Annotated in this window: 87 protein-coding genes and 1 pseudogene (2 of these 88 cut by a window edge); 68 read left to right on the top strand and 20 right to left on the bottom strand. The window is 51.7% G+C overall.

The window, feature by feature from the left end:
• Positions 1-389 carry the final stretch of an SDR family NAD(P)-dependent oxidoreductase gene (locus BMY11_RS21330; RefSeq protein ID WP_090581025.1) on the top strand. Its footprint begins 643 nt before the window's first position, so 389 of the gene's 1,032 nt are visible here — the last part of the coding sequence; the start codon falls outside the window, past its left edge; the stop codon is at positions 387-389.
• Positions 390-479: 90 nt separating this feature from the next.
• On the top strand, positions 480-1,862 hold the full coding sequence (locus BMY11_RS21335) for a sugar phosphate nucleotidyltransferase (protein WP_090581028.1): 1,383 nt from the start codon (positions 480-482) through the stop codon (positions 1,860-1,862).
• Between the two features lie 113 nt (positions 1,863-1,975).
• Here the strand turns inward: BMY11_RS21335 and BMY11_RS21340 are convergent, their stop codons facing one another.
• The 6 genes from BMY11_RS21340 to BMY11_RS21365 all read right to left on the bottom strand — a co-directional run bounded on the left by BMY11_RS21340 (position 1,976) and on the right by BMY11_RS21365 (position 9,695).
• Entirely contained in the window at positions 1,976-2,485 is a 510-nt protein-coding gene (locus BMY11_RS21340; protein WP_090581031.1) for a VanZ family protein, read from the bottom strand.
• Between the two features lie 38 nt (positions 2,486-2,523).
• Complete coding sequence (locus BMY11_RS21345) at positions 2,524-2,736, bottom strand: helix-turn-helix transcriptional regulator (protein WP_256217681.1); 213 nt, start codon at positions 2,734-2,736, stop codon at positions 2,524-2,526.
• 284 nt (positions 2,737-3,020) lie between these two features.
• A complete protein-coding gene (locus tag BMY11_RS21350) occupies positions 3,021-6,317 on the bottom strand; it encodes a hypothetical protein (protein ID WP_090581034.1) in 3,297 nt (1,098 codons plus the stop codon).
• Entirely contained in the window at positions 6,314-7,729 is a 1,416-nt protein-coding gene (locus tag BMY11_RS21355; RefSeq protein ID WP_090581037.1) for a glycosyltransferase family 2 protein, read from the bottom strand. Before BMY11_RS21355 ends, BMY11_RS21350 begins: the two co-directional genes overlap by 4 nt.
• Complete coding sequence (locus BMY11_RS21360) at positions 7,726-8,787, bottom strand: HEAT repeat domain-containing protein (protein ID WP_090581040.1); 1,062 nt, start codon at positions 8,785-8,787, stop codon at positions 7,726-7,728. Before BMY11_RS21360 ends, BMY11_RS21355 begins: the two co-directional genes overlap by 4 nt.
• A 5-nt stretch (positions 8,788-8,792) precedes the next feature.
• Positions 8,793-9,695, bottom strand: a complete 903-nt coding sequence (locus BMY11_RS21365) for a response regulator (RefSeq protein WP_177182756.1) — start codon at positions 9,693-9,695, stop codon at positions 8,793-8,795.
• A gap of 190 nt (positions 9,696-9,885) precedes the next feature.
• On the opposite strand from BMY11_RS21365, the gene BMY11_RS21370 reads away from it, so the two are divergent.
• Both BMY11_RS21370 and BMY11_RS21375 read left to right on the top strand, forming a co-directional pair.
• Complete coding sequence (locus BMY11_RS21370) at positions 9,886-10,698, top strand: alpha/beta hydrolase family protein (protein WP_090581046.1); 813 nt, start codon at positions 9,886-9,888, stop codon at positions 10,696-10,698.
• 320 nt (positions 10,699-11,018) lie between these two features.
• Positions 11,019-12,614, top strand: coding sequence for an ATP-binding protein (locus BMY11_RS21375; RefSeq protein ID WP_090581049.1), 1,596 nt, complete (start codon positions 11,019-11,021; stop codon positions 12,612-12,614).
• Between the two features lie 275 nt (positions 12,615-12,889).
• Here the strand turns inward: BMY11_RS21375 and BMY11_RS21380 are convergent, their stop codons facing one another.
• Together BMY11_RS21380 and BMY11_RS21385 are read right to left on the bottom strand one after the other, a co-directional pair.
• Positions 12,890-14,914, bottom strand: coding sequence for an ABC transporter ATP-binding protein (locus tag BMY11_RS21380; protein WP_090581052.1), 2,025 nt, complete (start codon positions 14,912-14,914; stop codon positions 12,890-12,892).
• Positions 14,915-14,977: 63 nt separating this feature from the next.
• A complete protein-coding gene (locus BMY11_RS21385; protein WP_090581382.1) occupies positions 14,978-16,729 on the bottom strand; it encodes an ABC transporter ATP-binding protein in 1,752 nt (583 codons plus the stop codon).
• 519 nt (positions 16,730-17,248) lie between these two features.
• Here BMY11_RS21385 and BMY11_RS21390 point away from each other — a divergent pair.
• Positions 17,249-19,462 (top strand): copper amine oxidase N-terminal domain-containing protein, encoded by a 2,214-nt coding sequence (locus BMY11_RS21390; protein ID WP_090581055.1) that lies wholly within the window; start codon positions 17,249-17,251, stop codon positions 19,460-19,462.
• Positions 19,463-19,557: 95 nt separating this feature from the next.
• Here the strand turns inward: BMY11_RS21390 and BMY11_RS21395 are convergent, their stop codons facing one another.
• Complete coding sequence (locus BMY11_RS21395; RefSeq protein WP_090581058.1) at positions 19,558-21,630, bottom strand: GxGYxYP domain-containing protein; 2,073 nt, start codon at positions 21,628-21,630, stop codon at positions 19,558-19,560.
• 304 nt (positions 21,631-21,934) lie between these two features.
• Between BMY11_RS21395 and BMY11_RS21400 the strand changes: the two genes are divergently transcribed.
• From BMY11_RS21400 to BMY11_RS21470, 15 genes are all read left to right on the top strand, one after another.
• Positions 21,935-24,121, top strand: a complete 2,187-nt coding sequence (locus BMY11_RS21400; protein ID WP_371262905.1) for a hypothetical protein — start codon at positions 21,935-21,937, stop codon at positions 24,119-24,121.
• A 185-nt stretch (positions 24,122-24,306) separates the two neighbouring features.
• Positions 24,307-25,359 carry a dienelactone hydrolase family protein gene (locus BMY11_RS21405; protein ID WP_256217682.1) on the top strand — a complete coding sequence of 351 codons (1,053 nt, stop codon included), beginning with the start codon at positions 24,307-24,309 and terminating at the stop codon, positions 25,357-25,359.
• A gap of 23 nt (positions 25,360-25,382) precedes the next feature.
• Complete coding sequence (locus BMY11_RS21410; RefSeq protein ID WP_090581064.1) at positions 25,383-25,742, top strand: VOC family protein; 360 nt, start codon at positions 25,383-25,385, stop codon at positions 25,740-25,742.
• Positions 25,743-25,768: 26 nt separating this feature from the next.
• Positions 25,769-26,347 carry a GNAT family N-acetyltransferase gene (locus BMY11_RS21415; protein WP_090581068.1) on the top strand — a complete coding sequence of 193 codons (579 nt, stop codon included), beginning with the start codon at positions 25,769-25,771 and terminating at the stop codon, positions 26,345-26,347.
• Between the two features lie 256 nt (positions 26,348-26,603).
• On the top strand, positions 26,604-28,373 hold the full coding sequence (locus tag BMY11_RS21420; RefSeq protein ID WP_143069323.1) for a sensor histidine kinase: 1,770 nt from the start codon (positions 26,604-26,606) through the stop codon (positions 28,371-28,373).
• Complete coding sequence (locus BMY11_RS21425) at positions 28,366-29,988, top strand: response regulator transcription factor (protein WP_090581073.1); 1,623 nt, start codon at positions 28,366-28,368, stop codon at positions 29,986-29,988. The genes BMY11_RS21420 and BMY11_RS21425 overlap by 8 nt, the downstream gene beginning before the upstream one ends.
• A 200-nt stretch (positions 29,989-30,188) precedes the next feature.
• On the top strand, positions 30,189-31,130 hold the full coding sequence (locus BMY11_RS21430) for an ABC transporter permease (protein WP_256217683.1): 942 nt from the start codon (positions 30,189-30,191) through the stop codon (positions 31,128-31,130).
• A gap of 18 nt (positions 31,131-31,148) precedes the next feature.
• Positions 31,149-32,108 carry a carbohydrate ABC transporter permease gene (locus tag BMY11_RS21435; RefSeq protein WP_090581076.1) on the top strand — a complete coding sequence of 320 codons (960 nt, stop codon included), beginning with the start codon at positions 31,149-31,151 and terminating at the stop codon, positions 32,106-32,108.
• A gap of 65 nt (positions 32,109-32,173) precedes the next feature.
• A complete protein-coding gene (locus BMY11_RS21440) occupies positions 32,174-33,787 on the top strand; it encodes an ABC transporter substrate-binding protein (RefSeq protein ID WP_090581079.1) in 1,614 nt (537 codons plus the stop codon).
• A 76-nt stretch (positions 33,788-33,863) separates the two neighbouring features.
• On the top strand, positions 33,864-34,772 hold the full coding sequence (locus BMY11_RS21445) for a phytanoyl-CoA dioxygenase family protein (RefSeq protein WP_177182757.1): 909 nt from the start codon (positions 33,864-33,866) through the stop codon (positions 34,770-34,772).
• Between the two features lie 290 nt (positions 34,773-35,062).
• The gene (locus BMY11_RS21450) at positions 35,063-36,037 is read left to right on the top strand and encodes an ABC transporter permease (protein WP_090581085.1); all 975 of its coding nucleotides are present in this window, start codon (positions 35,063-35,065) and stop codon (positions 36,035-36,037) included.
• Between the two features lie 24 nt (positions 36,038-36,061).
• Positions 36,062-36,949 carry a carbohydrate ABC transporter permease gene (locus tag BMY11_RS21455; protein ID WP_090581088.1) on the top strand — a complete coding sequence of 296 codons (888 nt, stop codon included), beginning with the start codon at positions 36,062-36,064 and terminating at the stop codon, positions 36,947-36,949.
• Between the two features lie 91 nt (positions 36,950-37,040).
• Positions 37,041-38,768, top strand: coding sequence for a type 2 periplasmic-binding domain-containing protein (locus tag BMY11_RS21460; protein ID WP_256217684.1), 1,728 nt, complete (start codon positions 37,041-37,043; stop codon positions 38,766-38,768).
• Positions 38,769-38,874: 106 nt separating this feature from the next.
• On the top strand, positions 38,875-40,788 hold the full coding sequence (locus BMY11_RS21465) for a sensor histidine kinase (RefSeq protein ID WP_256217685.1): 1,914 nt from the start codon (positions 38,875-38,877) through the stop codon (positions 40,786-40,788).
• 1 nt (position 40,789) lies between these two features.
• Positions 40,790-42,391: a response regulator transcription factor gene (locus tag BMY11_RS21470; RefSeq protein WP_090581094.1), complete on the top strand. Its 1,602-nt coding sequence runs from the start codon at positions 40,790-40,792 to the stop codon at positions 42,389-42,391.
• Positions 42,392-42,740: 349 nt separating this feature from the next.
• Here BMY11_RS21470 and BMY11_RS21475 read toward each other — a convergent pair whose 3' ends face one another.
• The gene (locus tag BMY11_RS21475; RefSeq protein ID WP_177182758.1) at positions 42,741-43,619 is read right to left on the bottom strand and encodes a helix-turn-helix domain-containing protein; all 879 of its coding nucleotides are present in this window, start codon (positions 43,617-43,619) and stop codon (positions 42,741-42,743) included.
• A 160-nt stretch (positions 43,620-43,779) separates the two neighbouring features.
• Here BMY11_RS21475 and uxaC point away from each other — a divergent pair, with 160 nt between their 5' ends.
• The 3 genes from uxaC to BMY11_RS28975 are packed head-to-tail and all read left to right on the top strand — an operon-like array spanning position 43,780 to position 46,924.
• Positions 43,780-45,186, top strand: a complete 1,407-nt coding sequence (gene uxaC, locus BMY11_RS21480) for a glucuronate isomerase (protein ID WP_090581098.1) — start codon at positions 43,780-43,782, stop codon at positions 45,184-45,186.
• A gap of 27 nt (positions 45,187-45,213) precedes the next feature.
• Positions 45,214-46,725, top strand: a complete 1,512-nt coding sequence (locus BMY11_RS21485; RefSeq protein ID WP_090581101.1) for a tagaturonate reductase — start codon at positions 45,214-45,216, stop codon at positions 46,723-46,725.
• A 40-nt stretch (positions 46,726-46,765) separates the two neighbouring features.
• On the top strand, positions 46,766-46,924 hold the full coding sequence (locus tag BMY11_RS28975) for a hypothetical protein (protein WP_177182759.1): 159 nt from the start codon (positions 46,766-46,768) through the stop codon (positions 46,922-46,924).
• A 74-nt stretch (positions 46,925-46,998) separates the two neighbouring features.
• Here the strand turns inward: BMY11_RS28975 and BMY11_RS21490 are convergent, their stop codons facing one another.
• Positions 46,999-47,934, bottom strand: coding sequence for an SPFH domain-containing protein (locus BMY11_RS21490; RefSeq protein WP_090581104.1), 936 nt, complete (start codon positions 47,932-47,934; stop codon positions 46,999-47,001).
• A 7-nt stretch (positions 47,935-47,941) separates the two neighbouring features.
• The gene (locus BMY11_RS21495) at positions 47,942-48,367 is read right to left on the bottom strand and encodes an NfeD family protein (protein ID WP_090581108.1); all 426 of its coding nucleotides are present in this window, start codon (positions 48,365-48,367) and stop codon (positions 47,942-47,944) included.
• A gap of 82 nt (positions 48,368-48,449) precedes the next feature.
• Here BMY11_RS21495 and BMY11_RS21500 point away from each other — a divergent pair, with 82 nt between their 5' ends.
• From BMY11_RS21500 to BMY11_RS21520, 5 genes are all read left to right on the top strand, one after another.
• A complete protein-coding gene (locus BMY11_RS21500; protein ID WP_090581111.1) occupies positions 48,450-49,367 on the top strand; it encodes an aminoglycoside phosphotransferase family protein in 918 nt (305 codons plus the stop codon).
• 207 nt (positions 49,368-49,574) lie between these two features.
• Positions 49,575-50,759 carry an S-layer homology domain-containing protein gene (locus tag BMY11_RS21505; RefSeq protein ID WP_177182760.1) on the top strand — a complete coding sequence of 395 codons (1,185 nt, stop codon included), beginning with the start codon at positions 49,575-49,577 and terminating at the stop codon, positions 50,757-50,759.
• Positions 50,760-50,762: 3 nt separating this feature from the next.
• Positions 50,763-52,475 carry an S-layer homology domain-containing protein gene (locus tag BMY11_RS21510; protein ID WP_090581118.1) on the top strand — a complete coding sequence of 571 codons (1,713 nt, stop codon included), beginning with the start codon at positions 50,763-50,765 and terminating at the stop codon, positions 52,473-52,475.
• Between the two features lie 130 nt (positions 52,476-52,605).
• Positions 52,606-52,977 (top strand): iron chaperone, encoded by a 372-nt coding sequence (locus tag BMY11_RS21515; RefSeq protein ID WP_090581121.1) that lies wholly within the window; start codon positions 52,606-52,608, stop codon positions 52,975-52,977.
• Positions 52,978-53,040: 63 nt separating this feature from the next.
• Positions 53,041-53,202 carry a hypothetical protein gene (locus BMY11_RS21520; protein WP_218150205.1) on the top strand — a complete coding sequence of 54 codons (162 nt, stop codon included), beginning with the start codon at positions 53,041-53,043 and terminating at the stop codon, positions 53,200-53,202.
• Positions 53,203-53,301: 99 nt separating this feature from the next.
• On the opposite strand, the gene BMY11_RS21525 is transcribed toward BMY11_RS21520, so the two are convergent.
• The gene (locus BMY11_RS21525; RefSeq protein ID WP_090581123.1) at positions 53,302-54,405 is read right to left on the bottom strand and encodes a CobW family GTP-binding protein; all 1,104 of its coding nucleotides are present in this window, start codon (positions 54,403-54,405) and stop codon (positions 53,302-53,304) included.
• A 152-nt stretch (positions 54,406-54,557) separates the two neighbouring features.
• On the opposite strand from BMY11_RS21525, the gene BMY11_RS21530 reads away from it, so the two are divergent.
• From BMY11_RS21530 to BMY11_RS21540, 3 genes are all read left to right on the top strand, one after another.
• Positions 54,558-55,595: a CobW family GTP-binding protein gene (locus BMY11_RS21530; RefSeq protein WP_090581126.1), complete on the top strand. Its 1,038-nt coding sequence runs from the start codon at positions 54,558-54,560 to the stop codon at positions 55,593-55,595.
• A 76-nt stretch (positions 55,596-55,671) separates the two neighbouring features.
• Positions 55,672-56,208: a hypothetical protein gene (locus BMY11_RS21535; protein WP_090581128.1), complete on the top strand. Its 537-nt coding sequence runs from the start codon at positions 55,672-55,674 to the stop codon at positions 56,206-56,208.
• Between the two features lie 168 nt (positions 56,209-56,376).
• On the top strand, positions 56,377-57,048 hold the full coding sequence (locus tag BMY11_RS21540; RefSeq protein ID WP_090581131.1) for a hypothetical protein: 672 nt from the start codon (positions 56,377-56,379) through the stop codon (positions 57,046-57,048).
• Between the two features lie 205 nt (positions 57,049-57,253).
• On the opposite strand, the gene BMY11_RS21545 is transcribed toward BMY11_RS21540, so the two are convergent.
• Positions 57,254-58,363, bottom strand: coding sequence for an undecaprenyldiphospho-muramoylpentapeptide beta-N-acetylglucosaminyltransferase (locus BMY11_RS21545; RefSeq protein ID WP_090581133.1), 1,110 nt, complete (start codon positions 58,361-58,363; stop codon positions 57,254-57,256).
• 247 nt (positions 58,364-58,610) lie between these two features.
• Between BMY11_RS21545 and BMY11_RS21550 the strand changes: the two genes are divergently transcribed.
• The 21 genes from BMY11_RS21550 to BMY11_RS28980 all read left to right on the top strand — a co-directional run bounded on the left by BMY11_RS21550 (position 58,611) and on the right by BMY11_RS28980 (position 89,867).
• A complete protein-coding gene (locus BMY11_RS21550; RefSeq protein ID WP_256217686.1) occupies positions 58,611-59,609 on the top strand; it encodes an iron-hydroxamate ABC transporter substrate-binding protein in 999 nt (332 codons plus the stop codon).
• 122 nt (positions 59,610-59,731) lie between these two features.
• A complete protein-coding gene (locus BMY11_RS21555; RefSeq protein ID WP_177182761.1) occupies positions 59,732-61,516 on the top strand; it encodes a sensor histidine kinase in 1,785 nt (594 codons plus the stop codon).
• Positions 61,501-62,967, top strand: coding sequence for a response regulator transcription factor (locus BMY11_RS21560; RefSeq protein ID WP_090581140.1), 1,467 nt, complete (start codon positions 61,501-61,503; stop codon positions 62,965-62,967). Before BMY11_RS21555 ends, BMY11_RS21560 begins: the two co-directional genes overlap by 16 nt.
• Before the next feature lie 505 nt (positions 62,968-63,472).
• On the top strand, positions 63,473-64,390 hold the full coding sequence (locus tag BMY11_RS21565; protein ID WP_256217687.1) for an ABC transporter permease: 918 nt from the start codon (positions 63,473-63,475) through the stop codon (positions 64,388-64,390).
• A 1-nt stretch (position 64,391) separates the two neighbouring features.
• On the top strand, positions 64,392-65,303 hold the full coding sequence (locus BMY11_RS21570; RefSeq protein WP_090581145.1) for a carbohydrate ABC transporter permease: 912 nt from the start codon (positions 64,392-64,394) through the stop codon (positions 65,301-65,303).
• Positions 65,304-65,387: 84 nt separating this feature from the next.
• Positions 65,388-67,016 (top strand): extracellular solute-binding protein, encoded by a 1,629-nt coding sequence (locus tag BMY11_RS21575; protein ID WP_090581151.1) that lies wholly within the window; start codon positions 65,388-65,390, stop codon positions 67,014-67,016.
• Positions 67,017-67,193: 177 nt separating this feature from the next.
• Positions 67,194-68,201, top strand: a complete 1,008-nt coding sequence (locus BMY11_RS21580) for a LacI family DNA-binding transcriptional regulator (protein WP_090581154.1) — start codon at positions 67,194-67,196, stop codon at positions 68,199-68,201.
• A gap of 208 nt (positions 68,202-68,409) precedes the next feature.
• Positions 68,410-69,867, top strand: a complete 1,458-nt coding sequence (locus tag BMY11_RS21585; protein ID WP_090581159.1) for an ABC transporter substrate-binding protein — start codon at positions 68,410-68,412, stop codon at positions 69,865-69,867.
• Between the two features lie 97 nt (positions 69,868-69,964).
• Positions 69,965-72,946 (top strand): extracellular solute-binding protein, encoded by a 2,982-nt coding sequence (locus tag BMY11_RS21590; RefSeq protein WP_090581162.1) that lies wholly within the window; start codon positions 69,965-69,967, stop codon positions 72,944-72,946.
• Positions 72,943-73,833, top strand: coding sequence for a carbohydrate ABC transporter permease (locus tag BMY11_RS21595; RefSeq protein ID WP_090581165.1), 891 nt, complete (start codon positions 72,943-72,945; stop codon positions 73,831-73,833). Before BMY11_RS21590 ends, BMY11_RS21595 begins: the two co-directional genes overlap by 4 nt.
• Before the next feature lie 7 nt (positions 73,834-73,840).
• Positions 73,841-74,713, top strand: coding sequence for a carbohydrate ABC transporter permease (locus BMY11_RS21600; protein WP_090581168.1), 873 nt, complete (start codon positions 73,841-73,843; stop codon positions 74,711-74,713).
• A 15-nt stretch (positions 74,714-74,728) separates the two neighbouring features.
• Positions 74,729-76,756 (top strand): YIP1 family protein, encoded by a 2,028-nt coding sequence (locus tag BMY11_RS21605; protein WP_090581171.1) that lies wholly within the window; start codon positions 74,729-74,731, stop codon positions 76,754-76,756.
• Positions 76,743-79,010: a DUF5696 domain-containing protein gene (locus BMY11_RS21610; protein ID WP_090581173.1), complete on the top strand. Its 2,268-nt coding sequence runs from the start codon at positions 76,743-76,745 to the stop codon at positions 79,008-79,010. Before BMY11_RS21605 ends, BMY11_RS21610 begins: the two co-directional genes overlap by 14 nt.
• On the top strand, positions 79,010-79,882 hold the full coding sequence (locus BMY11_RS21615; RefSeq protein ID WP_090581176.1) for a carbohydrate ABC transporter permease: 873 nt from the start codon (positions 79,010-79,012) through the stop codon (positions 79,880-79,882). Before BMY11_RS21610 ends, BMY11_RS21615 begins: the two co-directional genes overlap by 1 nt.
• Positions 79,883-79,889: 7 nt before the next feature.
• Entirely contained in the window at positions 79,890-80,831 is a 942-nt protein-coding gene (locus BMY11_RS21620) for a carbohydrate ABC transporter permease (protein WP_090581179.1), read from the top strand.
• A gap of 184 nt (positions 80,832-81,015) precedes the next feature.
• The gene (locus BMY11_RS21625) at positions 81,016-81,810 is read left to right on the top strand and encodes a glycoside hydrolase family 16 protein (protein ID WP_090581182.1); all 795 of its coding nucleotides are present in this window, start codon (positions 81,016-81,018) and stop codon (positions 81,808-81,810) included.
• Between the two features lie 44 nt (positions 81,811-81,854).
• A complete protein-coding gene (locus BMY11_RS21630; protein WP_090581185.1) occupies positions 81,855-83,861 on the top strand; it encodes a glycoside hydrolase family 2 protein in 2,007 nt (668 codons plus the stop codon).
• Between the two features lie 15 nt (positions 83,862-83,876).
• Entirely contained in the window at positions 83,877-85,463 is a 1,587-nt protein-coding gene (locus BMY11_RS21635; protein WP_090581188.1) for a DUF4091 domain-containing protein, read from the top strand.
• A 2-nt stretch (positions 85,464-85,465) separates the two neighbouring features.
• Complete coding sequence (locus BMY11_RS21640; RefSeq protein WP_090581192.1) at positions 85,466-87,241, top strand: DUF4091 domain-containing protein; 1,776 nt, start codon at positions 85,466-85,468, stop codon at positions 87,239-87,241.
• A complete protein-coding gene (locus tag BMY11_RS21645) occupies positions 87,235-89,103 on the top strand; it encodes a DUF5107 domain-containing protein (protein WP_090581195.1) in 1,869 nt (622 codons plus the stop codon). The genes BMY11_RS21640 and BMY11_RS21645 overlap by 7 nt, the downstream gene beginning before the upstream one ends.
• Before the next feature lie 362 nt (positions 89,104-89,465).
• The gene (locus BMY11_RS28980) at positions 89,466-89,867 is read left to right on the top strand and encodes a hypothetical protein (protein WP_177182762.1); all 402 of its coding nucleotides are present in this window, start codon (positions 89,466-89,468) and stop codon (positions 89,865-89,867) included.
• Here the strand turns inward: BMY11_RS28980 and BMY11_RS21650 are convergent.
• The gene (locus BMY11_RS21650; RefSeq protein ID WP_090581198.1) at positions 89,798-90,595 is read right to left on the bottom strand and encodes a class I SAM-dependent methyltransferase; all 798 of its coding nucleotides are present in this window, start codon (positions 90,593-90,595) and stop codon (positions 89,798-89,800) included. The two genes, BMY11_RS28980 and BMY11_RS21650, sit on opposite strands and share 70 nt — an antisense overlap.
• Positions 90,596-90,877: 282 nt before the next feature.
• Here BMY11_RS21650 and BMY11_RS21655 point away from each other — a divergent pair, with 282 nt between their 5' ends.
• Positions 90,878-91,864 (top strand): phosphotransferase enzyme family protein, encoded by a 987-nt coding sequence (locus tag BMY11_RS21655; RefSeq protein ID WP_090581201.1) that lies wholly within the window; start codon positions 90,878-90,880, stop codon positions 91,862-91,864.
• Positions 91,865-92,077: 213 nt separating this feature from the next.
• On the opposite strand, the gene BMY11_RS21660 is transcribed toward BMY11_RS21655, so the two are convergent.
• Entirely contained in the window at positions 92,078-92,458 is a 381-nt protein-coding gene (locus BMY11_RS21660) for a YhfM domain-containing protein (RefSeq protein WP_090581204.1), read from the bottom strand.
• A 196-nt stretch (positions 92,459-92,654) separates the two neighbouring features.
• Between BMY11_RS21660 and BMY11_RS21665 the strand changes: the two genes are divergently transcribed.
• Both BMY11_RS21665 and icmF read left to right on the top strand, forming a co-directional pair.
• A complete protein-coding gene (locus tag BMY11_RS21665) occupies positions 92,655-94,259 on the top strand; it encodes a PAS domain-containing sensor histidine kinase (protein WP_090581207.1) in 1,605 nt (534 codons plus the stop codon).
• Positions 94,260-94,382: 123 nt separating this feature from the next.
• Complete coding sequence (icmF, locus tag BMY11_RS21670; protein WP_090581209.1) at positions 94,383-97,670, top strand: fused isobutyryl-CoA mutase/GTPase IcmF; 3,288 nt, start codon at positions 94,383-94,385, stop codon at positions 97,668-97,670.
• Positions 97,671-97,762: 92 nt separating this feature from the next.
• Here icmF and BMY11_RS29415 read toward each other — a convergent pair whose 3' ends face one another.
• The 3 genes from BMY11_RS29415 to BMY11_RS21680 form a co-directional block, all read right to left on the bottom strand.
• Positions 97,763-97,897, bottom strand: coding sequence for a hypothetical protein (locus BMY11_RS29415; RefSeq protein WP_256217699.1), 135 nt, complete (start codon positions 97,895-97,897; stop codon positions 97,763-97,765).
• A 152-nt stretch (positions 97,898-98,049) separates the two neighbouring features.
• Positions 98,050-99,621: a methyl-accepting chemotaxis protein gene (locus BMY11_RS21675; protein WP_090581212.1), complete on the bottom strand. Its 1,572-nt coding sequence runs from the start codon at positions 99,619-99,621 to the stop codon at positions 98,050-98,052.
• 97 nt (positions 99,622-99,718) lie between these two features.
• A complete protein-coding gene (locus BMY11_RS21680; protein ID WP_090581215.1) occupies positions 99,719-101,290 on the bottom strand; it encodes a methyl-accepting chemotaxis protein in 1,572 nt (523 codons plus the stop codon).
• A 428-nt stretch (positions 101,291-101,718) separates the two neighbouring features.
• Between BMY11_RS21680 and BMY11_RS21685 the strand changes: the two genes are divergently transcribed.
• From BMY11_RS21685 to BMY11_RS29425, 5 genes and pseudogenes are all read left to right on the top strand, one after another.
• Positions 101,719-102,993: an ABC transporter substrate-binding protein gene (locus BMY11_RS21685; protein ID WP_090581218.1), complete on the top strand. Its 1,275-nt coding sequence runs from the start codon at positions 101,719-101,721 to the stop codon at positions 102,991-102,993.
• Between the two features lie 3 nt (positions 102,994-102,996).
• Complete coding sequence (locus BMY11_RS21690) at positions 102,997-104,028, top strand: FecCD family ABC transporter permease (protein ID WP_090581220.1); 1,032 nt, start codon at positions 102,997-102,999, stop codon at positions 104,026-104,028.
• Complete coding sequence (locus BMY11_RS21695) at positions 104,025-104,870, top strand: ABC transporter ATP-binding protein (protein WP_090581222.1); 846 nt, start codon at positions 104,025-104,027, stop codon at positions 104,868-104,870. Before BMY11_RS21690 ends, BMY11_RS21695 begins: the two co-directional genes overlap by 4 nt.
• A gap of 33 nt (positions 104,871-104,903) precedes the next feature.
• Positions 104,904-105,290 (top strand): annotated as a pseudogene (locus tag BMY11_RS29420) (ankyrin repeat domain-containing protein); the annotation flags it as partial.
• Positions 105,291-105,320: 30 nt separating this feature from the next.
• Complete coding sequence (locus BMY11_RS29425) at positions 105,321-105,770, top strand: antibiotic biosynthesis monooxygenase (protein WP_256217697.1); 450 nt, start codon at positions 105,321-105,323, stop codon at positions 105,768-105,770.
• A gap of 440 nt (positions 105,771-106,210) precedes the next feature.
• On the opposite strand, the gene BMY11_RS21705 is transcribed toward BMY11_RS29425, so the two are convergent.
• The gene (locus BMY11_RS21705) at positions 106,211-107,695 is read right to left on the bottom strand and encodes an esterase-like activity of phytase family protein (protein WP_090581228.1); all 1,485 of its coding nucleotides are present in this window, start codon (positions 107,693-107,695) and stop codon (positions 106,211-106,213) included.
• 215 nt (positions 107,696-107,910) lie between these two features.
• Here BMY11_RS21705 and BMY11_RS21710 point away from each other — a divergent pair, with 215 nt between their 5' ends.
• The 8 genes from BMY11_RS21710 to BMY11_RS21745 form a co-directional block, all read left to right on the top strand.
• Positions 107,911-108,873 carry an MraY family glycosyltransferase gene (locus tag BMY11_RS21710; RefSeq protein WP_256217689.1) on the top strand — a complete coding sequence of 321 codons (963 nt, stop codon included), beginning with the start codon at positions 107,911-107,913 and terminating at the stop codon, positions 108,871-108,873.
• Between the two features lie 175 nt (positions 108,874-109,048).
• Positions 109,049-110,329, top strand: a complete 1,281-nt coding sequence (locus BMY11_RS21715; RefSeq protein WP_090581231.1) for a DUF4367 domain-containing protein — start codon at positions 109,049-109,051, stop codon at positions 110,327-110,329.
• A gap of 166 nt (positions 110,330-110,495) precedes the next feature.
• Positions 110,496-111,680, top strand: a complete 1,185-nt coding sequence (gene alr, locus BMY11_RS21720) for an alanine racemase (protein WP_090581233.1) — start codon at positions 110,496-110,498, stop codon at positions 111,678-111,680.
• A gap of 248 nt (positions 111,681-111,928) precedes the next feature.
• Positions 111,929-112,210, top strand: coding sequence for a CopG family ribbon-helix-helix protein (locus BMY11_RS21725; RefSeq protein WP_090581236.1), 282 nt, complete (start codon positions 111,929-111,931; stop codon positions 112,208-112,210).
• A gap of 3 nt (positions 112,211-112,213) precedes the next feature.
• Positions 112,214-112,564, top strand: a complete 351-nt coding sequence (locus BMY11_RS21730) for a type II toxin-antitoxin system PemK/MazF family toxin (protein WP_090581240.1) — start codon at positions 112,214-112,216, stop codon at positions 112,562-112,564.
• Positions 112,565-112,729: 165 nt separating this feature from the next.
• Positions 112,730-113,422, top strand: coding sequence for a hypothetical protein (locus BMY11_RS21735; protein WP_090581243.1), 693 nt, complete (start codon positions 112,730-112,732; stop codon positions 113,420-113,422).
• A gap of 13 nt (positions 113,423-113,435) precedes the next feature.
• Positions 113,436-114,107 carry a hypothetical protein gene (locus BMY11_RS21740; RefSeq protein WP_090581246.1) on the top strand — a complete coding sequence of 224 codons (672 nt, stop codon included), beginning with the start codon at positions 113,436-113,438 and terminating at the stop codon, positions 114,105-114,107.
• Positions 114,108-114,460: 353 nt separating this feature from the next.
• A protein-coding gene (locus BMY11_RS21745) for a helix-turn-helix domain-containing protein (RefSeq protein WP_090581249.1) crosses the window boundary here: on the top strand, positions 114,461-115,343 show its 5' portion. 8 nt of this gene lie beyond the right edge of the window; the window shows 883 of its 891 coding nt (coding positions 1-883); the start codon lies at positions 114,461-114,463; the stop codon falls past the right edge of the window.

Raw genomic sequence — 115,343 nt, forward strand, 5'->3', positions numbered from 1 at the left:
TCAAGATCTTCAACAACGGAGATTTTGAGAAAGACCTGTATCGTGATTTTACATATATTGATGATATTGTGGAAGGGATTGAGCGCCTGCTCAGTCACCCTCCAGTGGAGCAGGAGAAGGCTCCTCATAGAGTGTTTAATATCGGCAACAATAGCCCGGAGAAATTGATGACCTTCATTGAGACGCTAGAGAAATGTCTGAGTCTTTCATTAGACAGGGAAGTGTTATTCGAGAAAGTCTATGAACCGATTAAACCTGGCGACGTTCCCGCAACTTACGCATCAACGGAGTTATTAGAGCAGATCGTAGAGTTTAAGCCGAAGACTTCAATTGAAGAAGGTTTGCAGAAGTTTACGGATTGGTACTGCGAATATTATAGGTTAAATTAACTCACACAAAGGGAGTGGCTGCTTGCAGCCGCTCCTATTTTATTCCGTGAAGAAAGCGTTTCGTTGTACAGAGAGAATGGAGGAGTGAAAGTGAAGCTCATTTTATTGTCCGGCGGATCAGGAACGAGGTTGTGGCCATTATCCAACGATGCAAGATCCAAGCAGTTCCTCAAAGTACTGGAAAACGAAGATCAGCAGTTAATATCCATGGTACAGCAGCTATGGGGGCAGCTTAAACAAAGCAAGCTGAGCGAGGATAGCTATATTGCAACGAGCCAAAGTCAGGTGGAGATGATGCAAAGCCAGATCGGAGCAGAAGTGCCATTAATTATCGAGCCAGAACGCAGAGATACGTTTCCTGCGATTGCTTTGGCTGCGGTATATCTTTACTCGGTTAAAGGGGCTAGTCTGAGTGAGACGATAACCATAGTGCCGGTAGACCCTTTGGTAGAGAATAACTTCTTTGAAACTGTAAAGGAACTGGAAGAAGTACTAAACGAATCAGAAGCCGATTTGGCGTTGATCGGGGTTAAGCCAACGTATCCATCGTCAAAGTATGGATACATTATTCCCGAAATAGAAGAAGTAGAGGAAGCAGGCAAAGGCGGATATAAGAAAGTCAGAAGTTTCCGCGAGAAACCGACCGAAGCAGAGGCGGAGGAACTGCTCTCACAGCAGGCACTATGGAACTGCGGAGTGTTCGCATTTAAACTCGGGTACCTGATTTCACTTCTAGAACAACTGAATATGCCGATTCAATACGATGAACTGCGGAAGCAATATCATGTACTCCCTAAGATTAGCTTTGACTATCAAGTTGTGGAGAAAGCGAATAACATCGCAGTGATTCCCTACGCAGGCTGCTGGAAAGACCTCGGAACTTGGAATACGCTGACCGAAGAAATGAAAAATAAGCAAATTGGTAAAGGAATCATAAGCGAAGATTGCCATAATACACATTTAATTAATGAAATTGATATCCCCGTTTCTATTGTCGGCTTATCGGATATCGTTGTCGCAGCTAGTCCCGATGGGATACTGGTCTCGAGTAAGAGTGCGAGCACCAGAATTAAGAATTATATCAATTATAATCAAGCTCCGAGGTATGAAGAACGCAAATGGGGCTGGGTAAGAATTCTGGACGACCAGATCTATGAGGATGGCCGGTGTGTAGCAACCAAACGCGTGGGAATCCGGGCTGGGGAAAACTTGAGTTATCGCATGCATACCTACCGGGAAGAAGTATGGACAATCGTTAACGGTGAAGGGGAATTTCTGCAGAACGGCAATTATATGAAGGTAAAGGCAGGCAATATTCTTCATATTCCAATGAAAACTCTCCATACGTTAAAGGCGACTGCAGATATTGAGCTCATTGTCGTTCAGAGCGGTCTATATCACGAAGAGAATCGGATCGTCGAATTATACAGCACATGGAAAGAAATCACGGAGAGCTGCTTGAAAACTTTATAAAGCGCGTATGACGGTATCATAAATAGGGTTTAGGCTTGTATGCCTAACCTATTTTATGGTGCCGGGCTTTTTTTTTGCACTATTGAGTTTCCAAAATAAAAAGAAGCCGGCTCTCACAGAGCAGACTTCCTTCTGATGCTTATTTTGATCCATCTGATTAGCAGCAGGGCGATGATCAAGAATATCAATCCGCCTGTCACATCGACGAAAACATCCAATATCGTGCTTGTACGCTGAGCCGTATACTTTTGATTCCATTCATCGAAACAAGCGATGCAGGCCACGACCGCCAAGGAAGCTGCAGCACCGCGTACTGCCTTGAATCGAAATGGAATGAAAGCGACGTACATGACTATCGCAAACATGCCGTATACAAACAGATGAGCGCTCTTGCGGAAGATGAACTCCATAAATTGAAAAGGCTGCTGCTTAGCCGATATGGCGGAGTGTAAATAATGTATCGTGATATCAGGGAGCAGTTTCCTCCAAGTATCTTCGTTCAAGTGGCGCTCGAGAAACGGGATAATGGTCTGTTCCTTATAGGGCTCCGAAGAAAAGTGGAAGATGAGCGCAACCCACAGGAAGGCAGGGACGAAGTAAAGGAATGATCGTGATAATCTAATTTCTCACACCTCTTCTGGATCATGGTGACCGCTGCTTTTTATTGAACCCTTTTCTGAGGGTTTATGATTTGCTCGACGGATACATTAAATGTATCCGCTAATAAGACGATAAAGTCTAGCGGTGGCTTCCTTCGGTTCTTCTCATAGTGAGAGAGAGTCGATCTGGAAATGCCAAGTGTCTTTGCTAGTTCCTCTTGTGTAATTTCTCTTTCTTCTCGTAGTTCTGCGATTGATTTGCCGAGATGTAGCACCGATTGGATCCCTCCTACTTCAGCCAATTGTACGAAATAAGGATTATTTAAGGTTGATTCGGTATAATTAAAATTCCCCAGTTTACAATACTCATTGTATCTATCAATATACTATGATACTAAACGTATCATGTCAATCTGTTTTTTACGATTGATTAAAATAATTTGTGATTTCAACGCTTCAAAAGATACGTATTGTATCCAAAAACAAAAACCCCGCATACCGTTCATCCCGAATGAACGTATGCGAGGCTGCTCTGCTCGGCGAGGTGTCCCTCGCCTTTTTAATATTTCGCGTATTCCTTCTGAAGCACCTCATACGACTGCTTCAGCCGCTCATGATAAGCGGGCAGGTTCCACTCGCCCCACTGGAAGAGCTTCAGCTGTGAGGGCGTAACCGGCTCGTCAGTCTTCAGCTCCGGCAGCGTACTCAGCTTGCTGCTACCGCCGCCGTTCTGCTCTACAACGAGCATATGAAATCCATTCGTCGTCACGCTTGACTGATAACCTTTGCCGGATGCCCACAGATCGCCTGTCATTTCGTGCAGGCTTGGGTCCTTCGCGTTAAGCATCAGCCAAGGGATGCGCAGCTCAATGATGCCCAGCTTCTCATTCACCTTGTAGTCGGCGAGTGAGTTGTAGTCCGCTGACCGCGTGTTGCTGTTGCCTTCCTGCAGTAATCCCGTATGGTACGACTCGAACGGGTAATTGAGCAGCTTGCCATTTGGCAGTACCATCCGCGATCCCTTATTCAGTACAAGCCGAATCGGATTGTACATGCCATTGTTCTTCGTGCTCACACCAGCCACTGCAGGGATCAGCTTCTTCAAGTGCGCATAATCGTAGTAGAATGTATCGTAGTAGCTGTCCACGAACGTCTCCGCATAGCTCGCGCTTGCGAGGTCGATATAGAAGTCGAACCCGACTTGATTGGCAAGCGGAATGCCCTTAGGCAGCTTCGTATTCCCTTGTCCTGGCACCGTATCGAGCATAATTGACGTATGGATGTCGTCAGCCGACAACTTCCCGTAATCGAGGCGCAAGTACACATACTCCGAATCATTCGTCATATAGAGTGCTTTCAAGTTCTGCTTGCTGTCTGCCGCCTTGTAGATGGGGGCCAGATGCAGCGCATCCCAATCGAGCGTATCACCATCGACGTCGATCGGCACCTCATTCATGCCGGGATCGAAGGAGAGTAGGCCAAAGTATTGCTCGTTCGTTTGAACGTTCGACCAGAATGGGCGGCGATGCGCATTATCGTACTCCATCGTGTTCCACGTCCGCTTGAACCATTCATCCTGCCAGGAGAAAATCATTCCCCCCATGTACCCTTCACTCAGCATATCCTCATACAGTCCAGCGATAAGCTGCCCTTGTTCCTGCTCCGAGTGATGCCCCTGATCCTTACCGCTCACATTGCGATGCGTCATGCCCCTCGAGCTTGGAATACCGAACTCCGCCACCAGAATAGGCAGTCGGTGTACTGCCTTCAGCGCGTGCAAATAGCCGGCATAGTTGTTCTTCGTACCCGATTGGTCCTCGTAATCCTTATATTCATTGTTCATGAAATCCGGATAATACGGATAGATGTGGTAAGAAGCGAAGGAACCCGGATAATAGCTTTCCTTCGTATAAATATGGTTCGGGTTCACCACCGACATATCTTCTTCCGCGAACGATTCCAGCGGATGCTTCAGCATATCTGTCGTCGGCCAGTTGGTGAAGCTGAGCGCATGCTGCACGTGGTAATGATCCTGCTCATACGCCGCCATGTACTCCATGCCCTGCGCGAGCCAATTCTCGAACGGCGAAGCGCCTTTCGTGTACATATACCGTCCGTCAAAAGGTTGCTTATGCGCCGTTTGTTTATTCGTATCCGCCACCGCATGAGGGTCCCATTCGATGCCGAGAATCCAGCCGAGCAGGTAAGGGGAGACGTCGTAGGTGTAGCTGCCATAGGCATGGCCAGCCTGTTTCGGCAGGTTCGCTTTGCCGTGCACGGCGTTTACGACATCCACGATCTCCTCGTGGAACGGTTTCATCACCGCATCTGAGTATGCATTGCCGGACGAGACGAGCGCGTCTTCGAGCACCCAAGCGCCATGGAACAAGTAGAGCGGCTTGTCCGTCGTCTGATTAAACGCATACAGCGCTTCATAGAATGCAGGCGGCTGCAGCGTATAGACGCGGATCGCATTCGCATTCATCGCTGCGATCTGCTGGAACCAACGATAATATTCATCGCGGCCGATGGCGGCATTTCCCGGGAAAGCTCCGGGCTTGCCCATTCCGATGTTCACCCCTTTAACGGTGAAGTTCGTCCATTTGCCATTCTTCAGCGTTTGCAAATGATCACCGAACATGCGAGCCGAATACGACGTATTACCGGCACTGAGCTTCTCGACCTGCGGCGGCGTTACAGCCGGCTTCGTCATACCGTGGTCGATGATCGCCTTCATGAGCGGAATGTATGTATCCCAGTAAAACGCATCCTCGGCTTCGTGCCAAGTCGGCAGCTTGCGGAGCGCCGTCTGAATCGAGCTTTGATAGATCGACGGAAGGTCCGTATTGAGGGAGAACTGCCCGTTGAAATAATACGTGCCATACCGCTCATTCTGATGATGAATAATGGCAGGCATCGTCATCGGGATGTACCTGCGGCTGAGCTTCTCCCGCCCGGAAGGCGAGAGCGCAAGGGTATAGCTCGCTAGCACTTCGCGTTCATCGGCTGGCTTAATCACATCCACCCAACCGGAATACGCTTGATTCCCCTTCGCTTTCCCTATCCCTTTCTCCGAAAGTCGCAGCTGTTGCTCGCCTTCCGTTGTGTAAGCAAAGGCCGGTGCGCCGCCAGTCAAATCCGCTTCCGTCAGGACGAGATTCTCCTCTGTAAATTCATTCATGAACAGATAGCCGCCGCCCTTGTAGGTCCAGCTGCTCCCGCTTGCTTTTGCGACACTAGCCTTTAGCTTGTTCGGCACTTCAGTACCAGCGAGGTCTGCCACGTACTTATAGGACCAGCCATCCCAAGTCAGATTCAGCAGGCTGTACATACGCACGCGCAGCTCAGGCGTCGTCGGCTTGCCAAACAGATTACGTTCAGCGATGAGCGTGCCGCCCTTCGTTAGCAGCTTGCTGCGAATCGGCTCGAACTCCGCTATCGTCATGCCGCCGTATAAGCTTTTACTCTCTGAAGGTCCCGGCTCTCTGCCGGTATATTCCTCTTTGTCTACGCCGTACATGCTCGCCAGATAGATAAGATCATAGCTGTCGATTTGGTCAGGAACGGCATCGATACGGTACTTTTCGTCACCGAGCGGTTTGAAGCCGAAGTAGTCGCTTGAAGGACGATAGGCTTTGCCCGAAGACTGTACGTATTTTGCATTGTTCAGCATCCAGGTCAGCCCTGCGTGGTTCCGGTAGGAGCTGTCCGGTACCGTTTTGTCCACGATCAGCACGTTCAGCTTATGCTCGGATTTCAAATACCAGCTCCAGATCGGCGATGAGACGACCAAGAGGCCGATGGTCACGGCAGCAGCCATGAGCCATCGGCGATTAATTAGGTCCAGCTTCCTCATGATGAGATTCCTCTGCGTTTCATTTCTCCCCAAGCGGAGTAGCCAAGGAAGAATTGGAATATGCCTTCAACGCGCCAGAGCACCGTTAACGGACGGTACCAAATAATTTCGGTTAAGGAATAGAGATACAGCTTCAGGACATCCTTCTTATTGGAGTATTTCTGCAATCCCCATTCTTCCAAGATCAGCGCGAGCAGCGAGATTAACGAGCCATAGAGCAGAAAAGCCAAGAACAGCATGACCGCAAATTCAATCGAGATGCCGCCCATAAACAGAGACAACACGATGAACATATAGCCGCAGAGCTCAACAACAGGTCCAAGCAGCTCGATGATCCAGAAGTAAGGAAACACAATGAGTCCGATGTAGCCATACCTCGGATTCAGCGTCATTCCCCGATGCCTCCATAAGCTCTCAAGCAAACCGCGATGCCAACGGTTACGTTGTTTGCGCAAATCGGCTGCCGTCTCTGGAGCTTCTGTCCAGCATACCGGATCTGCTGTGAATGCAATCCGTTTGTTTGATCGCCGCTTTTTGATGAGCCGCTGCAGCCTGACAACAAGCTCCATATCCTCACCAGCTGTCTTCGTGGAATAACCGCCAGCAGCTACGACCCACTCCTTCGAGAACACGCCGAAAGCTCCAGATATGACGAGCAGCAAATTATAGCGGCTGAGACCGACTCTGCCGACGAGGAAGGCGCGTAAATATTCAACGACCTGATAGATGACAAGCGGCTTCGTAGATAGCTTGATCTGTTTCACGCTGCCCATCTGAATGGTATTTCCGTTCGCGATTCGCACTGAGCCGCCGGACGCGATGACGTCTTCATTCGATGTCATGATCGGCTTCATGATTTTCACAAGCGCATCCTGTTCAAGAATAGAATCTCCATCAATGGAACAAAAATACGAATATTTGGCATAATTAATGCCGGCGTTCAGGGCATCGGCTTTGCCGCCGTTTTGCTTGTCCAGCATGTACAGATGCGGCAGCAGCTGCGATTGATAGACCTCAGTGACCGATTCCGTAGCAATCAACTGCTGAGCATTGCGTTTAATAGGCACCATCTGAAAATGCTCGATCACCTGCTTGCGCATGCCATCATTCGAGCCGTCGTTCACAACAATAATCTCGAATTCCGGATAGTGCAGTCCGAGCAGGGAGCGGATGCTCTCTATGATACCCGCTTCCTCGTTATGAGCAGGTACGATGACCGATACGGGCTTCGTAAATGCGATGTTGAGCAGCGCTTCATGCGAGCGGAATCGGTTCAGCTTGTACTCGCGGCGCATGGACATGAAGGAGAAAAGAAACATGGTCAGGTAGAAAGTGGTCGCGAGGAGCATGAAGGAGAGAATGAAGCGGCCATAAATGCCGATAACGTCGGTCCAAAGTGTCGCCGCACTCATCCGGGATGAAGTCCTAGCGTTTCTTTGGCGATATCCCGGGCGAACCGGTCATGATCATGCTCAGCAATATGCATTAACAATTGCTTCCCCTCCTTCATGTTCAGCAGCGCGCCGGCTGCTTGTGTTCGTACCCACCATGAGCGGTCTTTGATCAGCTCAGTAAGCGGTGCTACCAGCTCCGGTTTTCTTAGCGCTCCGAACAGCTTCGCGGTCATGGCCCGCTCCTCCCAGCTGCTGGAAGCGGCGAACTTGCTGTATTGCTCCGCGCGCTCTGTGAAGCCGAGCTGTGCGATGGATTTCAATAGCTTAATGCGCAGCTCAGACGATTGGCCAGCTGGTTCTGCAATGCGGAATAGCTGCTGCTCCAGAAAGTCGAGCTGCTCATATTTGTTCAGAATGCCGATCATCTCAACGAAGCTGTGCTGAATCGGCATTGGCAGCTCATGGAATTGCGCCAATGCTTCATCGAACTGGTCATTTGTCAGCATGGACAGCAGCTGGCGGTAATTGAATGCCTTCAGATCGCCTGGCAACCGAATAAGACTCTGTATGAAACTGCTGTTCCGAGAATGGATGAGCAGCTTACAGATTTGATAATGCTCCTGCGCGGTACATTTTGGACTGTTCATCAGCCATGTAATGTCTTCAAACAGGTTGTCCATGCCGAACACAGAAGCATGGTAGAGCGCATTCATCCGTATGCTCCACTTACGGCTTAGCAGCATCTCTCGATAGGTGTTCGTAAAATGAGCCTCAGCGAATTGCTTCGCCCGAAGCTGAATCTCATCGCTATGCGCGATTTGCAAGTAATCGCTCAGCAGTTTCTCCGCTGCGGCGAACGTTCGTCTGTTATGAGGCACGAGTGCCCGGCTGGTCCCGCCTTGGGTCATGTAAACATACATGAGCGTGCTATTCTTCTGCGCGAAGCTGTTCATATAGCGCGTAAGCCGCATGTCGCGTGCTTTTACGATTGTGATATAGGCGAGGACGAGACTGCTCAGAACGAGCAGCGACACCGTGAATATAGCAAGTGCAATTACTGCATGACTGGTATACATCTACTTCACTTCAGCCTTTCCAGAAGCCGCTTTACCTTAGCTTCAAGAAGCTTGATGCTGAACGGCTTCGCAATATAGTAGTCTGCGCCATGCTCCAGGCTGTAGATTGTCATATGCTCCGTGTTCCGGCTTCCTAGCATAATGACAATGTACTTGCTTGCATTCGGCATGCTGCGTAGATCACTCAGCACCTCAATGCCGTCGCGCTGCGGCAGGATGTCGCTTAGGAAGATCAGATGCATATGCCCGGAATGATGCCAGTCCGATTCCGCGAAGCTGGCTCCGTCATGGAAGCTGCGAATTTGGAACTCCATATGCGGCAGCGAGAGATTTTGCATCATGTTGATGAGAATGTTCTGCGCAATCGGCGAGTCCTCAATAATAGATACTTTTATCGTACTCACATCAGGCAAGGTGGCGACAGGTACCGCTCTGAGCTGGAAAGGACCTTTATCCCGTGCCAGCGTTAGTGCCACCGAAGTTGCTTCCAGGATGTCCTCGTAGGTTGTCGTCGAATAGACGACCTCCGTCATTCCGGCCGTAAGCTGCTCATGAGATGAGCTCTGGAAGTCTGTGTAGATTCGTTGGAACAGATATTCTGCTTCGAGAAAGCCGGTATGCATCAACACTGCTATGTATCGAAGCGGTTGCTCAGTAGCAAACAGGTAATCGGTATTGCGCAGATGGCTTGCGATCAGCTTGCTTGTATGCAGCAGAGCAGGGAGCTCGCTTGTTTGGTCTATTTCAATCGCCACGACTGTAAATTTGGTTCGAACACGCGGCATATCGGCTAGCTTCCATTGAATGAACGACGTGAGCAAGTCGCTGTGATACAGCCCGGTCTCCTCGTTGTATAGCAGAGCGATAAGAGGGGAAGTGGGAGAGGTACGTGTAGTGGTACTGCTCATAGTACACCTCAATTCTAGTGAAATCATGTTGTCCTTCCAGTATAGTCGCATCTTGCAAATTAATGTTTAGTGAATTACTGGGGATTTGGGTGGAGAGCGGGAGGAAGAGAGATGGGGAAAGCGAATAGTAGTGGAAGATAGCAAATGGATTACCCACTATACACTCCATAAAGAAGGAACGTGAACATTTTTGACCCATACATATGAGCATCAAACGCCACAGTTGAACGCTATTCAAATTCCCGCAGAGGACGGGTATATTGTCGCAAGAATTTTTAGCCCCGGAGGCAAAGGGCCTTTTCCAACCGTCATCCTTCTGCACGGGTTTCCAGGTATTCAGCAAAATTATGATTTGGCAGCGCAGTTCCAGCATGCCGGCTATCAAGCAGTCGTGTTCCATTATCGGGGGTTGTGGGGAAGCACAGGGGAATTCTCGATTACTCATGCCCTGGAGGACGCGAGGATAGTTCTAGCTTTCTTGCGTCAAGCTGATACGGCGGCAAAATATAAGATCGATCGTGAGCGCATCGCGCTTGTCGGACATAGCTTTGGCGGCTTTATCGCCCTGCAGTCGATTGCGGCGGATAGTGGCATCGCGGCTGTTTGCTCCCTCTCTGGTGCTAATTTTGGCATGATGGCGCAGCTTCTTCTTCAGGCAGAAAGCAGAGCCCAGCTTGAGGCGGGACTTGCTGAACCAGCATCTTATGTCTCTGGGCAATTTACCGTCCAGATGATGAGTGATGAAATTTTGGCGCATGGATCGGAATGGAATCTACTAGACCGTGCGCAGAGTCTATCAGACAAGCCAGTCTTGTTGGTTGGAGCAGCTCAGGATGTGCTGACACCTGTGAACTTCATGCATGCTCCGCTGGTATCAGCATTTGAGCGCACGGGTACGTCAAAGCTGCAAAGTCTAGTCATTGAATCAACTGATCACGGATATGAAGGCAAGCGGCAGGAACTGTTCGAGGTTGTTTTGAAGTGGTTGAATGAGGTTGTTTAGCTGATCATGCAGCTGATGTCGCCACAAGCCGATACTCGATGATCGCTAACGGTCTCCATATTACCAAGATGGGGGAGCCTTCAATGGCTCTCCCTCTCTATCAACTATATTTGCTTACTAAAAATGTGATAAGATGGAAGCAGACAGATCAGGGGGTGTTCTTATTGAGCCTCCCACTAATGCTTTTCGCATACCTTGCTCTCTTCATCAATTAGGACACACGATCAGACACCTTAGCTCAGGCAGCCGTCCATAACAAACGGCTGTCTTTTTTGCATGTAACGGGAACATTCTATCTTAAGGACAAAGGTGACAACGTCATGGCCAACACCATTCTTTTTCGAATATTGCTTCCTGTCTTGCTCGTCATTATTTCTATCTCCTCCATCTATCTCGATCGGACAAGTCATCCCTATCTGATGTTTGCGGTGGGCGTCGGTGTGTATATGTCGCTAAATGCTAAGCAAATGAACAACAAGCAGATTTACATCCAAATTGCGATGCTCGTCCTCTTTCATTGGCTGAGCCAGCTGAACTGGTCCTTGACGATGTATTTGATATTGCTGATCAGACAGATCACACGCAGCGAAAATTTGCTACGAGCACTTCTTCATGCGCTTCTCACTATGACGCTGTACAGTGTTGTCCGCTTCTCCTATTCGGTAACGAATGGGTACTCCGTGCTCGTTACGCTATCCGACCTTGCTAGTTCGCTCGTATTTGTCACATTGGTATGGCTCATTAAGAGCAAAGAAATCGAGAAGAAGAGCCTCGAGCAATTAAACGACGAGCTTCTGAAAAAAGACGTGCTCACAGGACTGCTCAATTATCACGCATTCCGCAGAGCCTTAAGCAAGATGAAGGAGCACAGTGAGTTTGGTTTAATCATTATGAGCTGCCAGGATTTGCGAGTTATTAATTTCAAGCATGGATATGAGCAAGCGAACAGCAGCTTGAAGGATATTGCCGTTCAGCTTGAACGCCACTTTAATCCTGCTATTGTATCGCGTTATGGCGGGAGCGAATTCGCCATCGCGATGACGTATGCAGATGCACCGTCAGCTGAAGAACATATTAAACAGGTTATCGATCGTATCATGAAGCAATCATCTGAGTTGGACATCATTTACGCCTATGCATTTTCGAACGGATGCACAACGGAAGAGACGATAGAGAATGTGGAAAAGCAGCTTTTTCTGCAGAAAAAGGAAATTTGGATGAAGCGAGACGAACACTTCTTTCGCGCGGATAAATTGAAGGTTATCGGAGAGCTCGCAGCGGGAATGGCCCATGAGATCCGCAATCCGCTGACCACCATTAAAGGGTTTCTGCAGCTTGCTTATCAGAACGACTATAAGGAGTTCGAAAGATATCACCCGTTGATTATGGACGAGATTACAAGAGTGAGTGAGCTCACCTCTGAGTTTTTGCAATTTTCGAGGCCGAATCTGTCGCAAATGAAAGTAGAATCCGTTCAGTCCTGCATCGAGCGTGCCATCTCCATCATGGGTACGGAGATTGAGCGGAGAGGGCATCACCTCAGCGCTGAGTATCCGGAGGCTCTGCTATACGTCAAAGTGGATAAAGACAAGATTGTGCAGGTGCTCGTGAATTTGTTCAAAAACTCGATTGATGCGATGGATGATCTCGGACAGATCGGGGTCAAGGTGTATGAGCTGGATAAGCAGGCATGCATCGAGTTGTCAGATACGGGGACCGGGATGTCTGAAGCTACGAAGGAGAAGCTATTTGAACCGTTCTACACAACGAAAGGGCATGGCACAGGACTCGGCTTAGCGATTTCACACAAAATTGTCCAGGATCATGGCGGACGAATGGACGTGAAGGAGACGAGTGCGAAGGGGACGGTGTTCATGATCATGCTTCCGTTAGTGTTTAAGTCGGTTATGGAATAGTGGTAGGGAGCGCGTGTCGCAGGCTCAGAGCACATATATGATCTCTCGTCGCGAGAATAGAGCGTTCCGAGTCGCTGAGAGAACGTATATGATCTCTCGTTGGCCGCAGGTACCCGAAAACGCGGGATTTCGGTGCTGAGAGCACATATATGATCTCTCGTCGCGAGAATCGAGAGTTTCAGTCGCTGAGAGAACGTATATGATCTCTCGCGCCCGTTAGGGGATAAAAAAGGGAGAGCCCAACGACAACGGGGCTCTCCCTTCCATTTCCTAACTTATGCCAAGGCGCTAACCGCGGCGCCTTGCTGCAGCTGGTACATGGCGAAGTACTTGCCGCCGTGCACCATCAGCTCGTCGTGGTTGCCGCGCTCTACGATGCGGCCGCGGTCGAGCACGAGAATTTGATCCGCCGCGCGGATTGTCGACAAGCGGTGCGCGATGACGAACGTCGTGCGTCCACGCTTCAGCACATCGAGAGCCTGCTGGATAATCGCTTCGGTCTCTGTGTCGATGCTCGCGGTCGCTTCGTCGAGGATCAGAATGGCTGGATCGAAGGCGAGCGCACGCGCGAAGGAGATGAGCTGCCGCTGACCTGCGGACAGCGTGCTTCCTTTCTCGATGACAGGCTCATCAAGTCCGTGAGGCAGCTGCATGAACATGTCGTACGCGCCGACGTCGCGGAGCGCTCCTTCGATTTTCTCCCGCGTAATCGCCGGGTCGTCCAGGCTGATGTTTGAGGCGATCGTGCCGGTGAAGAGGAACGGCTCCTGCAGCACAATGCCCATATGCTGGCGCAGCTGTTGCTTCGACATGTCGCGAACGTTGGTGCCGTCAACTGTGATGACGCCTATATCAATATCGTAGAAGCGGAAGAGCAGGTTCAGAATCGAGCTTTTGCCCGATCCGGTATGACCGACAAGCGCGACCGTCTCACCTTGCTTCGCTTTGAAACTAATCTGCTTCAGCACATCTTCGCCTTCCTTGTAGCCGAACGAAACATCCTCGAAAGCAACATTCCCCTTATAACGCGCTATCCGCTGTTCAGAAACCGGAATGCCCGGCTCATCCAACAGTGCGAATACGCGCTCCGCCGATACCCGTGCCACCTCGAGGTTCGACAATTGATTGACCATCCCGACGATCGGCTGCATCATCCGGTTCATGTAATCAATGAAAGCGTAGAGGACGCCGACAGATACAGCAGTCCCAAACCAGCCGCCCGCGAACATCCAGATGACCGTGAGAAAAATCACATTCCGAAACACGTTCAGCAAATTGTGACTCGTCACTGAGTTCAGAAGCAGCATTTTGTTCTGATACTTGAAGTACTCGTCGTTCATGACGTCGAACTCCGCCATCGTTTCTTTTTGCTTGCGGAACACTTGGATAATCGGCATGCCTTGAATGGATTCGTTAATCATGCCGTTGATGTCACTCAGTCGCGAGCGAATGACATGATTGAAGCCACCCGCATATTTGCGGTAAATAATGATCCAGAAGTACAGAATCGGCAGCAGCGGCATAGCAATTAGAGCAAGCCGAGCATCGAGCAGGAACAGAGCGCCTATGATCGCGGTCATATAGATGATGCCGGAGAAGAAGTTCGCCAGCACCGAAACATACAGCTCGCGGATTGCCTCTGTGTCATTCGTCACCCGTGCGACGACTTTGCCTGCCGGCAGATTATCGAAGTATTGCACCGGCAGCTCCTGAATATGCCGGAACACGTCATTGCGCATCTTGCGTACAATGCGGTTCGCTGACACTTGAAGCAGGAACTTCTGTCCGTAAGCGAGCCCCGCCCCGATGAGCAGCATCCCGACATAGCCAGCAGCCAGCGTAATCATACTCCTCAGCTCCGGCTGATAGAAGTGATAGGTCTCATCTCGGCTCAGCAGAGCGGCAGGGTATTGCTGCTTGCTGCCATCCTCGGAAGTAAGCGTTAGCTTGCCGTCCGCGAACTTACGTGCACCCTTGTCAGGCACACCAGCCGCATCGACAAAATAATACGTAAGCCCGGTTTGCAGCACACGCACCTCGCGGCCCAACGCCTCGCCATCCTTCCAGTGATCGGCGCGCTTATAATAGCTGCCGTTGTACGCTACGTCATAGCGTCCGTTATCTTTGCTCTCGTACCATGGCTTCTCGATGCCCATAATGTTCGTATCAATCATCCGTTTGGCGAGAAAAGGTCCGACCAGCTCCGCGGAGATTGCGAGTGCAAGTAGCAGTAGCGCTAGCAGAATCGGTCGTTTGTAATGCCATGCATATTGAAATAATCGTTTTCCGTTATTGCCCATTGTAGGTGTCACCTTCGTTTCCTTATCTCTCATACAAGTCTGCAGCCGGGGCACTTACACGCCTTATTCTTCCACCACGGAAGCGAGCTGCTGCCTATCATACTGTTCTTTATACCAGCCATTATTCAGAAGAAGCTGCTCATGCGTGCCTTCTTCTGCGATTCGTCCTTCGTCCAGCACGATAATCCAATCCGCATGCTGCACGGCGGAGAGACGGTGCGTCGTAATGAGCGTCGTCTTGCCTGCTCGTTCCCTGCGAAGTCCTTCCAGAATCTCAGTCTCTGTCTTGGCATCGACTGCCGAGAGGGCATCGTCCAGCAAAAGAATTTCCGGGTTCGCGATGACTGCTCTTGCAATGCTGACCCGCTGCTTCTGTCCACCGGACAGAGCAACGCCTTTCTCCCCAACGAGTGTTTCCAGACCGTCTGGCAGGAACGTCACGTCTTTGCGGAAGGCAGCCAGTTCCAGTGCTTTGCCTAGCAGCTCATCATCCATCGTACCGTCTGTAACGCCATAAGCGATATTTTCACGAATCGTCTTGCTGAACAGAATCGGCTGCTGCGGCACATAGCCGACCCAGCTGCGGATCTGGTCGAGCTCGATGTTCGTAATCGGTACACCGCTAGCCTTCAAGCTGCCTTGGCCCATCGGGTACTCACGAAGCAGCTGACGAAGCAAAGTCGTCTTGCCGCTGCCTGTTCTGCCGACGATGCCGAGCGTTTGACCGCGCGTAAGCTTTACATTAATATCAACTAGGTTGTCGATTGAAGAGGACGGATAGCGGAAGGTGAGCCCTTCGGACTCAATCGATTCCGGCACTTGCACCTGCACCGGCGACTTCGCATCCACGACGTTCGGCTTCACGCCTAGCGTCTCATTGATCCGGTCGAGCGAGGCATTGCCGCGCTGCATAATGTTGATAAGCTCGCCGATAGCGAACATTGGCCAGATCAGCATACCTAGGAACATGTTGAACGAGACCATATCGCCAAGGGAAATTTCACCTCGGAACACGAGCCATCCGCCGAAGCAGAGACCGATTAAATAGCTGATGCCGACGAGAATTTTGAGCGTAGGTTCGAACAGTGCATCAATCTTGGTGACTTCGATGTTCTTGCGGAACACCTCATCGGTCATGTCGCTGAATCGTTTGCGGTCCGCATCTTCCTGCACGAACGCACGGATGACCCGAACGCCAGAGACGGATTCCAGCACCTGGTCGTTCAGCTTGCCGAAGGCATCCTGCTGAATCGTAAACCGTTCATGAATCTTCTTGCCAAAATGCTGCATAACAAGCGCAAGCACCGGCAGTGGCAGCATCGCCGCAAGCGTCAGCTTCCAGCTGATGAAGCCTGCCATCATAACGAGAATGGTCGCCATCCAGATGGTAGAATCGACCAGCGTTAGAATACCGAAGCCTGCTGTATTCGATACGGCGCCAATATCGTTCGTCGCCCGGGCCATCAGGTCACCGGTGCGATTGCGTTCATAGAAGGTTGGCGTCATCTTCAGCAGATGCCGCATAAGGCGCGAGCGGAGTTTGCGCTCCAGGATGAAGGAGGAGCCGAACAGCTGCGACCACCAGACATAAGTGATGAGATAAACGATGACAGTGAGGCCTGCCCAGTAGAGCAGCAGCTCCGTCAGCTTCTGTCGCGTCATCGTGCCTTGGCCGATGCTGTCGATAGCGTAGCCGATCATTCTCGGAGGTATAACCTCAAAAATACCGCAGATCGTAAGCAGCACAAGAGCAAGCGTGTAACGCTTCCAATGCATTTTGAAAAACCAGCTTAATTTTTTTAATACGTCAAACACGTAGATCAACAACCTTTCCAGCTTAGATCGATACAAAAAAAGAGGCCTACCGCCGTAAGCGATACGCCTCATCCTGCATGCCGGCTGCGTGTCAGCGTGAGAGCTGCCGCAGCTAAGCCGGATGCAAAATAAAAAAGGCGCACGATTACGTTGCCGTAACCATGCACCTACTTCCGTTAACAAGCGAGAATGCTTCGCTTAATTAACGCCCGTTTGCGCGAGGGTTACGTCCATTGTGAAGTTTGCATGGCGAGTAAAATGAATCATACGTGCTGTGCGCCGATTTCTCATGTCGTAACCCTCCTTTCCGTTCATCGAATATATGTGCCACTGTATCATTAGCCGCCAAACATTGTCAACGGGGTAACCCGAAAATGTGTCTAAAATATGTCACTTCCCAGTTTTTTGCAACTTAACAGGTAGATGCTGCGTCAAATGATCTGTACTGGTTATGAATTTCCAAATCACGTTTGCGGGGAACACATTCGAAAGAAGTTTTGCGAGTAGAGGAGACGGAGCATGAAATCGTTGAAATGGATGTTGATCTTATCAATTTTATCACTCTTAGTACTGCCAATCGCTACCACAGTACCAGGGGATGCTTTTGCAGCGGGATCGGCTAGCACGGACACAACGTCCGTCATAAATACGGGCACGCCAGTCCCGTGTACAACGACAGACCCAGGTACAACAACAGATCCAAGCACAACAACTGATCCGAACACAACAACAGATCCAAGCACAACAACAACAGATCCAAGCACAACAACAGATCCAGGAACAACAACGCCAGATCCAAGCACAACAACACCGGATCCAGGAACAACACCAGTTCCGTGCATCAATGTACCCGTGCAAACGGACAGACTGGATTTGACAATCGGAAGCACGAACATGCTGCATAACGGCAGCACGTATCAGTCCGCTCAGCCTGTCATTAGTCTGAACGGCAGAACGTTCCTCCCGTTTAGTTCAATCGCAGCTCGCTATGGCTACAAAATCTCGTACAATGCGAAGACGAAGGAGTCCATCGCGACAGGCACTCAGCATACGCTTGTATTCAAGATCGGCAGCGACGTGGCGACCAGAGATGGCGTTCAGACGAAGCTCGCTGGTCCAACCTTCGTATCGAAGGGATACTTGATGGTCCCGCTTCGCTCTTGGGGCGAGATGTCGGACAGCACAATTGCCGTCGTTGGCAAGCAGATTACGCTGAAATGGTCGTCCATCGTCATTCCGCCGAAGCCAACAGCAGAGTTCGAAGTACAGCCTACTGAGATCTATGCCGAACAAACGATGGTTACCTATATAGATCATGGGACAAATGCAACAGGACAGCCGTTCGTAGACGAGCGATGGGAGAACCGGATGGACATCTTCCCTACCGCTGGCACTTATATCGTCACAAGACAGGTTGAGGACAGCAACGGTGTGTGGAGTGATCCGTACAGCGTTACTGTAACGGTCAAGGCGCCGAACTTGCCGCCTGTCGCGGACTTCACAACAGATAAGACGCAGTACCGGATTGGCGAAAATATTACGTACACCGACATCAGCACCGACGATGAGAATGCGATTGTCCACAGTACGTTCACGGGCAACGCCAAAGTGTTTTTCGAGCCGGGCGACAAGGCCGTTATGCTGGAAGTCGAAGATAATCATGGCATGAAGACGCAGGTTACGAAGATGGTTACGATAACGAACGAAGTGCTTTACACGAAGGATGATTATGAACGGCTATTCACGGCACCGGGCGACATCTATTCAATCGACGGTTCAGCTGTACTGAAATTTGCAACGAACAAGTATACGATTCAATCGGAGCCTGCCCAGATGGTTCGGAGCAACAGCCCTGAGACGCTTCTGCAGGAAGGTGTTGCGTATCATGCTCAGATGACGGGCAAGGTGCGGTTCATGTTCCATAATGTCAATAAAATCGGTTATTCCGTTACGGTTCATCTGCTCGCAACGAATATGGGCAATTCAGCTGCACGAGTGAACAAGGCCGCAATTGGCATGGGCGGACCGACAGCCTCGCCCGAGCTTGCCGGCAAGCTGTCCACCTCTCGTTACCTGAGCTCGCTCGCGACCAATCCGGAGCCGGTTTGGACGACGATTGCACCAGGCGAGACGAGGGAGATCCTGCCCGATATTGCCAAGGTGCCGCTCAAACCGAACGAATCCTTCAGCTCGTACGCGGATATCTTCTCCGACAAGGAGCTGCAGTACACCGTTGTCGTCACTGCAGTAGGCAAGGACCCTGTCGCGGAACTACCGAATTTGCCAGTTATGCCTCGTGATGGCATTCACACTAGAGGCACCTTCTACAACGCGGACCGTACCATTGAAATTTCAGATATACTCGGCAATACGCCGGAAATGGTGAAGATCGGCGATATGGTCATTGATCCATTCCTCGACGGTATTGACGAGACGACAGGAAATCTGGAGTATAACAAAGGCAACTACGGCGTGCTGTACCGCATGCACCTGTCTCATGTTGCGCCTCATACGCTGATCTCGCTCAATCCGCGCGGTGGGTTGTATACGGGGGCATTTATGATTAATGGCCAGCTCGTAACCGTGTCATCGCTGAGGAACAATACGCAGGCTACCGTGCTGTATCGGACCGGCGATAAAGAGGAAGCAGTCGACATCGTGTTCACCGTCGCTTCCGGAGCTTATCTGCCTGTAGCGATGCTGTTCACGCAGCTGCCGCAGCTTCGCCAGTAAGTAACATTCGGTGAGTTCAAATGACAAGAAGAGGCTGGAGGCCGTCATCTCAAATGACGGCTTCCAGCCTCTTTGCTGTTCGTTCAAACGAAAGCTTAGTGCGACAGACCGTTCGCCTCGCGAATGAGGGAGAAGTACTGATCGGCGCGCACGACTTGGTAGTCGGAGCCAAGCGCTTTGCTCATCTCTACGACATCTGTAGGCGTCATACTCCATGCCAACAGACCGAGCGAGACGAAGAGTGGCGACTTGCCGTCCCAATTCGTTTTTGCAGCTGCCAGGATGTTCTTGCCATCTTGGGCGGTGCTGATGCCTTGGATCGTCGAAACCGGCAGTTTACCCTGCTGGATCTTGACGCCATAGTTACCTTCCCAGCTTTGGAACAGCCCCTGTACATGCAGGTCGTTCACATAGGAATTCGCTTTTGATTCGCTAAGCGGCACGTTCTGGCCATCCACCCGGTTCAGGACATAAGGAATGGTCATGCCGGTTTTCTTCAAATACGTATATGACTGCTTCATAAACGTGGAGAACGTGCTCTCCGGCCATGCATCCGGGTAGAAGTAGCCTGCGCCGGATGGCCCTGCAATGATCTGATCGTTCGCGGTTGCCGTGCGCTTGAAGTAGTCCAGCATCACAGGCGCGGCATCAACGAGAAGCGGACTAGATGTCCAGTTAATCGGCACTTTACCGCGGTTTGGATCATCCCACAGAATGCGCATCCGGTGCTGGTTGTATTGCAGGTTGTCGCCTTCACTGAACGTGTAAGTGACATAGATTTTGTTCGCGAGCTTCGGAGTTGCTGCTGGCTTCGCATTGTTTGCGACGGATTTCTCACCGGAGAAAACAGTCATATTGCTGAACCAGTCTGCCGCGAGCACGTAGACGCTGTGATTCGACGTCACTTCGGTGCCGCTGAATTCACCATCGACATCGTTGCTGAACCAGCCGAGGTAAGGCGATCCTGGCTCTACGCCAGACAATATACGCTCGAACAGCGCCTTTTGCTCAGGCACGTTCGAGTCTAGCCAGACGACCATCGCTTTGTTCGCGACCGCATAATCGCGCAGATAACCGTACGACTCACGCTGCTGCGAGGATGGCGGCTGTTCGCTGCCAGCGGTTACTTTGTACTGGTTCCACATATCCACCGACGCGGTAAGCTGCTTCGTGCCGGCAGGAGGCGTGAACTTATAAACAAAATAGCGTCCGTTGTCCGCGAAGCGATGACCGCCGCTGCCGGAAGAGACCTGCGAGCTCTGCGGATCATAGAGGAAAGGCGTCTCGTCTGCAGTGCCCGGAATGAAGTGTGCGATTGTCTGGCCGTCGGCCTGAACCGTCACTTCATGCACGGCCGTACCCCAGCCGTCCTGTGTGAACGCGTCGTCGAAGCGCAGGTAGACATCTGAGTTTCCGAGGAAGCTCGTCAGGTCGAGATCGTATACCTTGCGGTTCTTCGCATCACGCTCTTGCGTCGTGTCTTGCGCAATCGTCTTGAATGACGGTGGAAGAGTAGAAGGCAGCTTAACGGAAGTGTCTGGGCTTAGGCCGACCAGCATCCGGTGCGATGTTTGGCTCCACAGGTTCTCATACGCCCACGTGTAGGCATCCAGACGATCCTTGAATTTGCCCCCAAGGTCATCCAGCACCTTCAAATTGTAAGGAGCGGCAGTTAATTTGGCAGCCAGCTCAGGACTTGCCACGACAGCGCCTTTCAACCCTGCCATTGTTGTTGCGACGTTGATGGAATCGGCTACTTTTGGATCATAGACGATAATGCCTTTTGCTTCTTGGGCAAACTTCTTGACGATGTCCCAGTAATTGTCGCGCACCTTGTATGGGACGTCGAGGTCGTTCAGCCAAGTGAACTTGCCTTCTTCTTTATTTTCGATCAAATAAATCCGAGGCTCCGTGCGGTTCACGATCCCCTGCAGCGTAGCCATCAGTAGCTTAATATCTCCAGGCGCATCGTACACGTCGGCGACTTCCAGCTGCTTCACCTTGGCGAAGGTAGGTAATTCCTGCTGCTTCGGCCATGAGATGGTGGAAGCGGACGGTTTATCACTTGCTGTCTGTTGCTCCGGATTGCTGGCAGCGGCAGATGCGCCGAGCGATAAGGATACGGTACATAGCAATGCAAGACTAATTGAAGCGATTCTTCGGATCAAGTTGCACACCTCATCTTAGCGGAATTTTGCAGCTCCAATGCTCTTGCCTCGTTCGTCCACCTCCTCAGTCGGCTGAACTTTGAACTACAGTATATATTTAATATAATCTATATAAAAATTTCAATACTTTCGACAAAGGTTATCAGGAAGTTACAGCTGAATTTATAGGCTAGTTCAATAGTATTGTGGATAAAATGGGATTGAGTCTATTATTTTTACTTAAATTAATATATATTAAATATATACTAACCAGATGTGCGAAAATGAAGCTGCAATGACGATGATCCAGGGAGGAATGAGGCAATTGAAGAAGGCGAGGAACGAATGGACCGGCTTTCAGGAGTCACGTCCATATGGGCCGAAGTATGATTTGCGGACTGATTTTGTCATGGTGTACGGGATATCAAAAGATTTGCCGAGCCGCATTGAGGGCTGGAAGAAGGCCGGTTATACGATCCATCTTATGACGGGTGTCTCATGGGGCGAGTATCAGGATTATCTATTCGGTCGATTCGACGGGCGGGACCATTGGGATGAAGCGCAGAAGGACCGCGCGGGCAACCATCTGCTCCATGGCAAGGACGTTCCTTACATGGTGCCGACGATTTCTTTTGCCGAATATTTGGCGACATTCATTAAGAAGGCGATTGATTGCGGCGTCGAAGCGATCCATATGGAAGAGCCGGAGTTCTGGGCAGCAGCAGGCTACTCGGACGCTTTCAAACGCGAATGGCTGAACTTCTATGGCGAAGAATGGATCGCTCCGCATTCATCTCCTGATGCGCAATACCGTGCATCGAAGCTGAAAGCGCAGATGTATTATCGGGCGCTGGATCGGCTGTGCAGCCAGATGAAGGAGTATGCGCTCGTTACATACGGCCGCACCGTTCGCTTCTATGTGCCGACGCACAGCCTGATTAACTATACGCAGTGGCGGATTATTAGCCCGGAGGCGCTGCTCGTGTCGATGCCGTCTTGCGACGGCTTCATTGCGCAGATTTGGACCGGCACAGCGCGGACGGCGAATGTGTATCAAGGCGTACGCCGCGAGCGGACTTTCGAGACTGCTTACCTCGAATACGGCAATATGCAGGAGCTTACACGCGGCACAGGTCGGGAAATGTGGTATTTGCACGATCCAATCGAAGATAATCCGCGCTATAAGTGGAGCGATTACCGCAAGAACTACAAGTCCACCGTCGTCGCTTCTTTGCTCCACCCGGAGGTGAAGCAGTATGAGGTTTGTCCGTGGCCTTGGCGCGTATTCTCGTTGGAATACCCGAGGCAAGCTGTAGACAAAGAAACGATTCCTAGCCATTATGCGACTGTGCTCCTTACGGTGATGGAAGTGCTGCGGGATATGCACAATCATGAAGAAGAGCAGGCAGGAGAGGGCTATACGTCCGGCATCGGGCTTTGCTTCGCGAACTCCGCGATGTACCAGCGGGGAGATGTTATTCCGGAAGGAGAGGAAGATACGGCTGTCTTCAAATACGACGGGACGACGACCTCCGACCTGCTCTCGCCACCGCAGCAGGAGCTGCTCGACTTCTCGGCTTTCTACGGCATTGCGATGCCACTGGTGAAGAGCGGCGTTCCGCTTCGCACGGTGCAGCTCGATAATATTCTCACATTCCCGGGCTATCTGGACGGATACCGCGTGCTGCTGCTCAGCTACGAATTTATGAAGCCAGAGCATCCGGGCATCCATCAGTCGATTGGGCAATGGGTACGAGAAGGTGGCGTGCTCATCTATATTGGCGACGGTTCAGATCCATTCCATAGCGTAAACGAGTGGTGGAACCGCGCTGGTGCTCGCCGGACGTACGAACGCCCGGAGGAGCATCTGTTCGAATCGCTCGGTCTTGGACGCGAGCTGACCGAGGGTGAACATAAAGTGGGCGAAGGCGCTGTGCTGTTCCTGCGCCAGCATCCGACGGAGCTGTCGCGTTCTGCCGAGGGTGCAAAAGTCGTGCAGGATCATGTGCGCCATGCGCTCGCGATTCGCGGCGAGGAGAGCGACTACAAGGAGAATCAGGCGCTCCAGATTAAACGCGGACCGTATCTGATTACCCATGTGCTTGATGCGGAGGGCGCTTCGGACAGTGGGCGTGGGAACGTGGTGCTGCAAGGATCGTTTATCGATCTATTCGAGGCCGATCTTCCAGTTCTTACGACAGTAGAGCTCGCGCCGGGCGATGACAGCTTACTGTATGATCTTGGCAGCTTGGCAGCAGGTAGCGGTTTGGCTGAAATCATCGTTAGCTCATCGAAGATTCGTGATGAGCAATTGGAGGCTTCCCGCTTCTCCTTTGTATCTGAATCCCCGTCAGATATGACGATCAGCACGCGAGTTGTGGTCGCAAGCGAGCCGGTTCGCGCGATTGCAGGCGGTGTGGCTGCGGAATGCGTCCACGATGCTGCATCAGGCACGGTACTGCTTCGTTACCCTGGCGCGCCAGAGGGGATTGCTGTCAGCTTGGAATGGTAAGCAGTGGTTGCTGCTAACGAGTCGTTTCCCGATCATGTGGTCGGGAGGCGGCTTTTTTTGATTTGGAGCAGGGAGGAGTTCAGCTATGGTTTCGCGAAAATGGTTGTAAGTGTGCAGTCGTAGTTGCAGTCGTAGTCCTAAGTCGTAGTCGTGCTGAAGCGCTATTTGCAAAGGAGGAGCTATAAATGTCGAATCCAGACCAGTATTCGGAGTCTTTCTTAAAGATGTGGAATCCAGACCAGTATTTGGAGTCATTCTATAATCGGGTTCAGCCAAGTGAGAGTTTTGCAGCAGAGACACCTGAGGAATGGCAGGAGTGGAGGGACCGGCTGCGCAGTCGGTTCGTAGAACTGCTCGGAGGTTTCCCTCATGAAGCGGCGGAGCTTGCGCCTGAGCTTCTGGAGTCGGTGGATTGCGGAAGCTATACGCGGCAGCGGATTCAGCTTCAAACCTATGGCGGCATGTATATGCCGGTGTACGTATTGATTCCGAAGTCGTATCAAGCCAGTGATGGGGCGGTTATCGCCTTGCATGGTCACGGCTACGGCAGCAAGGATATTGTCGGGTTGAATGAGGACGGCACGACGCGGACGGGCGACCCGGGGTATGAGAAGGATTTTGCTGTGCAGCTTGCCGAGAAAGGCTTCCTCACGCTTGCTCCCGAGCTGCTTGGCTTCGGCGACCGCAAGCTGGCTGAGGACGCGGACAAGTGGAGCTCCTGTCACCGGCTGTCGACGTTTCTGCTCGCGATGGGGCAGACGATGGCTGGCCATCGGGTCTACGAGACGCTTCGCTGCGTCGATTATTTGCTCACTCGCGAGGATGTCGATGCTGCGCGTATCGGCGCTATGGGCATCTCAGGCGGCGGGCTCGTTGCTTCCTTCGCGGCCGCTGTTGATGACCGCATCTCGGCTACCGTTGTAAGTGGCTTTGCGAATACGTTCCAGGCGAGCATTCTCTCGATTTCGCATTGCATCGACAATTTCGTTCCGGGGCTATCGCTTGTGGCGGAGATGCCGGATTTGCTCGCGCTGATCGCACCGCGGCCGATGCTGTTGGAGTCAGGAACCCGCGATCCGATTTTCCCCGAGCATGCTGTTATTGAGGCATATGAGAAACTTCAGAATGTGTATCGGCTGCTCGGAGTGGAAGAACGAATTGTGCTCGACCTGTTCGAGGGTGAACACGAAATATCGGGTAAGGTGGCATTGGACTGGTTGAAGCGAGTCTGGGCTTAATTGATTAGGGGGAGGCGAATACGATGAAGGCAGTCAAATTAAGACCCTTTATTCCATCGGGTGAAGATTATGAGCTTGCAATGCGTTTCTTTGAAGAGCTGGGTTTTGAGAAGGGGTATTCCGACAGCGGACTGAGTATCTTCCGAAGCGGTGAGCAGGAGTTTTTTCTGCAAAATTATCACAATCAGGAGATGCAGAACAATCTGATGGTGGAGCTGGAAGTCGAGGATTTGAACGATAGCTGGCAGCGGATTGAAGCGGTTGCGAAGTCGGGGCTCTACCCGATTCGGGCGAAGGAGCCGATGGATTATCCATGGGGCAAACGTGAGGTTCACCTCGTTGATCCAGCTGGTGTTTGCTGGCATATCTCGCAGACGAAATAGACGATAGAGAGGGAACGTGGATAGAGATGGACGTGAAACCTATTGTACTGACAGGCAACCGGGTCGAGCTTGTGCCTATGAATTCCAGGCATGTTGAAGGATTGTACGAGGCCGGACGATACCCGGAAATTTGGGAAGTGACACAGGGTACGATTGCAACGCTTGATGACGCCAAAGCATACGTGGAGAAAGCGCTCAGCGGGCAGGGAGATGTGCGTTTTGTCATTAAAGACCGCGCAACCGGAGCTGTCCTCGGCAGCACGCGGATGTTCGATATCTCCGTAGCCAACCGCGGCCTCGAGATCGGCTCAACATGGCTGACGCCATCGGTATGGCGTACGAGTGTGAACACGGAATGCAAATATTTGCTGCTGAAGCATTGCTTCGAAACGCTAGGAACGATCCGCGTCCAGCTGAAGACCGACCTGCGCAACATCAGATCGCAGCGGGCGATCGAGCGGCTCGGCGCGGTGAAGGAAGGCGTGCTGCGCAACCACATGATCCTGCCAAGCGGCATCATCCGCGACTCGGTCTACTACAGCATCCTCGACCGCGAATGGCCATCGGTCAAGGAGCGGCTGGAGAGCTTGATGAGCCCGCTGTAAAGTCGCACTCCATGTGCAGAGTACCACAACTGAGAGTCTTTCAGACGCGTAAGCAGCGAATTCTGTCATGGATAGCTCGCTTTTTCCAAGGACGACCTTCGAGCGCTAAAGGTCGTCTTTTTTGCTCGAGAACGCTTTTCGCCATCCTTCACTAAGCAAGGAAGGCTACTGTTTTTTTCCAAACAGGAGTGCTACTCTATGCTTATAGAAAAATTTGTAAGTTAGTAGAAAGATACGGAGGTTCGGGGTGATCATCATGGTCCAGAAAAAGCGTACGCTGCGATATAAATTTTTTATCGGATTCATTATCGTCACCGTACCCCTGATTTTGTTTCTTTTCTATAACAACTATTACGCGATGAACGTTGTGCGGGAACAGGTGTCGCAATCCAACAGTAATTTGATCTCCACGCAGGCGGCGAAGAAGGACATTGCCTTGGGCCAGACGGTCAGCTATCTGCTCAGGCAAGTGACCAACAACACCTCATACCCGAATTTGTTAGCGCTCTCATCGTATCCGGAGGACAGCGGAGACTATTTCTTCGCCAAGCAATCCTTGCTCACTTCGTTCGACCAGGACTATGGAGCGTACAAGGAAGTCGACACGTTCTTCGTCTATCTGGATAAACCGAGCCGGCTCATATCCTCCCAGCGTTCGTATTCGGAAATCGAACGTTACCATCAAGTACTGGACGCGTACATGGCCGACAAGGAGCACCGGAAGGTGCATGAGTGGGATATCATCCAGACGCAGGATACCAATTACTTTGTCCGTATCGAGCAGGTGGCCGACAACGCGATCTACGTAGGCGCCTTGATCAATGCAGAGATGCTGATCGACGAGCTGAACGCGGCACCGCTCGACTCCGGGCTAGAAGAGCTGCTCGTATCCAGTGCAGGCGTGCCGCTCACGGCCACAACGCTGACAGGCGAGGACGTCGAGAACATCGAGCACAGCTTGAAGAAGCCCGGTAACGAAGCGTACCGCAAATTCAATCGCGCAAACGGCGTCGAATACTTGGCAGTCAGTGCCGGGTTCGCGCAAGCCCCGGTGCACATGATTGCCATCGTGCCTGAGAACAGCTTGTTGAAGCAGCTGTTCTACTTCCAATGGGCAATATATTTGGTTCCTGTTCTGGGCTTGGTCGTCATTCTGTTCTACTCGTTCTTCCTGAAGCGAACGCTTCTGAAGCCGATGCAAGCGCTCATGTCCGGCATGAGGCGGATCATGCACGGTGATCTCAGTGTCCGGCTGAAGGAAGGGTCGTCGTTCGAGTTCGCCTTCCTCATCGATACGTTCAATGGCATGGTCGGACAGATCAGCCGACTCAAAATCGATATCTACGAAGGCATGCTGAAGAAGCAGGAGGCCGAGTTCAAGCATTTGCAAGCGCAGATCAATCCGCATTTCTACCTGAATTCGCTGAACATCATCTACAGCCTCTCCTCCCTTCGCAAGAATGATCTGGTCGAGAAGATGACCGAGCATCTCGCGGATTACTTCCGCTTCATTACGCGGGCACATCGTGAATTCATCACGATTTCGGAAGAAATCGACCACATCTCCAACTACTTGGAAATCCAGAAGCTGCGTTTTCCCGATAAGCTGGCTTACGAGGTGAACGTTCCAGCAAGCTATGCCGGCTATTACTTGCCACCGCTCACCATTCAGCCGTTTATTGAGAACGCTGTCATTCACGGCATGCCGGAGGGTGAAAGGCTTTATGTGATATCGATTGAGGTCAAACCGCCGGACGACGGCAGCGGCGGCTGCGAGATTGTCATTACCGACAACGGCCTTGGAGTTCCACCAGAGAAGCTGCGGCAGCTGCAAGCCGGCATCACCGCCGACGGTGGGGAACAGGGGGCTGGCGGGCTCGGCATCTGGAACGTCAGACGCAGGCTTGGCATGATTTACGGAGAACGGGCGGAGTTCTGCTTCTCCGCCGGAGAGCAAGAAGGCACAGTCATTCGCATTCGGTTGCCCGCGGAACGGGATAACGAAGGAGGAGACAGCGATGTATAATTTGCTCGTCGTCGATGATGAGAAGTATGCCGTGGAAGCGATCTTGAATTGTATCGACTGGGAGTCCATCGGCGTGACCGGCTTGTTTAGCGCTTACGGCGTCGGCTCGGCCAAGGAGCAGCTGAACGCGAACCCCATCGATATTATTGTGTGCGACATCGAAATGCCCGGCAGCAACGGACTGCAATTGCTCGAGTGGGTGAATGAGCATAAGCCGGGCACGCTGACCATATTCTTCACCGGGCATGCCAATTTTGCCTATGCGCAGCAAGCCATCCAGTTAGGCGGCTTCGATTATTTGCTGAAGCCGGTTAAGCATAAGCAGATCGCCGAGGTCGTCTCGCGGGCATGCGAGAAGCTGCAGCAGGAGCGAGATAGGCGAGACTACTCGGAGCGCTATGAGAAATACGCTCAGCTGTGGGAAACGCAGAAGCCGCTCCTCTGGGAGAAGTTCTGTCGTGACATGCTGGAATCGCGCGTCATGCCTACCAAGGAGCGCCTTGCGCAGGCCATCGCGGCGTACGGGCTGCCGATCACGCCGGATACGCGGGTCAGACCGATTCTGCTCAGCGTCGAGGAATTCCGCGAAGCGTTCAGCAAACGGGATGAGGAGATTCTGGAGTACGCGCTGCTCAAGAGCGCCGAGGAGATGTTTCTGATTGCTCGCCGCGGAGCGGTCATCCGGGACTCTGGAGGCATTCAGTTCGTGCTGCTGTACGAGGATGAGCATGCGCCGGAAGGGCGTGAGCTCGCGGACGTGTGCCAGGCTTACATGCGGGCGTCGTCCGAATACTTCTACTGCCGCTTGTCCTGTTATATCGGCGAACAGGCGCCTATCGGCGGCTTAGCGGAGACGTACCATGCCCTGCTGGAGATGGAGCAAAGCAACGTGGCGACGTCGGAATCGGTGCTGTTCCTGCGGGATGTCGGCTTCGAGCGGAGCAGCCGGCGGCAGGTGCAGGCGCCAACCGATATCGATTGGGCGGAATGGACCGTGCTGTTCGAGGCGGGCAAGAAAACGGAGCTAATGGAGCGGGTGAACGCGGCGTTCAAGGAGCTTGCCGCGCAGACGGTCACGCACGAGTCGCTGGAAGCGGTCTATTATTTGTTGCTGCATATGGTCTATCATGTTTCTCACCGGAAAGGCTGGTCGGCCAAAGAAGTGGTCGGTGCCAAGCTGCTCGGTGGTGAAGGCTCCGCCACACGCTCGCTTGCCAGGCTGAGGAGCTGGGTGGAACGGATGCTCACGGCAGGCATGGAGTACTACAGCCAGCATGAGGGCGATCACCGCGCCAACATCGAGAAGATAAAGAAGTACATTCAGGAACATATCCGGGACGTTAACCGGGAGGATATCGCCGCACATGTTTATTTGAATTCCGCGTATCTGTCGCGGCTGTTCAAGAAGGAGACAGGCCAGTCACTGATGGATTTCATTATTCTGGCCAAAATCAACCAGGCGAAAATTTTACTGACGGAAACGCACCGGAAAATTAGCGACATCGGCGGTGCACTGGGCTACGAGAACTTCTCTTACTTCGGAAAGGTGTTCAAGAAGACGGTGGGCATTACCCCTCAAGAGTATCGCAAGCGCTATCAAGGAATAGTGGGCTGAGTCGGCTGCCGCTTACAGTCGGAATCCCGCCGTCCCCACGAAGTCACCTTCAAACCCCCAGCCAAGCCACTTGGCGGGGGTTTGTCATAATAACGTCATCTTTGTCATTTCTATTCATATCTGACTCGGCCACTCTTTCCCTACAATAGGCTTAAGAACGGAATTGATGTCGAAATAAACAAGAGGTGATTGTACTGAGCATGGAATTGAAGAAGAACCGGATCTCGTTCCGCCGCAAGCTTATCAAGAATCGCTACTTGCTGCTGATGATGCTTCCCGGAACGCTCTACTTGCTTATCAATAACTATTTGCCGATGTTTGGCACGCTAATCGCTTTCAAAAGCGTCAAAATGTCTCTGCACAACTGGTGGTTTACCAGCCCGTGGGTCGGCTTCGACAACTTTAAGTTTCTCTTCAAGTCGTCGGACGCCTGGATCATCACGCGCAACACGGTGCTATACAACGCGCTGTTCATCACCATTACGCCGGTTATCGCCGTGACCTTCGCGATCATGCTCAACGAACTGCGGAATCGGCTTGCCGCCAGATTCTATCAGAACATTATGTTCTTACCTTACTTCCTCTCGGCGGTCGTTGTTGGGTATTTGGGCTATTCCATGTTGAGCGTGGAATACGGCTTCGTGAATACGCATATTCTCGCCCCCCTGGGCATTGATTCGATCGCATGGTACAACGAGCCGAAGTATTGGCCATTCATCCTGCCGCTCGTCTACATCTGGAAGAACATCGGATACTCCACAATTATCTATTTGGCCGCGGTCATCGGCATTGACAACGAATATTACGAAGCGGCTCTCATCGATGGTGCGTCCAAATGGCGTCAGGTCGTCAGCATCACGCTCCCTCAAATCCGTCCGATTATTATCATTCTTACGCTGATGGCGGTCGGGCACATCTTGAACGCTGACTTCGGCTTGTTCTATCAAGTTCCACTCGATTCAGGCTCGCTCTATCCGACGACCAACGTTATCGATACGTATGTGTATCGCGCGCTGCTTTCCTTGGGAGACATCGGCATGTCCTCTGCGGCGGGCTTATACCAATCGGCAGTTGGGTTTGTGCTCGTCTTATCGGTCAACCTAATTGTCCGCAAGTTCAATCGTGAGAGCGCTTTATTCTAGAAAGGAGCGACATCCGCAATGAATACGACGACTGCACAAGCACCGGCAGCGGCGGCTGCCGTCTCCAAACCGGCGGCCAAGCGCATCAACTCCATCTCGGCCGGCTCCAATATGGTCATCAACGTGATTTTCATTCTCTACAGCATCGTCTGCCTGCTTCCGATTCTGCTGGTCATTTCCGCTTCCTTGTCCGACGAGACGTCGATCACGCTTCATGGCTACGCGCTTATACCGAGAGAATGGAGCCTTTCCGCCTATCACTATCTCGGATTTGATATGCACAAGATTCTGGCCGGTTACGGCATCTCGATCGCCACGACGGTCATCGGCAGCTTGACCGGCATGCTGATGACGGCCTTGTATGCGTATCCGCTGTCGCGTACCGATTTTCAATTCCGCGGCTTCTTCTCCTTCTTCATCTTCTTCACGATGATCTTCGGAGGCGGCCTCGTTCCGAGCTATCTGGTCTATACGTACATCTTCCACTTGAAGGATACATTGTTCGCGCTTATTGTGCCTGGCTTGCTCATGAGCGCGTTCCTCGTCCTGACGACGAGAACCTTCTTCCAGCAGACCATTCATCCGTCAATTCTGGAGTCCGCGCAGATCGATGGCGCAGGCGAGTTCCGAATCTTCTTCGGCATCGTGCTTCCGCTGTCGCTTCCGGTCATGGCGACGGTCGGGCTATTCTATACGCTCGGTTACTGGAACGACTGGTTCAACAGCCTTGTCTACATCAATAACGACAAAATGGTCAATCTCCAGTACATGATGTACAAGGTTATGCGCAATCTGCAGTTTCTGCAATCCAACGCCCAGAGCAGTTCGTCTATCGGCGCGGAGGAGATCGCCAAGATTCCGAGCGAAACGGTCAGGATGGCGATGTGCATCGTCGGCATGGGACCGATCGTGCTTGCGTATCCGTTCTTCCAGCGTTATTTTGTCGCCGGCTTGACAGTCGGTGCAGTGAAGGGCTAATCCCGGTTTGACCGGTTAGCAATTATACAATTACATCTTCATCTACAAAAAACGGGAGGTATTATATGAAAAGCTTAAAGAGAAAAAGCCTGACCGCCTTAGCGACTGCTTTCGCGGTGTCTACGCTGCTTGCGGGCTGCGGAAACAACGATAATTCCGGCGCGAACGGCAACGCCAATTCCAGCGGCGCGAATGCGGCGACGAAGGAGACAAACGAGGCAAAAGATAACGCAGCGAACAACAGCAGCACGAACGAGGCTGCCGCAAGCAACGGCTCCGATGCGTCCAAGCTGGAGCCGTACACGATCAAATGGTTCGTCCCTGGCGCAGCAGCCCAGAAGGATCAGGAAATGGTCAACGAGGAAGTCAGCAACTATTTGAAAGACAAAATTAATGCATCCTTTGATCTCGAAGTCATTGACTGGGGAAGCTGGGACGACAAAATGAACCTGAAATTCGCGTCCAGCGAACCGTTCGACTTACTGTACACGGCGAACTGGAACGGCTTCACGACGAAGATATCCCAAGGCAACATCATTGACATGACGGATCTGATCGACCAGTACGCCCAGGAAGCGAAAGGGGTCATCGAGCCCGCGCTTCTCGAAGGCTCCAAAGTGAACGGCAAAAACTTCGGCATGCCGACGAACAAGGAAATGGCGACCCAATGGGGTATCATGCTCCGTAAAGACCTCGTGGATAAATACAAAATCGACATTACGACAATCAAGACGCTGGAAGATCTCGAGCCGTACTACGACATGATCGAGGAGAATGAACCGGGGGTAACGCCATTCTACCTGAACAAAGATATATCGCTGCTCAACGTATGGAATTCCAACCATTTCGATCACTACGACGGTGCCGCCGGCACGCTTCCTCTCGGCCAATCGGATTTCAAGCTGATCAACGGTCTGGAAACGCCGGAGGCGAAAGCCGGCTACGACCTGATTCACAAGTGGTACCAAAAAGGCTACGTCAATAAAGACGCGGCGACGCTTCAAGACTTGAGCGGCGGTCTGAAAGCAGGCAAGGCATTCGCGTATCCAGAGCAGCTGAAGCCGGGCAAAGACGCCGAAGTCAGCACGCAAACAGGCGTGAAATGGGTGCAGGTCGAGCTGACGCAGCCTATCATCGGCACCGGCGATACGCAAGGCGCCATGACGTCGATTTCCAGAACGTCCAAGGATCCTGCGCGCGCCATGATGTTCTTGAATTTACTGTACACGGATAAATACTTGGTCAATCTGATCGCGTTCGGCATCGAAGGCAAGCACTTTAAGAAGGCGGGCGAGAACACAATCGACTTCGCCGACGGCATAACGGCCCAAACATCGGGCTACAACCTGAATCAGCCTTGGCTGTTCGGCAACCAATTCAATGACTACCTGTGGACGAACGAAGATCCGCAGAAGTGGCAGAAGTTCAAGGACTTCAACAAAGCAGCGAAGAACGACGCTTTGCTCGGCTTCGTGTTCGATCCGACGAACGTGAAGACGGAGACGGCCGCAATCGCAAACGTCGGCAAAGAGTTCAATTCGGGTCTCAACACCGGTACGCTCGATCCGAACGTGTACTTGCCGAAATACATCGATAAGCTGAAAGCGACCGGCATCGACAAAGTCATTGTCGAAGAGCAGAAACAGCTCGATGCGTGGCGCGCAGCGAAGGGACAGTAAGGCGATAAGGTGGGAAGCCAGTGCTGCTTTCGGCACGGGCTTCTCTTCATATTTCGAACGGAAAGCAGGTTATAAGGTGGACAACAAGACGTTATCAAAGGAACAAATCGAGCATTTCATCGAATTCGGCTGGGTGAAGGTCGAGGAAGCGTTCCCGCGTGAACTGGCGCTGGAATGTCAGCAATTCATATGGGAGAAGCTGAGTCGGTTCGGTGTTGAGCGGAGCGACCGCTCGACGTGGCAGCAGCCGATGTACAACTTGCGGGAGGCCTACAACGGCGGCGCCTTTGACCGCTGCAACACGGAGCGGATGGCGGATGCGATCGAAGACTTGACCGGACATGGACGCTGGATCGACCGTGGTGTCTACGGGAAGGAAGAGGTCGTCGCCACGTGGGGCTGGTGGCCGGTCAATTTCGCGCTTGGCGCTGATCGTCCGTGGACCGTACCGACGAGCGGCTGGCATTGGGACGGCGGCCATTTTCGCCATTACGTCAACAGTCCCGATCAAGGACTGTTGTGCTTGTGCATCTTTTCAGAAATCAGGCCGCATGGCGGCGGAACGTTGATCATAGAAGGCTCTCACAAGGTCGTGGCGAAATTTCTGGAGAAGCATCCGGAGGGGCTCGAGCCGCAGGAGGGCATCGACATGCTGAACGCAGAGCATCCGTATTTGTCGGAGCTCACCGGCCTGACGGGAACGGGAGAAGACGATCCCGATCGAATCAAACGATTCATGGATGAATGGCATGTTGATACCGACGGCTTCAAACTTCGTGTCGCAGAAACGAGTGCTTCGCCAGGCGACATCATCTTGTGCCATCCGTTCTTGTATCACGCGGCGTCCCAAAATCACTCCGGCAGCCCCCGCTTCATGTGCAACCAGAAGACACCGCTGAAGGAGCGGATGAATTTCAACCGTGAGAGCCAAGACGATTATTCCCCGGTGGAGATCAGCATTCGGCAAGCGCTGGGAAGGAAGTAGGAGTAGGACGCAGAAGCTGTTAAAATCTTCGGGAAGCACCTGGAAGAAGCCTTATAGGCCTTCTTCAGGTGCTTTTTGTTGTGAGAGGAAGCCCGGGTTTTTCCGTCCCGGCATGCCGCACATACCACCTCACCCGAAATTTTGCGCCACGAAGCAAAATTTGAGACCTTATATTGCCACCTCTCGTCAGCTTACAATGAACACATGCAAGTTTGTAAGTGCTTACATTGTGTGTTCGTCATCATTTTGAACTCATTAGTTCATCATCAAGCTCTTGGAGGTCTGCCAGCATGAGTGCCGATTTGAGTTATGAACTGTCTGCCAAACAGCAACTGCCGGTTAGCCGGAAGGACAAGGCGCTGAAGCTGGTCCGCAAGCTAGCTGGCCAGAAGTATTTGCAGGTGATGGCGCTGCTCGGTGTGGCGTGGATGGTTATTTTTAACTACATTCCGATGTATAGCGTCATTATCGCCTTCAAAAATTACAACATTATCCACTCGGTGCACGATGCGCCTTGGGTCGGGCTTGATAACTTCCGCGAGTTTCTCGACGATGATGAGCTGCCTGGGGTCATCTGGAACACGGTCGGCATGAGCGTCATCAAGCTGGCCATCTCGTTCCCGCTGCCGATCATTTTCGCGCTGTTCCTTAACGAGCTTCGTTCACTCAAGCTTAAGAAGATGGTGCAGACCATCTCGTACCTGCCGCACTTTCTGTCATGGGTTATCCTCGGCGGCATCCTGACGACATGGCTCGCCGATGTCGGCATTATCAACCACCTGCTCATGGCGCTCGGATTCATTGATGAGCCGATCAGCTACTTGGCGGAGCCGAGCTACTTCTGGTCGATCGTCATCACCTCGGATATATGGAAAGAGCTTGGCTGGTCAGCGATCATCTACCTTGCGGCAATCGCGGGCGTATCGCCGGAAATGTACGAAGCAGCCACAATCGACGGTGCAGGTCGATTCCAGAAAATGTGGTTCGTCACCCTGCCGAGCATCAATGGCACGATTACAATTCTGTTCATCCTCGCGGTGAGCGGTATTCTGAACTCGAACTTCGATCAAATTCTCGTGCTGCGCAACTCGCTCAATGAGAGCGCCAGCAACGTAATCGACGTCTACGTCTACCAGACAGGCATTCTGAGCAGCCGATATTCCTACTCCGCCGCAGTCGGGCTAATCAAATCGGTTATCGCGCTCCTCCTGCTGCTGACGGCGAATCAAGTGTCGAGGAAGCTGAACGATACGTCGCTATTCTAACGGTAATAGGAGGCCTTACTAACGATGCATCTGCTCAAACGAAGAACTCCCGGCGAAGCGATTTTTGATGCTGGCAACGCCTTCGGCATGCTGGTGATCTGCTTCATTACAATCTATCCGATCTGGTACGTGCTCGTTAACGCCTTCAATGAAGGACAGGATGCGATGCGCGGCGGCATCTACTGGTGGCCGCGGGTGTTCAGCTTCGACAGCTTCCATGCGGTGTTTGTTAACCCCGGCATTATGACGGCGATGGGCATTACGGTCGCCAAGACCGTCGTAGGAACGGTGCTACACGTCTTCTTCACCGCAATGGTCGCCTATGCTCTCTCAAGAAATGAACTCATCGGGCGCAAATTGTACATGGTAATCGGAACGATCACGATGATTTTCAGCGGCGGCCTTATTCCGTACTACCTGCTCATTCGTGATCTTCATCTGCTGGACAATTTTCTCGTGTATATCATTCCCGCGATGTTTAATTTCTTCGATCTGATCATCTTCCTGGCATTCTTCCGGGAGATTCCTTCAGGCCTAGTGGAAGCGGCGAAGATTGACGGTGCCAACGATTTCTCCATCTTCATGCGGGTCATCATCCCGGTCTCGATGCCGGTCATTGCAACGATCGCGCTGTTCCATGGCGTGTACCAGTGGAATGATTATTTTACAGGGATGATCTTCATCAACAACATGGATCTGCAGCCGATCCAGACATTCCTGTACCGCGTTATCGCCCAGTCGAGCTCCAACCTGATGATGGCGGCGATGCCGGGAGGCATTACGAAGAGTGTCACCTCGCAGTCGATCAAGCTCGCAACGATGGTCGTGACCACGCTGCCGATCGTACTGGTGTACCCGTTCTTGCAGAAATATTTTGTCAAAGGGCTGATGATCGGTTCGATCAAGGGCTGATCAGCTGCTTCCAAAGTTGGTTTTTCGTCAGAGCTGGTAGCGTTTACACCGGGGATGACCTTATAATAAGCGAAGCAAAGGGGAAGAGCACATGAGAAAAGGAAAGCTTCATCGCGTCATTGCTTTCATGTCGGTACTTGCTTTAGTCTTCACGATGGCAGCATGCTCGAGCAGCAATGGCAATAACACCGCGAATACGAGCGACAGCGACAATAGCAACAAAGCCGCCAATACAACAACAGACGGTAACGCAGCCGCTACGAACGATGCCAAAGCGGACAACAAGCCTGCAGCTAACCCAGACGAGCCGGGCTGGAAGTCCGATACGTCGCCGATTACGTTCGACTGGTACCTTAACTTCTCCTGGTTCCCGAATAAGTGGGGCGTAGATGCAACTTCCCAATACATTACGAAGAAAACCGGCGTTAACGTCAACTTTATCGTGCCGGCAGGCAATGAGAATGAGAAGCTGAACACAATGATCGCTTCCGGCTCGCTGCCAGACTTCATTACGCTTGGCTGGTATGAGGACGGCGTGAAGAAAATGATCGAAGGCGGAATGGTAGAGCCGCTCAACAAGCTGGCGGAGCAGTACGATCCGTACTTCTTCAAAGTGGCAGACGGTGCGAAGACATCGTGGTACACGCAGCCGGACGGCAACTTCTACGGTTATCCGAACGCCTCGTCGTCGCCGAAGGATTTTGAGAAGTTCTCTGGAGATTACACGTCGAACCAAACATTCGTCGTTCGCAAAGATATGTACGAAGCACTCGGCAAGCCAGACATGCGCACGAAGGAAGGCTTCCTGAATGCACTGAAGCTGGCAAAAGAGAAGTTCCCGGAAGTGAACGGACAGCCGCTCATTCCGCTCGGCCTTCATGAATTTACAGAGACGGGTAACTACTCGCTTGAAGGTTACCTGCAGAACTTCCTAGCCGTACCGTATGAGAAGGATGGTAAGCTGTACGACCGCCGCACGGATGCTGAATATCTCAGCTGGTTGAAGACGTTCCGCAAAGCGAATGAAATGGGCTTGCTCGCGAAGGACATCTTCATCGACAAACGTCCGCAAATGGAAGAGAAAATCGCGCAAGGCCGTTACTTCGCCATGCTGTATCAACGCAGTGATTTTGCCGCTCAACAGAATGCATTGTACGCGAAAGACCCGAATTCGGTGTACATCGCTGTAGACGGACCTGCAGATGAAGCGCAAGATGCACCAACATTGTCAGGCCCTGGCATCTCCGGCTGGACGGTAACACTCATCTCGAAGAACGTGAAAGACAAAGCAAGAGCTATTAAGTTCCTGAGCTACCTCGTCAGTGAAGAAGGCAACAAAGACTTGTACATGGGTATTCCTGGCGAGACGTACGATGAAGTAGACGGCAAGGCAACATTCAAGCCGGAGGTACTCGAGCTGCTGAACAAGGACCGCTCCGCGTTTGATAAGAAATACGGTGCATCGTATACATTCTGGATGCTGATGGATACGAACATGAACCTGCAATGGGCGCCGCCAAGCGTTGAGCCTTCCAAGCAAATGGAAGATTGGACGAAGGGCAAGACGACAAGCTTCTCGCAATTCGACCAGATTGACCCGACGGGCAACTCGGAGGAAGGCATTGCGAATACGAAGATCGCTCAAACTTGGGGCAAAACATTGCCTAAGCTGATCTTGAGCAAATCAGATGCGGACTTCGACAAGCTGTTCACCGAATTCCTCGACAAGCGTAACGACGCCGGTCTTGATAAAGTTCAGGCGTACCAGCAGACTCACTATGAAGGAAATGTAGCGAAGCTTAAAGAATTTCTGAAATAATAGAATCATGTGTTCCTCTTATACGAACAGCCGGTGGACTATCCGCCGGCTGTTTATGCCCGTTTCTTGGGCCTACTCTAACTCTTCTGAAGGCGGTTGCATGTGCATGAAAAATCGGTTGCGAATGACAAGTCGAGAGATGCTATTCAAGCTGGAGCAGCTGTCCCTTCAGAAGAGACTCTTCTTCTCGTATATTCTTATTCTCCTTCTGCCAACGCTCTTCATCTCTTTCTTTATCTTCAAAGAGCTGAAGGACAATTACATGAAGGATATTATCAAGAAGTATGAGAATACGCTCGAGATCGAGCGCGTCAATTTGAACAACAACGTCGAGACGATGGAGCGGGCGGCGCAGCTGTCAATCTCTGATAAAGAGGTGCTCTACTACTTGGAGCGGACGAGTGAGCCGAATGCGTCGGAGCTCATTGCCTTCGATACAACCGCCGTCTCGAACATTCTTCGCTTGCAGTTCAACAATCCGAACATTGAGCATATTCGACTGTTCTCGAACAATAAGCAGATTAACGAGATATGGCCGGTCATTCTGCTGGAGCGCCGCATGTCGGCAGAACCTTGGTATAAGAAAGTGAATGAGCTGAACGGTGCGGAGCTGTGGTACTTCGACCGCATGGACCGGGAGCCGATCCGTCCGATTGTGTCGGATGCGAAGGAATCGAGACCGAAGCTGTCCCTGCTGCGCGAGATCGAATATCCGGCCGGCAGGCATGTCGGCATTATGCAGGTCGATATGCTGCTGACGAATTTCTTCCCGAACGTGTACCAGAGCCAAGGCGAAGACCAGTCCCAGATGTTCATCATCGACCGCGAGGGCAAAATGTTCCGAAACACCGGAAGCAGCTTCCTCGGTAGTGTCGGCTTAACGGAGAGCGACATCCAGCATGAGCTGAGCAAGCATCTAACCGGGGGCGGCAGCGGACATTTCTTGTTTGAGCAGGAGGGCACGCCTTTCCTCGGCAACTATATTCATATTGAGAAGCTGGACGCTTACGTGTTTAATGTCGTTTCGCTGAAGAACGTGTTCGCAGACATTAACAAATCGCGGAACAAAATCATTTTCGTCAACATTCTGCTTCTCGTTATTCTATCGATTTCGACGTACTTCCTGAACGCTATTATTTTGAAGAAGCTGCATACGCTGTCGGACTTCATGAAGCGGGTACGTCAGGGAGACTTTAACTTCGACTTCACGATTCGCGGGGGCGGCGAGGTCGGAGAGCTGGCCCATCATTTTCGCAAGATGCTGAAAAAAATTAATGAGCTCATCGCCGATGCCGTCACGAAGCAGGCGGCTTCCAAGGAAGCGGAGCTGCGGACGCTGAAGAATCAGATCGATTCGCATTTCCTCTATAACACGCTCGAGAACATCAAGATGCTTGCGGAGATTGAGAACCAGCCTGTCATCTCTGATGCGCTTACCTCGCTTGGCGGCATGATGCGCTACAACCTCAAATGGACGAGTGAGTATGTGCGGCTGAAGGATGAGCTGGGTCATATTACGAATTACATTGCCATTATGAATGTGCGGTTCGACAATACGGTGAATTTGCAAATTGATGTGCCGCCAGACTTCCTAGAGCAGGAGTTGCTCAAAATGTCGTTGCAGCCGATCGTCGAAAACTCCGTCAAGCACGGCATGAAGTGGAAAGTGTCAGAGGAGCGGAACCTCGTCATTACGATTTCGGCGGTTGTGACGGATACGAGCATTGTGCTTGAAATTGCTGACAATGGTACCGGCATGACACCGGAGATGGCGGCGGAGCTGAATCGGAAGATTGTAAGGGAAGAGGTGGGCTGGGTCGGCAGAGGCGGTCACGGAGAGGTGGCTGCAGCGCAGGAGAATCAGACCGAAGGCAGCGGCATCGGGCTGCGCAACGTACATCAGCGAATCCAGCTGTTCTACGGCAAAGAGTACGGCTTGCATGTGGAGAGCAGCGAAGGCGCGTATACGCGTGTCATTATGCGAATTCCTTATTTTATATGGAACGGAGGGCTGAGCTGACATGCGGAACTTATTAATTGTCGATGACGAGAAAAACATTCGGCTGGGACTTCGGGCGATCATCGAGCGCGGACTTCCGGCGAGCTACCAGATTCAGTTTGCGGCTGAGGGAGAAGAAGCGTTGGAGCTCATCCGCGCAGGTGGGATTGAACTGGTCATTACCGATATTCGGATGCCGGGCATGGACGGACTGGCGCTGATTCGGGAAGTGCAGGAACTCGAGCTAGAGCGGAAGCCGGTTATGATGATCTTGAGCGGACATGATGATTTCCAATATGCGAAGGAAGCGATGCTGTACGACGTGAAGGAATACTTGCTCAAGCCAATCGTTCGGGATGAGCTATTCGCTTCGCTTGTACGGGTTGAGCAGGAGCTTGCGCGCAAGGCGCAGCTGACGGAACGGCTTGAAGAGGTGCATCATTATCGGGATGAGCTGCTGGCGAGCCAGCTGAACTATATCTTCCTGCATCCGGATATGACGGAGGCGGAGATTGCGGAGCGGTGCGAGAAAGCAGGCTGGAGCGCTGTTGTTGCGGGGGCGGCGGGAGCCGGGGAAGGAGCCGGAGGTGCAGCTTCTGGGGGATACATTGTTGGGCTTCTGAAGCTGGCGGGCGCTGGCGGCAGCCGGGCCGGGCAGCTTGAAGCGAATATTACGGCTGAGCTTGGCGGGGGCATCTGGTTTTATTTCAAAGACAAGGATGACCGGCTCGTCATGTTGTGCGGGTCTGCCCAACCGCTGGAGCGGCTGGTTGCATTCATGCAGAAGCATAAAATGGCTGGGCAGATTGGCATGAGCGGCAGGATGCATGCGGCAGGGGATGTGAAAGTGGCATACCTGGAGGCGCGCGAAGCGCTCGGATACGGATTCTTGCAGACATGCGGGGAGCCGCTGCTGCTGCAGTTTGACCGGGGAAGGGAGCGCTCGGGTGAGAGTCAGGTGTCGCTCGAAGAGATTCGCAAGCTCGCCAACATGCTTGGCACCGACCGAGATAAGGAAATGAAGGCTATTCTGACGGAGCTGCTTGATGCGAAGAGGCTGGCTGGTTATGACATGGCGTATATCGAGGAGATCAGTAGGCAGCTGAACGAGCTCGTCTTCGACAGCGTCTTCAACCGCTACGGCGAAGAGTCGGTGGAGATATTGCGCATCTACAAGAAGGTCGGCAGCATCTACAATTTTGAGACGATTCACGATTATTTTCACGGTGTGGAGGATCTGCTGCTGCGTCTGAGTGACTACGTGCGAAGCCTGCGCTCAGTGCATGCGGAGCATAAAGAGATGAAGAAGGCGGTCAGCTACATTCACGAGAACTATCACCGCGACCTGAACATGGCGATGGTGTCCAATCACGTCTCGCTGAACTACTCGTATTTCAGCCAGTCGTTCAAGGAATTCACGGGCGAGAGCTTCGTCACGTACCTGAAGAAAGTGCGGATCGAGAAGGCAAAGGCGCTGCTGCTGGAGGAAGCGGACTGCAAGGTCTATGAAGTCAGCGAGCGCGTCGGCTTCGAGAGCGCAAAGCAGTTCAACCGCGTCTTCCGCGAGATGGAAGGCATCTCGGCGATGGAGTACCGCACGAAGGCTGCGGTGCAGCGGGCTTGAATAGGGTTAAGGGAAAGGCAGCCACCGGGTCTGCCTTTTTTGCAGTCTACAGGGCTGGGCAAGCACACAAACCACAGGGTATTTGACTATGGCTCCGGCTAACGAATCCCAGTGATCTTATTCGGCGAGAAATGGCATCGGAAATTGGCTAACGAACTCCAGCGGCGTTATTGGGCGGAATTTGGGTAATTAGTGGGCACAATCGTTGCATTAACGCTTCCTGAGTTCGTTAGCGCTCAGATCAGGGGGATTTTCGCAAAATAAGCATTCTGCAGATCGTTAGAAGGTACAGGGCAGTTGGCGGCAAGCTGCTTGAGAGCGGGGCTAACTCGTCAGCCACCCCAGCCCTTCACCCCTGCCGCCCCATCTTCCGAAATCCAAGCGGCGTCGTGCCCGCGACTTTCTTGAAGATCCGATCAAAATGCCCGGTATTCTCGAAGCCGGTCTGCTCGGCGATCGTGATCACTTTAAGATCAGTCTCCTTGAGCAGTCGCTGCGCCTCGCGCACCCGCGTCAGATGGATGTACTCGACCAAAGTAAAGCCGGTGATCGTCTTGAAGCTGCGGCTGAGGTAGTACGGGCTAATGTAGAAGCGCTTCGCGAGATCGGCGAGAACAAGCTTCGTGTCGTAGTGCTCATTGATGTGCTGCACGACCTCGGATATTTTGTGCTGGAGCGGACTTACAGCCGCCGCAGTAGCTGAACCGCTGCCGCTGTGCTCTTCTTGCGCTACGGGTTGCCTAGCAGCAAACAGCAGCAGCTCGGTGAGCAGCACGCGCAGGTAAGTCTCGTAGCCGAGGCGACGCTCCACGGTTTCCGTGACCATCCGGCCAAGAAGCTGGTGGACAAACTGCTGCTCCTCGGAACCCAAACGCAGGAGGCGGGCATTACCCGAGAAAGGCTCAAAGAGCGCCGGATGGTGAAGCGGATGGCCCTCGCCGAGAAAAGCATCGCTGAAGTTAATGACGATGCGCTCATGCTCGAGCGGTCCGAACGCAGCAGAGTTGTGCACGACATGTTTGTTCACGAACACGAGGTCACCGGCGGCAATCGTATAAGATCGGTCATCAATAAAGTGATACCGCTGCCCTGACACCTGATAGTAAATTTCATAGGTACGATGAATGTGGTTGTTCCGCTCAAACGGCTTCGTCCGGCGGACCTGTTGAATAAAGAAATCACCCTCCTCATCCCCGTAGGAGAGCGGTTCATCTGCAATAAGTCTCACTTGGAGCACCTCTTTTGCATAATGGCTGTATAGTTCGATTTTAGCGCAAGATCGGTGAATTATGAAAGAGGAAAAGCAAGATTAGTCACGAAATCTCGCAAATATTGCGCTATGCTGTAGAAGAGAATGGACTCTATTACAAGGGACGGTGCTAGCTGTAATGAAAGCTTTTATGGACGATGATTTTCTACTACATAGTGAGACGGCGCAGAAGTTATACCACGAGTACGCGAAGGACATGCCGATTATCGACTATCACTGCCACCTGAGCCAGCAGGACATCTACGAGAATAAAGCCTACAACAACCTCACCGAGGTTTGGCTGTACGGCGATCACTATAAATGGCGCGCGATGCGAGCGAATGGCATTGAAGAAAAATATATCACAGGGGGCGAAGGGGTCAGCGATTACGATAGGTTCCTGGCCTATGCTCGCACGGTTCCGATGACGCTCGGCAATCCGCTTTATCACTGGTCGCATCTGGAGCTGCGTCGGTTGTTCGGTATCGAAGAATTAATTAACGAGAAGAACGCGCCGATTATTTGGGAAAAAGCGAACGCTAAGCTGCAGGGCGGTGGCTTCGCGGTGCGTGATTTTATTCGAAATGCAGGTGTTGAGGTTGTCTGTACAACAGATGATCCCGCCGACTCGCTGGAGCATCACGCGCTGCTATCTCAGGAGAAGGACCTCGGCTTCCAAGTGCTGCCTTCGTTCCGTCCGGATAAGGCGCTCGAAATTAACCGCGCTACTTTCATCGAATATATGGGCAAGCTGGGAGCGGCAGCTGACATTAACATTGCAAGCTACGAGGATCTGCTTCAAGCGCTAGAGAAGCGGGTGCGTTACTTCCATGAAGTCGGCAGCAGAGTGTCCGATCATGGGCTTGACTATATGCCTTGGGCAGAGTCGACGCGCGAGGAAGCGGCGGAAATCTTTGCACGCGGACTGCAAGGTGGCGGCGTCTCGCTCGAGGAAGAGCGCAAGTACAAGGCGTACACGCTCGTGTTCTTAGGTGAACTGTATGCTGAGCTCGGCTGGTCGATGCAGCTGCATATGAACGCACACCGCAACAACAATGCGCGTAAGTTCGCGCAGCTTGGCCCGGACACGGGCTTCGATTCGATCAGCGACAGCCCAGTTGCAGTGCCGGTTGTACGATTCCTCAGCCGTTTGGATGAGAACGACAAGCTGCCGCGCACGATTCTTTATTCGTTGAACCCATCGGATAACAATGTGCTCGCTTCGCTCATCGGGAGCTTCCAAGGCGGGGGCATTCCGGGCAAAATCCAGCTCGGCTCCGCATGGTGGTTCAATGATACGAAGGATGGCATGCTGGAGCAGCTGAAATCGCTGGCGAACATGGGGCTGCTGAGCCGTTTTGTCGGCATGCTGACCGATTCGCGCAGCTTCCTCTCGTATACGCGGCATGAGTATTTCCGCCGAATCTTCTGTAATATGATCGGTGAATGGGTGGAGAATGGCGAAGCACCGAATGAGATCGAAGCGCTAGGTGAGATGGTGCAAGCGGTCTGCTATAACAATGCGAAAACCTACTTCCGTTTCTAATTCGGCTCATAAGAGAGGGCTGTCCGTATGAACGCGAATGCGAATACAAATGTGAATGCAAATACAAATACAAATGCTCTTAGTCGTTCTTCCCTGACACGCGAGCAGCAGGAGCAGTTCGACTTGATGATGGAATCGCCTGTCACGATTGTTCAAATTGGCGAGGGAAACTTTCTGCGCGGCTACTTCGATTGGATGATTCATGTGCTGCGGCAGCAGGGCTTGTACAGCGGCAGCATCGCGCTGTGCCAGCCGAGGCCGAGCGGCAGAGCGAAGCTGGATAAGCTTCGCAGCCAGCAAGGAATCTATAATCTCGTCACGCGCGGCTTCGAGCATGGGGAGCAAGCCCTGCGCAGAGACACGATTGCCGTGTTCTCGAGGATGATCGATCCTTATGCGGAATGGGAGGCTTTTCTCGCGCTTGGCGAGGAACCGCAGCTTCAGGTTGTCGTGTCGAACACAACGGAAGCGGGGCTCGTCTACACGCCGGAAGGGTACGAGGAAGGGACGCCGGTGCTATCTTATCCGGGCAAGCTGGCTTTGCTGCTTTATCGGCGATACGTAACGTTCGGCAGTGAACCGGAAAAAGGCTTATTGCTGCTTCCTTGCGAGCTGCTTGAAGGTAATGGGGATTTACTACGGGAATGCGTGCTGCGATATGCGCAGGACTGGGGATTGCCAGTAGAGTTTCAGGCTTGGGTGTCGTCGCATAACCGGTTTCTGAACACACTGGTCGATCGCATTGTTACTGGCTACCCTGAGCGTGAGGCGGATGGCTGGTTCGCTGAGTGGGGTTATTCAGATGCGGCGCTCGTGACGGCTGAGCCGTATCATCTGTTTGCTATTGAAGGCGAACCGGAGCTGGACCATTTGCTTCCGCTTGCCAAGGCAGGGCTTGAGGTGCAGTGGGTTCCGGACTTGACGCCTTATCGGCTTCGCAAGGTGCGTCTGTTGAACGGTGCGCACACGTTGATGACGCCGTTATCAATCTTGCGTGGTCTGACACATGTGCGCGAAGTGATGGAGCATGGGGAGCTTGGCGCATTCGTGCGGAGTACGGTAATAGATGAGATCATTCCCGCTGTGCCGCTGCCCGCGAAGGATGAGCTTCACAGCTATGCGGACTCCGTGCTGGAGCGGTTCCTGAACCCGTTCATCGAACATCGTCTTGAAGCGATTGCGATGAACAGTGTCAGCAAATTCAAAGCGCGGCTATTACCATCACTGCTGCACAATCCGTCTCGTCAGGGACTGGTGTGCGGATTCGCGGCTCTGCTGCGGTATTACCAGGCGTCGGCGGATGCGGACGGCCGCTACTGGGGGCGGACTTTCGAAGGCACCACTTACGAGCTGAAGGATGATCTTGCAGTTCTAGAGGCACTCGCTGCATGCTGGTCACGGCAGGAGTATACTGGTTCACCAGCTGAGCTGGCTGAAGCATTGCTAGGTTTGACGGCGGTATGGGGTCAGGATCTATCTCAGGTTAGCGGCTTAGCTGAGGCAGTTGCGGCTGCATGGCTTGAAATGGGTGCAATGTAATCGTGAAGTGAGTCCGTTCATTCGGGAGGCGACTGGTAACATGCATGATGATACTAGTAAAGCTAGAACGCCGCAGGAGATCAACCTCGAACTCTACCCGCAAAATGATATCTACAGCACGGTGCTTCAAGAGGAAGGCTTATTATGGATTGAAGTAAGGTTTGAGGTGTGCGGCGAACTGCCAAGCCCACCACAATAAAAGTGCCGAAGAAGTCCATCAAGGAGCTCTTCGGCACTTTCACGATCAAGGAGGTCCGCCGCTCGCGGACCTCTTTATTTTGGATTCGTAATATCGAATATTTTGCCGATCATCCCCGCGGAACCAAGTGCATTCACCGCGTCTGTTGGGATAAAGATTGTCGTTGCGCGACCCTCAGCCATTTGCCCGAGTGCCTCGAATGACTTATAAGCCAGTATCTGCGCATCCAGTCCAGCCAGCTTTATGGCCTCGATCCTCGCTCGCTCCGCATCAGCGACATGCTTGATCGCTTCCGCTTTTCCTCGCGCTTCGAGCTCCTGCGCCTTCTGCTTCGCTTCCGCATCGAGAATTTGCCGCTGCTTCTCGGCCTCGGCTGCGAGGACGACGGCTTGCCGCTGCGCCTCTGCACGCAATACCGTCGATTGCTTCTCGCCTTCTGCCTGCAGAATGATGGCGCGTTTCTCACGCTCTGCTCGCATCTGCTTCTCCATCGAATTCTGGATATCCGATGGGATGGCTAACTGCAGCACCTCGACGCGCTCAATACGAACGCCCCAACTCTCTGACGCTTGATCGAGCACCATTCTAAGGTCCGTCTGGATACGATCACGGTTGGAGAGAATTTCGTCCAGCTCCATTTTGCCAATGGTCGCCCGCAGTGCAGATGCCACAATGTTATGTATGCCGCCTACATAGTTCGCGATGCCATAGGTCGCGAGCTTAGGATCCACAACGCTGAAGAATGTCGCAAGCTCCACGCCGATTGCAACATTGTCCTTTGTGATGACCGATTGCGAGGGCACGGTTTCCTGATGGATGCGAAGATCGTGGCGCAGCCGGATTTTGTCAATGACCGGGATGATGAGGTTCACCCCGGCATGAAGCGTTTTGTTGTATTTGCCTAGCCTCTCCACGATTGCTACGGTTTGCTGCGGAATGATCCGAATGCCTTTAATGACAATAGCTGCAACCACTGCAAGAATAACGATAAAGACAATAATGCCAACCAATCTGCATCTACTCCTTTGTCACGAATAATTTCGTTACTCGAACCTCTGCGACGGTTACTTTCGTTCCTGCTTCAAGCTTCTCGCCAGACACCGCGGACCAAATCTCTCCATGCACCTTGACTAACCCCGCCTCCTCAGGCGAGATGGTTTGAATGACGAACGCTTCTTGTCCCACCAAATACTCGGAGCCTTGCCGTACTAGCATTCTCGAACTCGACGGAACGACTTTCCGAAGAATCGGAAGCAAGAACATATACAGTAGAGCGAGCGCGATTACAAACGTGAAGAATTGAACCAATAGCGGTAATCCGGTCAGTGCGGTTATGATAGTAATAACGGAAGCGGCAGCCATCAGTAAGAAATAAAAGGTTCCCGTAAATAGCTCAACCAGCACAAGCACGGCAGCCAGTATCAGCCAAGCGATCGCGTACAAGCAAGTCCCCCTTTCATGAAGCGTCCATTTCTATGTTTATGTTTGAATCGATAGAACAGAACTGTCCAGGAGGAGTACGAGGATGAACAAGCATTATATTTTCAACCCCAATGAGATTGAAAATATCATTAACAAGTTTGGTAATGAATTTTACGAGAAGGTTCAAAGAGATATTGAGGTTTATGCAGATAAGTGGGCATTAACCTCGTTCCAGCTTGTCCCTTCCTACTCCGCGAAGCTCGTTTTTAAGTGCTATTCCGAAAGCTATGGTAACGCCGTTCTCAAAATAGGTCAGCTTTCTCAGGGAGTAATTGCTACCGAGCTTAGCACTTTGCGTGAATATGGCGGTAGACGATTTGGTAGAGTATTTGACACTGATATTGAAAACGGTGTCATCCTCGAAGAGTGTCTAAGGCCTGGGATTCCTTTAAGGAATGAGAGCTCTCTTGAAGAGAGACTTTCTGTTTTTGCTTCTCTATTTAATGATTTGCATATAACCCCCGCTAAAGCAGACCTATATCCGAGCTATACAGAGTGGGTCAGCAAGATAACGGAATACATGAGCAAGCGGGAAGATTGTAAAGAGTTATATAGGCATATGAAAAAAGCAGAGGATATCTGCTTATCCGTTGCTGCCTCCTATTCGAAGCAGATGCTGCTTCATGGCGACTTTCATCATGATAATATTTTGTTAGGTGATAATGGGAAGTATGTGATTATTGATCCTAAGGGCGTAATTGGCGACCCTGTATTTGACGTTCCGCGGTTCATATTAAATGAGTTCGGTGACGAAGTCACGCACGAAGTCTATCAGAAAATAAACGATATCATAGGCAGTTTAGAAGAAAAGCTTCATATTCCAAACGACATATTGCGAAAATGTCTTTATGTTGAAACGGCGATGGGTGAGTGCTGGATGGTAGAAGATGGAGCACCTCCAGAAGATTTTCCGAGACTGCTAAAGGCGGTCGCTCTCGCAGAATCACTCTTATATAGTTGATGAGACGGTCCTTTGCTGCTCTGTCGAATCAGAAGTAGACCAATAACATAATTTTTGTTGAAACCGCATCCGGTAGGGGCGGTTTTTTGTCTTTGTTGTCGAACGAGGATGAGGATACTGGGCCATCTATCCTACTTTTCCTACTAAAACACTAGTGGATATGATATAACCTAATAGATGGGTTGTTTACCAAAGAGAGGGGAAGCTATGATGTATCAACTAAGAAACAAATGGGTTAAGTCTATGATTTGTGCTGCTTTAATCTTTGTATTTGCTACAGCAGGGATGAAGGATTATGCCCAAGCGGAGGAGCAGGTGGAGCAAACGACAGCAGCAGCTGCGGTTGAATTGACCGCGGGAATCAAGCATATTGCGGGCGTCAAAGGCTTTAAGACGGTCATTACTCGTTCGGAGCTGCCGGAGCAGGCTCAAGCTTTCTCGCATATTACGGTTCAATCGTCCAATGCGCCTTTCGCCGTAAGTGAAGTAGGCGTAGAAGCGTATGCAGGCTTGCCGGAGCCGTATTCCGAAACAGGCATTAACAGTGGTCTTCCGAACGGGGGCACGTACAATGTGCTTACGATTCTTTATGATAGTAACCGTCATCCGCTCGCTTACAATGAGACGACTGTAACTGTGACTGGCGATGAGGCAACACAGCCGACTCAGCCGACTCAGCCGGATCCTACTAAGCCATCCGATCCGAATAACTATGGCAGCGATATCGACCCGAACTATAACAGCGTCGGTGAATCTCCATTTACGGATATTACGAATCAATATTGGGCGTTCAGTGCGATTCAGGACCTGGTGACCCGCAGCGTTATCTCCGGCTATCCGGATGGGAAATTCCGTCCGGAGAGAGTCGTAACGCGCGCTGAATTCGCGAAGATCATGGTGCTAGCGGCTGGACTTGACCCGGTAAAAGTGGACAAGTCAACGTTCTCCGACATCAAGTCGACGGACTGGGAGGCGCCTTTTGTGGAAGCGGCCAAGCCATACTTGAACGCTTACAAGCTAACAAATGGCAAGTTGGTGTTCAAGCCAGATGCACCGGCAACTCGCGAGGATGTTGCAGTGGCTATCGTGAAACTGAAGGGCTACAACAAGACGAAGATGCCTGACCGTACGATCATTCAGGCGATGTTCAAGGATTACAACTCGATTTCGTCCTACGCCAAGGATTATGTCGCATTGGCGGTTGAGAATAACCTCGTATCGGGATTCCCGGACGAGACGTTCCGCGCACAGCAGGCAGTGACCCGCGCTCAAGCAGCGTCGATGTTGTGGAGAGCTTATCAGTACGGAGATGAAAACAAGGAAGAGAACAGCGACGATTCAGAACCAGCCGAGACTGGCGATGGCGAAGAGATCGTCGAGTTTACGGAGTAACGTATGATGAGAATAACAAAACTATTGCTGCTAATGGTATGCGTCGCGATGCTCATACCGGCCTATTCCGTCTCTGCGCAAGAAAGCCAGCTTCGTAGTGCTCATATTTATAGGGCGCTATGGAAAGGTGATCCTGCAATCATTAAACCGATTCAAGGGATGTCCTTTGACTTCATCGTTTCGACAAGAGAACAGATCCATGGCGAAGATATGGGTTTTATTGATAAAGCGGGGAAGGAATTTGTATTGCGAGCTGATGGATATCCAGATGTTCCTGCTACAATTATGGGCGGATTCGGAGATCCCGCCGATACGGGCTTTGAGTTCCATGTAGTAGACCTCAGCAAGATGGTCAAGGGTGTGAAGTATCAGCTTATCCCGCCGTCCATCAGCTCCGAGTACACCTGGCAAGTCGAAGCAGGCGTAACGGTAAGTAACAGCGTCTCCGACTCTTCAACGACGCAACCGAGCAACGGGGGAGATCCCCTCGATTACGGCAGTGAGCTCGATCCGCAGCCTGATAAACAGACAAGCTCCCCATTCAGCGATGTACCTGATGACTACTGGGCGCTAACCGCGATCAAAGACTTGTCCGACCGCGGCGTATTAGGCGGCTATCCAGACGGGAAGTTCAGGCCAAGCAAAGTTGTAACGCGTGCGGAGTTTGCCAAGATCATGATGCTAGCCTCAGGCGCAAAAGCAAAGAAGGTAACGAAATCGACCTTTGCCGATCTGCAACCGTCCGATTGGGAGTCACCTTTTGTTGAAGCGTCCAAGACGTATCTGAATGGCTATAAGCTATCTAACGGGAAGGTGATCTTTAAGCCGGATTCACCTGCAATCCGGGAGGACATAGCTGTTGCTCTAGTGAAGCTGAAGGGCTACGACAAGACTCATCTGCCTGACCAGAGCATGCTCCAGGCGATGTTTAAGGATTTTAGCGGCATATCCAAATATGCTCGGAATTACGTAGCGATTGCAGTCGAGTCGGGCATTGCCTCAGGCTTCCCGGATGAGACATTCCGACCGCAGCAGCCGGTGACCCGCGCGCAGGCGGCTTCCATGCTTTGGCGGGCTTACCAGTACGGCGACGACATCAAATCCGATGATACGGAAGAGATAGTCGAGTTTGACGACAGCGACGAAGATTCGGGAAACAGCAATAATAATAATAATAATAATAACGAGCAGCAGTCGGATGACGGCAAAGGGTACTCGGTTACCGTAAAGGTAACGGATGTGAACGGCAATGCCCTAAATGCCGGAATCTATTTGAAGGGTCAGAGCAGGAACTATCCAACCACGCGTAACGACGGGAACTCCGGAACATACTCTTTCGCGAACATCCCGAATGGTACGTATGAAGTCATGTTCTATTTTGCAAATTACGTGCCGCAGGAGCCGGTCCAAATTACGGTTCGTGACGGGAACGTACAGCAGGTGGCACTTAAGCTCGCGCTGCCGACCTTTACGGTGACGGGAAGGGCTGTCGATGCGGAGGGCAATCCGATCTCTGACGCAATAATCTATCTAGTAGCGCCAGGCAATGCGGGCAGTCATTGGCCGGTTACGGATGGAAGCGGTAACTTCAAACTGGACGACATTGCGTCAGGCAAATACACGATTCTAATCGGAGACCCGAATCATCCTCAAGCTACAGCGGAGCTGGAAGTGACGGACGGGAACGTCTCGGATCTCGTTGTTCGAGCGGATTAATCATTAGAGTGAGCTGGGCTTAGGCCTGCTCGCTCTTTTTGTTATCAGAATATAACAGTGCATATGGGGAATGAGTTAAACTATTAACGGATAGGATGAAGGAAAACACCTTATTTTAGGAGGAATATTAGTGGAAGCCTTTGCAGAATATCTAGCAGGTATCAAGGACCCGCTGCACCGGGCTCGTACGGAAGAAGTGCTCAGTTGGATTATTGAGAGATTCCCAAGCTTAGTGCCGATCATTGCATGGAAACAGCCGATGTTTACCGATCACGATACCTACATTATTGGCTTTAGCGTCTCCAAACAACATATGGCGGTTGCCCCTGAACGGGCCGGGATGGCTCGATTCGCTGAAGAAATCGCGCAGTCCGGCTATGATCGTACGGACCTGCTGTTCCGTATCAAGTGGGGGAGTCCGGTTGATTATGAACTACTTAAGAGAATAATTGAGTTTAATATGTTGGATAAGGCGGATTGTTCTACTTTCTGGCGGAAGTAGAAAGGGAATTATAGCATGGTCAATGCGAGCTAATAGTAGACTCGGAAGGTGATGGTGACGATCGTGGAAAATGCTCTCGGAACAGTCATCTCAGTCAGTCGCAGTGCAACACATACGTTCAGCAAAGAAACCGCTCCGGTCATTAGGCTGCTTGCTGGGCTAGGCGTGGAAGGTGATGCGCATATGGGTAAGACCACCCCTTATAAGGTTTTCGTACCCCTATAATAAATGCGGTGCAGAACGAGTCGGCATGGGATAGGGGTGGAGACATCAGAACATTAGAAAAAGGCGAGCAGGGTCAGTCATAACCCCCGCTCGCCTTTCTTATTTGCGCGCACCCACCTCTGCGAAACGCTCCCATTCCTGCTTGATCTTGCTCTCGTCGAGCTCGATGCCGATCATGACGAAGTATGGCTCGCCGACGTAGCTGCTCGGCGCCCATTCAATCCGCTTGCCCGCCAGTTGGAATAGCATCAGGCTGCCATCGCGGCCGAAGGGCATATACCCTTTGGCGCGCAAGCAATTGTTGCCGCGCCCGCTGACGAAGCTCTCGAACTGGCGGCGCGTCACTCCGCCTGCGCCAGCACCGGGATAGATCGCCGCGGTGCGGATGCGTGCGAACGACGTGCTTGTCGCGCTCTCCGCCGCGCCGCTGCGTGCCGTCGCGCCACCGGCGCTGGCGCTAGGCCCAGTCGCCGCGGACTTGCCGGCTCCGGCGGGGACCGAGCCGGCGGCGATGCGTCCGCCGCCTGCCGCGGTAGCGCGCACGCCGGTCACAACGGCTGGCTGCCGTCGGCCCGTCGCCGCGACGCCCTCGAAGACGATCGCGGAATCGATCTCGCAGCGGATCGCGGTTACATAGCGGGCGGCGGGATTGCGGTCCAGCGTGAGCTGATGCACTTTGTCCGCTGTACGGTTCGAGATGAGGTCGGCTTTGTTGGCGATGATGACATCCGCCACCTCAATCTGCTTGCGCAGCGTCCGGATCAGCTCGCGATCCGATGAGAAAATGCTGTTATAATCAAGCGCATGCTCGGCATCCAGCACAGTGACGATTCGGTGCAGCTTCACCTTGCCGATAATGCTCGGCTCGGTAATCGCCTCCGCGATTTCTTCCGGGTTCGCAACGCCGGTCAGCTCCATTACAATAACGTCTGGCCGCATGAGCGCAAGCCGCTCCAGGCAAGAGGCTAGCTCGCTCTTCTTGCTGCAGCACAGGCAGCCCTCCGTAATGCGCTCCAGCATCTGATAGGCGGACTCGCTGCTGACGAGCGTGCCGTCCACGTCGACGGCGCCGATTTCATTCATGAGCACCGATGCCCGCAGGCCACTTGACCTCGCATGCTGCAGCAGTCTTAGCAGCAGAGTTGTTTTGCCGCTGCCCAGAAAGCCGCTCAACACGATTACTGGAATTGCTGTTTGTTCCATGATTGCGCGCTCACTCTCCCTCTAAGGTCCATTGCAAGAAAGAATATGCGGCAGCCAGCCAAAATAATACCCCAGTGTCCTTCAACTGTTAAATTCGCACAAAAAACGGTATAATTTGAGCCAGCTATTCTATGTGTGAGAGGACGTAAATTATGCCAGCTTCTATTGAACATTCGATTCCGGTTCATCTGCTGTCCGGCTTTCTCGGCAGCGGCAAAACGACATTACTAAACCAAGTTGTTGACTACTATAAAGCGCAGGACGTGAAGGTCGCCATCATTATGAACGAACTTGGCGACGTCAATCTGGACGGTCAGTTCGTAGAGGGTGACGTGCCAATGGCAGAGATGCTGTCTGGCTGCATCTGCTGCACCATTCGCGGCGATCTGAGCATCGAGCTGAAGGAGCTTATCGACGAACATCAGCCGGAGGTCGTGCTGATTGAATCGACGGGCGCTGCGAATCCGATGGAGATCATCGACGCGGTTACGGAGGCGGCGCTGTTCATGCGCATCGACCTGCGTACGATCGCTACGGTCGTTGACGGCCCTGAGCTGCTTGAGCGCAGCCGCCGGGGCGGCAAGACGTTCAAGCTGATGCAGGACCAGATTCGCTGCGCGACGGACCTGATCGTGAACAAAGCCGATAAGCTCGCGCCCGAAGAGCTTGTCGAGGTGCAGCAGCTTGTTCGGGAGCTGAACGCATTCGCCCCGCTGACCGTGACCGTCCGCTGTGTAACGGACCTCAGCATCTTCGATCTCGCGGCAGCGCCGAAAGCGAAGCTAGCTCCGTCAGCTGAGCGCTTCGATGATACAGCCAGCGGCAAGCATGTATGCGGCGCGAACTGCAATCACGATCACGATCATGACCACGAACACGAACATGGCGATTATAGCTCGCATTCGCATGTCATGACGCTGACGCATTATTTTGCCGGGCCGATTAACAGCCATGCCTTCGAGGAGCTCATCCAGCGTCTGCCGAGGGAAGTGTACCGGGCGAAAGGGATCGTCACCTTCACCGATACGAGCAGCCGCTTCCTGTTCCAGTACGCTTATCGCGAGGTGGAGTTCATCCGCATTACGCCTCAGGGGAATGTGAGTGATGTTGCGGTGTTTATCGGGGAGCATTTCGGCAAGGAAGCGCTCCAGCTCGAGCTGGAAGAACTTGAGCAGAATCGGCTTGGATAAAAGATTTCTTTAGAGGGCATGCTACCGCTTGTACGGGCTGGCTTTATTGCCAGTCCTGGAAGGGAGCTGTTACATAGTGAAAAAACAACTACGCAAGCAACTTTTTGTACTCGGTTCCGCAGCTGCTTTGCTGCTAGCCGCAGTACCGGCCTACGCACAGGAGCCTGTGAGCACGGCAACTCCGCCTTCGGAGCAGCTGGAAGCGCAGCATGAGCAGGAACGCGGACACTGGCGTTGGTCGCATCATGGCAAGGGCGATCACGGAAAAGGTGAGCACGGGCATCACGAAGCACGCAAGCTCAAGCATCTGAATGAAGCGGCTGCTTATTTCGGCATTAAGACGGAAGGCAAGTCGACCGAGCAGATCATTAAGGAGCTCAAAGCAGCACGTGAAGCCGATCCGGCAAAATGGGATAAGTTCAAGACCGAGATGAAAGCGAAGCGGCTTGTCCATCTGCAGGAAATCGCGAAGGGCCTCGGCATTAAGACCGAAGGCAAGACGGCGCATCAGCTTCGTGAGGAAATCCATGCGAAATGCAAAGAGAGCGCGAAGAAGAACGGTGGTAAGGGCGAGTCTGGAGCACAGTCTTCCCAAATGCCTAGCAAGCAATAGCTCGTAATTACAATTAAGGCAGCAGCCGAGCATCATGCTCAGGTTGCTGCTTTTTTATATCCATTTTTACAGGGAAAGGAAAGGAAGGATCGCTGTGGAATAGAAATGGGAGACAGCTAAAAGGGGGAATGAGCCGATAAGCTCACAGCCGCGGGGGTAACGAACCGTTTGTTTGTGGAGCAAGAAGAGAACCATCCGCTTATGCTGAAGGACGTCCAGTTTGAGTCGCTATCTTCAGACGAGGGGGCTGACAAATTCATCGCGGAGCTGGAAGCCTGCTATGCGGCATTCGTACAGGATCGGTTAATTCAGGAGGAGCAGATCACGATTATTGAAAGTGTCATGCTGCAGGATGTCATCAGCGTCTCGCATTTGTGCGGAATGGATCGGGGCAAGCTGCAGCTGCTGGCGCTATCGCTACAGCGGTTGCTCGAACCGCTGAATCCGCGGCTCATTTATTATTATCAGATGGACGTGGAGGGACAATGGCGGTTTATTTGCGGCGTTCGCGGCAATGAATGGGGGCCGGTGTCGCTGCACACCGATGAGGACTTCAAGGAAGCTGGCGAGGTGTGGTCCCGCAGCCAGGTATTCGTTCGCGGAGTTGTCGATGAATGGGCGATTCCGAAGCTAATTATCGAGAATCGCAATTACCTGTGGGATGAGAATACGGAGCGGGCCGAGCGGTTTGTCGCGGAGACATTCGGGCTGGCTAACATCCACTTATTTGGCGCACCTGCCCGAGATGCCCATCTAAACCGGGCATTCCTTGGCCATGCATCAGCTTTAACGAACCTCAAAGACGCTATTGGGCCGAAATCGTCTGTCTTAAAATTCTAACGAACCTAGGAAACGTTATTTCAAGAAAAACAGCCACCTTTGGCCGCAAAATAGGCAAATAGCGATTGTGAGGTTCGTTACATTTTTTCATGGGACCAATATGGCTCGATAAGGTTATTACGATTCGTTAGAGGGATATTCGGCGATGGAGCATATGCTACCGAGACCTCAAAAAAAACGGCTGCCCACCACGGGCAGCCGTTCACTATTCACGCGCAAGCTGGTCAATCAGCGCGATCACCTGCAACGTAGAGTCGCCTTGCTGACCCTGCTGCATCTGCTTCTTAATCGCTTCACGGCTCGCATACACCTTGCCGAGTGACTGTAAGAATGTTTCGTCGCTCAGCTCCTCTTCCTGAAGCACCTCGCAAAAGCCTGCTGAGCGGAACGATTCGGCATTCAGAATCTGATCGCCGCGGCTTGCAGACTTCGAGAGCGGAATGAGCAGCATAGGCTTGCGCAGCGCGAGAAACTCGAAGATCGAGTTCGAGCCTGCCCGCGAGACGACGATATCGGAGCAGGCAACCGCATTCGCAAGCTCATCGTGGATGTACTCGTACTGCCGGTAGCCTGACGTCCCGGTAAGCTTGTTGTCGAGCTCGCCTTTGCCGCAGATATGAATGATCTGATACGTTCGTGTCAGCGCCTCCACATTGCGGCGAATGACGTCGTTGATGCGCTGCGATCCGAGGCTTCCGCCCATAATGAGCAGCACTGGCTTGCCTGGTGTGAACTTGCACCACTGGATGCCTTTCCATGGGCTGCCTTTTCGCAGATCGCTGCGAATGATCGGGCCAACATGCACAGACTTGTCACCCTTAATCAGCTTCACCGTCTCCGCGAAGGTGATGCATATCTTCTTGGCGAACGGGCCGGCGATCCGATTGGCAAGACCAGGCGTCAAATCCGACTCGTGGATGATAACCGGCACGCGGTTGAGCCAAGCGCCGAGCACGACGGGGACGGAGACGAAGCCTCCCTTCGAGAACAGCACATCCGGCTTCAGCCGATGAATGAGCCGATAGGCCTGATATACCCCCTTCACAACGCGGAAGGGGTCTTTAACATTCTCGAGATCGATATACCGGCGCAGCTTGCCGGTGGCGATGCCGTAGTAATCGACTCCTTGCAGCCTGCTAATCAGCTGCTTCTCGATGCCGTTATGCGAGCCGATATAGGACACTTTCCAGCCCTGTTCAATCATCGTCGGGATGATTGCTGTATTGACGGTCACATGTCCCGCCGAGCCGCCGCCGGTAAATAGAATATGGCGCGGTGCGTCCCGATTTGGGGTTGATGCGGGTTTAGTTGGCATTGTCCGATCTCCTTGATCACAATCTTATTGTGAGCGTACCACAAAATATGACCGATGCGTGAGCCAATGATGCTGATCCCGGCGAGCATTTCGCCCAATGCTTACATCTTAGAAACGATATGCGCAGGTCCGGCATTCATGCCCATTAATTTTCTGTGACGAACTGTTGACAAGGCTTGACTTTGAAAATGATATTAATTATCATTCTCGATAGACAAATAACTTAGTTAACCAGGGGGCTATCACGTTGTTGCGTAAAACAGATCGTGTTAAGAAATTCAGCATTGTACTAATGAGTATTCTAGCTATTATGCTTGTACTTTCCGCTTGCGGAAGTAACAATAACGGTAATACAGCGACTGAGAACACAGGAACAGCAAACACAGGCACTGACAATACAGCTGCAGCTGAGCCGAAGGTTGTCAAAGATGCAATGGGCCACGATGTTACAATTCCAGCTAACCCACAGAAGATCCTTGCTTCCTACCTCGAAGATCCAGTTGTAGCGCTTGGCGACAAGCCGGTTGCTCAATGGTCTGTAGCTAACGGTATCCAAGACTACTTGGCGCCGCAATTGAATGGCGTGCCGACAATCGCGTACGACCTGCCAGTTGAATCCGTACTTGGTTTCGCACCTGACCTCATCATCATCGGTTCTGAATCTCAAGTTCAGAAAGGTCTATACGAGCAATACGCGAAGATCGCTCCTACTTATGTACTTGGCGATAAAGTGAACAATGACTGGCGTGAAGCGCTTAAGACAATCGGCGGCTTGCTCGGTAAGAGTGATGCAGCTGACAAAGCAATCGCAGATTACGATCAGAAGGCAGCAGATACGAAAGCGAAGCTTGAAGGTTCCGTTGGCAAGAAATCCGCAGCTGTCCTGTGGCTTGTAGCGAAGAACTTCTACCTTGTAGACGATACGAAGTCGAGCGGCGCGGTTCTGTATAAAGACCTTGGCCTCACGCCTCCAAACCTTGTTTCCAACATGCCTGCTGAAGCTAAAGCAGCTTGGAATCCAGTTACGATGGAGAAGCTTGCTGAGCTGAACGCAGACTACATCTTCCTCGTGAACAGCGACAAGACAGATGCTGCTGAGACGTTGAAAAACCCGGTATGGCAGAACATCCCTGCCGTGAAGAATAAACACGTCATCGAGCTTCCTGCATCGAGCGCTTGGCTGTACTCCGGTAAAATTGCCGGCGAAATGATGATGGACGATGCTGTGAAGAATCTCGTGAAATAATAACGGCTGCTAGCATCACGTGCAGCGTAGGCGATGGAGCGTATTTCCTTTTTCGAAATTCGAAGAGGAGATACGCTCTTTGTGCTATAATGAGGGCAAAAAAAAGTAGGATGGCCTGGCCGATGAACCTATTGCGCAAATTGCCGATTCGCGGGCAAATGTACTTGATCGCTGCATTAACCGTAAGCGTAATCATTGTAATCTTGCTTTTTAATTACAGCCGCAGCGCTGCATATTTAACGAAGAACAATGAGATGTATACGCGTGATATTTCTAACCAATTGGAGCAGACGATTTTATCCAATTATGATGTGATCAAGTGGCTCACCTATAACGTTGCGTACAATCAATCCATTCAAGACTATTTGCTTGATGAGGACCCGCTAACCAAGTACCAACGCTTCCCGACGCTCAAGAATTTGTTCATCAACTTGACGACGGTCAAGTCAGGCGTCCTCGACTTGATCGTAAGAGGCAAGAACGGTGATTCGTTCTCGCTGCAGGGTTTCTCTACGGAACAATTCGGTAACTTTATGCCGAAACGGGCCGATTCATTCTTCTCGAACGTGACAGAATGTCCTTCCGGTAGCATTGAGCGGTATTGTTTTGCTGTTGGAACGAATATTTTTTCTAGCAACATCCATAACCGGTATACGAGCGAGATCGGCCAGATTATCGTGGTCATTGATGCAACAACGCTTACCGGCGGCTATGATTTGAAGACGCTTCAACCGGGCACGACCGTTTATTTGCTCGACCGTAGCAATACGATCTTCATGAGCAATGACCGCGATAAGATCGGCAAGCCGTTTCAGCTGCCGAGCGGCGAGGATAAGAGTGGTCTCGTTCGCGTCGACGGGAAGCTGGCTCATATTCAGATCAAGGACATTCCCCAGATCGGCGGTAAGTTCGTCCGTGTTATTCCGGATGACGTGTTCTTCAAGGATATCCGCAAGCTTCGCAAGCAGACGCTCATTGCTGTAGGAATCGGCGTACTGCTGCTGCTAATTCCATTCCTGTTTATTTTGAACAATATGATTCTACCGCTGCGCAAGCTTTATTATTATATGAGGATTAACCATCAGGGCGATTTGAACCGGCGTCTCGATCTAAGCGGCTCTGCGGAAGCGGAGGTCATCGGGGTGCGATATAACCAGATGCTCTCGAATGTGCAGGACCTGACCGAGCAGCTCGTAGATTCGAAGGAGCGGCTGCTGACGTCGGAGATTGAGAAGAAGCGGGCGGAGTATGATTTTTTGAAAAGCCAGGTAAATCCGCATTTCCTCTATAACACGCTCGATACGATACGCGGTCTTGCCTCTGAGCGAGGCGTGCCGGAAATTCGCGAGATGACAGGCGCGCTATCGCGCATCTTCCGCTACAGTATCAAAGGCAATGATGCCGTTCCGCTATCGGAGGAGATACGGATTGTCGTGGCATATATGAACATTCAAGAAGTCCGTTTCTCACATCGGTTTGAGCTGAACTGTCACATTCCAGAGCCGCTCATGCAGCTGAAGGTTCCGAAAATGATCCTGCAGCCCATCATTGAGAACGCTGTGTACCACGGGCTTGAGCCTCGCTATGAGAAGGGGACATTAAGCGTCTCCGCGAAGCTGGATGAGAGTGGGCAGGACCTGATTCTGACGGTGCAGGACGATGGCGTCGGCATGGACAAAGAACAGCTTGAGAGGATCTTGCAGCAGTTGAATCCAAGTGGGGAAGTGGCTGCAGCGAGTGAAGATGGCAGTAAAGGCGTTGGACTGGCAAATGTCCACAACCGGCTGCAGTATTTATACGAGCATCCTTACGGAATTGACATTTGGAGCAAAGAGAAAGCGGGTACAATCGTGACCCTTCGGATTCCTGTGCAGACGGAGATGAGACAGCCATGTATAGAGCAATGATTGTGGATGATGAGCAGTGGGTCGTTAAGAACCTGCTGGATGCGGTGGAGTGGTCGCGCTTCGGGTTTGAAATTGTCGGCACCGAGACGAATAGTCCAAGGGCGCTTCAGTTGATTAAAGAGATGAACCCGGACCTCGTGTTTATTGATATTCGGATGCCGGAAATTAGCGGCCTCGAGCTGATCAAGAGGTGCAATGAGCTGCAGCTCGATACGCTCTTCATCGTCGTCAGCGGCTTTGCGGAGTTCTCTTATGTGCAGAAGTGCATGAACCTCGGGGCACTCGGCTATTGCCTCAAGCCAATTGAGGAAGAGGAAATTATTCCATTATTGAAGAAAGCAAAGGACAAGCTGGATGACCGTTCTGCCAGAGATGTGCCATCTTTAATGGACTGGATTATGGAGGACAAGCAGGAGAGCGGCGAGCGGATCGGGCGGCTGCTGACGAACGCCGGCATGGACCCTGCGAGAGGCTTGCGTGCGATTTCAGGGCTAGATGTGGAGGATGCAGAGCTGCTCCGTCCGTTCCGCCAGCTGAAGCTGAGCGCAGGAAGCGGAAAAGTGCTGTATGTGGCGGAAGAGACCGCGCCGGATTCGATCCATACGCATCTTCTTGCGTATCGCGAGAAATTCCGCGGTATTGGCATAAGCGGGCTTGTCCACGAAACGGCGCAGCTGCGTGAAGCGATTGAGGATGCAGAGCTTGCGGCTTTCCAATATTTTATCGCCGGTGTGCCGACGCTTTGCATGGCGAACGTAAACAGCAGCAAGGGGTTCGGCGATTTCAAGCAGCTCACGATATCACTCCAGCAACAGAACATGTCCGAACTGCTAGCGTTGTATGATCAATATGCCGAGTGGTTTCGGACCGGCGCTTATCAGATGAAGCATGTGTTCTATCTCTACAACACAGTCATGTCGACGATCATTCAATCGCAGCGTGTCGAGGAAGATCTGCTGGCAAAATATTGGCTGGTCGATTACGAACGGCTCATCGAGCGCTATACCGATGTGGATGACTTGATCCGGGATTTGAAACGGATGTCCGGCGCTTACTTAGGCGGCCTCTATCATCAAGGTCAAATTCGCAGCGATTCGTTCAGCGCAGTTATCGATTATGTGAACCGGAACTTTCATCAGAACATATCGCTGCAGATGCTCGCCGATGAGTTTTACATGAACCGAAACTACATCAGCCAGCTGTTCATTAAGCATGTGAGCCAGTCGTTCACCGATTACTTGGCTGAGCTGCGGGTGCGCCACGCGTGCGAGCTGCTGCGGGGCAGCAATTTACCGGTGCATCGGGTTGGGGAGCGAGCAGGCTATCCGGATGCGTATTACTTTAGTAAGATTTTTAAGAAAATGATCGGCAAGACGCCTCGCGAATACCGGGCAGCGAGTGATGCCATGCAGAAGGAACAGCGGGCAGGGACTGTGAGTAGAAACGATTAATTCGGGCAATTGTTGAAGCGCGTTTATGGCAGCGACAGTTGCGTTTTAACATAGAGCATATGTGCGAAAAGAGGCGGCCAAGTGGGCCGTCTTTTTTTCTGTGAAAAAAGAGGTCCAGCAGATCGGCTACATTGGTTGGAAACGAGCGTAAAGTGTGAAAGATGTCCAACAGATCGGCTACATTGGCCGGAACGAGCGATTTTGACGACTTTTCGTAAAAAGAGTCCCCCAGGTATCTACATCGTGCGAAATCAGCGAAGTAACCCCAAAGAGAGAGTCTCCCTCCGCGGAAAGGGCTGCCTTCACTGCGGTTTCACCCTCCTTCCACACAAGAAATGGACAATTGATATATCTTTTTGTATTTTGATTAGATAATATCTGTGCCCGTGCACGGAGAATAATACAAAACATCGATTGCAACAACAAAAGCAGCTAAGCATCGTACATGGTAAGCGTTTTCATAAATCGGTACGATATGTGTATGCAGAGCTGATTGGAGATGGTCATGATGAAGAACTCCTTATGGAGAAGAATGATGCAGTACAAGATGTATTACCTGCTGCTGTTGCCGGTGGTCATCTACTACGCGATCTTCTCCTACATCCCGATGTACGGGGTGACGCTTTCCTTCAAGAAATACATGTTCAACAAAGGGGTACTCGGAAGTCCCTGGGTCGGCTTCGACAACTTCCATTATATCTTCCGGTATTCCGCATTCTGGAATGCGTTCCGCAACACGATCATGATCAGCTTCGGCAGGCTCCTCGTGGAGTTCCCGATGGCAATTATCGTCGCGCTGCTGCTCAATGAAATTGGAGGCTCACGCCTGAAGAAGCTGTACCAGACCATCTTTACGTTCCCGCACTTCCTATCGTGGGTCGTCCTCGGCGGCATTCTGGTCAATATACTCGGCAACACCGGTACGGTCCACGCACTGTTTGAAGTGCTTGGCTTGCCGGAAGTCAACTTCCTGTCCAACCCGGATACGTTCAGACCGTTCCTCTATGTGACGGACATTTGGAAAGAAGCCGGATGGAGCGCGATCATCTACATGGCGGCCATTGCGGGCATCAGCCCAGAGCTGTATGAGGCGGCTTATATGGACGGAGCGAACCGCTGGAAGCAAATGCTGCACGTCACTTGGCCTTCAATTAGCGGAATCGTTGCGATGATGCTCATTCTGGCAATCAGCGGCATTCTGAACGGCGGATTCGAACAAATCTTTAACCTGTACAGCGCTGGTGTCTATGATGTGTCGGACATTCTCGATACGTTCATATACCGGTTGTCGTTCTCGGGTAATGTATCGCTTGGCTATGGCGTCATTACAGCAGTTGGTTTGTTCAAATCCGTCATCAGCCTCGTGCTGCTTGTCATGGCGAACTTTATTGTGAAACGTATGGGTCAGGAGGGGCTGATGTAAAATGGATACTACGAATGATCTCAATCAAGCTGCCGGCCACTCGGAATCGCGGACCGCAACCCGCGGCAAGAGCAGCGCCGATCTGGTGCTGCACCTGTTGTTCCTGCTGGCAGCGGCATGTGCGATATTCCCATTCTATACCGTCGTTATCAGCTCCTTCGGCACACCGACAGGCCATGTGCTGCCGACAACGTTCACGCTTGAGGGTTATAAGCAAATTATTCAGTATGGCGTTGGACGAGCTTTCACCGTATCCGTTCTCGTCACGCTGGTCGGAACGTTCATGAGCTTGTTCCTGACGACGATTGCCGCTTATGCGCTTTCGAAGAAAGGGATGCCAGGCTGGAAATATCTGATGGGCTTTATCGTGTTCACGATGTTTTTCGGTGGCGGCCTTATTCCATATTACTTAACCATCAAAGGGGCAGGGCTGATCAATAGCTACTGGGTTATGATTCTGCCATCGGCAATTAACACTTTTTACATCTGGATTATGCTTTCCTTCTTCCGTGATTACCCTGTAAGCTTGGAAGAGTCTGCGAAGATTGACGGTGCAGGCGACTTTACGATTCTTCTTCGGATTGTCATCCCGACTTCAATGCCGGTTATTGCGTCGATCTCGCTCTTCTATGCGGTCGACCGCTGGAACGATTGGTACACGCCGATGCTGTTCCTACAGGATACGACGATGTATCCGCTGCAGCTAATGCTCAAGAACATGCTCGCGAACATTGGCCAAATTCTTAGCGCGAATGCCGGCATCTCTTCCGTCGCACAGAGCAAGATCAACATCCCGCAGGATTCACTGAAGATGGCGGCGATTATGGTTGCAAGCGTGCCGATTATGGCCGTTTATCCTTTCTTGCAAAAATATTTTGCCAAGGGGGTGATGATCGGTTCGATCAAAGGCTGATGCCAGCTTGAATTAACGATACATGTTTAGAGGGGTCTAACAGATAGTTTCGAGAACGTTCATATACCAAGGAGGTTAAGAGACATGAAGAAAAAGAATGCTCTTACGGTTGGTCTTAGTGTTGCGCTGCTCACTTCCGGTTTGCTGGCAGGCTGCGGCTCTAACGGTGATAATACAAACAATTCAGGGAATGCAAATACTGCTGCAAACAGCGATACTTCGAACTCAAGCGGCAATAGTAGTAACAATGGCAGCGGGAATGCTGCGCCAGAAGATTTATTTAAAGAGCATCTCGATATTTCGCTCGCCTATATGGACATCGGCACCGTCATTAAGGATGGGCAGTCGGACGACATGCTGAAGATGTTGGAGGAGAAGTTCAACATTACGATCAAGCCGGTGAACGAATCTTGGGGCGACTACGGCGACCGGACCAAGCTGTGGGCGGCATCCGGACAACTGCCGGACGCGTTCTTCACGGACGCAACGAGCGGCGATCTGTTCAACCAGTGGGTGGAGCAGGGAATTATTAAAGCGCTCCCGGACGATATGAGCAAATATCCGAGCTTGAAGCAATATACCGATCTTCCAGACGTGAAAGGCGCAGCAGCGTCGGACGGCAAACTTTACTTCATTCCGCGTATGCTGGCAAGCCGCAACGAGCTTCCGAACGACCGTGGCATTCTTATCCGTAAGGATTGGATGGACGAACTCGGACTTAAAGATCCGACGACTTATGATGAACTAAAAGTGGTACTGAAGACAATTGGCGAGAAGAAGCATGTCATTCCGCTGACGACTTCTAGCATCGACTGGACAAGTGACAGCGTGTTCCATAACCTCGCTCCTGCGATGCAGTGGTGGCAGAAGATTGATGGACAATGGAAGCCAGGTTGGATGACGGATGCATTTGCTGACGTAGTTGAACATGAGCGCGACCTGTATCAATCCGGCATTCTGGATAAAGACTTCTCCGTACCGAACATGGATGCAAGCGCGAAGTTCAATCAGGGCAAAGCGGCAGCACTTGTAAACACAGTTAAAAATATGGCTTACGACGTGCCGAACTGGTCGAAAGAAAATCCAGGCGTGAAATATATCGACGCGGTGAAGATTTTGCCTCCGATTCCGGCAGCTGACGGCAACAACTACCTGTACGGTTACTATGATTACTGGTCCGGAACAATGTTTAACGGTTCATTAAGCGATGAGAAGCAGGAACGAATCCTCGCGATGTTCGACTGGCTGGCTTCGCCGGAAGGTCAGAAGACTGTAAGATACGGCTTGCAAGGCACAGACTGGGAGCCGAACGGTGACTTGGTAACGAACAAGCATGCCGAAGAGAAGGATTTCGATCTGGCGAAGAAGTACCCATCCTCCTCGATATTAAACGGAATGTCGATCTGGTCCGATGGTAAGCGCTATGTTGAAGGCTACGGACCAAGCGAAGCAGAACAAACGCAGAAGTACCTTGATGAAGTTGAAGCACAGCAGCTGCAAACGGGTCAGAAAGCACCTGTAAACTGGGTTGTTAACGCATATGCAGGCTCGCTCAACACAGGTGGTGGCGATGTGCAAGGTCTCGTAACGAAGCTCGTAATGGGTAAAGAGGACATCAAGGAAGCGATGAAGAAGTTTGCTGATGAGCAGATGGGACTTGGCCTCCAAGATGCGATCGACAAAGTGAATGATAAGTTTAAAGACGAGAACTAATGGAATAATTGAACAAAGGTGGAGTTCTGAGGGCTCCACCTTTGTTTTATTAATTTTTTGTGCACGAGCACAAGGAGGTATTGAAAACGATTTCAGGATCTGATAATGTAATAACATAAATGAATGAGAAAACGCATTCATTGTAAATTCCTTATCACTTGGTAAAGGCGAATGCAAATGGACATTAAAATCGTGGACGTCGCAAAAATAGCTAAGGTTTCACCGACGACGGTTTCTAGAGTGCTAAACAACAATCCGATCGTGAAGCCCGAAACAAGAGACGCCGTCCTCAAGGTGATTGAGGAACTGAGGTATGTGCCTCATGCTGCCGCGAAGAACTTGCGCCAGCAGAAGACAATGACCATCGGCGTAATCGTATCGGACATAAAAGTGTCCTACAATACGGATATCGTCAAGGGGATTCAAACGAAGGCTTACGCGCAGAAGTATAAAGTCGTCATCTGCGACACGCAGAATGATCTTGACATTGAGCGCGAATATTTGCGGTTGCTTATGGACCGAAGCGTGGATGGCGTTATTCTTGTCGCGTCTCTGCTGCCGGAGCAGGAGATTGTAGACCTTGCGGAAAGAGGGTTAGCAGTAGGGCTTATCGGCCGACGGATTGATCATGACAATGTGCTGAATGTCCACACTGACAACGTGAAGGCAGCGAAAGATGCGGTGGAGCACTTGATCAGCCAAGGGCATCGCGACATCGTATTTCTAAGTGGTTATGCGAACGCAAAGGATAGCTACGATCGTCTCGAAGGGTACATTAAAGCGCTTGGAGCCCACAGCATTCCATTCCGTCCAGAGCTCGTGGAGAACGGCAATTTCAATGAAACTGGCGGATACGAAGCATTCAAACGATTGTCGGGGAAGGGGCTTGCTTTCACAGCTGTCTTCTCAGCTAACGATGAAATGGCGCTTGGAGTGTACGAGTACTGCAACCAGAATGGAATTAGCTTGCCTGGTGAGCTTGCAATAATTGGTGTGGATAACGACCGGGTGTCTAAGTACTTGACGCCATCACTCAGCACAATCGACCAGCCAAAGTATGATATGGGCTTGCTCGTAGCGGATAAGCTGATCCGCTGCATGAATGGGGAGATGGGGATCCCGCGCCTATCGGTGCTGGAATCACACCTTGTTATTCGCCAGTCATCTGTTATGTACAGCCGATAATCGGTTGTAATTGAAATTATTGAAATCGATTTCAAACAATTTCTAGTAAAAGACGCTGATGAACAAATGATTTTAGTGAAAATTATTGAAATCGATTTCACTAATGTTTCACTAGCTCATTTACTAGAATCTAGGCCAATCGGCCGCATCTATCATCGGATACATTGCACACCTGTGTATCAATATATATTGAGTTGGGGGATTAAGAATGAAATCTAGCAAAGTACTCCTTGTATTCATGATTGCTGCAGTTGTGATTTCCATGCTGGCGGGATGCTCCGGTAAGTCCAATGATTCACAAAAGAATTCAGCGAATAATGCGGCGAACAAGAACACGAATGCTGCATCAGACGCGACAAACGCGGCAAACACAAACCAGTCTGCAGATAACACAGCGACTGCGCCGGAAGAGACACCGGCATGGAAGACAGAGAAGTTCAAGCTGAAATATGCAGATGGCGGCGACAACAAGCTCGAAGAAGAGATGCTGAAAGCGTTCATGGAGAAGTATCCGAACATTACGGTGGAGTACGACAAGAGCATCACGTTCCCGCCTGAACCGACACTGACTGCCGCGGCAGCTGCAGGAACTATGCCGGACGTATTCACGATGAAGGACGTTCCGCTCGCGATTACGAACGACTGGCTGCTCGACCTTGCTCCTTACTGGGATAAGGATGAAGAATCGAAGTCCGTATACAAGAACATCGCTGACATGGCCGTTTACGACAGTAAGCGCTATGCGATGGGAACATTCCAATATGCAGAAGGCGTGTTCGTCAACAAAACGCTGTTCGAGAAGAACAATGTGAAGCTCCCTTCCTATAACTGGACCTTCGATGAAATGATCGAGCTCGCGAAGAAGTTCTCCAAGCCTGACGAATTCTACTACGGTATCGGCGGTCCTTGGGGCGACCTTGGCTTCCAAGAGTGGCTGCCGATGAACAACGATAATTCGTTTGGCTGGGATACGTATGACGGAGACAAGTTCCATTTTACAAGCCAAGATTGGATTGATGCGTACAACCTGAAGCTGGAGCTTCGCCGTTTGAAAGTTGACGATGTGATGACAGGCGCACAGAAGAAGAAGCTGTGGGGCGACGAAGGCGCATGGACGTTCCAAAAAGGCCATTCTGCCATGGCGATCGATTACTCTTGGAACATGGGCTGGATTCCTAGCGAAATGAAGAAAGCTGGCGCGGGAGATGTTGATTTCTATCCGATGCCTTCCGGTAAAGCAGGCCAACGTATCCAAACGATTCTGGACTTCATCGGCGTATCCTCGACGACAGAGCATCCGGAAGCAGCTTACGAGCTGGCGAAATGGATGACTTGGGGCAAAGATGGCGCCCTCAAGCGTGCAGATATCGAGAAAGCTGCAGGTCAGCCTGTAACGAAATACCCGACAGCGGATCAGCCTGAAGTGTGGGCGAAGCTGGAGGCGAACCTTACGCTTCCTGGCGAGAAGGAAGTTATGAAGCTGATGTCTAACGCGGTTCCGATGCCGATCGTTCCGGGCTGGAATGACTTCGCGGCTTGGGATACGGAGAACAAATTTACCGAGAAGCTGAACTCAGGCGAATACAAAGTAGCCGACAAGGCGAAAGAATTCGAAGACAAGGCGAATGAGTTCGTAGCGAAAGCAAAAGCAGCAATGCTGAAATAATCCATTCTTACTTTCATAGCAAACAACATCCGTAAGTGTGAGAGATGCTCCTATCTTTCACACTTACGGCATTAATAAGGTAGGTAGGGAAGAGACTATGAAAAACAGTTGGCATACTTTACTCGGGGCCGTCCTCACCGCATCCCTCATTATCGGCGTTTGCCAGCCTCAGCCCGCGTCAGCGGAAGGCGATAACAACAATGCCGCTGCCGATTCTCAGCCAGCAGCAGCGCAAGAGCAGCACACTCAGCTGGAACGCAGCTACACCGACATGATGAAGGAGTGGTCCGCTGTTTCTGCTCCTACGCATACAGAAACGACGATTAATCCGAGCGCAGAGCCGAAGAACAAGGGCCTAATCGCATCTAAGTCCGAAAGCTATGACTATTCCACAGATACCGTCCGTCTCACAGCTAATACACAGCTAACGGTAAAGCTCGAAGTCGCGCAAGCCGGCCTCTACCAAATCGGTTTTGACTATTACATTACAGATGACAGCATTCTGGCTACGGAAGGCTTTATACAAGTGAATGGCGAGTATCCGTTCTATGAAAGCCGTCGCATTCTGTTCCCGAACCTGTGGGACAATCAGCAAATGGCGAAGAAGCTCGACCGCTACGGCAACGAGCTGCTGCCGCACCCGCAGAAGGTGAAAGCTTGGCAGCATGGCTACGCCATGGACGCAAGCTATGCCTATATGAAACCGCTTCTCTATAAATTGGACAAAGGCCTTAACACAATAACCATAGCCAATACGAGAGGAGAACTGCTGCTAGGAAACATTACAGTGGACTCCCCTTCCGAAATAGATAGCTATGAAGGTTACAGCAAGAATCAGCCTCAGACTATTGACGACAGTCCTCTGCAATCACCGATCGTGATTGAGGCGGAGACGCCGACCAATAAGAACGATTCCTCCATACGCGCGATTTCGGTGAACGATCCGCAAATGACGCCTTACGATACGATGCACCGGATGCTGAACGCGTTCGGGGGCACGTGGAATAGCGGCGGTCAAGCTGCAACTTGGGAATTCGACGCACCAAAGGATGGCTATTACCGAATCGCGATGAAATACAAGCAGGATAGCCTGCGCGACATGCCGGTATTCCGTCAAATCGCCATTGACGGGAAGGTGCCGTTCAGCGAACTGCAAGGCAGCGAGTTCCAATACAGCAAAAGCTGGGAAAACAGCGTGCTAGGTGGCACCGGAAGCGAAAGCAAGCCCTACGAGTTCTACTTCACGAAGGGCAAGCACACGCTGACGATGACGGTAGATCTGGAGCCGATTCGTCCACTTACCGAAGTAATTGAGAATCAGATGGAGCAGATCAGCAATCTATCGCTTGAAATCCGCAAACTGACCGGCAATCATACCGACGCCTACCGGGACTGGGACTTAAGCGAATATATTCCGAATCTTGATAAGAAGCTGAACGGCTGGGCGGACCAGCTCGAGAGCGAGTACAGCAAGCTGAACAAGCTGAATGCGGGTGGCGGCGAGATTAGCGAGCTGAACAACTTGAAGAAAGCAGCAAGCCAGCTTCGCTCACTAGCTGAAGAGCCGGATAAGCTGCCGAACCGGATGTCGCTTTTCTCCGAAGGCAGTTCTTCCGTCTCCCAGCTGCTCGGCGACATGCTGCAGCGCATTACGCACTCCCCGCTTGTGCTCGACAAAATATATGTGTACCAGGAAGGGAAGCTGCCGAAAGCGAATGCGGGCTTCTTCAAGAAGCTGAGTGAATCGGTAAAACGCTTCTTCCTGTCGTTCAGAAAGCAATCCTACTCCGCTTCGAGCAAGTCGAGTACGGAGCTTAACGTATGGGTGCACAACTCCAGGGAGCAGGTTGAGCTGCTGCAGAAGATGATCGACGAGCAGTTCACACCGGAGAGCGGCATTAACGTCAAGCTCTCTATTATGCCAGATGAGAACAAGTTGGTGCTTGCGAATGCGACAGGCAGCCAGCCGGATGCTGCGTTAGGCATATCCAGCTGGATCCCTTACGATTTGGCTGTCCGTAACGCGGCGGTCGACCTGCGCAAATTCAACGACTACGAGCAGGTGGTGAAGCCGTTCTCTAAGGGAGCGATGATTCCATTCGCTTATGGAGATGGAGTCTTTGCGCTGCCGGAATCGCAGGACTTCTGGGTGCTATTCTACCGTAAAGATATTCTGGATAATTTGAAGCTCAGCGTGCCGAATACGTGGGATGATGTCGTCAATATGCTACCGGAGCTGCAGCGTCTTGGCATGAATTTCTACGATCCGCTCGCTCTTTATAAAGGGTTTAAGCCACTTGGAGCCACGACGCCGTTCATCTATCAGTTCGGGGGCGAGCTGTTCACGGAAGACGGCATGAAAACAGCGATTAACAGCGAACAGTCGCTTAAAGGCATTAAGTTCATGACCGACTTGTTCACGATTTACAATTTGCCGCAGGATGTGCCGAATTTCTATCAGCATTTCCGTTCCGGCGTGCTCCCGATTGGGATCTCGGATCTATCTACCTACATTCAGCTTAAAGTCGCAGCTCCGGAAATCGCGAGCAGCTGGAAGATCGCGCTGCACCCGGGCACGATGCAGAATGGCACTGTCCAACGCTGGTCGCCAAGCGGTGGCTCCTCCGCGATGATCTTTAAAGGAACGAAGCAGGAACAGCAAGCGTGGGATTTCCTCAAATGGTGGATGTCGACGAAGGTGCAAGTTGAGTTCGCCAACATGGAGCAGGCCGAGTTCGGTCCGATGTTCATGTGGAATTCCGCGAACATGGATGCTTTCGCGGAGTCGCCATGGCCGGAGGAAGACAAGAAGATCATTCTTGAGCAAAGCAAATGGGTGCGTGAAGCGTCCCGCGTTCCAGGCGCCTATATGGTGGAGCGCGAGCTCAGCAACGTGTTTAACCGGGTCGTATTCGACGGCGACAATCCGCGGACGGCCATCGACGATTCCGTCATTCGCGCCAATCGCGAAATCGACAAGAAGATGGAGGAATTCGGATTTATTAAGAACGGCAAACAGGTTAAGGACAATCCAGTTCCAACGATCAATACGATAGATAAGTGGGTTGAGAAACGATGAAGAAGCAGCGGAAAATTAGCGAAGCCTACTGGTTTCTATCTCCTTATTTGCTCATGTTTGCGATGTTTATCGTCGTTCCTGTTCTGGTAGCAGTCTATCTCTCGTTTACGAATTTCAACACGATTGAGATGCCTAAATGGATCGGATTCAGCAATTATACAGCGATCTTTACGCAGGACGATGTGTTCATGCAGTACGTGCTCCCGAACACAATTAAGTTTGCGCTTATCGTCGGTCCAGGCGGCTACATTATCTCGTTCATGCTGGCGTGGATGCTGGCGCAAATTCCGTCCAAGCCGCGTACCATTCTTGCGCTAATTATTTACTCCCCGTCGATGACGATGGGGGTCGCGATGACCGTCGTCTGGTCGATCTTCTTCAGCGGCGACCAGACCGGTTATTTGAACGCATGGCTGCTTCGTCTAGGCTTCATTAATATGCCGATTCAATGGCTGCAATCGCCAGAATATCTGATGTCCATCATGATTATCGTTTCCCTGTGGAGCAGCATGGGCGTAGGCTTCCTCGCTATGCTAGCAGGGGTGCTGAACATCGATCAATCCATTTACGAAGCAGGCTATATCGACGGAATCAGCAACCGGTTCCAAGAAATCATCCATATTACGATTCCATCCATGAAGCCGCAAATGCTGTTCGGGGCTGTTATGGCCGTCGTCACGACGTTCCAATCAGGGGACCTCGGCGTACAGCTGTCAGGCGGCAATCCGACGCCTCAATATGCCGGACAGGTGATGGTCAACCATATTTCCGACTATGGCTTAACGAGATACGAGATGGGGTATGCCTCTGCGCTATCCGTTATTTTGCTCGTCGGAATTTATGTGCTGTCCAAGTTTTCATGGAAGCTGTTCGGAGAGAAGGAGTAGAATCGCGATGTCCTATCAAGGTACCAAAATAAATCCGACGAAATTCCACCGCAGCCAGCTGAAGTTCTACACGATCTTAATCCCGCTGGCGATGTTTATGATGCTGCCGATTATCTTTATCGTGTTTCACGCATTCAAGCCGGTCAATGAGCTGTTTGCGTTCCCGCCACGATTCCTGGTGCATCAGCCGACGCTGGATAATTTCAGAGACCTGCTCGGGTTCGCAGGCGATTCGGGTATCCCGTTCAGTCGTTATGTATTCAACAGCGTCATCATAACGCTTAGCGTTATGTTCCTGTCGGTGTTTATGAGCGCTCTTGCCGCTTATGCTTTATCCAAAATGAAATTCAAGCTGCGGGCAGCCATCTTCGAGACGAATACGGTTGCGCTCATGTTCGTGCCGATTGCAGTGCAAATTCCGCGGTTTCTTGTCATCGACGAGAGCGGCATTATGGACACGTATTTGGCTCATATTTTGCCACTCTTGTCGATGCCGATCGGTCTCTTCCTCATGAAGCAGTTCATCGACCAAGTGCCGGATGAGCTGAAGGAAGCGGCTGTCATGGATGGAGCGGGAGAGTTTCTCGTATTCCGAAAGGTAATGCTGCCTGTCATTAAGCCTGCGCTTGCGACCGTGGCGATTCTGTCGTTCCAGCTCGTGTGGAATAACATCGAGACGTCCTCCTATTACGTGAACGACGAAAGCTTGAAGACAATTAGCTTCTTCATGAGCACGCTTGTCAGCCAGAACGGCAATAACGTCGCTGGACAAGGGATGTCCGCTGCGGCGTCGCTGCTCATGTTCCTGCCGAACCTCATCATCTTTATTTTCTTGCAAAGCAAAGTGATGAACACAATGGCACATTCCGGTTTGAAATAGTCAGGGGAGACAGAGATGAGACAAATCGCAAAATCTATCATGGTTCTACTATGCGCCTTTGTCGTATGTATGCCGCTGCTCCCGGGCTATGCAGCCGCGGAGGCGACTTACAAATCCTACACAGGCGATTTCCAGCGGACACCTGATGCATACGAGCCGGCTGGCACCATTGAGAAAGCGGGCGACACCGAGTTCGCCACGCCGTCCGATATCTTCGTCGACAGCCGCGATATGCTCTATGTCGCGGATACAGAGAACAGCCGCGTCGTCGTCATGACGCGCGGCGGGGAGCTGATTCGTTCGATCGGCGAGGATGTCCTCGATGCGCCGTCCGGCGTTTTCGTTGACGAGAAAGGCGACATCTATGTCGCTGACAGCCGGCTCGGACAGGTACTGCATTTCAGCAAGGAAGGCAAAGTGCTGCAGACGTTTAAGCGTCCCGAAACACCGCTTTACGGCAAAAGTACACCGTACAAGCCGATGAAGGTGACTGTTGATAAACGGGGCAATGTGTACATTATTAGCGAAGGAACGACGAACGGCGTCATTCAGATGAGTCCTGCCGGGGACTTCATGGGCTTCTTCGGCATGAATGATTCGAAGCCGTCGGCGAAGCTGATGCTGCAGCGCCTCTTCTTCACGAAGAAGCAGATTGAGCAGCTGTTCAAGAATGTGCCGAATACGCCGACCAATGTTGCAATTGATACGAAGGGTCTTGTGTACACGGTTACGCAAGGCGATAAGGATCAGCCGATCAAGCGGCTGAACATTTCGGGCTACAACTTGCTTCATGGCACGTTCTGGGACCCGACCTATACAGACATTTCGGTATCGGCGGCGGGTAATATTTTTGCAGTCGGGCAGCGGGGTTACTTCTACGAGTTCGACAGTGAAGGGCATTTGCTGTTCGTGTCTGGCTCGCCGGATGATGGCAAATCCCGCGAAGGCTTGCTGCTAAACGCCGCGGGCATCGCGACCGACTCCAAAGGCTACATCTATATCGCGGATGTGGGACGGAACAGCATTCAAGTGTATGAGCCGACCGAATTCGTGGAGCTTGTTCATCATGCGCTCGACCTGTACAAGGACGGGCTTTATGTGAAGAGCCAGGAGCCTTGGAATCTCGTTGAACAACGCAACAGCTTGTTCGTCTTGGCGCATCGCGGACTCGGCGATGCTTATATTAAGCAACAGCTGTATGCCAAAGCAATGACCGAGTACAAGCAAGCGAAGGATGTCACAGGCTACTCCAACGCCTTCTGGGAAATCCGCAACAGCTGGCTGCAGCATAACCTGCTGACGTTGGTGCTCATCATTCTCGGACTGATGGCATTGCGCTCACTTCTTAGATGGGTGCACCGGAAGACAGGCGTGCTAGCGCCGACTGTCCGCGTGAAGGAAGCGATTATGAACGTTCGCCTCATTCGCGAGCTGCTCTTTATCGGCAGATTCATCAAGCATCCGCTGGACGGATTGTATGGTCTAAGGGAAGAAGGCAAGACATCGGGGATCTCGGCGGCTGTGCTCTACGTGCTGTTCATTGCAGAGTATATGTTTACCCTTTACGGCACCGGGTTTATCTTTGACCAATCGGACGCTTCGACTATCAACCTGACAAAAGAGCTGGCGATGCTGATCGCGCCGCTTACGCTCTGGATCATTTCAAACTACTTGGTCAGCACGATCAGTGACGGCGAAGGCAAGTTCTCCCAAGTGTATCAAGGAACGATCTATGCGTTTGCGCCATATTTGATCTTCCATCCGTTCGTCGTGGCAGCCTCCAACGTGTTGACGCTGAACGATGCCTTTCTGTTCAGCTTCGCGAATACGATTATTACCGTGTGGTGCGCTGTGCTGCTCTTCTTGATGGTGAAGGAAGTGCATGATTATACCATTCGGGAGACGCTGCGAAACTTGTTCATTACGCTGTTTACGATGCTGATCACGAGCCTCGTGGTGTTCATTGTTTATGTGATATTGCATCAGGTTTACGACTTCGGCGATTCTGTCATTCAGGAGATGATTACGCGTGCGGAACAATAAATGGATAAAGCCGCTATTATTGTACGGATTGCTCGCCGCATGCATTGCATTCTTTGTGGTCCTTTATATGCGTGGAAGCGAGCAGGAGACGGAGGATACGACACCGGCAGCCGTGCTTAAGACGGCTTTCCAAGGCAAGCCTGCGCAGAGCCCGCTCGCATCCGATTACCGGCAAGTTGCAGAGAATGACAAGCTGCAGCTTCGGCTCAAGGAAGATACGCTTGCGATCCAGGTGGTCAACAAACAATCGGGGTACGTATGGTCCTCCGACATGGTGAAGCCGGACGCGAACGAAACCTGGCTCAACTTTATTCAATCCGGTCTGTCTATCGATTATTTCGATAAAGAGAACAACAATGCGATCCGCACCGATCTGCTCACGGAAGCGAATAAGACGATCCAGATCAAGCAGATTGATCAGGGGTTCCAAGCGACAATTCGGTTCAATGATCTGTTGATCGGGATGGACCTAATCGTGAAGCTAGACGGCGGGCAGCTCGTCGTAACGATCCCGCAGAAGAGCGTCCTGGAAGGGGAGCAATTCAAGCTTGGCTCGGTGATCGTCTATCCGTTTCTTGGCGCAACGAAGGCAGGAGACACAAGCGGATATATGTTTATCCCTGACGGTTCAGGAGCGCTCATCAAGCTCGCGGATAATAAAGGCAAGTTCAAGACGCCCTATGAAGCGAAAATCTATGGGGCGAACAAAGGCATAGACATCGCCCGCATTACCGACAATTTGAACGACGGGGCGAAGGATCCTTACAATGCGCAGTTTCCGGTATTCGGACTGGTGCATGGCGAGCAGCGGCATGCGCTGTTTGGCATCGTCGAGGACGGCAAATACAATGCGAAGATCCTCAGTTATGCGAGTGGGGTGAATACGCCTTACAACTGGACGACCGCGCAGTTTATCGTCCGTGAATCGTACCTGCAGCCGACAAGCCGTACGATGGGCGGTATCGTTGTCTTCGAGAAGAACCGCAATGCGGAAGATATGCAGCTGCGCTATTCCTTCCTCGAAGGGGAAGGCGCCAGCTATATTGGAATGGCGAAAGCGTACCGGAACTACTTGATTTCGCGCGGCGACATGCCGAGGGAGCCAATTGCAGCAGGCGGCAGCGCAGAAATTCCGATCCACCTGGATGTGCTCGGCTCGGAGACGGAGGGCGGCTTGTTCGCCAATCACTTGATTCCGATGACGACCGTGGATCAGCTCTCTTCAATGCTGGATCAGCTGCGCGCGGGCGGCGTCAGTCGTACAGACGTTGTCTATCGCGGCTGGAATAAGGGCGGCTACTCCGGAACGAATCCGGCGCCGGTCAGCTTCGAGTCACAGCTCGGATCAGCGAATGCATTCAGCAAACTGAGCAAGCAATTGGCTGATCAAGGCGGAAAGCTGTATTTCTACACGGACTACACGACAGCGTTTGATACGTCGAAGCGATTCTCCGCACGCGACGGCGCTGCCGTTAAGATAGACAAGTCGCTCCTGTCCGTGCCGACTTATCAGGAAGTTTATCCGACGATGTACTTCATGTCGGCGGACTATGCGAAGCAGATTGCGGCGGACAATGTGAGTGGCTACAAGAAGAATGGGATTACGTCGGTCGCCGTGGATGAGACGCCATATGAGCTGTTCTCGGAGCGGGTGAACGACCAAGTGTCGAGCCGAAGCAAGACAGCTGCTTCATATGCAAGCATGCTGGAACAGCTAAAGACGCAAGCATCCGACATGGCGATGTACAAGCCGAATGATTATATGCTCCGCTACGCCGATCAGCTGCTCGACGTTCCGATGCATTCCTCGCAGTATACGTATACGAGCGAGGCCGTTCCGTTTGAGCAGATCGTGCTCAAAGGGTACAAGAACTATTTTGCCGAGCCGGTCAATTTCTTCGCGAATCCGCGCAAGGAACTGCTGACGATGATCGAGACAGCTTCGTATCCGACTTATTACTTAACGAGCGAGCAGGCATTCCGCTTGGCGCATACCAATTCCAGAGAAGTGTTTGCTTCGGCATTCGCGGACTGGAAGAATAATATCGTGAAGACGTACAAACAGCTTAACGATGCGCTTGCGCCGGTTCAATATGCGACGATCGAGACGCGAACCGTGCTTGCGGCAGGCGTCGTTCAAGTGACGTATTCGAACGGCAAAGCGATAATCGTGAACTATAATGACAGTGTGTATACCGGCAAAGAAGCTACCGTAGCTCCGCTCGGGTATCAAGTAATCGAGGTGAGAACGTAATGGCCAGTATCCGCATTCGCATCCGCATAACGAATAAACGCAGAAAAGCACTCGTCGGTATGGCGTTCGTTGCGCCTTGGATTATCGGGTTTTTCATATTTGCATTGCGGCCGATGATTTATTCGCTCTACTTAAGCTTCCAGAAGGTAAAAGTAACGCCTCTGGGCATCAAGACCGATTACGTCGGCTGGGACAATTACAAATACGCATTCGTCTCGGATTCAACGTTCATCGAGAAGGTGCTCCATTATTTGCGTGAGATGGCGCTGAATGTGCCGATAGTTGTGACGTTCTCGCTCATCATAGCCCTGCTGATCAATCAGAAAATCAAGATGCGCGGCATCTTCCGGACGATCTTCTTCCTTCCGGTCATCATTACGAGCGGCCCCGTCATTAACGAGCTGCTCAGCCAAGGCGTCACTAACATCCCGAACATTGAATCTTACAGCATGTTTGAGATGGTCAAAGAGAGCTTAACTCCGGCGGTTGCGAACCCGATTATGTACCTGTTTAAGCAAATTATTATGGTGCTGTGGTTCTCCGGCGTACAAATTCTGATCTTCCTCGCTGGCTTGCAGAAGGTTGATCATTCGCTGTATGAGGCGGCCCGAATCGACGGCGCTTCGCCTTGGGAGGCGTTCTGGAAGCTGACCTTGCCGATGCTCATGCCGCTCGTGCTCGTCAACTTTATCTATACGATCGTCTACATTTCGACGTTCGCACTCAATGAAATTATCATCATGATCAAAGACAACATGTTCAATACAACGACCGGCTTCGGCTACGCAACGGCGGTCGCCTGGATTTATTTCGTCCTCATCGCGCTCGTGCTCGCGATCTGGTCGCTGCTGATAAGAACGAGAAAGAGTTAGGAGGTGCATGAAGGTGAAACAACAAGGTGCCGCTGCGCTGAACCGTATTCGCAAGCTGCTGCTGGGCGTGGGAGAGAACGATGGATTTGTGTTTAAGCTAGTTGTCTACCTGCTGCTCATCGGGATCGGCTTCATCTATTTGTACCCGCTGCTCTTCATGCTGGTGAACAGCTTTATGAGTCTCGATGACCTCGTCAATTCAATGGTCAGATGGATTCCGACGAAGCTATATATCGACAATTATATGAAGGCGCTGCAGGTGCTGGATTTCCGCAAGACGCTAATGCAGACGATTCTGGTGGCGGGCGTTCCGTCCATTATTCAAACAGTGATGACCGCTGTGATCGGGTACGGCTTCGCGCGGTTCGAGTTCCCGCTCAAGCGGCTCTGGTTCGCGCTCATGATCGCGACATTCATTATACCGCCGTCCGTGACGATGATTCCGACTTACTTGATGTTCAAGGATTATCATCTGCTCGGTACGTTAAAGACGTACATCTATCCAGCTTTCCTCGGCCAAGGGCTGAAGAGCGCGCTGTTCATTATGATCTTCTATCAATTCTTCAAGAAGCTTCCTGTCGTGCTGGAAGAAGCTGCTCAAATCGACGGCGCTGGGTATCTCAAAATGTTCTATCGCATTGCCGTTCCGACGGCAGGTCCGGCATTCATCATCGTGTTTCTGTTCTCTTTCGTCTGGTACTGGAATGAATCGTATCTGGCTGCGCTCTATTTCGGCAACAAGTTGACGATACTGCCGCTTGAGCTGCAGAAGTTTACAGACAGTTTTACGAAAATGTTCCCGTCGGGCGGCGGTCAAGGCAATCAGCTCAACGAGGCGATCAAGATGGCAGGCACGATGCTGACGATTGCGCCGTTGCTTGTGGTGTATTTTGTGTTGCAACGCTGGTTCGTTGAAGGTGTGGACCGCTCCGGGATTACCGGGGAGTAGGGGCGGAGGACGCTCCGCGTGCGGAGTTTCGCCTAGGCGACCACTGACGTTTCTCCACTCCGACTCCGCTTTGCGCCCCAAAACCTCCCCTGCACCGCTGCGCGGTGGGGGGTGTGGGCAGAGTGGATGCTCTCGGAGGAGTCCACTCGCATACAACTTTAAACACAATGGAGGTAAGGGATAGATGACGAAGAACAACAACTACCAAATATCCGACAACGGATGGAAACTCATATGGAACGAAGAGTTCGATGGACCCGAAATAGATTTGACCCGTTGGGATTATGATATTGACGGTCATGGTTGGGGAAATAATGAGCTGCAGTACTATACGAGAGAAGCTAGAAACGCTTTTATCGAGGACTCGAAGCTCGTTATCAAAGCGATTAAGGAAGAATATGAAGGCAGTCCTTATACATCGGCTAAGCTGGTGACAAGGGGCAAAGTGGATTGGCTGTACGGCCGGTTCGAGATTCGCGCCAAGCTTCCTTATGGTCAAGGCATCTGGCCGGCGTTCTGGATGATGTCGACAGATATGCAAGTACACGGCGATTGGCCGAGCGCAGGTGAAATCGACATTATGGAGATGTGCGGCCACGAGCCGAACAAGGTGCACGGCACGCTGCATATGGGCAACCCGCACTTCTATAAAGGCGACTGCTTCACGCTTGCGGAAGGCAAGTTCGCCGATGATTTTCATACCTTTACAATCGACTGGACGCCTACGCAAATGCGTTGGTACATCGACGGCGAGCTGTTCTATAAGAGCAGCGAGTGGTATACGCGCGAGATTGAGACGTCCGCAATCGAGCCGTTTCCGGCGCCGTTCAACAAGCCGTTCTACCTGATGCTCAACCTTGCGGTTGGCGGCAATTGGCCGGGTTATCCGGATGCGACGACAGTGTTCCCGCAGACGCTTGAGGTCGACTATATTCGCATCTATCAGCCGGAGGACGGTATTTACGGGCCGGCGATCTAAGCCATATCGAGCAACGAAGATGAAGCAGGGGGACTCACATAACAATGAAGCAGCCAATTAGCACATATTCCGGTATTCGCACAACGTTAACCCTGCAGCAGCGGGATAATATTCATATTCCTTATCAGAACGGAATTCCCGTTCCTTCCTTCGACCCTCAAGAGAGGCTGAAGCTGGACCTTGCAGGTTTATGGAATAAGCAGCGCTTCGAAGCCGATCATGATTTCTCAATGGCTGAACGTAACGAATGCTGGATCGAACAAGCTAGGGAGACTGCTGGAGGTCGCACGGAAGCGGACTATAACGACTCCGATTGGGAGAAGATCATACTGCCTCGTCCCGAGAATGAGTTGAAGGGACTTGAAGCGGCAGGCTCCAGCGAGACGTATGAGAATGGCGTCTGGTATCGCCGAAACTTTAAGCTCGGTGAAGAGTGGAAGGGCAAGGCGGTTACGCTCCATGCTCTATCGATCAGCTATGTCGCCGATATTTGGGTGAATGGCCTATGGGTTGGCTATCACGAGGGTGGCTTTACTCCGTTTGCGATTGATCTCACGAGATACGTCTGCTTTGACAGCGAGAATACGATCGTCATTCGGGTGGACAACCCGCCATGGGGCAGCAGACACGATATTATCCCGGCTACAGCAGGGACGGACTTTTTCAACTATACCGGCGTTATTCACGATCTCTATTTAAGCGGCAGTACAACTTGCCATATCGCGAGAATGGATGCGGTTCCGCTTGATACGGAAGGCAGCGTACGGTTTACTGCAGTGGTGGAAAATCGCTCGGACGCGCCAACAATAGTAGAACTGCAGGGCACATTGTTCGAGGCTGATCAAGAGGGCGAGGCGTTCTTGAACTCTCCATATGCTTCGCGGATTAAAGGCACGAGGGCAGCTTGGGACGGCGAGCTGTCCACATCGCTCTTGCTTCAGCCAAGAGAGTCAAGAGCCGTTGTCCTTCATGCCCTCGTACAGGATCCGAAGCTGTGGGCATTCTGGCAGCCGAATCTTTACGTGGCGGAATTCACGCTGAAGATCGGCGAGGAAGAAGAGCTCGATTGCTTCCATACGCAGTTCGGCATTCGAACGGTCACCACAGAGGGCACGGATATTCTACTAAATGGCCGTGCGGTCTTCTTGGCAGGTATTGCCCGTCATGAGGAGTGGCCGGATACGGGCCGTACGGCAACATGGGACCGCATTCGCGATGACCTTCTGCAAATGCGCTCCGAGCTCCATGTCAATTACGTGCGTACAGCGCATTACCCGAACCACGTATTTACTGCGATGCTGCTAGACCGGCTCGGACTTGTGACGGCAAGTGAAATTCCGCTGTGGCAGTTCACACGGGAGCATTTTGCCATTCAAGAAGAGAAACGGCTCAGCGACCAAATGTGGAGGGAGATGGTGTTCTCCCAGTACAACCGCCCTTCGGTTCTGATGTGGAGCACACAGAACGAGTCGGTTGAGGTCGAGCTGCGCACCGTTTACAATATACGGCTTGTCCATGATTTGAAGACCTGCTATCCGGACGGAAGATTGACAACGCAAAGCGCGGCGGCCGATCAGCCTGGCGCGCACGATCCTTCAATGGAGCCGCTGGATGTGGCAAGCTGGACGATGTACTTCGGTATTTTTCATGGGGGAACGTATTACGAAGGAACGAAGCAGTTTCTTGAAGACGCTCACCGTTTATGGCCGAACAAGCCGATCGTCAATACCGAGTACGGCCACTGGTCAGGCGAGAATGAGGTTGTATCTGACACTCAAATTGAGACCTACAGGGAGACGCTAAAAGCGCTCATGGAATATGCGGTTATTAAGCCGGACGGCACGAGAAATAATAGTGGGTTCGTAGCTGGCATTGATTACTGGATCATGTATGATTGGTATGTGAACCACAACAATTGGATCGATACGTTCGGTATCTATCATATGGATCGGAAGACGATCAAGCCCGTTGGGGAGCTGATTAGGGCCGATTACCGGATGTTTACGGAGCATGAAGGCGGGTTCGTCAAAAAAGGTACAAGCGAGTACTAGGAGGAAGCAGCGATAATGAAGTACGAAGTTTTCGGCATGAATGAGTGGCTTTACCCGGATAGTATCGTGAAGGACAGCGGCGCTGGGGCGATCAAGTTAAATACGGCGAGAGGGAGCTACGCGGCTTGCCAGATTTTAATCAATGACGCTGCACCGAACGCGCCGATTCGTTGCGAATTTATCCGCTCGACAAGCAGTGTGTTTCTGCGTCAACCGGAATACTACCAACTAATTGATATTTTCGTCGAGAAAAATACGGGACCAGTCAGCTTCTGTGTGCAAGAAGGCGAGTCGGCGGAAGGCTACACGACAAGACAAGCTCCTTTCCGCGTCTATGAAGCTTTGCAGCCGCTTGTAGAAGGTACGGTTTCGCGCGCTGCTACAGAAGCACTTTACATATGCTGGGACATTCCGGTGGACGCTGCTGAGGGCAGTTATTCGGGGGAATTGTCCATTACGATTGGTGAAGACAATTGTCTTATTCCTGTAGATATTGAAGTATTCGCTGCCGTCGTGTCTGAGAAGGAGACGCTTGCGGTTACGAATTGGTTCAGCCTGCCGAATATGGCGAAGCGCTATAACGTGGAGCTGTGGTCGGAAGAGCATTGGTCGATGATCGAGAAATACGGCCGTTTGATGCGCCGCGCGCGTCAGACGCATTTCTGGGTGCCGATGGATGCGATTCAGGTAACTCTGGTTGGCGAGGATCAATATGCGTTTAACTTCGAACGGACTGAGCGGTTGATTCAGCTTTACCTCGGACTTGGATTTACACATATCGAAGGCGGCTTGGTCGCTGGACGCAAAGACTTCTGGGGCTCCGAATTCCACATCTTCAATACATGGAACGGCGGTGAAGCGCTTAAAGCGATCGCGGCTGAAGGCTATACTTACTTGTCACAGTTTCTGCCAGCATGGCGCTCGTTCTTGGAACAGCATGGCTGGCTCGATATTCTCGTGCAGCATGTTGCCGATGAGCCGACGGAAAACAGCGTAAAGGAGTACCGTATTCTGTCCGGGATGGTGCGTAAGTTTATGCCGGGAGTTCCGCTGCTGGAAGCGGTGGAGACGTATGATCTGTCAGGCGCGGTCGATATTCTCGTTCCGAAGAACATCTACTATCAGGAGAATCAGGAGCAATTCGAGAAGCTAAGATCACTCGGGGACAAGCTCTGGTACTATACATGCTGCATCCCAGGCGGCACTTGGATGAACCGGTTGTGGGACATGCCGTTGCTGCGGTCGCGTTACCTGCACTGGGGCAACTATAAATATGATTTGGAAGGGTTCCTGCACTGGGGACTTAACTTCTGCGACGATGATAAGGACCCGCTCAATCAGACCGATATTTTCTTCCCGCCGGGTGACACGCACTGTACGTACCCAGGGGAGAACGGTCCGCTTGGAAGCATGAGACTTGAGGCGATGCGAGCAGGCGTCGAGGATTACGAGCTGTTGAAGCAGCTGGCTGCGAAGAACAAAGCTTTGGCTGACGAGCTGACAGACTCTTGCTTGATGAGCTTTAATCAGGCGAATGAGGACCCGGTTCATTTTGACGAAGTTCATCGCAAGCTGCTGGAAGCTGTATCGGAGGGGGCATAGAAATGTCGGAACAAAAGGTGAAATTCGAGACGAGATGCCTCCATTCACTTGTGAAGGTGTTCGCTGATGAGGAGCTGCAAGAGGCGACGTATGAGAGCGGATCTGCGCTGAGAGGCGAGTTTTATTCGTTCCAGGTGGCATACCGAACTGCATCATATATGAAAAATATTCGTGTGAGCGTGAAGTCGGGGCTAGCAGATTCGAAGGTTATAGTGAAAAGTGTCGGTCTCGCTCCTTCTGAGCTGCCGAACTATAATGATCCGGACGACTATCTGCTTCGTACGACGCCGGGCTTGTATCCAGATCCGCTTTATCCGGTCGAGGCCGGAAGCGGTGTCGTCCATGCGCTGCCGAATCAGTGGCGGTCGGTATGGGTGACGGTTCAGATTGCTAGTGAAACGCCGGCGGGTGTCTATCCTGTGGAGATTTTTTTTGCTGATGAGAGCGAGGAAGTTCTGGGCTCTGGTCTATTCCAGCTGGAGGTTATCGGCGCTGAGCTACCTGAGCAGCAGCTGGTGCATACCGAGTGGTTCTACCTCGACTGCCTTGCTAGCTGGTATAAGGTGGAGACGTTCTCCGAAGCCCACTTTGAGATCATTGAGAAGTATGTGGCGCATTACGTGGAGTCCGGCATGAACATGATTCTGACGCCGTTGTTCTCTCCGCCGCTTGAGCTTGATTATGGCAAATACCGTCCGACGGTGCAGCTTGTTGGCGTGAAGTGCTCAGGCGGCACGTATTCGTTCGACTTCTCACTGCTGGAGCGCTTTGTCGAGATGTGCTTACGGAATGGCGTGAAGCATTTTGAGTTCTCGCATTTGTTCACACAGTGGGGGGCGAAGCATGCGCCGAAGATTTTCGCTGAGGTGGATGGGACGGGCACGGAGCAGGTATTTGGATGGGAGACAGATGCTGAAGGCGAAGCGTATCAGAGCTTCTTGACGCAGTTTATTCCGCAGCTGGTCCAGTTTATTAAGGAGCATGGCCTTGAGCGGAGCTGCTATTTCCATCTGTCGGATGAGCCGGGTACATGGTGCCTAGATTCATATACAAGCGCGAGCAACACCGTTCGTTCGTTACTGAATGATGAATTTCCGATTATCGATGCGCTATCTGAGTATGATTTCTACAAGCGTGGCCTGCTGACGCATCCGGTCGTTTCTACAGAGCACATCCATACGTATATCGAGAACAAAGCTGACAATTTGTGGGCGTATTACTGCTGCTGCGAGTACAAGCATAACGAATCGAATCGGTTCTTCAACATGCCGTCGGCTCGCAATCGGATCATCGGCGTTCAGTTGTACAAATATGATATCCAAGGCTTCTTGCATTGGGGCTATAATCACTGGTATTCGCAGCGTTCGCGGCGGGAGATTAATCCGTATCAGGTGACGGATGCCGACATGGGGTTCCCGTCGGGGGATGCATTCCTTGTCTATCCAGGCGAGGACGGTCCGATTGATTCAATCCGTCTTGTGGTGCTGCGTGAAGCACTGCAGGATGTTCGGGCGCTTCGTCTCCTCGAAAGCTTGACGAGCAAGCAGGAAGTGATTGCGCTTCTGGAAGCGGGATTGAGCGAGCCGATTACGTTCCGCCAGTATGAGCGGGGTAGTGCGTGGATGCTTGCGACGCGCGAGCGGGTGAACCGCCGGATTGCGGAGTGCGTTGCTGAGTGGGGGCAAGGGCAAGGGCAAGGGCAAGGGCAAGGGCAAGAGCAAGAGCAAGAGCAAGAGCGGGAGAGGGATAACGTGCAGGGGCGTGGTCTGCCATGCTGAAGCTGACAGAATGGCAGGAGACGCTGCTGTATCATCCGGTGGTACCGTGCGGTCCTGTGCCAACCGTCTGCGATGGTGAGGGCATTTATCCGTATGAGAGCTTCTGCGAGACGGCGGAGCGCCCAGTGCTGCGCAAGTTTCGGATGATGGCAATCGAGAATGACTGGATGAAAGTGACGGTCTGTCCCGATCTAGGCGGCAAAATCCATTCTATCTTCCTGAAAGCGAGCAGCAAGGAGATTCTGTTCGACGCAGGCGCAGTGCGGCCAGTGCGGATCCTTCCGCGTATGGCGTTCATCAGCGGCGGCATTGAGGTGAGCTTCCCGATCGCACATACACCTGTGCAGGTAGAGGTTGTTCATGCGGAGGCGCGGCAAATCGGTGATCGTCTCTATATCTGGTGCGGCGAGCGCGAAGTGCGCTATGGCATGCATTGGACGGTCGAGTATTCACTTGGCGAGCACGACCGTTATTTGACGCAGCGGGCGACGTTCGTGAACAAGACCTCGGAGGCGCATTCTTGGATGTCTTGGTCCAATGCGGCACTTCCCGCGCGAGCAGACTCGCAGTTTCATTTTCCTGCTGGTCGTGTGCTGCGGCATGCGGATATTCTTGAAGAGATCGAGTGGTCTCGTGAGCGTGGGTATACGCTTTCGGACTTCGACCGGATGCAGGGCTTCTTTTGGAAGTCAACCGATTGCAATGCGTTCGGCATGTACACGCCAAGCCTCAGCAGCGGACTGTACCATATTGCCGATCCGGCGGAGACGCCAGGCATAAAGCTGTGGCTATACGGCCTCGGCAAGCACGAGGATTGGGCGCACTCGACGGCGATCCGCCGGGAGAGCTATGTGGAAATTCAAGCAGGTCCGCTGCTGGAGCAAGCGGACAATAATATGCTGCAGCCGGGTGCGCGGCATATGCATACGGAGTTCTGGATCCCGAGCGCGGAGCCGCTGGAGATCCGGGAGTTTGAGCTGCCGGCGCCGCAGCTGATACCAATCGAAGAGGTTCCTCTCTTCGATTTGGTACCGCGCAGCGGAACGGCGCCTTGGCTCGTGCTTGCGGCGGCATACGCTAGCCGCGATGCTAGCGCGCTTGCGGCTCCGCCGGCGGCCGAGGATTGCGTCTGGCCGCCGCCTTTCATGGAGCAGCTAGGCGAAGCGCTGCTCTGGGCCGCGGAAACGGGATGCGCTGGAGCGTGCGATGGCGCAGGAGCAGGAGAAGGAGCAGGAGCAGGAGCAGGCACTGGAGCAGACGCAGACGCTGGCAGTGGCGGTGCAATCGCTTCCGCTGCTGGCGGAGAGCGCGAGCAGCTGTGGCGGTATTACTACGCCGTCTGGCTGGCGGGGCGAGGCTTGCTCGACGAGGCCATTGCTGCGCTTGCGGCGGTCGAGCTGGACTGCGGATATGCGCTGCTCGGTCGACTGCTGCGCGTGTGCAGGCGGGATTACGCAGGCTCGCGCGCTGCATACGCGAGTATTCGCTCGGCGGCGTGGAGCCTGCATCCGCAGCTTTTCTTCGAACGGGATGTGACGCTCGCGCAATTCGGAGCGGGAGCGCTTGAGGAGCGCGAGCACTGGTTCGCGCAAGTCGATTCGCTTCAGGATGACGCGCTGGTGGAGCGGAGAGCGAGCTTCCTGCTGGACCGCGGCGGCGTCGCTGAAGCGAAAACGATCCTTGATCGCCATGCCTTCGGCAAGGTGCATCAACGGTACGACCGCTCGCAGCTATGGCAGCGAGTTGCCGCAGTGACTGGCGAGTTGGCCGGCGGAGCGAGCGAAGAAGTGCTCGCACGCCTCGGCGAGGATGACCTTGCCGTCTATGGCGCGTATCGCGTGTCGGAGCAGAAGCAGGAGTAGCTCTGCAGCTTGGTGGCGAAGATGCTGAGAGTACCAAATACGATCTCTCGCAGCTAGGAAATGTGCGAAATAGCTGCTGAGAGTGCCAAAATGGATCTCTCGTCAGCTAAAGTAGCTGGAAAGATAGGCTCTACGATGCTGAGAGTACCAATACGATCTCTCGCAGCTAGAAATGTGCGAAATAGCTGCTGAGAGTGCCAAAATGGATCTCTCGTCAGCTAAAGTAGCTTTGATCTCTCAGCGTGGGCTGCTATGCTCAAGCAGCCTAAATGAGTCGTATAGCGCTTAATTGCGCGTATATCGCCCATGTTCCAAATTCTAACGCCTCTCAGCAACGCTATCTGGGTGCATTTCACCTCGAAATGTACGCTTTACTTATAATAGCGTCACCAATCCGCAAGCCGATCCGATCTCCAGTCGCAATAGTTATCCAACCCGTCTCCTTCGATAAGCTTCTGCTTACGTTTATCGTAATTGCGCTTCTAGCCGGTTTACTCGGAGGCTTAGGTGCCGTAAAGATCAAAACTACGGACACGGCGTATTCGAAGCTATTTACCGATTATGGCTCCGTCGGCATAGGCGATCTGAGCGATATTGCTGCTGCTTGCGATGAACAAATCGGCCAGCGGGCTATAAGCAACGCTACAACACAAAAAAGCGTGCATTTCACCTTTGAAATGCACGCTTTTTTGTGTTATTTCACGATGCGCATCGACAGCCACTGTGGTAGCGCCGCTATCGGGTGCGACTTCCAGTCGCAGTAACTATCTAACTCGGCTTGCGACGGCTGCTTCGCATTGTCGTCCGAATCGTCTACCCAGAACGAGCCGTCTTCTGCGTACATCTCTTCCATTTTCGCTAGACGAAAGCCGGACGATGCCATTGCATTCACAAAATCCTGTACCCGCCATTTGTACGTTGGAACGTCCCCGAATGGTCCGGTATTGTCGTAAGGGTTCACGACCGCAAGCGCACCTGCCTCACCAGAGAATGGGCGCATGAACGGATGAACATCGAACATGACCGAGCATCCATCAGCCCTCAAGATTCGATGAATGTTCCTGTACATAGCGTTCAAATCATGAATCCATACATGAACCCCATTAGAGGTGTATACCAGGTCATAGGTGTCATCTGCCACACTGCCAAGCTGCATCGTATCGTTCACGAAAAACTCAATTTCCCACCCATGCTTGCGGGCGATAGCTGCGCTATTCGCGATCTGCTTTTCCGAAATGTCACAGGAGGTGACCTGAGCGCCGAGCAGATGAAAAGCATACACCGCGTGATTGTCACCGCTCGAGGGAACACAGACTCTTTTGCCCTGTAGGCTAGGAAAGGCTTCCCGAATAAGCGAGTAGGTTGCGGGATGGAAGGCCGATGCTGGATTGCTGATGATTTTGGAGATGGCCTCGTCTGTCCGATAGCGCAAGTACCAGGTTTCAGCCCATTCGTTCCAACTGTTTTTTATTGTGTGCTGTGAAGCTTCCACTCGTAAAACCCCCCTTGTTCGGTATGAGTCAACTATGCCACAAGCTGACGCGAAGCGGAAGAAATATATGGAAGTTTATACCTGCAGGAGCTACAATCAAACTAGCCGCTAAGCACTGGGGCTAGAGAACCTTTTAACAACTATCTCTTACAAAAGGAGTGATGATGTTTGCATACGAACGAACATTTCAATAAGCCGGTGAGAGGTCGCGAAGAAGCGTAAGCTTGAACGATAGCGCCAAGCGCCACCTCTCATTAGGCACTGGGAGGCCAATAGGCGGCAATGATGTTACTTATGAACATGTGGCGTGCGACAGTCGATGACGCGCCAGCGAAACAACTCGTTATGAATTGGAACCACGACGCGAATTCGCTCCAGTTCTGGAGGGCGAGCAGCAATTTTGTATATCGTTTTGAAGCTGACGGCGGTAGATCATTCTGGCTTCGTTTCATTCACGAGGCGGATAATACGATTGCGAATATCGAGGCCGAGCTTCACTATATCGAGTACTTAATAGCGAAGGGATATGCTGCGGCTGCGCCTGTCTTGTCACTGAACGGACGTTTCGTTGAAACGATTGAGTCGGAGCAGGGACGCTATTATGGCGTTGTTTTTGAACAAGCTGCGGGGGTCCGTGTACAAGTGAGTGGAGTGACAGAAGATCAACTGGGGCGATGGGGCCAATCTCTGGCACAGCTGCATCTGCTCGCGGAAGACTACCAGCCACCACTCGGGACAAAAGTAAGACGCAGCTGGGAGGATATACTCCGCTTTATCTCGGGTGTGCTGGAGCGTCACCCGAACGAGGAGGCAGCCGTCGCCGAGCTCAACCGCGTTGAACAATGGCTTCTGACACTGCCGAGCGAAGAGGGGCATACGGGACTTATCCATTATGATTTTCAGCTTGATAATGTGTTTGATATGGGGGAGCGCGAGGCATATAGTGTCATCGATTTCGATGATGCGATGTATCACTGGTACGCGATGGACATTGCAGCTGCACTTGCTGATCTGGATGATCTAGACGAAGCGGAAGCTGTCCATGCCCGAACGCTGTTCCTGCAAGGTTACCAGGTACTTAGACCGTTGGATGAGCTCCTAATGAGCGAGCTGCCAAGATTCAGATGTTTTGCCAAGCTCTACTCCTTCGCACGACTCTTGAGATGCATCGAAGGACTCGAACCGGCGAATGCTCCGGAATGGCTGATTGGACTTCATCAGAAGGTGCTGACTTGGTGCAGTCAGATGCGGGAAGGGTTTGAGCGTTAACGATAAGCATAAGAAAAACCGCCAAGATTTCTTGGCGGTTTATTTATCGATGATTTCATGTATATTCTTTGTCAGCACCTTCAGGCGGTCCGACTTACATCGTTTCGTTATGAATATCAGTTTCATTCAATCGATAATTATTTATGTAGTATTACCACTTTCAGGATTTATAAACATGAACCATCTACTCGTTGTACTATCACGTCCGTCCGTTCAATAGTAACTCATTATCAGTCGGTAAACCTCTTTAGCCGATTTCATGGATAAGGAGTAAGTGGTGCTTGTTTCATTTATCTTCTCGATGGTTCCAGCGTCTTCTCGTATCCATAGAAAATACGTGTCATTGCCCAATTCAACCTTATACTCGGGGTCTGCCATGTCGGCAATACCAGGGTTCTTGCTTGCACCCTTAAAAGCCGTTTCGATAATGGATATCTCAGTTGTATCCGTAATTACTTTCAATGAATCCTGCTTCGTTTCTTGAAAGCTCACCATTTTATAGATTGTCATTTGTTTGATTTTCTCATCTGCGCAGCCAATTAATGTGGAGAGTATTAAGATGGCGGCACTGCAAAATACGATCGTTCTTCTCATAACCTTCACCCCACAACTTCAGACGCCATGCACGGCATTATTGTTTCACCTGCCCCATAATTCCACTCCGCATCCGTTGTGCAGCACACCCTCACTGGTAAAAAGAACTATAAGCTTCTCGCACCCGATAAATGGTATACTTGACAGGAAAACGGATGCACGACTAATTATTTAAAGCTGAGGAAGATCGGACACTATGCGTAATAGGCCCAAAAGGCATCAATCAAATACAGCGCTCAGAATTGCGCTCTCTTATGTCATAATCGGTAGCATTTGGATATTGCTGTCTGATCAGATTATGGAGATATTTCATATCTCAGATGTGATTCGGATTCATTCAACCAAAGGGATTTTCTACGTATTCATAACCTCGTTTATTTTATACTTCTGGGTTAAACGAGCGAAGAAGGATCTTACCGAGAGCGAGGAGCGATATCGCATCCTTGTCGAGCATTCTCCCGAACCGATTGCGGTTTATTGCGGAGGCGCTATTGTGTTTATTAATCCAGCGGGGGCCAAAGTATTCGGAGCGGCGGAACCGCAGCAGCTCATAGGAAGACCGATTGTTCAACTAGTGTCATATGACTACTTGCTGCTTAGCGCTTCACAACCGGGCATGTCTACAGAGCAAGTTTTTCAGCGCATAGATGGTCAAGCAATTGATGTGGAGGTTACTTCTGTACCGATTATGTACCTAGGCAAGCCGGCGATGCAGCTGCTCTGCCGGGATATTACGGAACGCAAGCGCGCTGAGCGGATGCTGGAGGAGAATGAACAGGCGGTTAAGTCGCTAGTGGTTCATAATCCGGATGCGATCTTCTCGCTTGATCTGGACGCCCGCATGTTGAGTGCGAATCCGGCAATTGTGAGGATTACCGGCTACCATCAAGATGAGCTGCTTCATAAATCGTTTTGCCTTATCATCTTTGAAGAGGACAAAGCTCGGGCAAAAGAAATATTTAACCAATCGCTGCAAGGGGAGTCCAACAGCATCGAAATTATGATTCAGCACAAGGATGGGACGAATGTCGACGTGAACTTGAAGATGGTGCCAATTATTGTGGGCGGCCAATTCGTAGGCGTATACGGCATTGTCAAAGACATTACGAAGCTGAAGCGGACGGCAGAGCTGTTGCTGAAATCCGAGAAGCTGTCCGTCGTTGGACAGCTGGCTGCAGGAGTAGCGCATGAAATTCGCAATCCTCTGACGTCTTTGAGAGGCTTCGTTCAGCTGTACAGCACGAAGATCAATCAGGCATACTACCAGATCATGTTGTCAGAGCTCGACAGGATCAATGATATTGTCAGCGAGTTTCTGGTCATTGCCAAGCCGCAAGCGGTTGTTTTTGAAATGAATGATATTCGCAAAATGATGGATGACGTCATCTCGATCCTCGAAACGGAAGCTACGCTGCGGGATGTGCAGATTCACGCCGAGCTTGCGTCGAATATTCCACTCCTCTATTGTCAGCAGAACCAGCTCAAGCAGGTATTCATCAATGTGCTCAAAAATGCGATAGAAGCGATGGCAACCGGCGGCGAAATTATCATTCAGATGGAAGCGCGCGAGCAGCAGGTTGCGATCAGAATTAAAGATAACGGCTGCGGTATTGCCGAGGAACGATTGACATCGGTTGGCGAGCCCTTCTACACGACGAAGGAGAAAGGAACCGGGCTTGGCTTAATGGTCTGCCATCAGATTATGGAAGCCCACGAGGGTTGCCTTCGGATTGAGAGCCGGGTGGGCCTAGGCACAACGGTTGAACTTATTCTACCGCTTAACAATAGTGCGGCCGCATAATGGTACGATAAAACAGGCTCCCGGACATCATATGCCGGGGGCCTTATTTGCTTGCCTGGCAACATGTCGCACACGGAAAAAGCATACAGATAACATACTAGGATAGCTTCGGAGGCGATCAGTATGAGCGATGAGATCAGTCGGTACGTGCCTGTTCATCACATTCGTTTTGTCACTGCTTCCGCTTTATTTGACGGTCATGATGCTTCCATTACGATAATGAGACGGATATTGCAAGCTAGCGGCGCCGAGGTCATCCATCTGGGCCATAACCGATCTGTGCAGCAAATTGTCCGAACAGCCATTCAAGAGGATGTACAAGGAATCGCGGTATCTTCGTATCAAGGCGGTCATGTCGCATTCTTCAAATATATGGTGGATCTGCTTCGTGAATTGGGGGCAGGACATATCCGCATCTTCGGCGGAGGTGGAGGCGTTATCATTCCATCCGAGATGGAGGAGCTGCGCGAGTATGGTGTCTCGCGGATTTTTTCGCCAGAGGATGGGCGGAGGCTTGGTCTGCAAGGAATGATCAATGTGATGCTGCAAGCGTGCGATTACAGCACGGTAGCGGATTTCGAGCACAAGCCGGAATCACTCGCAGCGAGAAATAACGTCACGACGGCGAAGTTTATGACGCTTGCTGAGCTGAAGGTGGAGTCTCGGACGACGAACGAGGAGAAGGCGCGGCTCGATGCGTTGTTCGCTGAAGTCGGCAAGCTGGCGGCTTCGACAGGGGTGGCGCCGGTGCTCGGCATCACGGGTACAGGCGGAGCTGGCAAAAGCTCTCTCACCGACGAGCTCGTCCACCGCTGCTTGCAGCATTACCCGGTGCGCAGCATCGCCGTTCTGTCGGTAGATCCAACGAAGCAGAAGACCGGCGGCGCGCTGCTCGGCGACCGGATTCGAATGAACGCGGTGTATGCGGACCGCGTCTTCATGCGGTCGTTCGCGACACGCGGCTCGCGCTCGGAGCTCTCGAGCGCGCTTGCGGATGCAATTGCCGCGGCGAAGGTCGCGGGCTATGAGCTCATCATCGTCGAGACGAGCGGCATCGGGCAGGCGGATAATGGGATTACCGCCGTTGCTGATTTCTCCGTCTATGTCATGACGAGTGAATATGGAGCGCCAAGCCAGCTGGAGAAGATCGAGATGATCGACTATGGCGATCTCTTCGTTATCAATAAATTCGATCGGCGCGGCTCCGAGGATGCGCTGCGCGATGTGAAGAAGCAGGTGCAGCGCAGCAGCGGGCAGTTCGATCGCGATTGGCATGATATGCCGGTATATGGCACGAACGCGAGCCAGTTCAATGACGTCGGCATGAACCGATTCTTCGCTGCACTCATTGCGAGGCTGAATGAGAAATGCGGTTTAGGCTGGACAGCCCCGCAGCCGGCATTGATTCAAGCCGGGCAGGCGCCTTCGCAGAAGCGCTCGATCATCCCCGATGATCGGAGCGGGTATTTGAGCGAAATTGCCGCTACGGTACGGCAGTATCGGCAGATGGCGAATGAGCAGGCGGATGCAGCCTCATCCTGCTATCGCCTTGAAGGCGCGATAGAGGCGGCGCGCCAGCTTGGCGAAGATACGGCGTTGCCGGCACTCGAGCAGCTCTACGCTTTGTATGCCAGCAAGCTTAGCGCGTATACGCGGAAGCTGCAGAAGGATTGGGCTTCCGTGGCGCAATCTTACATCGCTGCGACTTATACGACTCATGTTCGCGGTAAGCCGATTGTCACAGAGCTGTATTCGCGATGCCTCTCGGGGATTGATATCCCGCGGATCGCGTTGCCTGCTTTCCGTGACGATGGGGATCGGATTAGCTGGATGTACAAGGAGAATGTGCCCGGCCAGTTCCCTTACACAGCTGGCGTGTTCCCGTTCAAGCGCAAGGAGGAGGACCCGAAGCGGCAGTTTGCCGGCGAAGGAACACCTGAGCGGACGAACCGCAGGTTCCATTACTTGTCCAAGGACGACACGGCGAAACGGCTTAGCACGGCATTCGATTCCGTGACGCTGTATGGCGAGGACCCGGCTTACAGGCCCGACATTTATGGCAAAATCGGCGAAAGTGGCGTTAGCGTCTGCACGCTTGATGATATGCGAAGGCTCTATGCTGGCTTCGATCTGTGCCATCCGTCTACTTCGGTGTCGATGACGATTAACGGCCCGGCGCCGATCATCCTAGCGATGTTTCTGAATACGGCGATTGAGCAGCAGATTGATGCAGCTGCCGCGAAGCTTGGCAGGACGCTCACCGAAGAGGAGCTTGGTCAAATTCGTCAGACGACACTTCATAGCGTTCGTGGTACCGTGCAAGCAGATATGCTGAAGGAGGATCAGGGACAGAACACGTGTCTCTTCTCGATGGCGTTCGCGCTGCAGATGATGGGGGATATTCAGCACTATTTTATCGATCACAATATCCGCAATTATTACTCCGTCTCGATTTCTGGCTACCATATTGCAGAGGCGGGAGCAAATCCGATTACGCAGCTAGCTTTTACCCTCGCCAATGGATTTACTTATGTGGAATATTATTTGAGTAGAGGGATGCCGATTAATGAAATTGCGCCGAACCTGTCGTTCTTCTTCAGCAATGGGCTGGACCCTGAGTATGCGGTCATCGGACGTGTGGCGCGGCGTATCTGGGCGGTCGTGCTGCGGGACAAATACGGCGCTGACGAGCGCGGCCAGAAGCTGAAGTATCATATCCAAACATCAGGCCGGTCGCTGCACGCGCAGGAGGTGGATTTCAACGATATCCGCACGTCGATGCAAGCGCTGATGGCGATTATGGACAATTGCAATTCGCTCCATACGAATTCGTACGACGAAGCGGTAACGACGCCGTCTGAGGACGCTGTCCGCCGAGCAATGGCGATTCAGCTCATCATTAATAAGGAGCTTGGGCTGATGCGGTGCGAGAATTTGCTGCAAGGCTCCTTCCTTATTGAGCAGCTGACTGATTTGGTGGAGGAAGCGGTGTTGCTGGAGTTCGAGCGGCTTCATGTGCGAGGCGGCGTACTTGGTGCGATGGAATCTCAATACCAGCGGGGGCGCATTCAGGATGAATCGATGGTCTACGAGATGATGAAGCATAGCGGCGAGCTGCCGATCATCGGCGTCAATACGTTTCTGAATCCGAATCCGCCGCAGGAAGAAACGATGCAGCTGGAGCTGACGAGAGCGAGTGTGGAAGAGAAGGAGCAGCAGATTGCGAATTTGCATAAGTTCCAGGAGCAGCATAAACATCAGACGCCAGAGGCATTGAAGCGGCTGCAGCAAACGGCGGTAAGTGGCGGCAATCTGTTCGCGGAGCTGATGGAGACGGTGAAAGTCGCTAGCCTTGGGCAGATTACGAATGCGCTGTATGAGGTAGGCGGGCAGTACCGACGTAATATTTGATCGCGACGGGACGAGATGCGGAGCGAGTAAGTTACGAAAACCCCCTCCTTAACGGGAGGGGGTACTTTGCATAGCTGCCAGCTCCTACTCCGCTACAGCCGCTGCTCTCGGATAATGGTCGGCATGGCGGTAGATACGACCGTCTCGTCGAGCTCTGAGAAGATGAGCCCGATCATGAGTCCCGCGAGCACGAGCTTCTTGTTACTCCGTTTTTTATCCATCATCATCACTGAAATTCCTCTCCAATCTGTCTTGACTTCTCTGACTATAAGCGAGCGAGAGTAGGGTCGAATCAATCGCGGGACTGATATGTTGACCTGCCACAGACGGAATATAAAAAGCCGACTGCATATTTGCAGCCGGCCTTGATCGGATCAAGCTAGACTTTAAAGAAATTAATGTTCCGGTTGAGCTCTTCGGAGAGATGAGCGAGCGTTTGCGAGGAGCTGGCGGTTTCTTCCGCTGCCGCCGCTGATTCTTCGCTTGCCGCAGCAATTGTCTCGACTGCGCGCATTACTTCTTCCGTCTGAGAAGATTGCTCTTCACTCGCAGCTGCGATCTCCGTCACTTGATCTGCTGTGTCGCTTACCATCCGAACGATGTTGTCGAAGGTTTGTCCGGTTTTGGACGTTTGCGTGGTCGCAAGCTCCATCGCCCGCAGGCTTTGATCTGTATTATGCTGCATTCCTTTAATAATGCCGGCAATTTGCTGCGTCGCTTCACTGCTGCGTTCCGCAAGCTTACGCACTTCATCGGCAACGACCGCGAAGCCGCGTCCTTGCTCACCAGCTCTAGCTGCCTCAATTGCAGCGTTCAGAGCAAGCAGGTTCGTCTGTTCAGATATATCGTCGATAACCTCAATAATTTGGCCTATCTTTTGTGAGTCGGTCTCAAGCAGCTTCATCTGGGAAGAGAGGTTCTCCATACTTTGAACGGACGCATGGATCGTCTCGCTGCCGCTGAGTGCACCGCGTTTGGTTTTGTCTGACAGGTCGGATACCATGCTTGCTTTCGTTGCTACATCGTTAACGGCGATTGACATTTCACGGACAAGCTCGCTGATGATTTGCGCTGATTCTGCCTGTTCGGTGCTGCCCTTGGCAATTTCCTCCGTCGTTGCTGATATTTCCTGCGAAGCTCCAGATACGCTCTGGGAAGAATGTAAAGTCTGACTGATCAGCTGACGCAGATTGTCCATCATATCGTTAAATGCTGTCGCCAGCGTGCCAAGCTCATCCTTGCTTTTCGTAGTTGCTTTCTCGCGCAGGTCGCCTTTTGCAGCCTTTGTTGCGACTTCAAGAATGGAGCGAATTCCTCTGACCATAGATTCAGAAATCCAGTAAGCGAGGCTGATGCCGATCAATACAGCGATGATGCCGAATACGATAATGAGCGTTTTGCCGACTGCGTTCGTATGGGCTGCTTTTTCGACCTCGGCTTTGGCGCCGTCATTGTTGAATTCGATCCAGTTTGCAAAATCCTCCATGACTTGCTTGCGGATTGGCGACAGTTCATTCAGAAGCTCGTAGCCTTTCTCCGGTTGATTGTCTTTGCGGGCCTCAATAATAGCAGGCAGCTTATCGGAATAAGCTTGCAAATGTTCTTCCAGCGACTTGAAGATCGTTTCTTCCTCCGGAGAAATAATATAGGACTCATAGCTTTGCATATCTTGCTGCGCGGACGCCATAGTATCTGTAATCGATTTGGCAATATTGTCGATTTCAGTTGGATTGCTCTCCAAATTAATCTTGTTGGCATTGGTACGCGCTTCTACGAAGTTGTCCTTGATTACGCCGATCTTATTAATGCTCGGCAGCCAGTTGCCTTGTACGATGGAACTGGATTTCTGCAAAGATGCCATCTCGACGATGGAGAGGATGCCAATACCTGACAGTAGCACCAGTATAGCGATAAAGCTGGACATTAGTTTTGTCCGGATAGAGAGTTTCATAATTAGCCTCCTGATGAGTTCGATTAGTAGTTGATAAGCAACTGTATAAAATTAACAGTCGGCCGCATAGGAAAGCAGCCGACTGCTTGACATGATGTTAGACTCTGAAGTAGTTGATATGATGATTGAGTTCTTCGGATAGATGTGCAAGGGTTTGGGAGGAACTTGCCGTCTCTTCGGCTGCAGCTGCCGATTCTTCGCTTGCCGCTGCAATCGTCTCAACGGCGCGCATCACTTCTACAGTTTGAGCTGCTTGCTCTTCGCTGGCAGCCGCGATTTCAGTAACCTGATCTGCTGTATCGCTCACCATGCGCACGATGCTCTGGAATGTTTGGCCTGTCTTCGACGTTTGTACTGTAGCATGCTCCATCGCTCTCAAGCTTTGGTCCGTGTTATGCTGCATGCCCTTGATAATGCCGGCAATTTGCTGTGTCGCTTCACTGCTTCGTTCCGCAAGCTTGCGTACTTCATCAGCGACGACGGCGAAGCCGCGTCCTTGATCGCCTGCACGTGCTGCCTCAATCGCTGCATTCAGAGCAAGCAAGTTCGTTTGTTCGGAAATTTCATCGATGACTTCGATAATTTGACCGATCTTCTGTGAATCTTTCTCAAGCAGCTTCATCTGGGTAGAGAGGTTCTCCATACTTTGAACGGATGCTTGAATCGTCTCGCTACCGCTTTCTGCGCCGCGCTTCGTCTTCTCGGACAGCTCTGCCACAAGGCTTGCTTTCGTTGCGACATCATTAACGGCTACCGACATTTCACGGACAAGCTCGCTGATGACTTGTGCGGACTCCGCTTGCTCAGTGCTACCTTTGGCGATTTCCTCTGTCGTTGCGGAGATCTCTTGAGATGCTGCGGATACGTTCTGAGAGGAATTCACGGTTAGACCAATGAGGTTGCGTAAATTCTCCATCATTTCATTGAATGCAGTTGCAAGTGTGCCAAGCTCGTCCTTACTGCGCGCCTTGGCTTGATCCCTTAAATCACCTTTCGCTGCATTGATTGCGACGTCCAGAATGGAGCGGATTGCTCTGACCATCGTTTCGGACATCCACGTTGCCAGAATGAGGCCGACGACGACTGCAATAAGGCCAAAAGTAATGATAAGTGTTTTACCGACGGCATTCGTATGAGCGGCTTTATCAACCTCATCTTTAGAGCCGATATTGTTGAACTCAATCCATTTGCTGAAGTCTTCGGAGACAAGCTTGCGTACAGGCGTCAGTTCATTAACGAGCTGGTAGCCCTTCTCTGGTTGATTATCCTTGCGTGCTTGAATGATGACAGGCAAGTGCTCGCTATATGCTTGCAAGTCTTGAGTCAACTTCTGATAGATAGCGTTTTCTTCGGGAGATATGATGAAAGACTCATAATCCTGCATCTCTTTATTTACCGCGGCCATACTGTCATTAATTGTACCCGCGAGTTTATCGATTTCGGCAGGGTTGCTTTCCAAATTGATTTTGTTAACGTTTACACGAGCTTCACTAAAGTAGTCCTTGATGACGCCAATCTTGTTAATGCTCGGCAGCCAGTTCGTTTGCACGATGTAGCTGGATTTCTGCAAGGACGCCATTTCAACGATGGCTAGTGTTCCGATCCCTACCAAGAGCACCAGAATGGCGATAAAGCTGGACATTAGCTTTGTGCGAATGGATAGTTTCACTAATGTTCTTCCTCCCGTATACGTCGATTTGTCAGTCCATGGTACTAATAGTAGAGGTAAAGTGTTAAAAAAAATGGGTAAAAACTATTTGATTTGTGTATGATCATAGCCCGAAAGAGCAGCTTCAGGATCAAATTGCTAGGAAAGTGCTAGGAAATCAATTCGACAAATATAGACAAATTCCTCTTGAGGATAACTCGGTTTATGTCGAATAACAACGATTTTTAACAATATGAGTGCGGTTTTCGGTTACATAGTTATATATGAAGAAATTACAGGTCAGAACTGGCTGGTTACTCTTAAGGAAGAGCGAGTATTAAGGCAGCCTTTTAAAATGTTATCATTGACAATGAGAATCATTATCGAATAAACTGTGAGTATTGATTGAGATTGATTCTCATTATTAATTAATCCGGGGGGATGATTTTGTGTTTCACAAGGTTTTAACACGTAGTTTATTAGCGGCGGCTGTGCTGCTCGCTCCAGTAACGGTGGCGGGCGTCGATAAGTCTGCGCATGCTGCAGGATCTGCTATTAAAGTAACGCTAGACGGAAAGACGCTGTCGCTCGGCAGTGGACCGCAAATTTCGAAAGGCAGAACGCTCATTCCATACAGCGGCATCGTTAGCGCGCTCGGCGGTAAAGCCTCTTGGGATGCAAGCAGCAAAACGGTCACAGCTACCAAAGATTCTACGACTGTTAAGCTGACTGTCGGCTCTCATTCGGCCTATATTAATGGCCAATATACATATCTGGATTCCGCTCCTTATATCTCAGATGGCAAAACGTTTGTGCCGCTTCGCCTTGTATCTGAAGCATTCGGCAAATGGGTTAACTTCAACTCTGCCGCGAGCACAGTTGCGATCAGCAGCACATTGACTGTATCGACAAGCACAGGCTCCTTTACATTGAAAAAGAAACCGAGCCGCATTGTTACGCTGTCCTCGTCAGATACGGAAATTATTTATGCGCTTGGCGGTAAAGTTGTCGGTCGTTCGACAGCAATCGGACCGGTAATTCCGGCTGCAGCTTCTTCCGTTCCAGAAGTCGGCAGCACGCATGGCATTAACTTCGAGACACTGGCTTCCGTGAAGCCTGATCTGGTCATTGCCAGCCCATCACTGAAGTCGCAGCAAGCTACAATTGAGAAGCTTGGCGCGCAAGTGTTGTTTAACTCACATAACACGTTTACAGAAATTCAAGCTTCGATTCGTCTGTATGGCAAAGTGCTGAGCCAAGAAACGAAAGCAGAGCAAATCATTAAAGGTATGAAGTCGGACATTGCATCCCTGAAAAAACCGGCAACGGCACCGAAGACGCTGATCGTGTATGGCGCGCCAGGCAGCTTCGTCGTTGCTCTTCCTACAAGCTACCCAGGCAACTTCCTGGAGCTTGCGGGTGGTAAGAACGTTGCAGCGAACTTCCCTAAGATGGATATGATGCCACAGTATGCTGACCTTAGCCTTGAGCGTATCATTGCAGCGAATCCGGATCTTATCCTTATGATTACACACGGTGATGCTGCAGAAGTAAAAGCAAGCTTCAAGAAACAGTTCGAGACGAATCCGGCTTGGAAGAGCCTCTCGGCTGTGAAGAACGATCGTTTCGAAGTGCTGCCGAGCGACTTGTTCGCGGCGAACCCAGGCATCCGTGCTCCACAAGCGATTGAAACGATCAACAAACTGCTGCTACAGGTGAAATAATCAATGGCTACAACAATTGCTACGAAACAAAGCGTGAAGGAGGCGGGCATTGCCCGCCTCACCCGCAACAGTGCCGTGCTGCTCATTAGTGCGGCACTGCTTGTGTTAGCGGGGTTATACGGTCTGATGTCAGGAGCGATTGCGATTCCCGCACGAGACGTATGGACGTCTCTGCTTCATTCTTCAGATACGGAAGCAAGACAAATTGTGTGGAATTTGCGTCTTCCGCGTGTACTAACCGGTATGCTGGCAGGCATTTGCCTGGCAATCTCCGGCGCGTTCCTTCAAGGCGTGTTCCGCAATCCACTTGCTGATCCGGGCATTATCGGCGTCTCGTCTGGAGGCGGGCTCGCCGCTGTAGTCATTATGATTCTGTTCCCTGAGCATATTGCTTACTTGCCGATCTCCGCGTTCTTAGGAGCATTGGCGGCAGCTTCGATTGTCTACTCGCTCGCTTGGAAAGGCGGGGCATCGCCGATTCGGCTCATTCTGGCCGGGGTCGCGGTGAATTCCTTACTCGGCGCGGCGATGACCGCGCTGATGATCTTGAACAGCGAGAAGGTGCAGTCGGTTCTGCCATGGATGTCTGGCAGCTTGAACGGCAGAAGCTGGCCGCACTTCAATACATTGCTGCCATATACCATCGTCGGCCTTATTGCGTCGCTCTTCCTCATTAAGACAGCAAATCTGCTCGTGCTTGGCGACGATGCGGCTAAGCTGCTAGGCAGCCGCGTAGAAAAAGGCAGACTGCTGATCATTCTGCTCTCGACCTTCTTGGCGGGAGCGGCAATCAGTATCGTAGGCATGGTCGGCTTTGTCGGCCTCGTTGTGCCGCATATTGTAAGGCTTATTGTTGGCAATGACTACCGCATCTTCCTGCCGATCTCCGCGATTGGCGGCGGGGCGCTCATCGTAGCGGCGGACACGGCTGCACGCAGTTGGTTCGATCCCATTGAGTTCCCTGTAGGTATTTTGCTCGCACTGCTAGGCGCACCGTTCTTTCTCTACTTGTTACGAAGGGGGGCTAGACGATGAGCAAGACGCCATCTTCAACTTCAGCTTTAGCTGCGGCGGGGCTGAAATACGGTTACCATTCATTGAGTCCAATCGTAAATGGCTTAAACATGCAGGTGTCGCCTGGTGAGTGGCTCGGTATTGTCGGTCCGAACGGCTCCGGCAAGTCTACTGTGCTGCGTATGCTGGCAAGACTCGTCTCGCCACAAGGCGGCACGGTGACAATGGAAGGCAAAGACATGGCTGGCATGGATACGAAGGCTGTCGCACGCCAGATGACCATGCTGACGCAATCCCAGGAGGGCTCGCTCGATATTACGGTGCGCGAGCTCGTTCGCAGGGGGCGGAATCCACATCTGAAATGGTACGAGGAATGCAGAGGCAAGCACGAGGAAGTGGTGGATTGGGCGCTGAATGTAACTAGCATGAGCGACCTGCACAACCGTTCACTTCTGGAGCTATCTGGCGGCGAACGCCAGCGCGCTTGGCTTGCGATGTGTATGGCGCAGACGCCGCGTATTCTGTTGCTTGATGAGCCGACGACTTATCTGGATATTGCCCATCAGCTTGAGCTGATGGAGCTGATCCGTGAGCTGAACCGGGAGCAAGGCATAACGGTTGTGATGGTTTTGCATGATCTAAACCAAGCTGCGCGTTATTGTGATCGCATTATTGCGATGAAGCAGGGTGCTATTGTGCGGGAAGGCACGCCGACGGATGTATTCCGCGTCGATTTCTTCCGCGAGGTGTTCGGTATTGAAGCCAAAGTCTACCTTGATGACGGCGTGCCGGTGTATTTGCCGTGCGGGATCGTTCAAGATAAGCAGAAACCTACAGCCGCAGCCGCGGCCGCGGCAATCTAGTATTGTGCATGAAACGAAAGGGAGCGAGAGAATATGGCAAAGTCAGCTTTAAGCAATGAGCTCGTACGTGAGTTTGTAGGCTCCGCGCATGCGGATCTTGCGAAGGTGCAGACACTGCTGGCGCAGGAACCGGGTCTGCTGCACGCTTCGATGAATTGGGGCGGCGACGATTGGGAGACGGCGATTGGCGCGGCATCCCATGTCGGACGGCGGGATATTGCACAATTTTTGCTCTCCAAAGGAGCGCGTATTGACCTGTTCGCTGCGGCGATGCTCGGCGAGCTGGAGCTCGTGAAATCGACACTTACACAATATCCGCAGCAGTTGCATGCGCTTGGGCCGCATGGCATTACGCTCTATCAGCACGCTTTAATCGGCGGCGAGCAATCGAAGGAAGTCGCGGCGTATTTGAAATCGCTGCTTTATAAAGATGAGGAAGGAAGTGGCCATATGATCGTCGTTGAGAATCGCATCGAAGTTCGTGCAGGCATGGCGGACGCTGTATTAGAGCGTTTCCGTACTCCTAAAAGTGTACATACGTTCAAAGGCTTCGTCCGTATGGATGTTCTTCACGCTGCAGTATCCGAGGAGACAGAGGAAATCCGCGTTTGTACCACTTGGGAGAGCGAAGCAGATTTCCAAGCATGGGCAAACAGCGATTCGTTTAGACATGCGCATGCGAAGCGGGCTTCTGAGGCTGCGGCGAAATCGGATGCGCAGCCAGCGCACGGCTCGGCACATGGCCAAGGGCAAGGACATGGAAGTGGCGCTCATGGCGGCGGTCAATCGTCGGCAGCAGCTGGAGAAGCTCCGGCAAGCGGTCCAATCGTCGGCAACAAAGTGACGATCTACAAGGTTGTCGTTTCCCACCTGCCGAAAGCGGCTGCTGAAACGGTATAAGCTAGCCAAGCAGCCGAACAGCCAAACAGCCAAACAGCCAACAGACAAACAGCCGTCCGAGATTCTCGGACGGCTGTTTGTCTGCGCGATAGAAGGTTCTAACGAACTCAGGTAACGCTATTCGGCCATTTTGAGCCACTGTTGCTACCTAACGAACTCCAGGAGCGTTATTCGGCTCGAATCTCTCGAAATTGCCCTGATATGAGCCGAATAAGGACGCTGGAGTTCGTTAGGGCGTGGAGAGGAGTGATTTCCGGCGTATAAGCGCAATACGATTCGTTAGCGGTGGAGAGGGAGTGGTCTGTTTTAGGCGAAGAACAAAGAGGAGCCAGGAGTCCCCACAAGTACTAGCTCCTACCAAAAAAGAAGCATGCGAGGGTCTACATCCCCCACATGCTCCCCACTCGTTTTTTACCCGCATATGTTTTACCACATACGCTCTACCACAAATCTTTGACCGCGATCTCCCACACTTGCGTCTGCTTATCCGTCAACTTGAGTACGCCATTCGCGTCGTATTCGCCTACGCCGAAGTCGTTGTCGTTGGCAACGAGAATCGTATTCTTGTTCAGCACGGTGAGCCCTTCGAACTTCTCGAACGGATAATCGAGCTTCGTGAGGTCTAGAATGAGCGATTTGGGTGCTGTTACGATGCCGGACGCTTTCAACTCATCGCTGCTGAGCGCCTCCACATTGCTGCTAATATCAGCTTTGTTCAAGACGTTCGTCGCTTTGGACAAGTCGATCTTGTACACACGTTTAATTTGCGCTGCAGCGCCTTCGTTCTTGTCACGCTCGTCCACGAGCAGCACGTCCGCAGCTAGCGCATGGAGGTCAGAGATGACGACATCCTTTTGCGATACATTGATGAACGTTTTTGCATCCTCTGCGACATACACGTATTCGCCGATGACTTGCTTCGTCGACAGATCCATTTTCAGAATCCGCAGGTTGCGGGACGCTTCACCAGTCGCTTTGTCAGGCACAGCCATTGGGCTCTGGATGGACGCATACAAATATTTGCCGTCCGGGCTAATCGTTACACCTTCAAAGCCGCGGTTCACAATGCGCTTCGAGTAGACAGCCGGGAATGCTTCAACAATAGGGATTTGCGCGTTCGCAAGCTTTGCCTTGTCGCCGGCAGGAACAAAGCGGCTAATAATGGTGCCGTCACGCTTCACTTGAATAAGCGATGGGCGATATTCGTCAGCCATCCAGAACGTATCGTCAGATGGGCTATATGCGAGGCCCTCAAGGTCAAGACCATCCGGATCAAGCGGCAGCAGCTTCGTGCCTGTATTGTCGTAAGACTTCTCGTCGCTCGCAATGTTGCTAAGGCCCGTCGTGCTGCGATCACCAGAGACAACGCCCTTCGCGCCTACTGGCAGCTGGAGCTTGTTCGTCTCCAATATCGTAACTTGTCCGCCCTCGAGCTTGATTTTATAGAAACGCGGCACGTAATCCTGAATCGGGAACGTGCGGTTTACCGTTTTGTCGATGGTAATAAGTCCGTTTGGACCACGGTCAGCCAGCGTGTAGAACACGTTGTCCGGGTCGCCCGGCATATGCAGAAGACCAGAGAATCCGCCTTCCTTAAGTCCGAGTCCGAGGCTTGGCGGGTTCATCCACGTATATTTTCCTTCTACAAAAGGATACTCGCGAAGCGTTACCTTCTTGCTCGCATTGTCCCAAGTGACGTTCTGTCCAAGCACTTCGCCCATCGCTCTAACCGGCACATACAGGCTGCCGTTGATGGTGACGGCGTCCTTATCTAGCGCGACTTCATTGTCACCTGCAAACAGCTTCACCTTGACCGTGATCGCCTTAAGCGCAGTGTCAGCAGCTTCTACGATTTGCGAGCTGAGCACAGCAACGGATACGACCCCTGCGATTGCGGCCCATTTTGTAAAGCGGAACTTCATCATTAGCTCTCCTCAATTCTCTAATATAGTGGTGAGACGCTTAGTAGCTTCTACCAGAGTAGAGGAGTTGTGTTAACTGGATATCATTGCCGAAAGGAGCTTTTGTAAACGACGCTATCAGCGATTTGCGAAATTTGTCAGTACGTGCAACTTTCCTCGAACCGAGCACGTTAAATAAGGTGAATTCTGGTAACTGACAAAATAGGACGGTGGTGAGGATGATTCATTATTTCATTGCATTTATGGTGTCATTTCTTATTGTGTACCTGTTAATACCTCCATTTCGCAAGCTGGCTTTCAAGCTCGATTTCGTGGACAAGCCCCGTAAAAATGTTGAACGCAAAATTCACCGTGAACCGATTCCACTTACTGCCAGCTTTGCGATTTTCATCGGTTTTTTTGCTACATACCTGGCTGTTTCGAGAGGAGTATCGTGGGAGACCGGTGCATTATTTGTTGGTGGAGTTCTTCTGCTCATTATTGGTACTGTTGATGATTGGTATAAAACAAAAGGAAAAGATTTTCCCGCCCTGCCTAAGCTAGTCTTTCAACTGTCGGCGGCCATCCTCGTATATGCGTCAGGTATCGTATTCACGGGGTTCATTAATCCGTTCTCAGGCGACTATGTCGTGCTGCCCGTCATCCTTCAGTTTCTGCTCACGATTCTGTGGATTTTTGGAGTGACAACAGTCATTAATTTCTCGGATGGGCTGGACGGTTTGGCAGGAGGTCTTTCGGCGATCTCGGCGACAACGTTGTTTATTGTAGCCATTGCAATGGGACAGTCCAATTCAGCTATGATGGCGATTATCCTGTTGGGTATTACCCTTGCCTACTTACGGTTCAATAAGCCGCCTGCGAAAGTGTTTATGGGGGATGCCGGCGCTACTTTCCTGGGATTTTTACTGGCTGTCATCGCGCTCGATGGTGCCTTTAAGCAGGCGACAGTATTATCGCTGTTTATCCCGATCTTGGCGCTTGGGGTACCTATATTTGATAATCTCTTTGTTGTGGTAAAACGTCTCTTGCAGGGTAAGCCGATGTATCAAGCGGATGCCAGCCAGGCGCATTACCGTTTGCTCCGTGCAGGACTCAATACGAAGCAGGCGCTTATGGTACTCATGCTGCTAAGCACATGTATGGGGCTAACATCTATTATCCTGCTGCTGGTTCAAGTATAAGCGCAACTCGTTCTACAAGCTTGTCATGCTAGTCTGCATAATTGTCCAAGTCCCCTCATAGACATAGAACATCTCAAGCGTAAACGGCTTCAAGTCCCGTACGAGCTGCCAACTTTTTGGCGGCATGCGTACAACTCCGGATACGTTTAAATCAATGGAATGAGGGGTTGATCTCATGCGTCGTCGAATCAGTTTTCTCGCAGTTATTATGCTATGCCTCACGGCGGTGCTCGCAGGCTGCGGGACTAAGGACGCGGAATCGGTAGTCAAAGATTTGGACAAAACGTTAAACGGGTTAGGCAGCTATCACGGCAAGGGTACCATGATTCTGCATACTGGCCAGCAGCCGCTGGAGTATCAAGTGGACGTATCGTACCAGAAGCCGCAATACTATCGCATTGCCCTCACGAACGCCAAGAAGGATATTACGCAAATTGTGCTTCGCAACGATGAAGGCGTATTCGTCCTGACGCCGCGCCTCAATAAAGTGTTCCGTTTCCAAAGCGATTGGCCGGCTAATCAAGGACAAGTCTACCTGTACCAAACGCTGGTGCAGAGCATTCTGCTCGATAATTCCCGCACGTTTGCAGTAGACAAGGATGCGTACGTGTTTGACGTGATGGCGAACTATCAGAACGGATCGCTGGCGCGGCAAAAGATTTGGTTGAACAAGTCCGATTATGCGCCAAGCAAAGTGGAAGTGAGCGACGCGAACGCAGCCGTGATGGTTGAGGTCAAATTCGATTCCTTCGAATTTGGTTCGAAGCTGGAGAAGAGCGTATTCGATACGCAGTCGAATATGGGCACACCGGCAGGAGACAAGCCGACAACAGCGCTTCCGTCGGATGACAGCAACAGCAATAGCAATAATGCCAGCAGCGACAATTCGGATCAAGCGGCAACTTCGCCGGACAACAACGCATCGCAATCGAATGATACGCAGACGAACTCGAATGCAGACACCAATTCGAATGCCTCCGGAAACAATCCGGACAACAGCACTTCCAGCAGCACAAATGCAGACGATTCAAGCAACAACAGCAGCGATAACAGCAGCGGAAATGCAAGCGAGGATGCAGAGGATACGATGGCGCCAGCTGGCAGCCAAAGCTTCTTAGCGCTCGAGCCTTCCTACTTGCCGGACGGCGTGTCGGAGAAGGATCAGCAGGACATCGTCTTCGGGGGCAATGCAGGCATTATCATCCGCTACGCCGGCGACTACGAATATACATTAATTGAGACGCAGCCGAAGGATCTAGCCGTATCTCAAACGAAAGGCGAGCTGAAAGATCTCGGCTTCACAGTCGGCTCCCTCTCTGGCTCCCTTTTGGACGGTGAACAGCAGACGCTGACTTGGACTTATAATGGTACAGAGTTCCGTCTAACGAGCGGAGACCTGCCAGAGAATGAAATGATGAAGATCGCACAATCGGTACAAGGCGAGATGACAAAATAATGCTTGTATAATAAACAATTTCCAACACTTGTTTAGCCCGAATAGCCCGCCAATTCATTGACAGCCGGAAGCCTCAGCGTTTAACATATAGGCTACGGGTTTAATAAGAAAACGCCTGCCCAAATTGCGGTAGGCGTTTACTTTTTGGAAATGAAGGTGGACCAAGTTGGACTTTAGTGCTTATTATCGCCCCACTCGGGCAGAGATATCATTAGATGCGCTCGCGCGCAACTTGCAGTCCTTTCGCGAGGCGATTCCGCAAGGTATGCGGCTTATGGCATCTGTAAAAGCGAACGCTTACGGCCACGGCGCAGTTGAAATCGCACGCGAGGCGGAGCGCTGCGGCATTGATTACCTCGGCGTCGCTTTCCTCGACGAAGCGCTGCAGCTTCGGCAGGCCGGCATCATAGCGAACATTCTCGTGCTCGGCTATGTTCCGCCGGAAGGGCTTGCTGCCGCACGGGAAGCGAACATCGCGATCGCGCTGTTCAGCGACGACATTATTGCAGCAGTAGCTGCACTGCCGCCAAGCGATAAGAAATTGACGGTTCATGTCAAGATCGACACCGGCATGGGCCGGCTTGGCGTGTTAGCTGGCGACGATGCGTTGCCATTCATTCAGCGCGCCATGAAAGAGCCGAATTTGGTTGTTGAAGGGCTATTCACGCATTACGCGCGCGCGGATGAGACCAATAAGAGTTATACGGAGCTGCAATACGAGCGCTTCTCCCAGGTGGTGGAGCAATTGAAGGCAGCGGGGCTTGAAATTCCGATTATCCATGCTGCTAATAGCGCGACAGGCATTGATACACCGGAGATGGGCATCGGTATGCTGCGTCTCGGCATTAGCATGTACGGCCTTTATCCGTCTGCTGAAGTGAATCATTCGCGAATCGCGCTTGAGCCGGTCCTCACCTTGAAGACCGCTGTGGTCATGGTGAAGGATGCACCTCCGGGCTGGGGAATCAGCTACGGTACGCGTTACTTCACACAAGGGACAGAAGCAATCGGTACGCTTCCTATCGGTTATGCCGACGGCTTCAGCCGGATGCTGACTGGCAAGGCGGAAGTGCTGCTGCGCGGACAGCGAGTTCCGGTACGCGGCACGATCTGCATGGACCAATGCATGATTGGGCTTGATGCGGCGGCTGCGATAGGGAATAAGCCTGTCGAGGTCGGCGAGGAAGTTGTCCTGATTGGTTGCCAAGGCGATGCAGCTATAACGGCAGATGATGTTGCAGACCAGCTTGACACGATTAATTATGAAATCACTTGCATGATCGCAAATCGTGTGCCCCGTGTTTACTTGCGCGGCGGCAGCGTAACGGCGGTAACCAACCCGCTGCTGTAAATTTCGCAAGGAAGCAATTCCCTGTGAAGGATTTACACTGGATTTAGAGGATTTTATCGTCTTACCGCGAATAATGTATTTTGAAGGCGTTCGCGGATGCATTGTAGGTCATAAAGGACACCATAGTCATATCGTTATGCAGCATACTTGATATACGGCTCGCATACATATGAGGGTGTATAATACGGACCAAACAATGACATACTGTTACTGTTTTTTGTTGGAAATGTTTTGGAGGTGCGAGTTCGGTGGCCAATATGCAAAACACCAAAAGGATTATGATCAGCTTACCGGATCATTTGCTGGAGGAAGTCGACGGAATCGTCGCCAAAGAAAACTCGAACCGGAGCGAATTTATTCGTCAGGCAATGAAATTGTATTTGATAGAACGGAAGAAACGTCAGATTCGCGATTCGATGCAGCGTGGCTATTTGGAAATGGCCAAAATCAACTTAGTGATGGCGTCGGAAGCTTTTCAAGCGGAGGAAGATGCCGGCGATACGCTCGGCCGACTCGTAAGCGGGGTGTAAAGCTTGATCGTTAAACGCGGCGATGTGTTTTTTGCTGATTTGTCACCTGTTGTCGGTTCTGAACAGGGAGGTGTGCGTCCTGTTCTCGTTATTCAAAATGATATTGGCAACCGCTTTAGCCCAACCGTCATTGTAGCTGCGATTACAGCTCAAATACAGAAGGCTAAGTTGCCGACGCATGTAGAGATTGATGCGGCACTTCATGGGTTTGACCGTGATTCCGTCCTTCTTCTCGAACAGATTCGCACGATTGATAAACAGCGTCTTACCGACAAGATCACACACCTCGACGATGAAACGATGCGCAAAGTAGACGAGGCGCTGCAGATCAGCGTTGGCCTTATTGATTTTTGAATATGGGATTATCACGACAGCAGGGCCGCATAGGGCTCTGTTTTTTTTGCGTTCATAGAGGTCGGTCTTCGGACGTAGTGGAAGTTCAATCTTCCGCCGCTGTCTGGCATCCGGCACTCGGTTCATAATGAGAGTAAGATGATGAACTGATGGAGGATGATAAATATGAGCACAATGAATCGGCCGGATTTTGCAATAGCAGGTATGGGACGTACAGGTGGCGGCAATTTTCACCGCGTAGAGCTGGAAGGTGTCAGCACGGTGGACGGTAATCTCGATTGCTATTCGTTCAAGATGAGCGGGATGGCGACAGTGAAAGGCAGTGTGAGAGCTGAGGAGCGGTTCGAAGGAAGCGGGAAGTTGAAGGTGGAAGGCCCGGTTCAAGCTGAAGTGATAAAGCTGGAGGGGCAAGTGACCGTGAAGGGAAAAGTTCAGTGCGACGTTTACCAAGGCAGCGGCTTTATGAAAGTGCACGGCGACTGCCGTACGAACCGCTGTGAAGTAAGAGGAGCGTTGGCCGTGGGCGGCGTGCTGAGCGCGGATCAGCTCCATATATGGCTGGAAGGTCCGTTTCGCGCAGAAACGATTCGCTGCAGAGAGCTGCGTGTGAAGAACACGCACAGCGGGACGCTCAAGCGGTTGCTTCACTCGATTCTGCCTTCTGCGTGGCAGACGCAGCTGCGCGCGGAACACATTGAAGGCGATGAAATCGAGCTGCGGGAGACGACTGCATCGCTCGTTCGTGGACGACGGGTATCGATCGGTCCGGGCTGTGTGATTAACCGTGTTGAATACGAGAGCGAGCTTATCGTGCATCCGGACGCCGTCGTCCACTCGCGCGAACAGCTCGTGCGTTAGGAGGGTTTGTGCGATGGCAGCAGGCGTAAGCAGAAAAGTGAAGATTACCGGCTCGGGCTCGACGTCCGGCGGTCTGTTCGACAGCGTCCGCGTTATGGGCGAAGGCCAAGTGCTTGGCACCATTGAGAGCGAATTGGTCAAAAGCATGGGTTCGCTTCATGTTTCCGGTACTCTCAAGGCGGGGCAATATCAACAGATCGGTGAAACGACGGTGTCTGGCGACGTACTGGGCGGCCATATGAATGTGCTTGGACAGCTGAACGTTTCCGGCCGCGTCCGCTGTCGCTCCATGAAGCTGAGAGGTCAGTTGGATGTGCTCGGCGAATGCGAAGCCGATCATTTCGATGCACGAGGCGGTTTCAACATTCATGGACTGCTCAGCGGTAAAGAAGTGGATATCCGCACTTGGGGCCCATGCAAGGCGAAGGAAATCGGCGGCAATAAGGTTACCGTTCGCAAGAGCAAGTGGGGCGGCATGAAGCAGTGGTTCACGGCTTCGCAGAAGAGGGAACTGACGGCGGAATTGATCGAAGGCGAGTACATTTATCTGGAGCATACGATGGCGGATGTCGTTCGCGGAACAGATGTGACGATCGGCCCGGGCTGCAGAATCGGGCTCGTTGAATATCGCAAATCGCTCAAGCTGAGCAAGGATGCGGAAGTGAATGATCAGGTGAAGCTTTAAGAGCTGTAGGTGAGCAGCAGCTTATAGAAGGGGCCGTGAGGTCCGAGGAAGTGCGTGCAGGAAGAGCGCATCTCTTAGGATCCCGCCGATTGCGGTATTCCTCGTGCTGCAGAAGTACGTTATCAAGGGCATGGTTGCAGGTGCTGTAAAAGGTTAGGATTGAGATGAATATGGTTAGTACGCATAAAGCGTGCTAACCGTTTTTTTTGTTCTAGGTGGAATGAGGGCTAGAGAAGTATGTTGTTGTGTTACAATCTGGTTTATTATGAGGATACTGGAAATGCACTAGTCCCCGCTCATTGTTATCAAATGGTCAAGCTCTGCCATGTTATGTACGGGAAGGTGAGGGAGCAATGATTGAGACGAAACCTGAGAAAATGGGAAAACCGCATAGCACCAGCGTTGTGGAATCGGATACGGAAATGCGGTTTGAGCTTCCGTTTACAGATATTCACAATATGTTTTATATCGGAATAAACGCTACCGAAGATTGGACGGTAAGAACCCATTACCACGATCATTTTGAGCTTTGCTACTTGGATCAGGGACAGTTGACTTATTTTATCGATAAATCCGTATATCACATAAATGAGTGCGAATTATTTATTACGAAACCTGGGGAAAGGCATTACGGATTAACAGATGGAATTTCACATTTCCGGCTGTATTACTTGGGGTTCAAGCTAGACATGCTTCGCGCTTTCGAAGGGGAATATTACGGGATCGGTGTAGACAGGGTCATAACGGATGAGGAACATCAGATTAAGCGATTGTTTGAACAGATCATCGGTGAAGTGAGAAATAGACGGCAGGGAAGTACGGAAATGGCGCAGGGGCTATTTCTTCAACTGCTGGCAACCTTGCTTCGACTGCACCTCGATCGAACGACGCTTGGCGACAACAAACCGAAAACACTCAAACCCATGATCATTAAATTAATGGATTACTTGCAAGAAGAAATAAGGCACGATCACAACATTGAAGAAATCGCAGAAAAACTGCACATTAGCCGTTCTCACTTAGCACGCGAGTTTAAAACGACAACCGGGATGACAATCGGTGAATACATTCGCAACTTATGCCTTGATAATGCAAAGTACCAGCTGCGTGAGACCGACAAATCGATATCAGTAATCGGGGAAGAGATGCGCTTCGTCTCCATTCATACGTTCAGCATTTTTTTTAAGCATTATATGGGAATGTCTCCTCTTGAATATCGCAAGCAAATACGAGGTA

This window comes from Paenibacillus sp. OV219 (assembly GCF_900110075.1).
Taxonomy (GTDB): Bacteria; Bacillota; Bacilli; order Paenibacillales; family Paenibacillaceae; genus Paenibacillus_Z.

What these genes read in the sequence shown, in the direction of transcription:
- BMY11_RS21465 (WP_256217685.1), top strand. Translation starts at nt 38,875, where the DNA reads ATGAAAAATCGGTTGCGAATGACAAGTCGAGAGATGCTATTCAAGCTG.
- BMY11_RS21675 (WP_090581212.1), bottom strand. Translation starts at nt 99,621, where the DNA reads ATGAAACTCTCTATCCGGACAAAACTAATGTCCAGCTTTATCGCTATA.
- BMY11_RS21565 (WP_256217687.1), top strand. Translation starts at nt 63,473, where the DNA reads ATGATGAAGAACTCCTTATGGAGAAGAATGATGCAGTACAAGATGTAT.
- BMY11_RS21705 (WP_090581228.1), bottom strand. Translation starts at nt 107,695, where the DNA reads ATGATGAAGTTCCGCTTTACAAAATGGGCCGCAATCGCAGGGGTCGTA.
- BMY11_RS21620 (WP_090581179.1), top strand. Translation starts at nt 79,890, where the DNA reads ATGAAGGTGAAACAACAAGGTGCCGCTGCGCTGAACCGTATTCGCAAG.
- BMY11_RS21615 (WP_090581176.1), top strand. Translation starts at nt 79,010, where the DNA reads ATGGCCAGTATCCGCATTCGCATCCGCATAACGAATAAACGCAGAAAA.
- BMY11_RS21355 (WP_090581037.1), bottom strand. Translation starts at nt 7,729, where the DNA reads ATGAGTGCGGCGACACTTTGGACCGACGTTATCGGCATTTATGGCCGC.
- BMY11_RS21595 (WP_090581165.1), top strand. Translation starts at nt 72,943, where the DNA reads ATGAAGAAGCAGCGGAAAATTAGCGAAGCCTACTGGTTTCTATCTCCT.
- BMY11_RS21450 (WP_090581085.1), top strand. Translation starts at nt 35,063, where the DNA reads ATGAGTGCCGATTTGAGTTATGAACTGTCTGCCAAACAGCAACTGCCG.
- BMY11_RS21655 (WP_090581201.1), top strand. Translation starts at nt 90,878, where the DNA reads ATGATGTTACTTATGAACATGTGGCGTGCGACAGTCGATGACGCGCCA.
- BMY11_RS21420 (WP_143069323.1), top strand. Translation starts at nt 26,604, where the DNA reads ATGGTCCAGAAAAAGCGTACGCTGCGATATAAATTTTTTATCGGATTC.
- BMY11_RS21660 (WP_090581204.1), bottom strand. Translation starts at nt 92,458, where the DNA reads ATGAGAAGAACGATCGTATTTTGCAGTGCCGCCATCTTAATACTCTCC.
- BMY11_RS21600 (WP_090581168.1), top strand. Translation starts at nt 73,841, where the DNA reads ATGTCCTATCAAGGTACCAAAATAAATCCGACGAAATTCCACCGCAGC.
- BMY11_RS21405 (WP_256217682.1), top strand. Translation starts at nt 24,307, where the DNA reads ATGTCGAATCCAGACCAGTATTCGGAGTCTTTCTTAAAGATGTGGAAT.
- BMY11_RS21415 (WP_090581068.1), top strand. Translation starts at nt 25,769, where the DNA reads ATGGACGTGAAACCTATTGTACTGACAGGCAACCGGGTCGAGCTTGTG.
- BMY11_RS21360 (WP_090581040.1), bottom strand. Translation starts at nt 8,787, where the DNA reads ATGTATACCAGTCATGCAGTAATTGCACTTGCTATATTCACGGTGTCG.
- BMY11_RS21740 (WP_090581246.1), top strand. Translation starts at nt 113,436, where the DNA reads ATGGCAGCAGGCGTAAGCAGAAAAGTGAAGATTACCGGCTCGGGCTCG.
- BMY11_RS21510 (WP_090581118.1), top strand. Translation starts at nt 50,763, where the DNA reads ATGATGAGAATAACAAAACTATTGCTGCTAATGGTATGCGTCGCGATG.
- BMY11_RS21455 (WP_090581088.1), top strand. Translation starts at nt 36,062, where the DNA reads ATGCATCTGCTCAAACGAAGAACTCCCGGCGAAGCGATTTTTGATGCT.
- BMY11_RS21630 (WP_090581185.1), top strand. Translation starts at nt 81,855, where the DNA reads ATGAAGCAGCCAATTAGCACATATTCCGGTATTCGCACAACGTTAACC.
- BMY11_RS21690 (WP_090581220.1), top strand. Translation starts at nt 102,997, where the DNA reads ATGGCTACAACAATTGCTACGAAACAAAGCGTGAAGGAGGCGGGCATT.
- BMY11_RS21435 (WP_090581076.1), top strand. Translation starts at nt 31,149, where the DNA reads ATGAATACGACGACTGCACAAGCACCGGCAGCGGCGGCTGCCGTCTCC.
- BMY11_RS21390 (WP_090581055.1), top strand. Translation starts at nt 17,249, where the DNA reads ATGAAATCGTTGAAATGGATGTTGATCTTATCAATTTTATCACTCTTA.
- BMY11_RS21590 (WP_090581162.1), top strand. Translation starts at nt 69,965, where the DNA reads ATGAAAAACAGTTGGCATACTTTACTCGGGGCCGTCCTCACCGCATCC.
- BMY11_RS21605 (WP_090581171.1), top strand. Translation starts at nt 74,729, where the DNA reads ATGAGACAAATCGCAAAATCTATCATGGTTCTACTATGCGCCTTTGTC.
- BMY11_RS21715 (WP_090581231.1), top strand. Translation starts at nt 109,049, where the DNA reads ATGCGTCGTCGAATCAGTTTTCTCGCAGTTATTATGCTATGCCTCACG.
- icmF (WP_090581209.1), top strand. Translation starts at nt 94,383, where the DNA reads ATGAGCGATGAGATCAGTCGGTACGTGCCTGTTCATCACATTCGTTTT.
- BMY11_RS21485 (WP_090581101.1), top strand. Translation starts at nt 45,214, where the DNA reads ATGAACGCGAATGCGAATACAAATGTGAATGCAAATACAAATACAAAT.
- BMY11_RS28975 (WP_177182759.1), top strand. Translation starts at nt 46,766, where the DNA reads ATGCATGATGATACTAGTAAAGCTAGAACGCCGCAGGAGATCAACCTC.
- BMY11_RS29425 (WP_256217697.1), top strand. Translation starts at nt 105,321, where the DNA reads ATGATCGTCGTTGAGAATCGCATCGAAGTTCGTGCAGGCATGGCGGAC.
- BMY11_RS21365 (WP_177182756.1), bottom strand. Translation starts at nt 9,695, where the DNA reads ATGAGCAGTACCACTACACGTACCTCTCCCACTTCCCCTCTTATCGCT.
- BMY11_RS21500 (WP_090581111.1), top strand. Translation starts at nt 48,450, where the DNA reads ATGAACAAGCATTATATTTTCAACCCCAATGAGATTGAAAATATCATT.
- BMY11_RS21625 (WP_090581182.1), top strand. Translation starts at nt 81,016, where the DNA reads ATGACGAAGAACAACAACTACCAAATATCCGACAACGGATGGAAACTC.
- BMY11_RS21425 (WP_090581073.1), top strand. Translation starts at nt 28,366, where the DNA reads ATGTATAATTTGCTCGTCGTCGATGATGAGAAGTATGCCGTGGAAGCG.
- BMY11_RS21380 (WP_090581052.1), bottom strand. Translation starts at nt 14,914, where the DNA reads ATGGGCAATAACGGAAAACGATTATTTCAATATGCATGGCATTACAAA.
- BMY11_RS21560 (WP_090581140.1), top strand. Translation starts at nt 61,501, where the DNA reads ATGTATAGAGCAATGATTGTGGATGATGAGCAGTGGGTCGTTAAGAAC.
- BMY11_RS21710 (WP_256217689.1), top strand. Translation starts at nt 107,911, where the DNA reads ATGATTCATTATTTCATTGCATTTATGGTGTCATTTCTTATTGTGTAC.
- BMY11_RS21375 (WP_090581049.1), top strand. Translation starts at nt 11,019, where the DNA reads ATGGCCAACACCATTCTTTTTCGAATATTGCTTCCTGTCTTGCTCGTC.
- BMY11_RS21570 (WP_090581145.1), top strand. Translation starts at nt 64,392, where the DNA reads ATGGATACTACGAATGATCTCAATCAAGCTGCCGGCCACTCGGAATCG.
- BMY11_RS21735 (WP_090581243.1), top strand. Translation starts at nt 112,730, where the DNA reads ATGAGCACAATGAATCGGCCGGATTTTGCAATAGCAGGTATGGGACGT.
- BMY11_RS21430 (WP_256217683.1), top strand. Translation starts at nt 30,189, where the DNA reads ATGGAATTGAAGAAGAACCGGATCTCGTTCCGCCGCAAGCTTATCAAG.
- BMY11_RS21645 (WP_090581195.1), top strand. Translation starts at nt 87,235, where the DNA reads ATGCTGAAGCTGACAGAATGGCAGGAGACGCTGCTGTATCATCCGGTG.
- BMY11_RS21525 (WP_090581123.1), bottom strand. Translation starts at nt 54,405, where the DNA reads ATGGAACAAACAGCAATTCCAGTAATCGTGTTGAGCGGCTTTCTGGGC.
- BMY11_RS21695 (WP_090581222.1), top strand. Translation starts at nt 104,025, where the DNA reads ATGAGCAAGACGCCATCTTCAACTTCAGCTTTAGCTGCGGCGGGGCTG.
- uxaC (WP_090581098.1), top strand. Translation starts at nt 43,780, where the DNA reads ATGAAAGCTTTTATGGACGATGATTTTCTACTACATAGTGAGACGGCG.
- BMY11_RS21470 (WP_090581094.1), top strand. Translation starts at nt 40,790, where the DNA reads ATGCGGAACTTATTAATTGTCGATGACGAGAAAAACATTCGGCTGGGA.
- BMY11_RS21585 (WP_090581159.1), top strand. Translation starts at nt 68,410, where the DNA reads ATGAAATCTAGCAAAGTACTCCTTGTATTCATGATTGCTGCAGTTGTG.
- BMY11_RS21555 (WP_177182761.1), top strand. Translation starts at nt 59,732, where the DNA reads ATGAACCTATTGCGCAAATTGCCGATTCGCGGGCAAATGTACTTGATC.
- BMY11_RS21635 (WP_090581188.1), top strand. Translation starts at nt 83,877, where the DNA reads ATGAAGTACGAAGTTTTCGGCATGAATGAGTGGCTTTACCCGGATAGT.
- BMY11_RS28980 (WP_177182762.1), top strand. Translation starts at nt 89,466, where the DNA reads ATGTACGCTTTACTTATAATAGCGTCACCAATCCGCAAGCCGATCCGA.
- BMY11_RS21580 (WP_090581154.1), top strand. Translation starts at nt 67,194, where the DNA reads ATGGACATTAAAATCGTGGACGTCGCAAAAATAGCTAAGGTTTCACCG.
- BMY11_RS21410 (WP_090581064.1), top strand. Translation starts at nt 25,383, where the DNA reads ATGAAGGCAGTCAAATTAAGACCCTTTATTCCATCGGGTGAAGATTAT.
- BMY11_RS21665 (WP_090581207.1), top strand. Translation starts at nt 92,655, where the DNA reads ATGCGTAATAGGCCCAAAAGGCATCAATCAAATACAGCGCTCAGAATT.
- BMY11_RS21545 (WP_090581133.1), bottom strand. Translation starts at nt 58,363, where the DNA reads ATGCCAACTAAACCCGCATCAACCCCAAATCGGGACGCACCGCGCCAT.
- BMY11_RS29415 (WP_256217699.1), bottom strand. Translation starts at nt 97,897, where the DNA reads ATGATGATGGATAAAAAACGGAGTAACAAGAAGCTCGTGCTCGCGGGA.
- BMY11_RS21640 (WP_090581192.1), top strand. Translation starts at nt 85,466, where the DNA reads ATGTCGGAACAAAAGGTGAAATTCGAGACGAGATGCCTCCATTCACTT.
- BMY11_RS21530 (WP_090581126.1), top strand. Translation starts at nt 54,558, where the DNA reads ATGCCAGCTTCTATTGAACATTCGATTCCGGTTCATCTGCTGTCCGGC.
- BMY11_RS21460 (WP_256217684.1), top strand. Translation starts at nt 37,041, where the DNA reads ATGAGAAAAGGAAAGCTTCATCGCGTCATTGCTTTCATGTCGGTACTT.
- BMY11_RS21505 (WP_177182760.1), top strand. Translation starts at nt 49,575, where the DNA reads ATGATGTATCAACTAAGAAACAAATGGGTTAAGTCTATGATTTGTGCT.
- BMY11_RS21350 (WP_090581034.1), bottom strand. Translation starts at nt 6,317, where the DNA reads ATGAGGAAGCTGGACCTAATTAATCGCCGATGGCTCATGGCTGCTGCC.
- BMY11_RS21440 (WP_090581079.1), top strand. Translation starts at nt 32,174, where the DNA reads ATGAAAAGCTTAAAGAGAAAAAGCCTGACCGCCTTAGCGACTGCTTTC.
- BMY11_RS21575 (WP_090581151.1), top strand. Translation starts at nt 65,388, where the DNA reads ATGAAGAAAAAGAATGCTCTTACGGTTGGTCTTAGTGTTGCGCTGCTC.